General features: G+C 60.1%; 111 protein-coding genes, 4 tRNA genes and 1 riboswitch (1 of these 116 cut by a window edge). Of the genes, 50 read left to right on the top strand and 65 right to left on the bottom strand.

Annotated elements, in window-relative coordinates:
* Positions 1 to 5 precede the first annotated feature (5 nt).
* Positions 6 to 566 carry a glycine cleavage system protein R gene (locus HU762_RS09855; protein WP_003184325.1) on the top strand — a complete coding sequence of 187 codons (561 nt, stop codon included), beginning with the start codon at positions 6 to 8 and terminating at the stop codon, positions 564 to 566.
* Between the two features lie 10 nt (positions 567 to 576).
* Positions 577 to 1050 carry a peroxiredoxin gene (locus tag HU762_RS09850; RefSeq protein WP_186635982.1) on the top strand — a complete coding sequence of 158 codons (474 nt, stop codon included), beginning with the start codon at positions 577 to 579 and terminating at the stop codon, positions 1048 to 1050.
* 57 nt (positions 1051 to 1107) lie between these two features.
* Here HU762_RS09850 and HU762_RS09845 read toward each other — a convergent pair whose 3' ends face one another.
* Positions 1108 to 2178 (bottom strand): AI-2E family transporter, encoded by a 1071-nt coding sequence (locus tag HU762_RS09845; protein WP_186635979.1) that lies wholly within the window; start codon positions 2176 to 2178, stop codon positions 1108 to 1110.
* A gap of 29 nt (positions 2179 to 2207) precedes the next feature.
* Positions 2208 to 2447 (bottom strand): sulfurtransferase TusA family protein, encoded by a 240-nt coding sequence (locus HU762_RS09840; RefSeq protein ID WP_186612232.1) that lies wholly within the window; start codon positions 2445 to 2447, stop codon positions 2208 to 2210.
* A 98-nt stretch (positions 2448 to 2545) separates the two neighbouring features.
* Between HU762_RS09840 and HU762_RS09835 the strand changes: the two genes are divergently transcribed.
* Positions 2546 to 3979, top strand: a complete 1434-nt coding sequence (locus HU762_RS09835; protein WP_186635976.1) for a M48 family metalloprotease — start codon at positions 2546 to 2548, stop codon at positions 3977 to 3979.
* Between the two features lie 59 nt (positions 3980 to 4038).
* Here HU762_RS09835 and HU762_RS09830 read toward each other — a convergent pair whose 3' ends face one another.
* The 4 genes from HU762_RS09830 to rpoE all read right to left on the bottom strand — a co-directional run bounded on the left by HU762_RS09830 (position 4039) and on the right by rpoE (position 7844).
* Positions 4039 to 5466 (bottom strand): DegQ family serine endoprotease, encoded by a 1428-nt coding sequence (locus HU762_RS09830; protein WP_186635973.1) that lies wholly within the window; start codon positions 5464 to 5466, stop codon positions 4039 to 4041.
* 228 nt (positions 5467 to 5694) lie between these two features.
* A complete protein-coding gene (locus HU762_RS09825; RefSeq protein WP_186635970.1) occupies positions 5695 to 6642 on the bottom strand; it encodes a MucB/RseB C-terminal domain-containing protein in 948 nt (315 codons plus the stop codon).
* 8 nt (positions 6643 to 6650) lie between these two features.
* On the bottom strand, positions 6651 to 7232 hold the full coding sequence (locus HU762_RS09820) for an RseA family anti-sigma factor (protein WP_186612236.1): 582 nt from the start codon (positions 7230 to 7232) through the stop codon (positions 6651 to 6653).
* 30 nt (positions 7233 to 7262) lie between these two features.
* Positions 7263 to 7844: an RNA polymerase sigma factor RpoE gene (gene rpoE, locus HU762_RS09815; RefSeq protein ID WP_003172477.1), complete on the bottom strand. Its 582-nt coding sequence runs from the start codon at positions 7842 to 7844 to the stop codon at positions 7263 to 7265.
* A 559-nt stretch (positions 7845 to 8403) separates the two neighbouring features.
* Here rpoE and nadB point away from each other — a divergent pair.
* A complete protein-coding gene (nadB, locus tag HU762_RS09810; RefSeq protein WP_186635966.1) occupies positions 8404 to 10020 on the top strand; it encodes an L-aspartate oxidase in 1617 nt (538 codons plus the stop codon).
* Here nadB and HU762_RS09805 read toward each other — a convergent pair.
* Together HU762_RS09805 and HU762_RS09800 are read right to left on the bottom strand one after the other, a co-directional pair.
* Positions 9989 to 10441, bottom strand: a complete 453-nt coding sequence (locus HU762_RS09805; RefSeq protein ID WP_186635963.1) for a protein YgfX — start codon at positions 10439 to 10441, stop codon at positions 9989 to 9991. The genes nadB and HU762_RS09805 overlap by 32 nt on opposite strands.
* The gene (locus tag HU762_RS09800) at positions 10425 to 10679 is read right to left on the bottom strand and encodes a succinate dehydrogenase assembly factor 2 (protein WP_060541233.1); all 255 of its coding nucleotides are present in this window, start codon (positions 10677 to 10679) and stop codon (positions 10425 to 10427) included. The genes HU762_RS09805 and HU762_RS09800 overlap by 17 nt, the downstream gene beginning before the upstream one ends.
* 150 nt (positions 10680 to 10829) lie before the next feature.
* On the opposite strand from HU762_RS09800, the gene HU762_RS09795 reads away from it, so the two are divergent.
* Together HU762_RS09795 and HU762_RS09790 are read left to right on the top strand one after the other, a co-directional pair.
* The gene (locus tag HU762_RS09795; RefSeq protein ID WP_186635959.1) at positions 10830 to 11771 is read left to right on the top strand and encodes a folate-binding protein YgfZ; all 942 of its coding nucleotides are present in this window, start codon (positions 10830 to 10832) and stop codon (positions 11769 to 11771) included.
* A gap of 34 nt (positions 11772 to 11805) precedes the next feature.
* Positions 11806 to 12627 (top strand): HDOD domain-containing protein, encoded by an 822-nt coding sequence (locus tag HU762_RS09790; RefSeq protein WP_186635956.1) that lies wholly within the window; start codon positions 11806 to 11808, stop codon positions 12625 to 12627.
* A gap of 136 nt (positions 12628 to 12763) precedes the next feature.
* On the opposite strand, the gene HU762_RS09785 is transcribed toward HU762_RS09790, so the two are convergent.
* Positions 12764 to 14155, bottom strand: coding sequence for a sensor histidine kinase (locus HU762_RS09785; protein ID WP_186635953.1), 1392 nt, complete (start codon positions 14153 to 14155; stop codon positions 12764 to 12766).
* A complete protein-coding gene (locus tag HU762_RS09780) occupies positions 14148 to 14819 on the bottom strand; it encodes a response regulator (RefSeq protein WP_186612242.1) in 672 nt (223 codons plus the stop codon). The genes HU762_RS09785 and HU762_RS09780 overlap by 8 nt, the downstream gene beginning before the upstream one ends.
* A 456-nt stretch (positions 14820 to 15275) precedes the next feature.
* Here HU762_RS09780 and HU762_RS09775 point away from each other — a divergent pair, with 456 nt between their 5' ends.
* Genes HU762_RS09775 through HU762_RS09760 form a run of 4 tightly spaced genes read left to right on the top strand, consistent with a single transcriptional unit; the run spans position 15276 to position 19334 of the window.
* Positions 15276 to 16268 carry a tripartite tricarboxylate transporter substrate binding protein gene (locus HU762_RS09775; protein ID WP_186635950.1) on the top strand — a complete coding sequence of 331 codons (993 nt, stop codon included), beginning with the start codon at positions 15276 to 15278 and terminating at the stop codon, positions 16266 to 16268.
* A gap of 55 nt (positions 16269 to 16323) precedes the next feature.
* Positions 16324 to 16785, top strand: a complete 462-nt coding sequence (locus HU762_RS09770; RefSeq protein WP_186635947.1) for a tripartite tricarboxylate transporter TctB family protein — start codon at positions 16324 to 16326, stop codon at positions 16783 to 16785.
* 1 nt (position 16786) lies between these two features.
* Complete coding sequence (locus HU762_RS09765; protein ID WP_186635944.1) at positions 16787 to 18301, top strand: tripartite tricarboxylate transporter permease; 1515 nt, start codon at positions 16787 to 16789, stop codon at positions 18299 to 18301.
* The gene (locus tag HU762_RS09760) at positions 18294 to 19334 is read left to right on the top strand and encodes an AbrB family transcriptional regulator (protein ID WP_186635941.1); all 1041 of its coding nucleotides are present in this window, start codon (positions 18294 to 18296) and stop codon (positions 19332 to 19334) included. The genes HU762_RS09765 and HU762_RS09760 overlap by 8 nt, the downstream gene beginning before the upstream one ends.
* Positions 19335 to 19363: 29 nt before the next feature.
* Here the strand turns inward: HU762_RS09760 and ung are convergent, their stop codons facing one another.
* Positions 19364 to 20056 carry a uracil-DNA glycosylase gene (gene ung, locus HU762_RS09755; RefSeq protein WP_186635938.1) on the bottom strand — a complete coding sequence of 231 codons (693 nt, stop codon included), beginning with the start codon at positions 20054 to 20056 and terminating at the stop codon, positions 19364 to 19366.
* A 131-nt stretch (positions 20057 to 20187) separates the two neighbouring features.
* On the opposite strand from ung, the gene HU762_RS09750 reads away from it, so the two are divergent.
* Positions 20188 to 21300 carry an enoyl-CoA hydratase/isomerase family protein gene (locus HU762_RS09750; RefSeq protein WP_186635935.1) on the top strand — a complete coding sequence of 371 codons (1113 nt, stop codon included), beginning with the start codon at positions 20188 to 20190 and terminating at the stop codon, positions 21298 to 21300.
* A gap of 23 nt (positions 21301 to 21323) precedes the next feature.
* Here HU762_RS09750 and cheR read toward each other — a convergent pair whose 3' ends face one another.
* Positions 21324 to 22151 (bottom strand): protein-glutamate O-methyltransferase CheR, encoded by an 828-nt coding sequence (gene cheR / locus HU762_RS09745; RefSeq protein WP_186635932.1) that lies wholly within the window; start codon positions 22149 to 22151, stop codon positions 21324 to 21326.
* Positions 22152 to 22206: 55 nt separating this feature from the next.
* The gene (locus HU762_RS09740; RefSeq protein WP_186612250.1) at positions 22207 to 23133 is read right to left on the bottom strand and encodes a chemotaxis protein CheV; all 927 of its coding nucleotides are present in this window, start codon (positions 23131 to 23133) and stop codon (positions 22207 to 22209) included.
* A 78-nt stretch (positions 23134 to 23211) separates the two neighbouring features.
* On the opposite strand from HU762_RS09740, the gene flgA reads away from it, so the two are divergent.
* From flgA to HU762_RS09720, 4 genes are all read left to right on the top strand, one after another.
* Positions 23212 to 23976 (top strand): flagellar basal body P-ring formation chaperone FlgA, encoded by a 765-nt coding sequence (gene flgA, locus HU762_RS09735; protein WP_186635929.1) that lies wholly within the window; start codon positions 23212 to 23214, stop codon positions 23974 to 23976.
* A 160-nt stretch (positions 23977 to 24136) separates the two neighbouring features.
* The gene (flgM, locus tag HU762_RS09730) at positions 24137 to 24451 is read left to right on the top strand and encodes a flagellar biosynthesis anti-sigma factor FlgM (protein ID WP_186635927.1); all 315 of its coding nucleotides are present in this window, start codon (positions 24137 to 24139) and stop codon (positions 24449 to 24451) included.
* Between the two features lie 48 nt (positions 24452 to 24499).
* On the top strand, positions 24500 to 24967 hold the full coding sequence (locus HU762_RS09725; RefSeq protein WP_186635924.1) for a flagellar protein FlgN: 468 nt from the start codon (positions 24500 to 24502) through the stop codon (positions 24965 to 24967).
* Positions 24968 to 25059: 92 nt separating this feature from the next.
* Positions 25060 to 25806, top strand: a complete 747-nt coding sequence (locus HU762_RS09720) for a flagellar brake protein (RefSeq protein ID WP_186635921.1) — start codon at positions 25060 to 25062, stop codon at positions 25804 to 25806.
* A gap of 63 nt (positions 25807 to 25869) precedes the next feature.
* Here the strand turns inward: HU762_RS09720 and HU762_RS09715 are convergent, their stop codons facing one another.
* From HU762_RS09715 to HU762_RS09695, 5 genes are all read right to left on the bottom strand, one after another.
* Positions 25870 to 27237 (bottom strand): MFS transporter, encoded by a 1368-nt coding sequence (locus tag HU762_RS09715; RefSeq protein ID WP_186635918.1) that lies wholly within the window; start codon positions 27235 to 27237, stop codon positions 25870 to 25872.
* Between the two features lie 70 nt (positions 27238 to 27307).
* The gene (locus tag HU762_RS09710) at positions 27308 to 28549 is read right to left on the bottom strand and encodes a glutamine synthetase family protein (protein ID WP_186636279.1); all 1242 of its coding nucleotides are present in this window, start codon (positions 28547 to 28549) and stop codon (positions 27308 to 27310) included.
* 246 nt (positions 28550 to 28795) lie between these two features.
* Positions 28796 to 29488 carry a HAMP domain-containing sensor histidine kinase gene (locus HU762_RS09705; protein WP_186635915.1) on the bottom strand — a complete coding sequence of 231 codons (693 nt, stop codon included), beginning with the start codon at positions 29486 to 29488 and terminating at the stop codon, positions 28796 to 28798.
* The gene (locus tag HU762_RS09700; protein ID WP_186635912.1) at positions 29481 to 31088 is read right to left on the bottom strand and encodes a tetratricopeptide repeat-containing response regulator; all 1608 of its coding nucleotides are present in this window, start codon (positions 31086 to 31088) and stop codon (positions 29481 to 29483) included. Before HU762_RS09700 ends, HU762_RS09705 begins: the two co-directional genes overlap by 8 nt.
* A gap of 220 nt (positions 31089 to 31308) precedes the next feature.
* Positions 31309 to 31385, bottom strand: a tRNA-Arg gene (locus HU762_RS09695).
* 529 nt (positions 31386 to 31914) lie between these two features.
* Here HU762_RS09695 and HU762_RS09690 point away from each other — a divergent pair.
* Complete coding sequence (locus HU762_RS09690) at positions 31915 to 32241, top strand: Arc family DNA-binding protein (protein WP_186635909.1); 327 nt, start codon at positions 31915 to 31917, stop codon at positions 32239 to 32241.
* A 123-nt stretch (positions 32242 to 32364) separates the two neighbouring features.
* On the opposite strand, the gene mgtE is transcribed toward HU762_RS09690, so the two are convergent.
* The gene (gene mgtE, locus HU762_RS09685; protein ID WP_186635906.1) at positions 32365 to 33807 is read right to left on the bottom strand and encodes a magnesium transporter; all 1443 of its coding nucleotides are present in this window, start codon (positions 33805 to 33807) and stop codon (positions 32365 to 32367) included.
* A 323-nt stretch (positions 33808 to 34130) separates the two neighbouring features.
* Between mgtE and HU762_RS09680 the strand changes: the two genes are divergently transcribed.
* Positions 34131 to 34622 (top strand): cell envelope protein SmpA, encoded by a 492-nt coding sequence (locus tag HU762_RS09680; protein WP_186636276.1) that lies wholly within the window; start codon positions 34131 to 34133, stop codon positions 34620 to 34622.
* A gap of 40 nt (positions 34623 to 34662) precedes the next feature.
* Here HU762_RS09680 and HU762_RS09675 read toward each other — a convergent pair.
* The 7 genes from HU762_RS09675 to ltaE form a co-directional block, all read right to left on the bottom strand.
* Positions 34663 to 34739, bottom strand: a tRNA-Arg gene (locus HU762_RS09675).
* Between the two features lie 72 nt (positions 34740 to 34811).
* Positions 34812 to 34888, bottom strand: a tRNA-Arg gene (locus HU762_RS09670).
* A 107-nt stretch (positions 34889 to 34995) separates the two neighbouring features.
* Positions 34996 to 35086, bottom strand: a tRNA-Ser gene (locus HU762_RS09665).
* Positions 35087 to 35148: 62 nt separating this feature from the next.
* Positions 35149 to 35337 carry a carbon storage regulator CsrA gene (csrA, locus tag HU762_RS09660; protein WP_003178872.1) on the bottom strand — a complete coding sequence of 63 codons (189 nt, stop codon included), beginning with the start codon at positions 35335 to 35337 and terminating at the stop codon, positions 35149 to 35151.
* Positions 35338 to 35520: 183 nt separating this feature from the next.
* Positions 35521 to 36762, bottom strand: a complete 1242-nt coding sequence (locus tag HU762_RS09655; RefSeq protein ID WP_186635903.1) for an aspartate kinase — start codon at positions 36760 to 36762, stop codon at positions 35521 to 35523.
* A gap of 85 nt (positions 36763 to 36847) precedes the next feature.
* Positions 36848 to 39469 (bottom strand): alanine--tRNA ligase, encoded by a 2622-nt coding sequence (alaS, locus tag HU762_RS09650; protein ID WP_186635900.1) that lies wholly within the window; start codon positions 39467 to 39469, stop codon positions 36848 to 36850.
* 146 nt (positions 39470 to 39615) lie between these two features.
* A complete protein-coding gene (gene ltaE, locus HU762_RS09645; RefSeq protein ID WP_186612261.1) occupies positions 39616 to 40620 on the bottom strand; it encodes a low-specificity L-threonine aldolase in 1005 nt (334 codons plus the stop codon).
* 142 nt (positions 40621 to 40762) lie between these two features.
* Positions 40763 to 40931, top strand: a riboswitch (FMN riboswitch).
* 101 nt (positions 40932 to 41032) lie between these two features.
* Between ltaE and HU762_RS09640 the strand changes: the two genes are divergently transcribed.
* On the top strand, positions 41033 to 41542 hold the full coding sequence (locus HU762_RS09640; RefSeq protein ID WP_186612262.1) for a 6,7-dimethyl-8-ribityllumazine synthase: 510 nt from the start codon (positions 41033 to 41035) through the stop codon (positions 41540 to 41542).
* Positions 41543 to 41599: 57 nt separating this feature from the next.
* Here the strand turns inward: HU762_RS09640 and astE are convergent, their stop codons facing one another.
* From astE to acs, 13 genes are all read right to left on the bottom strand, one after another.
* Complete coding sequence (astE, locus tag HU762_RS09635) at positions 41600 to 42607, bottom strand: succinylglutamate desuccinylase (protein ID WP_186635897.1); 1008 nt, start codon at positions 42605 to 42607, stop codon at positions 41600 to 41602.
* 12 nt (positions 42608 to 42619) lie between these two features.
* The gene (locus HU762_RS09630; protein ID WP_003178862.1) at positions 42620 to 42907 is read right to left on the bottom strand and encodes a hypothetical protein; all 288 of its coding nucleotides are present in this window, start codon (positions 42905 to 42907) and stop codon (positions 42620 to 42622) included.
* A gap of 69 nt (positions 42908 to 42976) precedes the next feature.
* Complete coding sequence (gene astB / locus HU762_RS09625; RefSeq protein ID WP_186635894.1) at positions 42977 to 44323, bottom strand: N-succinylarginine dihydrolase; 1347 nt, start codon at positions 44321 to 44323, stop codon at positions 42977 to 42979.
* An 86-nt stretch (positions 44324 to 44409) separates the two neighbouring features.
* Positions 44410 to 45879, bottom strand: coding sequence for a succinylglutamate-semialdehyde dehydrogenase (astD, locus tag HU762_RS09620; RefSeq protein WP_186636273.1), 1470 nt, complete (start codon positions 45877 to 45879; stop codon positions 44410 to 44412).
* Positions 45876 to 46901 carry an arginine N-succinyltransferase gene (gene astA / locus HU762_RS09615; RefSeq protein WP_186635891.1) on the bottom strand — a complete coding sequence of 342 codons (1026 nt, stop codon included), beginning with the start codon at positions 46899 to 46901 and terminating at the stop codon, positions 45876 to 45878. The genes astD and astA overlap by 4 nt, the downstream gene beginning before the upstream one ends.
* Before the next feature lie 53 nt (positions 46902 to 46954).
* Positions 46955 to 47974, bottom strand: a complete 1020-nt coding sequence (gene aruF, locus HU762_RS09610) for an arginine/ornithine succinyltransferase subunit alpha (protein ID WP_186612266.1) — start codon at positions 47972 to 47974, stop codon at positions 46955 to 46957.
* Between the two features lie 121 nt (positions 47975 to 48095).
* Positions 48096 to 49316, bottom strand: coding sequence for an aspartate aminotransferase family protein (locus HU762_RS09605; RefSeq protein ID WP_186635888.1), 1221 nt, complete (start codon positions 49314 to 49316; stop codon positions 48096 to 48098).
* 405 nt (positions 49317 to 49721) lie between these two features.
* Positions 49722 to 50702 (bottom strand): transcriptional regulator ArgR, encoded by a 981-nt coding sequence (gene argR / locus HU762_RS09600; RefSeq protein ID WP_186635885.1) that lies wholly within the window; start codon positions 50700 to 50702, stop codon positions 49722 to 49724.
* 113 nt (positions 50703 to 50815) lie between these two features.
* The gene (locus HU762_RS09595; protein ID WP_053124413.1) at positions 50816 to 51580 is read right to left on the bottom strand and encodes an ATP-binding cassette domain-containing protein; all 765 of its coding nucleotides are present in this window, start codon (positions 51578 to 51580) and stop codon (positions 50816 to 50818) included.
* Between the two features lie 56 nt (positions 51581 to 51636).
* On the bottom strand, positions 51637 to 52335 hold the full coding sequence (locus tag HU762_RS09590) for an ABC transporter permease (RefSeq protein ID WP_186635882.1): 699 nt from the start codon (positions 52333 to 52335) through the stop codon (positions 51637 to 51639).
* Complete coding sequence (locus HU762_RS09585; RefSeq protein ID WP_186635879.1) at positions 52332 to 53021, bottom strand: ABC transporter permease; 690 nt, start codon at positions 53019 to 53021, stop codon at positions 52332 to 52334. Before HU762_RS09585 ends, HU762_RS09590 begins: the two co-directional genes overlap by 4 nt.
* A gap of 90 nt (positions 53022 to 53111) precedes the next feature.
* A complete protein-coding gene (locus HU762_RS09580; protein ID WP_186635876.1) occupies positions 53112 to 53885 on the bottom strand; it encodes an ABC transporter substrate-binding protein in 774 nt (257 codons plus the stop codon).
* A gap of 823 nt (positions 53886 to 54708) precedes the next feature.
* Positions 54709 to 56664: an acetate--CoA ligase gene (acs, locus tag HU762_RS09575; RefSeq protein WP_186635873.1), complete on the bottom strand. Its 1956-nt coding sequence runs from the start codon at positions 56662 to 56664 to the stop codon at positions 54709 to 54711.
* 407 nt (positions 56665 to 57071) lie between these two features.
* Here acs and HU762_RS09570 point away from each other — a divergent pair, with 407 nt between their 5' ends.
* From HU762_RS09570 to HU762_RS09555, 4 genes are all read left to right on the top strand, one after another.
* The gene (locus HU762_RS09570) at positions 57072 to 57335 is read left to right on the top strand and encodes a DUF2790 domain-containing protein (protein ID WP_186635870.1); all 264 of its coding nucleotides are present in this window, start codon (positions 57072 to 57074) and stop codon (positions 57333 to 57335) included.
* 488 nt (positions 57336 to 57823) lie between these two features.
* Positions 57824 to 59074: a ribonucleotide-diphosphate reductase subunit beta gene (locus HU762_RS09565; RefSeq protein ID WP_186635867.1), complete on the top strand. Its 1251-nt coding sequence runs from the start codon at positions 57824 to 57826 to the stop codon at positions 59072 to 59074.
* A 388-nt stretch (positions 59075 to 59462) separates the two neighbouring features.
* Complete coding sequence (locus HU762_RS09560; protein WP_186635864.1) at positions 59463 to 59972, top strand: Bro-N domain-containing protein; 510 nt, start codon at positions 59463 to 59465, stop codon at positions 59970 to 59972.
* A 507-nt stretch (positions 59973 to 60479) separates the two neighbouring features.
* Positions 60480 to 61469 (top strand): hypothetical protein, encoded by a 990-nt coding sequence (locus HU762_RS09555; RefSeq protein WP_186635861.1) that lies wholly within the window; start codon positions 60480 to 60482, stop codon positions 61467 to 61469.
* A gap of 35 nt (positions 61470 to 61504) precedes the next feature.
* Here the strand turns inward: HU762_RS09555 and HU762_RS09550 are convergent, their stop codons facing one another.
* From HU762_RS09550 to HU762_RS09540, 3 genes are all read right to left on the bottom strand, one after another.
* Positions 61505 to 62200, bottom strand: coding sequence for a hypothetical protein (locus tag HU762_RS09550; protein WP_186635858.1), 696 nt, complete (start codon positions 62198 to 62200; stop codon positions 61505 to 61507).
* A gap of 229 nt (positions 62201 to 62429) precedes the next feature.
* Positions 62430 to 62576, bottom strand: coding sequence for a hypothetical protein (locus HU762_RS26980; RefSeq protein ID WP_346656860.1), 147 nt, complete (start codon positions 62574 to 62576; stop codon positions 62430 to 62432).
* Between the two features lie 45 nt (positions 62577 to 62621).
* On the bottom strand, positions 62622 to 63437 hold the full coding sequence (locus tag HU762_RS09540) for a sulfite exporter TauE/SafE family protein (protein WP_186635855.1): 816 nt from the start codon (positions 63435 to 63437) through the stop codon (positions 62622 to 62624).
* 112 nt (positions 63438 to 63549) lie between these two features.
* On the opposite strand from HU762_RS09540, the gene HU762_RS09535 reads away from it, so the two are divergent.
* On the top strand, positions 63550 to 64326 hold the full coding sequence (locus HU762_RS09535; protein ID WP_186635852.1) for a helix-turn-helix transcriptional regulator: 777 nt from the start codon (positions 63550 to 63552) through the stop codon (positions 64324 to 64326).
* Between the two features lie 82 nt (positions 64327 to 64408).
* A complete protein-coding gene (locus tag HU762_RS09530) occupies positions 64409 to 64726 on the top strand; it encodes a helix-turn-helix transcriptional regulator (RefSeq protein ID WP_186635850.1) in 318 nt (105 codons plus the stop codon).
* Between the two features lie 13 nt (positions 64727 to 64739).
* On the opposite strand, the gene HU762_RS09525 is transcribed toward HU762_RS09530, so the two are convergent.
* Positions 64740 to 65786: an MBL fold metallo-hydrolase gene (locus tag HU762_RS09525; protein WP_186635848.1), complete on the bottom strand. Its 1047-nt coding sequence runs from the start codon at positions 65784 to 65786 to the stop codon at positions 64740 to 64742.
* 189 nt (positions 65787 to 65975) lie between these two features.
* Here HU762_RS09525 and HU762_RS09520 point away from each other — a divergent pair, with 189 nt between their 5' ends.
* Entirely contained in the window at positions 65976 to 66584 is a 609-nt protein-coding gene (locus tag HU762_RS09520) for a TetR/AcrR family transcriptional regulator (RefSeq protein ID WP_186635845.1), read from the top strand.
* A gap of 3 nt (positions 66585 to 66587) precedes the next feature.
* Here the strand turns inward: HU762_RS09520 and HU762_RS09515 are convergent, their stop codons facing one another.
* Positions 66588 to 67535, bottom strand: coding sequence for a LysR family transcriptional regulator (locus HU762_RS09515; protein ID WP_186635842.1), 948 nt, complete (start codon positions 67533 to 67535; stop codon positions 66588 to 66590).
* A gap of 14 nt (positions 67536 to 67549) precedes the next feature.
* Here HU762_RS09515 and HU762_RS09510 point away from each other — a divergent pair, with 14 nt between their 5' ends.
* Entirely contained in the window at positions 67550 to 68260 is a 711-nt protein-coding gene (locus HU762_RS09510; protein WP_186635839.1) for a CTP synthase, read from the top strand.
* Between the two features lie 52 nt (positions 68261 to 68312).
* Here HU762_RS09510 and HU762_RS09505 read toward each other — a convergent pair whose 3' ends face one another.
* Together HU762_RS09505 and HU762_RS09500 are read right to left on the bottom strand one after the other, a co-directional pair.
* Positions 68313 to 68639 (bottom strand): DUF2025 family protein, encoded by a 327-nt coding sequence (locus HU762_RS09505; protein ID WP_186635836.1) that lies wholly within the window; start codon positions 68637 to 68639, stop codon positions 68313 to 68315.
* 240 nt (positions 68640 to 68879) lie between these two features.
* Positions 68880 to 70475, bottom strand: a complete 1596-nt coding sequence (locus tag HU762_RS09500; protein ID WP_186635833.1) for an amidase family protein — start codon at positions 70473 to 70475, stop codon at positions 68880 to 68882.
* A gap of 377 nt (positions 70476 to 70852) precedes the next feature.
* Here HU762_RS09500 and HU762_RS09495 point away from each other — a divergent pair, with 377 nt between their 5' ends.
* The 3 genes from HU762_RS09495 (at position 70853) to HU762_RS09485 (ending at position 73615) form a co-directional block, all read left to right on the top strand.
* Positions 70853 to 71980 carry a glycerophosphodiester phosphodiesterase gene (locus HU762_RS09495; protein WP_186635830.1) on the top strand — a complete coding sequence of 376 codons (1128 nt, stop codon included), beginning with the start codon at positions 70853 to 70855 and terminating at the stop codon, positions 71978 to 71980.
* A 123-nt stretch (positions 71981 to 72103) separates the two neighbouring features.
* On the top strand, positions 72104 to 72409 hold the full coding sequence (locus tag HU762_RS09490) for a PepSY domain-containing protein (protein ID WP_016773566.1): 306 nt from the start codon (positions 72104 to 72106) through the stop codon (positions 72407 to 72409).
* A gap of 183 nt (positions 72410 to 72592) precedes the next feature.
* Positions 72593 to 73615, top strand: coding sequence for a transporter (locus tag HU762_RS09485; protein WP_186635827.1), 1023 nt, complete (start codon positions 72593 to 72595; stop codon positions 73613 to 73615).
* Positions 73616 to 73730: 115 nt separating this feature from the next.
* Here the strand turns inward: HU762_RS09485 and HU762_RS09480 are convergent, their stop codons facing one another.
* The gene (locus HU762_RS09480; protein WP_186635824.1) at positions 73731 to 75356 is read right to left on the bottom strand and encodes a methyl-accepting chemotaxis protein; all 1626 of its coding nucleotides are present in this window, start codon (positions 75354 to 75356) and stop codon (positions 73731 to 73733) included.
* Positions 75357 to 75643: 287 nt separating this feature from the next.
* On the opposite strand from HU762_RS09480, the gene HU762_RS09475 reads away from it, so the two are divergent.
* The 3 genes from HU762_RS09475 (at position 75644) to HU762_RS09465 (ending at position 77359) form a co-directional block, all read left to right on the top strand.
* Complete coding sequence (locus tag HU762_RS09475; RefSeq protein ID WP_186635822.1) at positions 75644 to 75787, top strand: hypothetical protein; 144 nt, start codon at positions 75644 to 75646, stop codon at positions 75785 to 75787.
* Between the two features lie 37 nt (positions 75788 to 75824).
* A complete protein-coding gene (locus HU762_RS09470; protein ID WP_186635819.1) occupies positions 75825 to 76076 on the top strand; it encodes a hypothetical protein in 252 nt (83 codons plus the stop codon).
* A gap of 83 nt (positions 76077 to 76159) precedes the next feature.
* Positions 76160 to 77359: an MFS transporter gene (locus HU762_RS09465; RefSeq protein WP_186635816.1), complete on the top strand. Its 1200-nt coding sequence runs from the start codon at positions 76160 to 76162 to the stop codon at positions 77357 to 77359.
* On the opposite strand, the gene arfB is transcribed toward HU762_RS09465, so the two are convergent.
* Positions 77356 to 77769 carry an alternative ribosome rescue aminoacyl-tRNA hydrolase ArfB gene (arfB, locus tag HU762_RS09460; protein WP_186612293.1) on the bottom strand — a complete coding sequence of 138 codons (414 nt, stop codon included), beginning with the start codon at positions 77767 to 77769 and terminating at the stop codon, positions 77356 to 77358. The genes HU762_RS09465 and arfB overlap by 4 nt on opposite strands.
* A gap of 106 nt (positions 77770 to 77875) precedes the next feature.
* Positions 77876 to 79297 carry an amino acid permease gene (locus tag HU762_RS09455; protein WP_186635813.1) on the bottom strand — a complete coding sequence of 474 codons (1422 nt, stop codon included), beginning with the start codon at positions 79295 to 79297 and terminating at the stop codon, positions 77876 to 77878.
* A 657-nt stretch (positions 79298 to 79954) separates the two neighbouring features.
* Between HU762_RS09455 and HU762_RS09450 the strand changes: the two genes are divergently transcribed.
* Together HU762_RS09450 and HU762_RS09445 are read left to right on the top strand one after the other, a co-directional pair.
* Entirely contained in the window at positions 79955 to 80092 is a 138-nt protein-coding gene (locus tag HU762_RS09450) for a hypothetical protein (protein WP_042729498.1), read from the top strand.
* A gap of 84 nt (positions 80093 to 80176) precedes the next feature.
* Positions 80177 to 81142, top strand: coding sequence for a leucyl aminopeptidase (locus HU762_RS09445; RefSeq protein ID WP_186635810.1), 966 nt, complete (start codon positions 80177 to 80179; stop codon positions 81140 to 81142).
* A 117-nt stretch (positions 81143 to 81259) separates the two neighbouring features.
* Here the strand turns inward: HU762_RS09445 and rluB are convergent, their stop codons facing one another.
* The 6 genes from rluB to HU762_RS09415 all read right to left on the bottom strand — a co-directional run bounded on the left by rluB (position 81260) and on the right by HU762_RS09415 (position 86182).
* Positions 81260 to 82495, bottom strand: coding sequence for a 23S rRNA pseudouridine(2605) synthase RluB (gene rluB / locus HU762_RS09440; protein WP_186635807.1), 1236 nt, complete (start codon positions 82493 to 82495; stop codon positions 81260 to 81262).
* Positions 82496 to 82639: 144 nt separating this feature from the next.
* On the bottom strand, positions 82640 to 82831 hold the full coding sequence (locus HU762_RS09435; protein WP_186612297.1) for a DUF1289 domain-containing protein: 192 nt from the start codon (positions 82829 to 82831) through the stop codon (positions 82640 to 82642).
* A gap of 42 nt (positions 82832 to 82873) precedes the next feature.
* Positions 82874 to 83833 carry an SMC-Scp complex subunit ScpB gene (scpB, locus tag HU762_RS09430; RefSeq protein ID WP_186635804.1) on the bottom strand — a complete coding sequence of 320 codons (960 nt, stop codon included), beginning with the start codon at positions 83831 to 83833 and terminating at the stop codon, positions 82874 to 82876.
* Between the two features lie 11 nt (positions 83834 to 83844).
* Positions 83845 to 84543 (bottom strand): ScpA family protein, encoded by a 699-nt coding sequence (locus HU762_RS09425; protein WP_186636270.1) that lies wholly within the window; start codon positions 84541 to 84543, stop codon positions 83845 to 83847.
* Between the two features lie 132 nt (positions 84544 to 84675).
* Entirely contained in the window at positions 84676 to 85305 is a 630-nt protein-coding gene (locus HU762_RS09420; protein WP_053124883.1) for an L-threonylcarbamoyladenylate synthase, read from the bottom strand.
* A gap of 13 nt (positions 85306 to 85318) precedes the next feature.
* Entirely contained in the window at positions 85319 to 86182 is an 864-nt protein-coding gene (locus tag HU762_RS09415; RefSeq protein WP_186635801.1) for a PHP domain-containing protein, read from the bottom strand.
* Positions 86183 to 86269: 87 nt separating this feature from the next.
* Here HU762_RS09415 and HU762_RS09410 point away from each other — a divergent pair, with 87 nt between their 5' ends.
* From HU762_RS09410 to HU762_RS09360, 11 genes are all read left to right on the top strand, one after another.
* Positions 86270 to 86866 carry a septation protein A gene (locus HU762_RS09410; protein ID WP_186612300.1) on the top strand — a complete coding sequence of 199 codons (597 nt, stop codon included), beginning with the start codon at positions 86270 to 86272 and terminating at the stop codon, positions 86864 to 86866.
* A 1-nt stretch (position 86867) separates the two neighbouring features.
* Positions 86868 to 87167: a YciI family protein gene (locus HU762_RS09405; protein WP_186635798.1), complete on the top strand. Its 300-nt coding sequence runs from the start codon at positions 86868 to 86870 to the stop codon at positions 87165 to 87167.
* Positions 87168 to 87273: 106 nt separating this feature from the next.
* Positions 87274 to 87684 carry a translation initiation factor 2 gene (locus HU762_RS09400; RefSeq protein ID WP_186635795.1) on the top strand — a complete coding sequence of 137 codons (411 nt, stop codon included), beginning with the start codon at positions 87274 to 87276 and terminating at the stop codon, positions 87682 to 87684.
* 7 nt (positions 87685 to 87691) lie between these two features.
* Positions 87692 to 88369: a response regulator transcription factor gene (locus tag HU762_RS09395; RefSeq protein WP_186635792.1), complete on the top strand. Its 678-nt coding sequence runs from the start codon at positions 87692 to 87694 to the stop codon at positions 88367 to 88369.
* A gap of 294 nt (positions 88370 to 88663) precedes the next feature.
* Positions 88664 to 89101, top strand: a complete 438-nt coding sequence (locus HU762_RS09390; RefSeq protein ID WP_186635789.1) for a Spy/CpxP family protein refolding chaperone — start codon at positions 88664 to 88666, stop codon at positions 89099 to 89101.
* A 68-nt stretch (positions 89102 to 89169) separates the two neighbouring features.
* Complete coding sequence (locus tag HU762_RS09385) at positions 89170 to 90510, top strand: ATP-binding protein (protein ID WP_186635786.1); 1341 nt, start codon at positions 89170 to 89172, stop codon at positions 90508 to 90510.
* A gap of 115 nt (positions 90511 to 90625) precedes the next feature.
* A complete protein-coding gene (locus tag HU762_RS09380; protein ID WP_186635783.1) occupies positions 90626 to 92053 on the top strand; it encodes a di-heme oxidoredictase family protein in 1428 nt (475 codons plus the stop codon).
* Between the two features lie 28 nt (positions 92054 to 92081).
* The gene (locus HU762_RS09375) at positions 92082 to 93146 is read left to right on the top strand and encodes an imelysin family protein (RefSeq protein ID WP_186635781.1); all 1065 of its coding nucleotides are present in this window, start codon (positions 92082 to 92084) and stop codon (positions 93144 to 93146) included.
* 2 nt (positions 93147 to 93148) lie between these two features.
* The gene (locus HU762_RS09370) at positions 93149 to 94246 is read left to right on the top strand and encodes a DUF1513 domain-containing protein (protein ID WP_186635778.1); all 1098 of its coding nucleotides are present in this window, start codon (positions 93149 to 93151) and stop codon (positions 94244 to 94246) included.
* 155 nt (positions 94247 to 94401) lie between these two features.
* Positions 94402 to 95550, top strand: a complete 1149-nt coding sequence (locus HU762_RS09365; RefSeq protein WP_186635775.1) for an efflux RND transporter periplasmic adaptor subunit — start codon at positions 94402 to 94404, stop codon at positions 95548 to 95550.
* Between the two features lie 13 nt (positions 95551 to 95563).
* Entirely contained in the window at positions 95564 to 98590 is a 3027-nt protein-coding gene (locus HU762_RS09360) for a multidrug efflux RND transporter permease subunit (protein WP_186635772.1), read from the top strand.
* Positions 98591 to 98684: 94 nt separating this feature from the next.
* Here HU762_RS09360 and HU762_RS09355 read toward each other — a convergent pair whose 3' ends face one another.
* The 5 genes from HU762_RS09355 to colR form a co-directional block, all read right to left on the bottom strand.
* Positions 98685 to 98912 carry a hypothetical protein gene (locus tag HU762_RS09355; RefSeq protein WP_186612310.1) on the bottom strand — a complete coding sequence of 76 codons (228 nt, stop codon included), beginning with the start codon at positions 98910 to 98912 and terminating at the stop codon, positions 98685 to 98687.
* A gap of 2 nt (positions 98913 to 98914) precedes the next feature.
* Positions 98915 to 99622, bottom strand: coding sequence for a lipopolysaccharide kinase InaA family protein (locus HU762_RS09350; protein WP_186635769.1), 708 nt, complete (start codon positions 99620 to 99622; stop codon positions 98915 to 98917).
* Between the two features lie 6 nt (positions 99623 to 99628).
* A complete protein-coding gene (locus HU762_RS09345) occupies positions 99629 to 100297 on the bottom strand; it encodes a class I SAM-dependent methyltransferase (RefSeq protein WP_186635766.1) in 669 nt (222 codons plus the stop codon).
* Positions 100298 to 100408: 111 nt separating this feature from the next.
* The gene (locus HU762_RS09340) at positions 100409 to 101686 is read right to left on the bottom strand and encodes a HAMP domain-containing sensor histidine kinase (protein ID WP_186635763.1); all 1278 of its coding nucleotides are present in this window, start codon (positions 101684 to 101686) and stop codon (positions 100409 to 100411) included.
* Positions 101676 to 102359, bottom strand: a complete 684-nt coding sequence (gene colR, locus HU762_RS09335; protein WP_186635760.1) for a two-component system response regulator ColR — start codon at positions 102357 to 102359, stop codon at positions 101676 to 101678. The genes HU762_RS09340 and colR overlap by 11 nt, the downstream gene beginning before the upstream one ends.
* A 243-nt stretch (positions 102360 to 102602) precedes the next feature.
* Here colR and HU762_RS09330 point away from each other — a divergent pair, with 243 nt between their 5' ends.
* On the top strand, positions 102603 to 103346 hold the full coding sequence (locus HU762_RS09330) for a phosphatase PAP2 family protein (RefSeq protein WP_186635757.1): 744 nt from the start codon (positions 102603 to 102605) through the stop codon (positions 103344 to 103346).
* 86 nt (positions 103347 to 103432) lie between these two features.
* Here the strand turns inward: HU762_RS09330 and groL are convergent, their stop codons facing one another.
* The 4 genes from groL to HU762_RS09310 form a co-directional block, all read right to left on the bottom strand.
* Positions 103433 to 105076: a chaperonin GroEL gene (gene groL / locus HU762_RS09325; RefSeq protein ID WP_186635754.1), complete on the bottom strand. Its 1644-nt coding sequence runs from the start codon at positions 105074 to 105076 to the stop codon at positions 103433 to 103435.
* Positions 105077 to 105125: 49 nt separating this feature from the next.
* Positions 105126 to 105419: a co-chaperone GroES gene (locus tag HU762_RS09320; RefSeq protein WP_024619193.1), complete on the bottom strand. Its 294-nt coding sequence runs from the start codon at positions 105417 to 105419 to the stop codon at positions 105126 to 105128.
* Positions 105420 to 105676: 257 nt separating this feature from the next.
* Positions 105677 to 106153, bottom strand: coding sequence for an FxsA family protein (locus HU762_RS09315; protein ID WP_186611610.1), 477 nt, complete (start codon positions 106151 to 106153; stop codon positions 105677 to 105679).
* 66 nt (positions 106154 to 106219) lie between these two features.
* Positions 106220 to 106951, bottom strand: coding sequence for a HugZ family protein (locus HU762_RS09310; RefSeq protein WP_186635751.1), 732 nt, complete (start codon positions 106949 to 106951; stop codon positions 106220 to 106222).
* A 164-nt stretch (positions 106952 to 107115) separates the two neighbouring features.
* Between HU762_RS09310 and HU762_RS09305 the strand changes: the two genes are divergently transcribed.
* Positions 107116 to 107874, top strand: coding sequence for an SDR family oxidoreductase (locus HU762_RS09305; RefSeq protein ID WP_186635748.1), 759 nt, complete (start codon positions 107116 to 107118; stop codon positions 107872 to 107874).
* Positions 107875 to 107928: 54 nt separating this feature from the next.
* Here HU762_RS09305 and apbC read toward each other — a convergent pair whose 3' ends face one another.
* Positions 107929 to 109023, bottom strand: a complete 1095-nt coding sequence (gene apbC, locus HU762_RS09300) for an iron-sulfur cluster carrier protein ApbC (protein WP_186635745.1) — start codon at positions 109021 to 109023, stop codon at positions 107929 to 107931.
* Positions 109024 to 109375: 352 nt separating this feature from the next.
* On the opposite strand from apbC, the gene metG reads away from it, so the two are divergent.
* The 3 genes from metG to rsxB all read left to right on the top strand — a co-directional run.
* Positions 109376 to 111421, top strand: a complete 2046-nt coding sequence (metG, locus tag HU762_RS09295) for a methionine--tRNA ligase (RefSeq protein ID WP_186635742.1) — start codon at positions 109376 to 109378, stop codon at positions 111419 to 111421.
* Positions 111422 to 111547: 126 nt separating this feature from the next.
* Entirely contained in the window at positions 111548 to 112120 is a 573-nt protein-coding gene (locus tag HU762_RS09290; protein WP_186635739.1) for an Rnf-Nqr domain containing protein, read from the top strand.
* Positions 112117 to 112744, top strand: the 5' portion of a protein-coding gene (rsxB, locus tag HU762_RS09285) for an electron transport complex subunit RsxB (RefSeq protein WP_186635736.1). The gene runs 389 nt beyond the window's last position; only the first 628 of its 1017 coding nucleotides appear in the window; it begins with the start codon at positions 112117 to 112119; its stop codon lies off the right edge, out of view. Before HU762_RS09290 ends, rsxB begins: the two co-directional genes overlap by 4 nt.

Raw genomic sequence — 112744 nt, 5'->3', positions numbered from 1 at the left:
GCTGCATGTCCACCCCCACAGTCCGCGAACAATTCCTTGTTATCAGTGCCCTTGGCGCCAACCCCATGGAGCTGACTAACGTCCTGTGCCGCGCCAGCCATGAAAATCGCTGCGCCGTCGTGACCTCACGCCTGACCCGTCATGGCGAATGCAGCGCGCTCGTGCTCGAGATCTCCGGCAGCTGGGACGCCCTCGCCCGCCTGGAAGGTAGCCTGCCCGTGTTGGCCAAGAAGCACGCCTTCACCGTTAACGTGGTGCGCAGCGCTGCCTTGGAGAACCGTCCCCAGGCCCTGCCCTACGTGGCCTATGTGAGTTCGGCCTACCGCCCGGACATCATCAACGAGCTGTGCCAGTTTTTCATGGACCACCACGTCGAGCTGGAAAACCTCACGTGCGACACCTATCAGGCCCCGCAAACGGGCGGCACCATGCTCAACGCCACGTTCACCGTGACCTTGCCGGCCGGCACCCAGATCAGTTGGCTGCGTGATCAGTTCCTGGATTTCGCCGATGCGATGAACCTGGACGCATTGATCGAACCGTGGCGTCCACAAAACCCAATGTAAGGAAGCGTTCATGGCCGTTGCCGTCGACCAGCCGGTTACCGATTTCCAAGCGCCCGCCACCAGCGGGCAGACTGTCAGCCTCGCGGCCCTCAAAGGCAAGCAGGTGGTGATTTACTTCTACCCCAAGGACAGCACTCCCGGCTGCACCACCGAAGGCCAGGGTTTTCGCGATCAATACGCACAATTCCAGGCGGCCAACACCCAGGTGTTTGGCGTCTCCCGGGACAGCATCAAGTCCCACGAGAACTTCAAGTGCAAGCAGGAATTCCCGTTCGAGCTGATCAGCGACAAGGACGAAGCCGTCTGCCAGCTGTTTGATGTGATCAAGCTGAAAAAGCTGTATGGCAAGGAGTACCTGGGCGTTGACCGCAGCACTTTCCTGATCGACAAGGACGGTGTATTGCGTCAGGAATGGCGTGGCGTGAAGGTGCCGGGCCATGTGGACGCGGTGCTGGCGGCGGCTCAGGCGCTGAATAACGCCTGAGGTGTCACTGCCTGTCTTGGCCACATGGCGAGCCGGCTCGCCATGTGGCCAAGACGGCTACAAGAGCGGCGCCACCACCGGTTCCTTGCTTGGCCACGCATCCAGCACCGCCTTGAACAGCGTCGCCAAGGGAATCGCGAAGAACACTCCCCAGAACCCCCACAGCCCGCCAAACAGCAAAACCGCGCAGATGATCGCCACCGGGTGCAGGTTCACCGCCTCGGAAAACAGCAGCGGGACCAGCACGTTGCCGTCCAGTGTCTGGATGATTCCGTACACCGCCATCAAATAGATGAACTGGTCGCTCCAGCCCCACTGGAACAGCGCAATCAGCGCCACCGGCACGGTCACCACCACGGTGCCGACGTAAGGCACCACCACCGAAATCCCCACCAGCAACGCCAGCAACGCGGCGTAGTTGAGGCCCAGGGCGACGAAACCGATATAGGTGACGCCGCCGCAGATGAAAATCTCGATGACTTTGCCGCGAATGTAGTTGGCGATCTGGCGATTCATTTCCTGGGCTACCCGAGTGATCAGCGCCCGTTCGCGAGGAAGGTAACCACGAACCCAGCGTCCGATCATTTCCCGGTCCTTGAGAAAGAAGAACACCAGGATCGGCACCAACACCAGATAGATCATGATGTTCACCAGCAGCGGCAAGCTGGACAGAGAGAACGTCAGGGCCCACTGGCCGAACTTGCCGATCTCGCCGCGCACCACTTCGATCGTTTGCAGCACCTGCTCATCCGAGACCAGGTGCGGGTAGCGCTCCGGGAGTAGCAGCAGCAGCGATTGCCATTTCACGAGCATCCCTGGCAGCTCGTTGAACAAGGTTACCAACTGGTGCCAGAGCAAGGGCACGATCACCACCAGGAACACCACCAGCAGCCCCATGAACAGTGCGAACACCAACCCCACCGCCACGGAGCCTGGCAGCCGCAAGCGCTCCAGCGTTGTGACCAGCCCCTGCATCAGGTACGCCAGCACCATCCCCGCCAAGACCGGCGCGAGCATGCCGCCCAATGTCAGGACAGCCGTGAAGGCCAGGAACAACAGCACGGCCAATACCACCGCCTCTTCATCGGAGAAGTAGCGCTGGATCCAGTCACGTAACACTTTGAACATTAAAAATCCTTATGAATTGCTGTCCGTTTTCAGGCTTTCTTCAGCCAATAACGGTAGACGCCGTTTTCGTCTTCTTCACGCAGCAGCGTATGACCGGCAAGCCTGGCGAAGGTCCGGAAGTCGCGCTGGGAGCCCGCATCCGTCGCGGTCACCTTGAGCACGGCGCCGCTGGCCAGGCGATTGAGTTCCAGCTTGGCCTTGAGCAACGGCAACGGACAGTTCAGGCCACTGGCGTCCAACTCGGCATCGTGGGCTACAGCATCGGTCATTGTTTCACTCCGCAACAGGTCGTCGAGCCGCCTAGAATATCTGGTCCCAGACCCGCTGTCCGGCTACAGTAAGGTCTTTGTCGACTAAGGCTCCGTGCATGACATTTCTGCGCCCCACCCTGCTGACGCTCGCTTGCCTGCTCGCCTCACCGGGCTTCGCCGACGACCTGCCGTCACTTGGCGATGCCAGTTCTGCCATCGTCTCGCCGGAACAGGAACATCAACTGGGTCGCGCCTGGCTGGCCCTGCTGCGCAGCCAGGTCTCGCAACTCAACGATCCGCAGCTCAAGGACTACGTCGAGTCCAGTGTCTACAAGTTGGTGGAAACCAGCCAGGTCAACGACCGGCGCCTGGAGTTCATCCTGATCAACAGTCCCCAGCTCAACGCGTTCGCCGCACCCGGCGGCATCGTCGGGGTCAACGGCGGGCTGTTCCTCAACGCGCAGACCGAAGGCGAGTACGCATCGGTCATGGCCCATGAACTGGCGCACTTGTCACAACGCCACTTCGCTCGCGGCGTCGAAGCCCAGCAGCGCATGCAGGTGCCGATGATGGCCGCACTGCTGGCCGGCATCGTGATAGCCGCCGCCGGCGGCGGTGACGCCGGCATCGCCGCCATCGCCGGGACCCAGGCCGCCGCCATCCAGGAGCAACGCCGCTTCTCCCGGCAGAACGAACAGGAAGCCGACCGCATCGGTATCCAGAACCTGGAAAAAGCAGGCTACGACCCGCGGTCAATGCCGACCATGTTCGAACGCTTGATGCGCCAATACCGGTTCGACGCCAAGCCTCCGGAGTTCCTGCTGACTCACCCGGTCACCGAATCGCGCATTGCCGACACCCGCAACCGTGCCGAACAGGCCAGGCCGGGGGGCATCGAGGACAGCATGCGTTATCAACTGATTCGCGCGCGGGTCCAGTTGACCTACGAAGAAACCCCGGGCCTGGGCGCCAAGCGCTTTCGCGCACTGCTGGATGAAAACCCGAAGAACGATGTCGCCCGTTATGGCCTGGCGATCGCGCAAATCAAGGGCGGCCAGCTGAATGAGGCTCGCGAAAACCTCAAGCCGTTGCTGGCGAAATCGCCTAACGAGATCATCTACAACCTGGCCGAAGTGGATCTGGACATTACCAGCAACAAGCTGGCGGATGCTCAATCTCGCGTCGACCGGTTACTGGTGCAATACCCGGGCAACTATCCGCTCAACCAAGTGCGTGTCGAACTGCTGCTCAAGCAGAACCGCCCCGCCGATGCCGAGAAGGCCCTGGAAACTCTGCTCAAGAACCGCCCGGACGACCCGGACGTCTGGTACATGGTGGCGGAAACCCGCGGGCTGTCAGGCAATATCATCGGCCTGCATCAAGCACGTGCCGAATACTTCGCGCTGGTGGGCGATTACCGTCAGGCCATTCAGCAGCTGGACTTCGCCAAACGGCGCGCCGGCACCAATTTCCCGCTGTCGTCGCGCATTGATGCCCGGCAGCGAGAGCTCATGGAACAGGAGCGCATGGTCAAGGACATGATGGGCTGAGCATTCGCCAGACAAAAAAAACCGCCTCTTTCGAGGCGGTTTTTTCAGCGATCAACCGATCATTCGGCCAGTTTGAAAGTGATGAAGCTCGCACGTCCCTGGCGCAGGACCCGCATCGACACCGAACGATTCTTCGGCAGTGCCTGGGCAATGTCGGTGAACGCCTTGGTGGAGCCGATGGCCTGATTGTTCAGGTGCGTAATGATGTCGCCCGGTTGCAGGCCGATCAGCGCCGCGGGACCGTCCTGTACTTCCTTGATCACAACGCCGCCTTGCAGCTCCAGCGTGCGCTTCTGCTCCTCGGTCAGCTCAGCCACGGCCACGCCCAGGCGATTGCTGCTGCGCTCTACGCCAGACTTCGGCTGTGAATCCAGTTCCTTGCCTTCTTCAGGGATCGCGCCAACCGTCAGCTCGACGTTCTTGCGCTTGCCTTCACGAATCACTTCCAGGTTGGCCTTGGCACCGGCCTTCAGTGCGCCCACCAAATGCGGCAGGTCAGCAGACATGATGATCGGCTGGCCATTGAGGCTGAGAATCACGTCACCGACTTGCAGGCCACCCTTGGCAGCCGGGCCACCTTCCTGAATCTGCGCCACCAGGGCGCCAGCAGGTTTTTCCAGCCCGAACGATTCAGCCAAGTCTTTGTTTACTTCCTGAATGACCACGCCCAACCAGCCACGGCTGACCTTGCCTTCGCTTTTCAACTGATTGGAAACGTCCATGGCGACGTCAATCGGAATGGCGAAGGACACGCCCATGAAACCGCCCGAGCGGGTATAGATCTGGGAGTTGATGCCTACCACTTCACCGTCGAGGTTGAACAACGGGCCACCGGAATTGCCCGGGTTGATCGGCACGTCGGTCTGGATGAACGGCACGTAGTTTTCATTCGGCAGGCTGCGACCAATTGCGCTGACGATACCCTGGGTCACGGTATGGTCAAAGCCGAACGGCGAACCAATCGCCACCACCCACTGACCGGCTTTCAGGTTCTGGGATTTGCCGAGCTTGAGCACGGGCAGATCCTTGCCTTCGATCTTCAGCAACGCCACGTCGGAACGTGGGTCAGTGCCGACCAGCTTGGCCTTGAGCTCACTGCGATCGGCCAGGCGCACGAGAATCTCATCGGCGTCGGCGATCACGTGGTTGTTGGTCAGGATGTAGCCGTCCGGCGAAATAATGAAGCCTGAGCCCAAAGACTGCGCTTCACGCTGGCGGCCACCACCGGGCGAGCGCGGCTGCGGCATGCCACGCTCGAAGAACTCACGCAACATGGGCGGCAAGCCTTCCAGGTCCGGCACTTGCGGATCCATTACCCGACGCTCCGGCAGCTTCTGCGTGGTACTGATGTTCACGACAGCCGGCGAAGCCTGTTCGACCAATTGAGTGAAGTCCGGCAACTCGACCGCCACCGCGGGAACAGCCTGACCGAGAACCAGTACGGTGGCAAATATGGAGAGATAGGTTTTCAAGCGTGGTATCGACATACGGCTCCCGTTACGACGAGCATGGTTAAGCGATATGGAGCAAAAACACCGGGTAACGATACGCCGGTATATTTGTTCCGCAAACAGACAAGGCCAGAGCCGAGCGGCTCTGACCTATAGAAAAAAAATCGTGTTTTTGCAAATGAAAATGCTGACAGGAAGTTTCGGCATTTCGATCAAGCCTCGGCGTTACCGGCCTCATGCGCAATCAAGCCACCTGAGCATGTACTACTTCGCTGCCGCGACGTCGGAGCGCATGGACAGCGCAATCCGCTCTGCCGTACCGATAGGAATTTCTCCAACCACCGTGACCATCATTTCGCCTTGTGGCGTGGTGAGACGACGAGATACAGCAGCCGTCGGCCCCAACTGGGTGCGAGTGTCGGTAGCTGTAGCACCGTTCAACGGTTCGAGAAACACCGAAAAGCGAGCCAGGCCATCGTCGTACATCAAGCTGCTGACCTGGACCTTGGTGTCCGGATCCTTTCGCGCAACGCTGCTGGTCAGTTCGAAGCCAGGCGGAAGCCAGTCCGAATGCCAGGCGGTCTTTACCACGGGGGCTTTATCAGGGTCTTGCGCAACGGCCTTGCACTCGGCGCTGGCCTGCAGATCGCCGTCCGAAGGTTCGGCGATATTCAGGCGGGTAAACTGAAAACGTTCGAGCAACTGGCCCTTGTCATTGAGCAGCAGCGACTTGAGCGGCAAACCGGTTTCCTTGTCCAGATGCAACTCAAAGCCATAGCGATGCTGATCTTTGGGCGTCAGGGCGACGATCACTGCCTGTCGCCCAGCCACGCGCGACTTGCCAATGACGGCAAGGTCATACCAATTCTTGAGTTTTTGCGGATCGAGCGCACGCGCAGTGCCATCAGGCGTATTTCCCAGCCCAGCAATCAAGCTGCCACTGACGCATTGAGTACGTCCGTCAATGCGCATGACTTCCTGTGCCGAACCGTCGAGCTGCAGTAGCCGCTCGCGGACTTTGCCATTCTGGACGCGATGCCAGATGCTATGGGTAGAAAAACTACCGTTACGCTCGTAAACGAAAGTACCTTGGAAGCTTTGCTGTTGCTCGGCTTGGCTTAGACGATTAAGCCAGTCTTGAGCCTCACCGGCATGGGCTGGAACAACGCACCAGCCACCGAGCAGAAGCGATAAGAGAGGTATGGCGCGCATGGTCCTCCTTAACGGTTTTCCAGACTGGCTGCACGAGCGTATGGCAGTGCACTTTCAGTCCCTTTCAACGCAGCCTGCTGGGCATGCTGGCGCAGATAGTTGGGCAAGCGCTGATCATGCCAGCCTGGTTGTCCTTGCAGGACACCGTTGGTGCCGGCAGCTTCCGAACCTTCGCTGTAGCCAGCCAGTACCGCAGGGCCTTTGACCTGTGGGGTGGCCAAGCTTGGCTGGTTGGACTGCTGGGCCATCTGTACACCGGCAATCTCATCCTGGTTGTACAAGCGCACACCTGCCAGTACGGCTACGGTCACCGAAGCGGCCACAGCCAGTCGACCCAGGCTACGCCATGGACCACGGGAGGCTTTCGCCGGTACGGCTTCATCAGCCAATGCAGCAGAAACGGCCGCAGCGATGTCCAGACGCGGAAGCAGCAAGTCCTTGTGCATGACAGCCCGGGCGATCTGGTAACGAGCCCAGGTCTCACGGGTTTCAACATCGTCAAAGGCATTCAATACCCGACGCAATTCCAATTCGTCCGCTTCGTTATCCATCACTGCGGACAGCGATTCCTGCAGGGCTTCACGACTCATGGCGTTCCTCTCTTGGCTGTCGCCGCTGTCTCAGTTTTCCTGCAACAACGGTTGCAGGGCTTTATCGATGGCCTCCCGAGCGCGGAAGATCCGGGAGCGCACGGTACCCACCGGACACTGCATGACGCTCGCAATGTCCTCGTAACTCAGACCGTCGAATTCACGTAAAGTTAAAGCCGTACGCAAATCTTCAGGTAATTGCTGGATGGTTCGATGGACAGTGCCTTCGATCTCATCCCGCAGCAACGCTCGCTCCGGTGACTCGAGGTCCTTGAGGCCATGATCGCCATCATAGAACTCGGCATCCTCGGAACTTACATCGCTATCCGGCGGCCGGCGGCCGCGTGAAACCAGATAGTTTTTCGCCGTGTTAATGGCGATGCGGTAAAGCCACGTGTAAAACGCGCTGTCCCCGCGAAAATTACCAAGTGCGCGGTAAGCCTTGATGAAGGCTTCCTGGGCGACATCCTGGGCTTCATGGGTGTCGTGCACAAAACGCACGATCAACCCGAGAATTTTGTGCTGGTATTTCAGCACTAGCAGATCGAAAGCTCGCTTGTCGCCGCGCTGAACGCGTTCGACCAGCTGCTGATCCTCTTCCTGGGTTAGCATGAACACTCCTCGATAAGCTCGAAGGAGGCTTGCATTACTAATTGACCGGGCTTGCAAACATAGACTCGGGCTTTTCGCAAAAGTTCTCCCCCTTCCAAGCAAGTTTCCGGCGTGCTCTGATCCGGCACGCACGAAAAGCGCAGCACGAGATTCCCCGGCTGCGCGAATAATCTGTCGCCGGGCCTGTCGGAGGAGGACTCAAATCGAAGTCCTGCACCAACCCGACGCTGTTCCCTTTTGCAGGCAACCGTCTATTGAACGTAGACGCTTGGCAAAAGTTCCCGCTATTTATAGAGCTTCGAAGCAAACATTGGCCTTGCGTGACGAGATAAACAGCGCTTAATCGACGAAACGGCCGCCTTGTCGTTCATCAGGAAAACCGTCCTGCGACGAAGCGCCTCGCTTTTCCCGCCCCACTGGTTCCATATTGCCATGAACGCCCGGCTATTGTGCCGGTCCCCCCCTCTATATACTAGTGGGCTGCGTGGCTTCCCGACCCGATGTAGCGGATGTCTGGTGCCAACCCCGAAACCGGGTCGCCTTGAGCGGAAAACTTCTAATGAGCCAACAGTTCCAACACGATGTTCTGGTAATCGGCAGCGGTGCCGCCGGATTGAGCCTCGCCCTGACCCTGCCGGAGCACTTGCGCATTGCAGTGCTGAGCAAAGGCGACCTGGCCAACGGCTCGACCTTCTGGGCCCAGGGCGGTGTCGCCGCCGTGCTGGATGACACCGATACCATTGAATCCCACGTCGACGACACCCTTAACGCTGGCGGCGGCCTGTGCCATCCCGACGCGGTGCGGTTCACCGTCGAGCACAGCAAACAGGCCATCCAATGGCTGATCGACCAAGGCGTGCCCTTCACCCGTGACGAGCAATCCGGTACTGAAGATGGCGGGTTTGAGTTCCACCTGACCCGCGAGGGCGGCCACAGCCACCGGAGGATCATCCATGCCGCCGATGCGACCGGCGCGGCCATCTTCAAGACCTTGCTGGCCCAGGCCCGGCAGCGGCCGAATATCGAATTGCTGGAACAGCGAGTCGCGATCGACCTGATCACCGAAAGACGCCTGGGCCTGGACGGCGACCGCTGCCTGGGCGCCTACGTCCTCAACCGAGGCACCGGCGAAGTCGACACCTACGGCGCACGCTTCGTGATCCTGGCCTCCGGCGGCGCGGCGAAAGTCTATCTGTATACCAGCAACCCCGACGGCGCCTGCGGCGACGGTATTGCCATGGCCTGGCGTTCGGGTTGCCGGGTGGCGAACCTGGAATTCAACCAATTTCACCCGACCTGCCTGTATCACCCGCTGGCCAAGAGTTTCCTGGTGACCGAGGCCCTGCGTGGTGAGGGTGCTCACCTGAAGCTCCCCAATGGGGAGCGTTTCATGCAGCGCTTCGATCCTCGTGCGGAACTGGCCCCTAGGGACATCGTTGCACGGGCCATCGACCATGAAATGAAGCGCCTGGGCATCGACTGCGTCTACCTGGACATCAGCCATAAACCTGAAGCGTTCATCAAGAGCCATTTCCCGACGGTGTACGAACGCTGCCTCGAGTTTTCCATCGACATTACCAAGCAGCCGATCCCGGTGGTGCCCGCAGCGCATTACACCTGTGGTGGCGTGATGGTCGACCAGCAGGGCCGCACCGACGTGCCAGGCCTGTACGCCATCGGCGAGACCAGTTTCACCGGCCTGCACGGCGCCAACCGCATGGCCAGCAACTCGCTGCTGGAGTGTTTTGTCTATGCACGCTCCGCAGCGGCAGACATCCTTGAGCAATTGACCCAGGTCGCTGTTCCCGCCGCCCTGCCCTCGTGGGACGCCAGCCAGGTCACCGACTCGGATGAAGACGTGATCATTGCCCACAATTGGGATGAATTACGGCGCTTCATGTGGGACTACGTTGGCATCGTACGCACCAACAAGCGCCTGCAACGGGCCCAGCATCGGGTGCGCTTGCTGCTCGATGAGATCGATGAGTTCTACAGCAACTACAAGGTGAGCCGCGACCTGATTGAACTGCGCAACCTGGCGCAAGTGGCCGAACTGATGATTCGCTCAGCCATGGAACGCAAGGAAAGTCGCGGCCTGCACTACACGCTCGACTACCCGAACCTGCTGCCGGAAGCGCTGGACACTATTCTGGTGCCGCCCACCTACGCCGGCTGAACTTGAGCCGCACGCGCAGGCGCCGATGAACATCCGCCGCCAGGGCGTCACGGGGCACGCACAACGAGCGAACCCGTCGCTCACCCTGCAGGCGAAAGCGCAGCACGACGATCAAGGGTAACGCGAGACTGTCGGGCCGCAACTGCACCGCTTGCCAGCCACCACTGGCGCTCCAGAGCTGCCAGCCATCGGCATCACGACGCAAGCCACGAAAGGCTTGGCGATGAGTCAGCAATATAAATCGCGGCAATACCCAGGCGCCGTGGCATATGCAAAGCACGACGCCAACGGCGGCGAACACGGGCGGGAGATTCGACAGCAACGACGAACCCAGGGCGAATGCCTGGGCCAGCAGGTAGGCCGCCAGCAACTGCCCGGAGACGTGCCAGCGGCATTCGAAGCAATTACTTGGGCTGGACACGGTCCAGGATCATCCGGACCATGCGTTGCAGCTCCGGGTCTTCGGATTCATTGCGTTCCATGAACCAGCCGAACATATCCTGGTCCTCGCACTCCAGCAGGCGAACGTAGCACGCACGATCCACCTCATTGAGGTGCGGGTAGACCTCCTTCACGAACGGCACCAGCAGCACGTCAAGCTCAAGCATGCCGCGGCGGCTGTGCCAGTAGAGGCGATTCAGTTCAACATCTTCAACCATGGAGCGCTCCTCAAATAGAGCGCAAGTATACAGGCCCGACCGTGGCGGAACAGACGGCTTTGGTCGGGCGCCGCCAATCCTTTGTAAACTACCCATTTCAAGGGCGCCCCCTTATGATGTCCACCAGACTTTTTTACCCTGCGATGACCCATGGCTGATTCCGCTTTTTTCTGCACCCTGTCCCACGAAGGCGTACTCGCGGTCCGCGGCGTGGACGCCGGCAAATTCCTGCAAGGCCAATTGACTTGCAATCTCAACTACCTGAGCGACAGCCGGGCCAGCCTGGGCGCCCGGTGCACCCAGAAAGGCCGGATGCAATCGAGCTTCCGGATCCTGCTCGAAGGTGACGGGGTCTTGATGGCGATGGCCACCGAACTGCTCGAGCCGCAACTGGCGGACTTGAAGAAATACGCTGTATTTTCCAAATCCAAGCTCACCGATGAAAGCGCAGCCTGGGTCCGCTTCGGACTGGAAAACGCCGACACAGCGCTCAGCGACCTGGGCCTGGAGCTGCCGGTCGACACTGACAGCGTGGCTCGCCATGAATCGTTGATCGCCATTCGCGTCTCTCCCGGCCGCGCCGAGCTCTGGGCTCGCGCCGAACAGGCCGATACGCTGCGCACCCGCCTGCGCGCGCTGCTGGCCGAAAACGACCTGAACCAATGGTTGCTGGGCCAGATTCGCGCGGGCATAGGCCAAGTCATGCCGGCCACCCGCGAACTGTTCATTCCGCAAATGCTCAACCTGCAAGCCGTTGGCGGCGTGAGCTTCAAGAAAGGCTGCTACACCGGCCAGGAAATAGTCGCGCGCATGCAGTACCTGGGCAAACTCAAACGCAGACTGTATCGCCTGCAGTTGGAAGCCGATGAACTGCCAGAACCTGGCACCGCCCTTTTCTCTCCCACCCACGGCAGTTCCATCGGCGAGGTCGTCATTGCCGCCCGCACCGAAAGAAATATTGAACTGCTGGCAGTCTTGCAGGCCGAAGCGGCAGAAGATGGGAATCTGCACCTCGGTGCTTTGGAAGGACCCGCGCTACACTTGCTGGACTTGCCTTACGAACTGGACCGCGACCGCGAAATCCAGCGTTGATCGCAACATTTTTCGCAGCACCTAGAGAAACGAAATGAGCGATTTGGCGGATAAGGTCCAGCGGGACTTGGTGGCGGCCATCGATAATGACGACTTGGTCCTGCCGACATTGCCGGAAGTGGCCATGCAGATTCGCCGGGCCGCTGAAGACCCGGAGATCAGCGTCAGCAACCTGAGCAAAGTGATCGGCCGCGACACGGCGCTGTCGGCGCGCCTGATAAAGGTCGTCAACAGCCCGCTGCTGCGAGCTACCCAGGAAGTAACCGACTTACACACGGCCATCACGCGGCTGGGGGTCAACTACAGCAGCAATTTGGCCATCGGCCTGGTCATGGAACAGATATTCCATGCCCGCTCCGAGGTCGTGGAACAAAAGATGCGGGAAGTCTGGCGCAGAAGCTTGGAGATCGCGGGCGTCAGTTACGCGCTGTGCCGCAGCTACACCCATCTCAAGCCTGACCAGGCTGCATTGGGTGGGCTGGTCCACCAGATTGGCGTCCTGCCGATCCTGACGTATGCCGAGGACAACAATGAGTTGCTCTCGGACCCGGTCAGCCTCAACCACGTCATCGAGACGATTCATCCCGTATTGGGGGACAAGCTGCTCAGTGTCTGGGAGTTTCCGGAGAAGCTGGTAAAACTGCCGGGCCAGTATCTGGATTTCAGCCGGGACTCCAGGCAGCTCGATTACGTCGACCTGGTGCAGGTCGCCTCGCTGTATTGCCACAGGGACAGCAATCATCCGCTGAGCAAGATCGACGTGTTTGGAGTGCCCGCGGTCAAGAAGCTGGGCCTGGACCTCGACGACAAGGACCGGTGCGCGGACATCGAAGAGGCGCGGTCGATGTTTTACTGACAAATTTCGCAACCACCACACTTTCATGTGGCGGGGGAGCTTAATCCCGCTCGACTGCGCAGCAGGCGCAAGCTTTTAAGGGCCGCTCGCGACCCAACGGGGATAAATCCCCTCGCCACAGGCCCTCGACTCAGAGTCAGTCTGAGCCAGGAATAAAACTCACCCGCACCTTCAATCCCCCCTCCTGCCCATCATGCAAGGTGATCTGCGCCAAATGCGCCCGGCAGATTTCCCCAACGATCGCCAACCCCAAGCCGGAGCCGGCCACTTGCTGGTTGCGCCGATAGAAGCGCTCGAACACCCGCTCTCGTTCATACAGGGGAATGCCTGGGCCATCATCCTCGACCTCGAGTATCGCCGGTGCGGCGACCCGCAGGATCACATTGCCGCCCGCTGGCGTATGGGCCAGGGCGTTGTCTACCAGATTGCTCAAAAGCTCGTTCAGCAGTGTCGGTTCGCCCCGCAACCAGACAGGCTCCTCGGCTTCCAGGGCCAATGCGACACCCCGCGCATGGGCCAACGGCGCCATGGCCATGCCCAGTTCACGGGCCAGTTGGCTGAGGTCGAGCAACTGCGCGCCGCCCTCGGCAATCGCCCTCGCACCATTTTCCACTCGTGCCAGCGACAGCAGCTGATTCGCCAGATGGGTCAGGCGGTCGGTGCCCTGGGCCGCGCTTTCCAGGGTTTCGCGCCACGTTGGCGGCTCGCTGGCGCGCAAGCCCAACTCCAGGCGCGCCTTGAGCGCGGCCAAGGGGGTTCGCAACTCATGGGCGGCATCGGCAATGAACTGCGCCTGACGTTCGAACTGGCCGCGCAGGCGCTCGGTGAAATGATTCAGGGCTCTGACCAGCGGCCACAGCTCATGCTGGACCTCTATCAGCGGCAAAGGCCGCAAGTCGTCCGGCTGACGCTCTTCCACTGCCGTGCGCAAGCGTTCCAGCGGACGCAGCGCGGCACTGACGGCGAACCACACCAACAGCAGCGCACCCACGGCGAGCATGCCTAACCGCAACAGCGTATCGGCCATCAGGCTCCGGGCCATGCTGACCCGCGCCTCTTCGGTTTCCGCCACGCGAATTTCCGCCATGCCATTCATCTCCGGCTCGCTCACGGCCTTGAGCAGGCTCACCACTCGCACATTCTGGCCTTCATATCGAGCGTTGTAGAAACGTGCCAGCGCGGGATAGTCATCGGTGCGCGGCGTACCGGGCGGCGGACCGGGAAGATTCTCGTAACCTGAAATCAGCTTCTGGTGGATGTCGTTGACCTGGTAGTAGATCCGTCCGGCGCTGTCATAGGCGAAAGTATCCAAGGCCACGTAAGGCACATCGGCGCTGAGTGTGCCGTCTCGCTGCGAAAGGCCGGCGGCAATGGTCCGGGCCGAAGCCAGCAATGTGCGGTCGTAGGCGGTATCGGCTGCTTCACGACCGTTCCAATACGCGCTCAGGCCGCTTGCGAGCATCAGCACCACCAACAGCGATGCCAGGTTGCGCAGCAGCCGCCAACGCAGGCTGTCGGGCTTATGCATCGCGGGTTTCCAACAAGTAACCCAACCCCCGGAACGTCACGATTGCCACCGCATGGCCGTCGAGTTTCTTGCGCAAACGGTGCACGTAGATTTCGATGGCATCGGGGCTCGCCTCTTCATCCAGGCCGAACACTTGGGCCGCCAACTGCTCCTTGCTCATCACCCGACCAGGCCGGGCGATCAACGCCTCCAGCACGGCCTGCTCGCGGGACGTCAGTGTCATGAGTTCGTCGTCGAGGGTGAAGCGACGGGTGTCGAGGTCGTAGACCAGTCCTCCGCAGCGCTGCTGGCGCTCGCCACCCAGCACGCTACGGCGCAGCAACGCCTTGACCCGGGCTTCGAGCTCGGTGAGTTCGAAAGGCTTGGCCAGGTAATCGTCGGCGCCGAGGTTCAGCCCGTGGACGCGGTCCTTGACATCGCTGCGAGCGGTCAGCATCAGCACCGGCAAGGTCTTGCCCCGCGCTCGCAAGCGCGCGAGCACCTCGAATCCGTCCATGCGCGGCAACCCCACATCGAGGACCGCCACCGCGTATTCCTCGCTGCTCAACGCCAGGTCGGCGGCCACCCCATCGTGTAGCACGTCCACCGTCAAGCCCGTGCTCTTGAGGGCCTGGGCGACACTTTCAGCGAGCTGCAGATGGTCTTCGACGAGCAGGACACGCATGGGTTTTTCCTCGATTCAGGGGATGGCCAGCGCCATTCTTTGGCGCGGAGTTTACAGCCGCATCCGCCACTGTGAAGGCAAAAAACATTCTGAAAGCTTTTGAAAGGTTAGCGAAAGGTTCGGCCGTTAGAGTCCTGACACGGACAGTTACGACTGCCGGTCGCGACACACCTCGCGAGCGAAAAACGCCTCGAAGCGTTTTCACCAATAAAAACAATAAAGCGGAGTATTCACCATGCTGTCCATGCAGCCCAAGGCGTCAACGCCCATCCGTCTTTCCAGACTCAACCAGACTACCCTTGCCTGTGCCGCTGCCCGCGCCGATTTCAATCGACGTCTCGGTGCACTCGCGCAGCGCGATCTGCCGCGCCTTTGATCGTCGCTGGTCAGCTACAGCGCCAACGCCTGGCAATGCCTCATTCGCAACACACAACAACAACTCCTGTGGAGACAAAAATGAACCTATCACTGCGTAAAGTAGCCCTGGCCGCCGGATGCCTGATGTTCGCCGGGCAGTTGCTCGCGGCTGATCCATCCAAAGAGCCCAAGCGCCCCGAGTGCATCGCCCCAGCCTCCCCCGGCGGTGGTTTCGACCTGACGTGCAAGCTGGTCCAAAGCGCGCTGCTCAACGAAAAACTACTGACCAAACCGATGCGCGTCACCTACATGCCCGGCGGTGTCGGCGCGGTGGCCTACAACGCGGTGGTTGCACAGCGCCCGGCCGATGCCGGCACACTGGTGGCCTGGTCCAGCGGCTCGTTGCTGAACCTGGCACAAGGCAAGTTCGGTCGCTTCGATGAAAGCGCAGTACGCTGGCTCGCTGCCGTGGGCACCAGCTATGGCGCCATCGCAGTGAAAAGCGACTCGCCCTACAAGACCCTCGATGACTTGGTCCAGGCGCTGAAGAAAGATCCCGGTTCCGTGGTGATCGGCTCCGGCGGCACCGTCGGCAGCCAGGACTGGATGCAGACTGCCTTGATTGCCAAGGCCGCCGGCATCAACCCTCGCGAACTGCGTTATGTGGCCCTCGAAGGCGGCGGCGAAATTGCCACTGCACTGCTCGGTGGTCACATCCAAGTGGGCAGTACCGACATCTCCGACTCCATGCCGCACATCCAGAGTGGCGACATGCGTCTGTTGGCGGTGTTCTCCGATAAACGCCTGGACGAGCCGGAAATGAAAGACATTCCGACCGCCAAGGAACAAGGCTACGACATCGTCTGGCCAGTGGTTCGTGGCTTCTACCTCGGGCCGAAGGTCAGCGATGAAGACTACGCCTGGTGGAAAAATGCCTTCGACAAACTGCTGGCTTCCGAAGAGTTCGCCAAGCTGCGTGACCAGCGCGAGTTGTTCCCGTTCGCCATGACCGGCCCGGAACTGGACACCTACGTGAAGAAGCAAGTGGCTGATTACAAGGTGCTGGCCAAAGAGTTCGGCCTGATCCAGTAACCGTCTCTGTTCTCGCGGCGGCGCTGGCTTTGTCGGCGCCGCCCAGGAGTTTGTCATGCTCACCATCCAACGTATTTTTGCCGCGGTGCTACTGCTGGTCTGTATCGGCCTGGCACTGATGGCTTGGCCCTATCAGGCCGCCTTTTCCTACGAACCGGTCGGTCCGCGCGCGTTCCCCTTGCTGTTGCTGGCGCTGATGGGGCTGGCGCTGCTGTACATGCTGTTTCGCCCTACGCCGGTCGTGCACAGCGAGGACGACCCGCAACTGGACCGTGAAACCCTGCAGAAGATTGGGATCTGCGTGGCACTGCTGCTGGTATTCGCCGGGACCTTCGAACCCCTGGGCTTCATCGTCGCGAGCATCCTGGTCGGTGTGCCGATGGCGCGCCTGTATGGCGGTCGCTGGGTTCCGAGCGCGGTGATCATCAGCCTGATGGCCATCGGTCTTTATCTGTTGTTCGACAAGCTGATGGACGTGCCGCTGCCCCTGGGCCTGCTCGACGTCCTGGAGAATTGATATGGATACCCTGAATTATCTAGGCCAGGGTTTTGGCGTTGCGCTGACGCCGTACAACCTCGTCACCGCGTTGAGCGGCACGCTGATCGGAACTGTGGTCGGCCTGCTGCCGGGCCTGGGCCCGATCAACGGCGTGGCGCTGCTGATCCCGATTGCCTTCGCACTGGGACTGCCGCCGGAGTCGGCGCTGATCCTGCTGGCGGCGGTGTACCTGGGTTGCGAATACGGCGGACGCATCAGCTCGATCCTGCTGAACATCCCCGGCGAAGCCTCCACGGTGATGACCACCCTCGACGGCTATCCGATGGCTCGTCAAGGCCTGGCCGGGGTGGCGTTGTCGCTGTCGGCGTGGAGTTCGTTCATCGGCGCGTTCATCGCCACCTGTGGCATGGTGCTGTTTGCCCCGCTGCTAGCCAAATGGGCAATTGCATTCGGGCCGGCGGAATACTTCGTCCTGATGGTGTTCGCCATTGTCTGCCTCGGCGGCATGGCCGGTGATCGACCGCTCAAGACGTTCATTGCAGCGCTGATCGGACTGTTCCTGTCTTGTGTCGGCATCGATGCCAACAGCGGCGTCTACCGCTTCACCGGTGACAACATCCATTTGACCGACGGTATCCAATTCGTCGTGCTGGTGCTGGGCCTGTTCTCCATCAGCGAAATCCTGTTGCTGCTGGAAAAAACCCATCGCGGCCAGGAAGCGGTGGAGGCCACCGGGCGAATGATGTTCAACTTCAAGGAAGCGGCCTCGGTCTTCTGGGTGAACATCCGTTGCGGCGTGCTCGGTTTCATCATGGGCGTATTGCCTGGCGCGGGCGCGACCCTGGCCAGTGCCGTGGCCTACATGACTGAAAAACGCATCGCCGGAACCAGTGGCACGTTCGGCCAAGGCGACAAGCGCGGCCTCGCGGCACCGGAAACCGCCATCGGCGGCGCAGCCTGCGGCGCACTCGTGCCGATGCTGACCCTCGGTGTTCCCGGCTCGGGTACCACGGCGGTGATGATCGGCGCGCTGTCGCTGTACAACATCACGCCCGGCCCGCTGCTGTTCCAGCAACAACCGGACATCGTCTGGGGCCTGATCGCGTCGTTGTTCGTCGCCAACATCATGCTGGTGATCCTCAACATCCCGATGATCCGTATCTTCACACGCATCCTGGCCGTGCCGAACTGGGCGCTGGTGCCGGTCATCGCGATCATCACCGGGATCGGTGTCTACGCGGTGCACGCCACCACGTTCGATCTGTTCCTGATGATCGGTATCGGCATCTTCGGCTACATCCTGCGCAAGTTTGATTTCCCGCTGTCGCCCGTCCTGCTGGGGTTCATCCTTGGTGGCCTGATGGAGCAGAACCTGCGCCGTGCGCTGTCGATCTCCAACGGTGCGCTGGAAATCCTCTGGTCGAGTCCGATCACCTTCGGTTGCTGGATCCTGACGGCGATCATGTTGTTCTTGCCACTGCTGCGCATCTGGCGTCGTCGCAGCGCCCAGCGTCGTGCCCTGGCCAATGTCTGAGGCGCCAACCTTCAGACAATGGTGGGGAACACCGCTGGTCGGTCTGGCCGGCGGTTATCTGGCCAGCCTGATCGGCTGGCCGTTGCCCTGGATGGTCGGCTCGCTGTTGGCGATCATCCTGGTGCGCTGCCTGACTCCCTGGCAACTGATGGAAATCCCCGGCGGCCGCAAATGCGGCCAATGGGTGGTGGGCATTGGTATCGGCCTGCACTTTACGCCGGTGGTGATGGAACAAGTCCTGAGCCACTTCGGCCTGATCTTCTTCGGCGCGCTGATCACCAGCGTGTCCAGCGTGGTGAGCGTGTGGCTGATGCGCCGCACCGGCGAAGACCGCGCCACCGCATTCTTCTCGAGCATGCCTGGCGGTTCCGGCGAAATGGTCAACCTCGGCGCTCGCAACGGCGCGGACCTCAGCCGTGTCGCAGCGGGTCAGAGCCTGCGGGTGCTGGTGGTGGTGCTGTGCGTGCCGGCCGCTTTCAAGTATCTGCTGGGCGAAGGCACTCCGCTACACCACGCCGCTACAGTGGATTGGTTGTGGCTGGCGATTCTGTTCCCGGCGGGCGCCCTGCTCGCCTGGATCTGGGAACGCTTGCGCCAACCCAACCCCTGGCTGTTCGGGCCGCTGCTGGTCAGCGCAGCGGTGAGCATCGGTTGGGACTTGCACATCGGCCTGCCCGAGGGTGGCAGCCAGATCGGCCAATGGCTGATCGGCAGCGGCCTGGGCTGTCATTTCAACCGACAGTTCTTCCGCCGGGCACCGTCGTTCATGGGTCGCACCTTGATCGGCACGGTGTTGACGATGCTCATCGCCACCCTCGCAGCCCTCGGACTGAGCACCCTGACCCATCTGGACTTGCGGTCGCTGACGCTCGGCATGATGCCCGGCGGCATCGCGGAGATGAGCCTGACGGCGGAAACGCTACAGTTGTCGGTGCCGTTGGTAACAGCATTGCAAGTCATGCGGCTGTTGTTCGTGCTGTTTCTGGCGGAGCCATTATTCAGGTATTGGACTCGCAAGCCCGATTCGGTCTGATCGTCCGACGGGCTTTTTCCGCCTGCCACTCAGACCGGCGGCAATCGCCAGTCGATCGGCTTCTCACCATTTTGTTCGAGAAACTTGTTGGTCCGGCTGAAATGCCCGCAGCCGATGAAGCCTCGATGGGCCGACAGCGGTGACGGGTGGACCGAGGTCAATACCAGGTGTTTGGTCGCATCGATCAGCTTCTGCTTGCTCTGCGCATGAGCGCCCCACAGCAGGAACACCGAGTGAGGCTGGTGCTCGCTGACCACCTCGATGACCTTATCGGTAAAGTGCTGCCAGCCTTTTTTGGCGTGGGCATTGGCGTTGGCGCGTTCCACGGTCAGGGTAGTGTTGAGCAGCAACACGCCTTGGTCAGCCCAATGCTGCAAATAGCCATGGTTGGGAATGTCGATGTTCAGGTCGCGCTTCAATTCCTTGTAGATGTTTACCAGCGACGGCGGTGTCGGCACGCCCGGCTGTACTGAAAAGCATAGGCCGTGGGCCTGGCCCGGACCGTGATACGGATCCTGGCCCAGTATCACCACCTTGACCTCGTCCAGCGGCGTGGAATTGAGCGCATTGAAGATCAGCGGGGCCGGTGGATAAATCTCCTTGCCCGCCGCATATTCCCCGCGCAGGAACTCGCGCAACTCGGTCATGTAGGGCTGGTCGAACTCGGCACGCAGTGCCTGCTTCCAGCTCGGTTCGAGTTTGATACGATCGTCGGCAGTCATGGTTGCACTCGAAAAAAACAATGGGCGCACCCTAGGAAAGCCTACAGGGCTTGTCAATTGATCTGACGCTGGTCCGGCACTTTCCCACACAGCGGTCATACTGATCATTCAATTTTCTGATCGAGGTCACGATGAATCTGCACTTCGAAGAACTCACCGGCATCAACGGAGCGCGCCTGGGCATCGCCACCCTGGACGCCGAGAAATCCTTGAACGCCCTGTCCCTGCCCATGATCAACGCCTTGCGCGATCGCCTCGACGCCTGGGCCAGAGAGCCGCAGGTGGTCTGTGTATTGCTGCGCGGCAACGGCGCCAAGGCCTTCTGCGCCGGCGGCGAGGTCCGTAGCCTGGTGGAAGCCTGCCGCGCCCAACCCGGCGAAGTGCCGCCACTGGCTGCGCAGTTTTTCGCAGCGGAATACCGGCTGGATTTCAACCTGCATACCTACCCCAAGCCTTTGTTGTGCTGGGGTCATGGCTATGTGCTTGGCGGCGGCATGGGTCTGCTGCAAGGCGCCAGTACGCGGATCGTCACGCCAAGCAGCCGCTTGGCCATGCCAGAAATCAGCATCGGCTTATATCCAGATGTAGGCGCCAGCTGGTTCCTGTCGCGCCTGCCCGGCAAGCTTGGCCTGTTCCTCGGCCTGACCGGCGCCCACATGAACGCCCGGGATGCGATTGACCTGGGCCTGGCCGACCGCTTTCTGCTTGATGAGCAACAGGACGATTTGATCGAGGGTCTCCTGCAGCTCAACTGGCAGGAGCAAACCGAGATGCAGCTCAACAGCCTGCTCAAGGCGCTGGAGCAGGAAGCCGTCGGTCAGTTACCGGATGCGCAATGGTTGCCGCGCCGGCAGAAAATCGACGAATGGCTGGACGTCAGTGATGTGCGCTGCGCCTGGAAAGCCCTCAGCTTGCTGCTGGACCATACGGATCCGCTGATCGCCCGGGCGGCCAAGACCATGACCGAAGGCTCGCCGCTGACGGCGCACCTGGTCTGGGAGCAGATCAGCCGCGCGCGCCATCTGTCGTTGGCTGGAGTGTTCCGCATGGAATACACCCTGAGCCTGAACTGCTGCCGTCATCCGGAATTCAGCGAAGGCGTACGGGCGCGGTTGATCGACAAGGATCACAAACCCCGCTGGCACTGGCCTGACATCAACCATGTGCCCGAAGCGGCAGTCGAGGCGCATTTCCACAAGGCATGGGAGGGGCGCCATCCATTGGCGGATTTATCCAACGAGTAAACGGCCGACCCGCAGCACACCCATCACTTCGCCTGATAGATGATCCCAGGGCTGCACTGAACCATCTGGTAATGATCCGGCAAGCCGTTCAATGCCTCGGACGCGCCAAGGAACAGATAGCCGCCCGGCTTCAGGGTGCTGTGGATACGCAGCAGGATGTCCTTTTTCACTTCAGCGGAGAAATAGATCAACACGTTGCGGCAGAACACGATGTCGAACTTGCCCAGGCTGGCGTAGCTGTCCAGCAGGTTGAACGAGCGGAACTCCACTCGGCTCTTGATGGGCGCCTTGACCACCCATTTGCCCGGCCCTTTCGGGTCGAAGTAACGTTGCAAGCGATCAGGCGACAGGCCACGGCCAATGGCCAGGCTGTCGTACTCGCCGGTCTTGCAATTGTTGAGCATGGTCCCCGACAGATCGGTGGCGACGATTTGTACGCCCATTTTCAACTGGCCGAGGTTCGTCCTCTCGAACTCGTCGATGGACATCGACAGCGAATAAGGCTCCTGCCCCGACGAACAGGCCGCCGACCAGATACGCAAGCGTTGGCCCGGGCTGGCCTTGATGGCCGCCGGCAAAACTCTGTTCTTCAATACTTCGAAGGGATAGGTGTCACGAAACCACAGGGTTTCGTTAGTGGTCATGGCGTCCACTACCATCTCGCGCAGACCGCTGCGCGGCTGGGTCTGGATACGCTGGACCAGTTCGCCCAATGATTTGATGCCCTGCTGTTCCATCAATTTATTGAGACGGCTAGACACCAGGTATTGCTTGTTTTCACCAAGCAATATGCCACAGGCTTTTTCCAGGAAGACCCGGAACTGTTCGAAATCCAAATTACCCGTAGACAAAATACCGCCTCTTTTCACTGTATTGACTTGCCGGGCGCACAACGCGCCCGACCTTTTAACCTGCTGACTTGATGCGTTCGACTACCCGGGAAGCTAGGTCATCGGGTCGGAACTTGGCCAGGAAATCATCGGCACCGACCTTCTTGACCATCGCCTGGTTGAACACCCCGGACAATGAAGTATGCAAGATGATGTGCAGCTTTTGCATACGCGGGTCGCTGCGGATCTCCGATGTCAGCGTGTACCCGTCCATCTCCGGCATCTCGATATCGGAGATCATCATCAGGAATTCTTCTTCCGGTTTCTTGCCTTCCTCGACCAGCTTGCGCAGGTAATCCAGCGCTTGCCGTCCGTCGTTCAGGGCGACCACTTCGACGCCGATCGTTTGTAGACAACGGGTGACCTGCTTGCGTGCCACCGATGAATCGTCGACGGTCAGCACACGCAGCGAAATCGCCTTGTGCTGGGTCTCTGCATCCACTACACCGACCGAAATCGCCTCTGGGGTCGGCGCCACTTCGGCGAGGATCTTCTCCACGTCGATGATTTCCACCAGCTGGTTGTCGACTCGCGTCACCGCCGTCAGGTAGTGGTCGCGGCCAGTGCCCTTGGGTGGCGGGTGGATCTCCTCCCAGTTCATGTTGACGATGCGCTCCACCGATCGCACCAGAAACCCTTGGGTCTTGGTGTTGTACTCGGTGATGATCACGAATGGGTTGCTCTGGTCCAGCAGCCGGCCGGAACCGGTTGCCATTGCCAGGTCGAGAATCGGGATGGTCGCTCCCCGGATATTCGCCACACCGCACACGACGGGACTGGACTTCGGCATCAACGTCAGCTTAGGGCATTGCAGCACTTCGCGGACCTTGAATACGTTGATCCCATACAGTTGTTGGCCATCGAGACGGAACAACAACAGCTCCAGGCGATTCTGACCGACCAGCTGTGTGCGCTGGTTTACCGAATCCATCACTCCCGCCATGCCCTGACTCCTACCTAACGCTAATGTGTCCGACGCGCATTCATCACTAAACGGCACGGGGCTTGCTATTGAACCGGCATGAACGCACAAACGACATTTTCTCGACGCCTGACCACTCACTGCCGCCACTGGCTCGGTGCGTTGCTGGCTGCCTGCCTGCTCGCTTCGGGCGGTCCTGCCCTCGGTGCTGCTGCGGTAACCTTGCCTGATCTCCTTATCGGCGTCACTCAGGGCTTTCTTGAGTTCACCGTAGAAGACTATCTGGCAACCAGTCAAACCGAAGGTCGTTACGAGATCGAAGTCAACCAGCTCGACCCGCGCATGCGGATGCCGATGTGCGACAAGGAATTGACTGCCTCGCTGGAGAGCCCAGCCAGGCCCCTGGGCCGCGTCACAGTGAAGGTTCGTTGTGACAGTGCCGCGCCCTGGACGGTGTTCGTGCCCGCTCAAGTGCGCCTGTTTCGGGAGATTGTCACCACCACTCGCCCGCTCAAGCGCGCCGGGATTGTCGAGCCTCAGGATGTGGTGCTGCGTGAACGTGATGTCAGCCAGATTACCCAGGGTTTCCTGACCTCCGTCGATCAGGCCATCGGGCAGAAACTTGTCCGACCAATGGTCACTGATCAGGTCGTTACCCTCGTGCACCTGGAACAAGCCGAAGTGGTCCGCAAGGGCGATCAGGTCGTGATCACCGCGCGCAGCGGCACCCTGGCCGTGCGGATGCCCGGCGAAGCCCTGTCCAACGGCGGCATGCGTGAACAGATTCGAGTGAAAAACCTCAACTCCCAGCGGGTCATCAAGGCGCAAGTGACCGCGCCGGGCCAAGTGGAAGTGGCTATGTAAGGAGGGTGACAGGCTGGCGCTTGACCTCGGTGTTCCCTAGACTGTGCCTACGCAAAGGCAAGCGCAGATGTGCGCACGTTCATTTGATAAATGAGCCTAAAGTTTATTTGGGAATGGCCGAAAACATGGCAAGCGTCCAAATACCCAGAGGTTTTTTACCATGGTCATCGATTTCAACCGTCTAAACAGCTCTTCGCCCACGACAGGCACCACCCGTACCAGCGCCAGCAAGGAAACCGTCGAAACCGACAAATCCAAGCCAGCCGAAAAAGCTTCTACTGTCAGCAACGGGGAGTCGGTACACCTCAGCAATGAGGCTCAGCAGTTGCAAAAGGTCACGGATAAGCTGCGCGATCAACCTGTCGTCGACAACGCCCGCGTGGCGCAGTTGAAAGCAGCAATCGCCGATGGCAGCTACCAAGTCGACAGCAACCGTGTAGCCAGCAAACTGCTCAATTTCGAAGCCCAGCGCTAGGCCGCCGCCTGCGCCAGGCTTTTGGACGCTTAAGACCCAAGGCCAGCCATGCACGACACTCATTTATTGCAACTGATCAACGACGACTTCGCTCCAGCGCAACAATTGCTGGAGCTGCTGCAGACCGAATCCCTGGCACTGCACGGTCGCGACATGCCCCTGCTGGAAAATATTCTGGCGCAGAAACAGGCATTGATCATTTTGCTCGATCAGCATGGCCGCAAGCGCAGCGAGATTCTCGCCAGCCTCAACCTGCCCGCCGACAATAGCGGCCTTGAGCAGTTGGCGAGTCAATCATCGATTGGCGATCAGCTGTTATCCCAGAGCGCAGCGCTCACTGACTTGCTCAGCCAGTGCCAGGCCGCCAACGCTCGAATCGGTCAATCCATCCAGATGCAGCAGGCCGCTACGGCCAACCAGTTGCGCATCCTCAATGGTGGCGAAATCCCTACGCTTTATGACGCTCGCGGTTCGACCGCAAAACTGGTCAAGCACCGCCCGCTCAGCCAGGCATGAAGGGAACGATGCCTGCGCACTATCAACGCGCGCTACATGCTGGCAAAATGCCGGCTCTTTGTAGTCGTATTTTGCCTGGAGATTGACCCACCGTGTTCAATGCCTCAAACGCGGATGATGCTCCGCAGCCACCGAAGGTCCTCAGCACCCCTCTGGAAATCTCCGGCAACCTGCGGATGCTGCAAGACAGCCATGACCCGTTGATCATCACCTTCCATGAGCGCAGCCAGCGTTTCCAGAGCTATCTGGTGGATGTCGACCGCGAAAGCAATACCCTGGCCCTGGATGAAATGATCCCCCGTGACGGCGAGCGTTTCCTGCTGGCGGGCGAGCCGTTTCGAGTCGAGGGTTTCCATGATGGCGTGCGCATCGCGTGGGAAGGCAACGGTGCGCTGACCATCCAGGAGTCCAAAGACGGACGCTGCTATCGCGGCGCCCTGCCTGATGAAGTGGTTTATCACCAACGTCGCAATGCCTTCCGCGCCGCCCTGAAACTGGCGCAGCTGGTGAACGTGGAGTTGGGGGGCGACAAGCTGAAGTCTCCGGTGAACGGCAAGTTGCTGGATATCTCCGCGACCGGCTGCAAGCTACGCTTCGATGGCGACATCACCGAACGGCTGCAACTGGGTCAAGTCTACGAGCGTTTTATCGCCGCCTTGCCTTTCGGCAACATGACCGCGCCGGTGGAACTGCGCTATCTGCATTTTGAAGAGCGGATCAATACTACTTTTGCCGGTGTTCGCTTTCACAATATCAGCGGCTTGGTACAGCGTCAGGTCGAGCGTTTCGTGTATCAATTGCAGCGTGAAGCCCGTCGGTTCGATAAAGACGATTTCTAATTTTCGCGGGCATGAAAAAACGGGCAATCCTTACGAGGGATTGCCCGTTTTTTTATGCCAGGCTCAAGGCCTTGCCCGAGTGAAATCGGAGGGTGGAGGTTCATCGTCGGCCCCTTCGATGACCGGCTCCAATTCCGGCTCGGGCTCGGGCTCGACGTCCGGATTGGGTGACGTCTGCATCTGCTCCTGCACAACCTGCTCGTCGACCCGCGGATCGAGGCACGCCACCAAAGGTGAACTGGTCATGTTGTCCGGCATGGCCACATGGTGCAGCGGCGCATCGTCGACCTGATGCAGATTGGTTACCGCTTTCGGCCGGATCCGCCACACCAGGATCAACGCAAACAAGGCGAAAAAGCCGTAGAGCATCTGGCTGCCATACAACTTCATCAGCACCCCGGCCACCAGCGGGCCAATACTGGCGCCAACGCCGTAGGTCACCAGCAACATGGCCGTCAGCGACACCCGACGATCACCTTCGACATGGTCGTTGGAGAACGCCACCGCTAATGGATACAGGCAAAACTGCACCAGGGAACAGAAGAACCCCGCCACGAACAACACTTCCAGCGGCACCTTCGGCAGGATCGCCAACGGCAGCGCGCACACCACCAGGATCAACGCGAAGCAGCGGATCAACAGCGCCCTGTCGTAACGATCCGATAGCCAGCCCAGCGGCCATTGCACCAGCAGCCCGGCAAAAATGCAGCTACCCATGAACAGACCGACCTGTTCTGTGCTCAAGCCCTGCTGAGAAGCGTACAGCGGCGCCAGGCCGTAGAAGGAGCCGACGATCAGCCCGGAGCCCAGGACCGTGGTCAACGATTGCGGCACGCGCTTGATAAAGAAACGCGGCTCCATCGGCGCCGGATGCAAGGGTGCCGGGTGAATCCGCTGGGTCAGCGCCACCGGCACCAGGCACAGGGCGAAGCACAACGCCACCAGCATCAGCAGTTCCAACCCAAGGGCCGGGTGCATGACCAGAATCAATTGCCCCAGCACCAGCCCCAGGTACGAGGCGATCATGTAGCCGCTGAACACCACCCCGCGCTGCTTGGCCTCGGCCTGCTCGTTGAGCCAACTCTCGATGACCATGTACTGGCACATCATGCCCAGGCCAACAATCATCCGCAGCACGATCCAGGCCGGCAGCCAATTTATCAGGCCGTGGCCCAATACCGCCGCGCCGACGATTCCGGCGCAGGCCGAATAGGCGCGAATATGCCCGACGCGGGCAATCAGTCGGTGACCGATCTTGCCGCCCAGCACCAGGCCGAAATAGTTGGCGGCCATCAGCGCACCGACCCATAGGCTGTCGACGTGGTCGGCGGCCAGGCGCAAGGCCAGGTAAGTACTCAGGAGGCCCGAGCCGATGAGCATCATCAGCGAGGAAAAATAAAGCGCTCGAAAAGGTTTCCAGATTTGGCGCATCGGCGTTCCGAGCGGCTCCTTGAGGTGAGTGAGGGCTATCTATTGAAGGTAGCCCGAATGCAACGGTTCGTTATGCCTGGGCCGCTAGGACACGGCGCTCCCAGGGAGTGATTTCGTCAAAGAAGCTGGTCAGTTCCATGGTCTTCGAAGCGATGTAACCTTCGATGAACTCGGCACCGAACAGTTCCTTCGCCAACTGGCTACGCTTGAGACGTTCGAGGGCCGCGTGCAAGGTACACGGCAGGGACAAATTATCCGGCACCTCGAATTCGCCTTGGGTCACAGCGCTCGGCTCAAGTTGGTTTTCGATGCCATGGAGGCCCGCCGCCAAGCTCGCGGCAATCGCCAGGTAAGGGTTGGCGTCGGCACCCGGCAAGCGGTTCTCGACCCGTCGGGCCTGCGGCGCACTGGCGGGGATGCGCAACCCGGCGGAACGATTATCATGGGACCAGCACGCGTTGTTTGGCGAGGCGAATGGATGGCACAACCGATGGTAGGAGTTCACGTTCGGTGCGAACAGCGCGGTGAAATCCGCCATGCCGGCCTGCTGCCCGCCAATGAAGTGCCGGAAAGCTGCCGTCGGCTCGCCCGCCTCGTCACTGAACACATTACGACCGCTGCCCAGTTCGACCACGCTCTGATGGATATGCATCGAGCTGCCCGGCGTATGGGCCAGGGGCTTGGCCATGCAGACCACGGTCAGGCCGTGCTTGAGGGCGACTTCCTTGAGCAGGTGCTTGAACAGGAACGTCTGGTCGGCGAGCAACAACGGATCGCCATGGAGCAGATTGATCTCGAACTGGCTCACGCCCATTTCATGCATGAAGGTATCGCGGGGCAATCCCAGCGCCGCCATGCATGCGTAGACTTCGTTGAAAAACGGGCGCAAGCCGTTGTTGGAACTCACGCTGAACGCGGACTGGCCGTCTTCGCGGCGGCCATCGAGCCCCACCGGCGGCAGGAATGGCTGGGTGGGGTCCGGATTGGGTGCGAACACGAAAAATTCCAACTCGGTAGCCACCACCGGCGCCAAGCCGCGGGCGGCATACCGGGCGATCACCGCTTTGAGCTGGCCACGTGTGGAGAGTCGCGAGCTTTCGCCGGTCAGCTCATCGGCGTCGCAAATAGCCAAGGCACGCGGCGACTGGCTCCACGGCAAGCGATGGACCTGCTTTGGATCAGCGACCAGCGCCAGGTCGCCATCGTCGCTACCGTAAAAACGCGACGGCGGATAACCGCCCATGATGCATTGCAGCAGCACGCCTCGCGCCATCTGCAACCGCCGGCCTTCCAAAAAGCCCTCGGCGGTCATTACCTTGCCCCTGGGCACGCCATTCAAATCCGGCGTGACACATTCAATCTCATCAATGCCGGTCAGTCGCTGCGCGAGTGAACGCTGGCCATCGGTCGTCATGACGCAATCCTTGTTATGTGCGAGCCGCGAACGGCAACCCGTACAAAATAGGCTCCAGCTGTTCGGAATATCAAGCGCCTGAAAACAATAAACACCGGCGCTTAGAAGACGATGCGCATCGCCGGCGCTATTGGCGCAACGGGCTCAAGGCAAGTAAAGCCTGAACACTCCGCCACCCAGCACACCGCCATTGGCAATCTCGGTACGCCCGCTCAAACCGCCACGCTGATGCAGCCCGGCAATTCTCGCCGCGAAATACAGGCCCAGCCCGGTGCTGCCACTGCTGTGGTTGATGCCCTGGACGTATTCGGCCTGACGCTCGATCATTTCGGGCGGATAACCTTCACCGTCGTCATTGATGGTCAGCACCAGTTGCCCGGCCTCATCGCTCACGCTGATCAACACGGTCTGCCGAGCGTGGCGAATGGCGTTGTTGATCATGTTATCGAGCACCGAAGCAATCAACTCGCGATCGAAGAAACCCAGCGGGCTCAGCGGATCGACTTCATAAGTGGCCATGATCCCGCGACTGCGGAACACGTCCTGATGGCCGGCCAGTTGCGCTTCGATGAAATCATCCAGCTCGTGATAGGCCGGATGCAGCGGCAACTGATTGACGCCGAGTTTGTACAACCCCAGCAGTTGCACCAGCAAGCCATTGAGATGGGCGAATTCGAACTCCATCACGCCCTGCTCCGACGTCTGCCGATCAGGTTCCGGCAAACGCTCGAGCCATTGCGTATGAGCCTGCATGAGCAAGGTCAGGGAGTTTTTCATGTCGTGCACGGTAGACGCGATCACCGTGGAAAAATCGAGCGCCTGTTCGCTGTCATTCATCGCCAAATGCCTTGCTTCGCAGTTTCTGATAACGCGCATGACGCGCATCGGTGTCGGGCATCATGCCCACCAGTTTCAGGCAGGCGCGGCATTCCTGCAGCAGCTCCGATTCCACGCTGGTATCGGTGCCGTGCAACAACGACTGCGCCATGTTCAGGGCAATACTGATGTTTTTGGGCTGCATCTTCAGGGCACGACGGAACAGCTCTCGCGCTTCAGGCAACGCGCCGGTCTTGTAGACGCGCACACCTTCGCGGTTCAGCTCGGCGGCGGCGTTGCCCTGGTTGAGGATGTTGGGGTCATCGGTGAGCTTGGCGATACCCTGCATCACGGCTGGGTCATCGCCATAAATTTCCGCGCAGTTCTTGAGCATCGACTCGCCGGCGCTGGTCTGCCCAAGCATCTGCAACTGCTTGGCAACCAGCAAAGCGGCTTCGGCGCTCATGAACTGTTCCATGCCGTCGAGACGCTGCAAGGCCTGCTCGGTCAGCTTCTCGGCGGTTTCGGCATCGTTGAGCAGCAGACTCGTGGCCTTCATCAAGCGGGCCCGAACCTGTAACCCCGGATCGCTGGGATTATCCTTCGCCACGGCGCTGAGCGTCGTGTTGATTTCCAGCCGGGTACGCGTGTCCAGGCCTTTCTCGCTACCCTTGCTGATCAACGCGTGGGCCAGGCCGAGATTGCTTTCCGGATCCTTGAAGCGCGACTGCGCACCCTGCCCGACCGCCTGGCGATAAGCTTTCGAGGCGGTCTCGTAGTCTTCATTGGTCATTGCCAGCTTGCCCAGCAACGATTGCCGGCGCACCGCCAGCGGTGACAAGCGAACCGCTTCTTCCAATACGTGTTGCGCCTGTTTCGTATCGCCTTCGGCCACCAGCACTTCAGCCATGCCGTCATATAAGGCCGGCATCATCGGGAATACTTTCAGAGCCTTCTGATAAACGTCCTTGGCCTGAAGGACCTGACCGCGCTTGAACAACAATTTTCCCAGGCCCGCGTACGCCCATGGCAATGGGCGGTCCGCAAGAATGGTGTTGTATAGGCGCTCCAGCGCTTCGTTCTGATTCAAGTCACGCAACGCATCGGCTCGATAGCGCAGGCACAACGGTCCGTAGCGCGGATCCTGCTTGCACAGCGCGATGCAGGCGTTGAGCACTTCCATCGGCTTGCCACGATCAAGGGCTTGCAGGATCGGTTTGAGCAGCGTCTTGCGCTGCTCCAGGCGCTCCAGGCGCTGGGCCAGGCCGGAACGATTGAACGGTTTGGTCAGGTACGCATCGGGCTCATGCTCCAGGGCACTGAGCACCATCGCCTGGCTGCTTTCGGCAGTCACCATGAGGAACACGCTTTCATGGCTGATGAGCTTTTCGACCATCAGGTCTTCCAGCACTTGCTGGCCATTCTTGCGGCCGTCGCCCAGGTGATAGTCCTGCAGAATAAAGTCATAGCGCTTTTGCGAGCACATGCGCAGCGCCACCTCACCGGTGTCGGCGGTATCCACGTCCTTGACGCCCAGCTCACGCAACATAGACCGGACGGAACTGCGGAAATCCGAGAAATCATCGACGATCAGAAAACTTTTTTGGTGGTACGCGAGCATCGAGGATGTCCAGGCAAATAAGAAGATGAACTCAACGGCAAAACGATGAAACACCGCCCCGCAACCCGGCGATGCGCGCAGAGGATAGACACTCGCAGCGCACATCGCGAGCCAATCCAGAACCTCGGGGCGTCACGAAAACCGGCTCATCGGGTTATCGGCAGCGATTGGCGTTCCGTTAAGGGGATCGAGAGAGACTTGCAGGGCGGGGCAGAAAATATGGTGTCCCAGGGCAGGTTCGAACTGCCAACCTTCCCCTTAGGAGGGGGATGCTCTATCCAATTGAGCTACTGAGACACAAGTCGACCGCGAGAAACGCGGTGCGTTGGACGGCGAGCATGTTAACGGCCAGCCCTGCGTTTGTCATGTCGTCCATGTTTTTTAAGTGTAGGCAAATGGTGCGGCTCGGTACGCGCAGCGACCGCGTCCCTGGAGAATTCGGCCGCCATTCATCCGCGCCAAAGCATCCCGGCCTAGTAAATCGGCCATTTGCCACTATCCTATAAAGAACAAGGACGGCAGAGGTTTCGCTCCGTACCGGTTATCCGCCCAACGGTATGGCACAACGACACGATGCAGTGGTCACAAATGCGGAACCTGTGTGTTTTTTCAAACCAGTCCGCATTTTTTGACGAAGGGTACTGGCATAACGCCTTTACGCGGATCAGAATTTGTCACAGAATTGGCGCCAATGATCTGGCAATTTTGAGGCATGATGCGGGCCTCTTAACAATTCAGGTTGAACATTTGGCTGCAGACCTTGTCCTATCGACATCCTGCGGCCAATCCCGAGAACCGCTCCCCTGAACTAACCGGTTAAATAAATATGCGCCCAATGAAACAGGCAATTTATTCCAGCCGTACGGCTGACAAGTTCGTCGTACGTCTGCCAGACGGAATGCGGGAACGCATTGCCGAGGTGGCTCGTAATCATCACCGCAGCATGAACTCCGAAATCATCGCGCGCCTAGAGCAAAGCCTGATTCAGGAAGGTGCCTTGGGTGAAGAGCTGAGCATGCGCCTGGACAGCCCGGAGCTGTCGTTGCATGAGCGCGAGTTGCTTCAACGCTTCCGACAACTCTCCCATCGCCAGCAAAACGCCCTCGTTTCGCTGATTGCCCACGACGTCGAAATGGCCGCAGACGCGTCCTGATCGCAGCCCAGACATTAAAGCCAGCCTTGTGCTGGCTTTTTTTTGCCTTGGATCCGGCATCTGATTGCAAAGTCATCGCCCAGAAAAAACCCGCCAATCAGGCGGGCTTCTTTTATGAGGTGCTCAGAGCAGGAAGATCGTCGCCAAACCCAAGAAGATAAAGAAACCGCCACTGTCCGTCACGGCGGTAATCATCACACTGGCCCCCATTGCCGGGTCGCGCCCCAGACGGGCCAAGGTCATCGGGATCAATACTCCCATCAGCGCGGCCAACAGCAGGTTGAGCGTCATCGCGGCAGTCATGACCACGCCAAGCGACCAGCTGCCATATAGCAGATACGCCACCACGCCGATCACCCCACCCCAGACCACGCCGTTGATCAAGGACACTGCCAATTCCTTGCGCATCAATCGCGAGGTATTGCCGGTGCTGACCTGGTCCAGCGCCATGGCGCGAACGATCATGGTAATGGTCTGGTTGCCGGAATTACCGCCGATACCGGCAACGATCGGCATCAACGCCGCGAGCGCCACCAGCTTCTCGATGGAGCCTTCGAACAGGCCGATGACGCGGGAAGCGACAAAAGCCGTAATCAGATTGACCGCCAGCCAGGCCCAACGGTTACGCAGGGATTTCCAGACCGAGGCGAAAATATCTTCTTCTTCGCGCAGACCGGCCATGCTGAGGACTTCGCTTTCGCTTTCCTCACGGATCAGGTCAACCATTTCATCGATGGTGAGACGGCCGATCAGCTTGCCGTTCTTGTCCACCACCGGCGCGGAAATCAAGTCATAACGCTCGAACGCCTGGGCGGCATCGTAGCCATTTTCGTCCGGGTGGAAACTCACCGGATCGCTGGCCATGACCTCGGCCACTTGCTTCTCTGGATCATTGACGAGCAAGCGCTTGATGGGCAGCACGCCCTTGAGCACGCCGTCGTAATCGACCACGAAGAGTTTATCGGTATGCCCCGGCAGCTCCTTGAGGCGACGCAGGTAGCGCAAGACCACTTCAAGGCTGACGTCTTCGCGGATGGTCACCATCTCGAAGTCCATCAGCGCACCGACCTGCTCCTCGTCGTAGGACAACGCCGAGCGCACACGCTCACGCTGCTGGCCATCGAGGGCTTCCATCAGCTCATGGACAACGTCGCGCGGCAGTTCGGGGGCAAGGTCGGCGAGTTCGTCGGCGTCCATCTCCTTCGCGGCAGCCAGCAACTCGTGATCATCCATGTCGGCGATCAGGGTCTCACGGACCGAGTCGGACACTTCGAGCAGAATGTCACCGTCGCGATCAGCCTGGACCAGTTGCCAGACCGTCAGACGCTCTTCCAGTGGCAAGGCTTCAAGGATGTAGGCGACGTCGGCCGAGTGCAGGTCATCGAGCTTGCGCTGCAACTCGACGAGATTCTGCCGGTGGACCAGGTTCCCGACCCGGTCGGAGTGAGGGCCTTCCTGGCGATGCGTCAGGTCTTCGACGACCCGCTGGCGATGCAGCAGCTCAACGACTTGAGCGAGGCGATCCTGAAGGCTTTCCTGCGTTTTTTTTACTTCTACTTCGGTCATAGGCGAACTCCACTCCCAGCAGTGGAACACGCCGGAAGGATCAATCAGTCAGTTCATGATTGGCAAAACGGGATATTGAGTAACTACTGGGTAAGTCCATGAAGATATTCCAAAGCCCCGGCGGGGCTGACGGGCGCAATCATACACCGCTTGAAGCTGTAAAACGTTAAAAAATCATGGCAAGAACAAGCGCTTGCGAGACAAACCTGGACACAGGCTGAACCTCTGCATTTACGACGACTTATCTTGAAAAGAAAACACATGCCTAGGCAGAAACCCAGCGGCTACCCTTTGATTTCAACGTCAAGGAGGACGCCAGGATGATGTCGCCAAGTCACTGTCTGTTTTTGCTCGCCGCCCTGCCCTGTATGCCTTTATGGGCTACCGGGCAAACCGTGCACCGCTGCGAAAACGTCGCTGGGCAGGTTACGTTTACGAGTTTGAGTTGCGAAGCAGGCGAGACCCTGTCGCTGCAGCAGATTCATTCGTTCACGCCGAGCCACGCCGAGCCGATGCTGCCCGAAGCGGAACCCCGTCAAACATCCAGCAACAAAACCAGGCGCAAGGAACCGACTATTGTTGGCCAGTTCGAAGACAACTGCGGGAATCTGATCAACGCCGGCCAGCGCCGCGAAGCCATCATCAACCAACGCATCATCGCCGGCATGAGCCAGCAGGACGTCATCAGCGCGCTGGGCAAGCCCGACACGATCAAGATTCGGAATTCGAGTACGCGGTATACCTACAAAGCGAAGAAAGGCCGCAGTGCAGAAGTTGTATTCGATGAGAAAGGCTGTGTAAAAGGCGAATCGTAGACAGCAAAAAGCCCGCATTGAATGCGGGCTCTTTGGTGTTTGGTGCACTCGACAGGATTCGAACCTGTGACCGCTCGGTTCGTAGCCGAGTACTCTATCCAGCTGAGCTACGAGTGCAGATTGTGGTTTTATACCAGATCACAACTGGTTGAAGCCAAGTTATTTGCATTGCTGCAAGCAACTCTTAAATGGTGCACTCGACAGGATTCGAACCTGTGACCGCTCGGTTCGTAGCCGAGTACTCTATCCAGCTGAGCTACGAGTGCATTTGTTGCCGCGCATTATAGGTCGCCGAATCTTTTTGTAAAGCGCTTTTTTCAGTAATTTCAATCACTTACCGATCAAGCCAGACTACAGCGCACTAAACGAATAATGGCGGAGAACGGGGGATTCGAACCCCCGACACCCTTTTGAGGTGTACTCCCTTAGCAGGGGAGCGCCTTCGGCCACTCGGCCAGCTCTCCGCAACACGGGGCGTATATTAACCACCTTCATCCCCGTTTGCAAACATAAAAATCGATAAAAATTAATGGCTTGGTTCGTCGTCCTTCTCTTTCTTGATACGCAGGTAAATTTCCTCCCGATGCACAGCGACCTCTTTCGGTGCGTTGACGCCGATACGTACTTGGTTTCCTTTGACGCCGAGCACGGTCACGGTGATTTCGCCATCGCCAATAATCAGGCTTTCTGCGCACCGACGAGTCAGAATCAGCATACCTTTCTCCTCACCCAATTCAGTTCAGGGACAACAATCTGCAAAAAAGGCATGGGACCTACAACCGAAACGGTCGCAGCCTACAGGCCTAGTATTGACCAGCGCGCGCAAAAGAACAGTTTTGGGGCACGCCATTCAGAAAAACAAAGGGCGCGGTCAATGCCGCGCCCTCAGGACAACGCCTTACTCGCCCTGTCGGGCAGCAGCGTCGAGTTCAAAAGCCGTGTGCAGGGCGCGCACGGCCAGCTCCAGGTACTTCTCTTCGATCACCACGGACACCTTGATTTCCGAGGTGGAGATCATCTGGATATTGATGCTTTCCTTGGCCAGGGACTCGAACATGCGGCTGGCCACGCCTGCGTGGGAACGCATGCCGACACCGACGATCGAGACCTTGGCGATCTTGGTATCGCCCACCACTTCCCGGGCACCAATCTCGACAGCCGTCTTTTTCAGCACGGTTTCAGCAGATTGGTAGTCGTTGCGGTGCACGGTGAAGGTGAAGTCGGTGGTGTTATCGTGCGCGACGTTCTGCACGATCATGTCCACTTCGATGTTGGCGGCACTGATCGGGCCGAGGATCTTGAAGGCCACGCCGGGAGTGTCTGGCACACCACGGATGGTCAGCTTGGCTTCATCGCGGTTGAAAGCGATGCCGGAAATGATCGGCTGTTCCATGGTTTCCTCTTCATCAATAGTAATGAGGGTGCCCGGACCCTCTTTGAAGCTGTGCAGAACGCGCAGCGGAACGTTGTACTTGCCGGCGAATTCAACCGCGCGGATCTGCAACACCTTGGAACCGAGGCTGGCCATTTCCAGCATCTCTTCGAAGGTAATCTTGTCCAGGCGCTGAGCCACGGGGACAACCCGCGGATCGGTGGTGTAGACGCCATCCACATCGGTGTAGATCTGGCACTCGTCAGCCCTGAGGGCTGCCGCCAGCGCCACGCCGGTGGTATCGGAACCGCCACGACCGAGGGTGGTGATATTGCCGTGCTCGTCCACGCCCTGGAAGCCGGCGACGACCACAACGCGACCGGCCTTCAGGTCACCGCGAATTTTCTGATCGTCGATCTGAAGGATACGCGCTTTGTTGTGCGCGCTGTCCGTCAGGATACGAACCTGGTTGCCGGTGTAGGACACCGCCGGCACGCCACGCTTGATCAGGGCCATGGCCAGCAAGGCAATGGTCACCTGCTCGCCAGTGGACACGATCACGTCCAGCTCGCGGGGGACCGGTTGCTGGTCGCCGCTAATTTGCTTGGCCAGATCGATCAGACGGTTGGTCTCGCCGCTCATTGCCGACAGCACGACCACCAGGTCGTCGCCCGCGTCACGGAATTTCTTAACCTTGTCGGCGACTTGTTCGATTCTCTCGACGGTGCCGACCGAGGTGCCTCCAAATTTCTGTACGATCAAAGCCATTTCAAAGCCGCCTCTGCCCATGAAGGGCGCCCAATAATCAATCAACAGCGGTCGGGCCCACGCTTGGCGAGCCCGGAGCGCTGCCTTAAATACCCTGCTCTACAAATGCAACGGTCTGGGCCAGTGCCGCGTCCAGGGCGCTGGCGTCGGTACCGCCGCCTTGCGCCATGTCCGGACGACCACCGCCCTTCCCGCCCACTGCCGCAGCGGCCTGCTTCATCAAATCACCGGCTTTGAGTTGGCCAGTCAGGTCTTTGGTCACGCCTGCGACGAGAACGACCTTTTCCTCATGGACACCGCCGAGCAGGATCACTGCGCGGCCGAGTTTGTTTTTCAGTTGATCGACCAGCGCCAGCAGCGCCTTGCCGTCCTGGCCATCGAGACGCACGGCCAGCACCTTCACGCCCTTGACGTCCACGGCCTGGGCCGACAGATCGTCGCCCGCAGCGCTGGCAGCCTTGGCTTGCAACTGCTCGAGTTGTTTTTCCAGCAGGCGGTTGCGCTCCAGCACGGCCGAGAGCTTGTCGATCAGGTTGTCGCGGCTGCCCTTGATCAGGGTCGCCGCTTCCTTGAGTTGTTCTTCCGCCGCATTGAGGTACGCCAGCGCCGCAGCGCCAGTGACCGCCTCGATACGCCGCACGCCGGATGCCACGCCACCTTCACTGATGATTTTCATCAGGCCGATGTCGCCGGTGCGATTGGCGTGGATGCCACCGCACAGTTCAACGGAGAAGTTGCCCATGCTCAGCACGCGCACGCTGTCGCCGTATTTCTCGCCGAACAACGCCATCGCGCCCTTGCGCTTGGCGGTCTCGATGTCGGTTTCCTCGGTTTCTACCGGGGAGTTCTTGCGGATTTCGGCATTGACGATGTCTTCCAGCGCCTTGAGTTGCTCCGGCTTGATCGCTTCGAAATGGCTGAAGTCAAAGCGCAGGCGCTGGCTATCTACCAACGAGCCCTTCTGCTGGACATGCTCGCCCAACACTTGGCGCAACGCGGCGTGCAGCAAATGCGTGGCGGAGTGGTTCAGCGACGTGGCATGCCGAACCTCGGCGTCGACATGGGCCGCCACCGGAGCGGCGATCATCAGGCTGCCCGACGCCAGCACGCCGTGGTGCAGGAAGGCGCCGCCGGTCTTGGTGGTGTCACGCACGTCGAAACGCGAGCTGCCCGCTTGCAGATAACCGCTGTCGCCGATCTGGCCGCCGGATTCGGCGTAGAACGGCGTCTTGTCCAGCACGATCACGCCTTCCTGGCCTTCGCTCAGGATGTCGACCGATTGCCCGTCCTTATAGATCGCGACGATCTTGGCCGAGCCGGTGGTCGCGGCGTAACCGGTGAACTCGGTCGCCACGTCAACCTTGACCAGGCTGTTGTAGTCCATGCCGAAAGAACTGGCGGAACGCGCACGCACGCGCTGGGCTTGCATCTCGCGCTCGAAACCTTCCTCGTCGAGGGTCAGGTTGCGTTCGCGGGCGATGTCGCCGGTCAGGTCCATCGGGAAGCCATAGGTGTCGTACAGCTTGAACACCACATCGCCCGGAACCACGTTGCCCTTGAGCTCGGCCAGGTCCTGCTCGAGGATCTTCAGGCCCTGCTCCAGGGTCTTGGCAAACTGCTCTTCTTCGCCCTTGAGCACGCGCTCGATGTGCGCCTGCTGGGACTTGAGTTCCGGGAAAGCCTCGCCCATCTCGGCCACCAGCGCGGCGACGATCTGATAGAAGAAGCTGCCCTTGGCGCCCAGCTTGTTGCCGTGACGGCAGGCGCGGCGAATGATTCGGCGCAGCACGTAGCCACGGCCTTCGTTGGATGGCAGCACACCATCGGCAATGAGGAAGCCGCACGAACGGATGTGGTCCGCCACCACTTTGAGCGAAGCCTGGTTGTCGTTGGAGCACCCGATGGCCTTGGCCGAAGCGCTCAACAGGCTTTGGAACAGGTCGATTTCATAGTTGGAATGAACGTGCTGCAGCACCGCACTGATCCGCTCCAGGCCCATGCCAGTGTCCACCGACGGCGCTGGCAGCGGATGCAACACGCCATCGGCGGTGCGGTTGAATTGCATGAAGACGTTGTTCCAGATCTCGATGTAGCGGTCGCCATCTTCTTCCGGCGAGCCGGGTGGGCCGCCCCAGATGTCGGCGCCGTGATCGTAGAAAATCTCGGTGCAAGGGCCGCACGGGCCAGTATCGCCCATGGTCCAGAAGTTGTCGGAAGCGTAAGGCGCGCCTTTGTTGTCGCCGATGCGCACCATGCGCTCGGCTGGGACACCGACCTCTTTGGTCCAGATGTCATAGGCTTCGTCATCCGTCGCGTAGACCGTGACCCAGAGCTTTTCCTTGGGCAGGTTCAGCCATTTCTCGGAGGTCAGGAAGTTCCAGGCGAAGGTGATGGCGTCGCGCTTGAAATAGTCGCCGAAGCTGAAGTTACCCAGCATTTCGAAGAAGGTGTGGTGACGAGCGGTATAGCCGACGTTTTCCAGGTCGTTGTGCTTGCCGCCAGCGCGTACGCATTTCTGGCTGCTCACCGCACGGGTGTAGGCACGTTTTTCCTGGCCCAGGAAGCAGTCCTTGAACTGGTTCATCCCCGCGTTGGTGAACAGCAGGGTCGGGTCGTTGCCCGGAATCAAAGAGCTGGAGGCTACTCGGGTGTGGCCTTGCTCTTCGAAGAAGCGAAGGAAGGCTTCACGGATTTCTGCGCTTTTCATTAGGTTCTTCCACGGAGGCTGCGGCCAAAGGCCTGTGCAAAACGTCAACAGACGAAGCAACGGCAAAGGGCCGCATTATATCGGCCCTTTGCGTGGGGTACAGCGTGTTTATGCGATAGAAACCGTCAATTGGCTCGCCGGGGCGATCAGTTGCGGGAAAAGTCGACGAAAGTGTCGATGACCTGGTCGATCTGCCCCGCGCTGACGTCCATGTGGGTCACCATGCGCAAACGGGGCGCGGCACTGAGCTTGATGCCACGTTCCGCGGCGAATGCCTTGATCGCCTCGGCCCGCTCGCCAAGCTGTGCGTAGACCATGTTGGTCTGCACGGGCTCGACGTCATAGCCTGCCGCACGCAAGCCGTCGGCGAGCCGCTGGGCATTGGCGTGATCATCGGCCAGGCGCTGGACCTGATGCTCCAGGGCATACAGCCCCGCCGCCGCGAGGATCCCGGCCTGGCGCATGCCGCCGCCGACCATCTTGCGCAGCCGCCGGGCCTTGCCGATCAGCTCGACGCTGCCACACAGCACCGAGCCAATGGGCGCACCCAGGCCCTTGGACAGGCACACCGACACCGAATCGAAATGCTGGGTTATCTCGCGCGCGTCGACGTTCAGCTTGACCGCGGCGTTGTACAGCCGCGCGCCGTCCAGGTGCAGGGCCAGGCCATGTTCCTGGGTAAAACGCCGGGCCCGGGCCAGGTATTCCAGGGGCAGCACCTTGCCCTGCATGGTATTTTCCAGGGCCAGCAGGCGGGTGCGGGCAAAGTGGAAGTCATCGGGTTTGATCGCCGCAGCCACGTGCGTCAGGTCCAGCGAGCCATCGGCCTGTACCTCGAGAGGCTGGGGCTGGATCGAACCGAGCACCGCCGCACCGCCCCCTTCGTATTTGTAGGTGTGGGCCTGCTGGCCGACGATGTATTCGTCGCCGCGCTCACAATGAGCCATCAACCCCAGCAGGTTGCTCATGGTGCCGGTCGGCACGAACAGCGCCGCCGCGAAGCCAAGGCGCTCGGCGAGTTCGGCTTCGAGGCGATTGACGGTCGGGTCTTCACCGTAGACGTCGTCGCCCGTTGGCGCATTGGCCATGGCATCGAGCATGCCGGCGGAAGGTTGAGTCACCGTGTCGCTGCGAAGGTCGATAACGCTCATGAATCTGGCCTCGGGTTCAGATGGGGGAATGCCCTTTCGGATGACAATTACTGCGGGCATGGCGATGAATAATCAAGCCAGTTGCCCATGCGTTGCACCGAAATATGTGTTAAAAATCCTCCGCCGCCAACCACGGCGACAAAAACGTTCTCAGGGCGGGGTGCAACTCCCCACCGGCGGTAATTGCGCGCAATGCGCATAGCCCGCGAGCGCTTGGCACTCACCACTTTCTTGCGGTGCAGCGACAAGGTCAGCAGACCCGGTGCGATCCCGGGGCCGACGGTCATAGTCCGGATGAAGAGAGAACGGGATTGACACCCAAGGGCCGCCTGCGACTGTCTTGTGCGCGGCGTACCCTCGAATCCCCTTCGATTCATGACGCCCTGTTTTTCACACAAACAGGAACCAGAACATGCAACCCACTGCAATCGACAGCAAAACCAAAACCCATCCGGGCGAGCGCGTCGCGTTCATCCAGGCCTGCTGGCACAAGGAAATCGTCGACCAGAGCCGTAAAGGCTTCGTCGCCGAGATGATCAGCCAGGGTTATCAGGAAAGCGACATCGACTTCTTCGAGGTTGGCGGCGCCTTTGAAATTCCGCTGCACGCCAAGCTGCTGGCAAAATCCGGCCGGTACGCCGGCATCGTTGCTGCAGGCTTGGTAGTGGATGGCGGCATCTACCGTCACGAATTCGTCGCCCAATCGGTGATCAGCGGCCTGATGCAGGTCCAATTGGAAACCGAAGTGCCGGTGTTCTCGGTCGTGCTCACGCCACATCACTTTCATGCCGGCGAAGAACATCAGAAGTTCTTCTTCGAGCATTTCGTGCACAAGGGCCAGGAAGCGGCGAAGACCTGCGCTGATACGCTGCACAAGACCCGGGCATTGCGCCGCAGTGAGCAGCGCGCCCTGGCAGTCTGACGCCGATTCGATCGTGGGGCGGACTTGCTTGCTCCCACGACCGAGTCAACGCTGGATTCAGGCCAGGTTTTCGTCCGTCGCCGGCACGATCAGAATCCCGGCACGCAAGCCATTCTTGACCTTGGGGTTCGGGAAGATGATCCGGGCCCCCTCCTCTTCGATCACCCAACGAGTCTGGGCGATGTCCTCGGCCAGCACATAACCTTTTTCAAGCTCGGAAAAATTCTCGATGTCCGCCGGCAAGTTCAGGCGGAAGCTATCGCTGTGCTTGATGACTTCCCGGGCGACGCTGAACAGTTGCAAGCCATCGAGCCCTTCATCCAGCTCCGGCTCGTTGCCCTCAATGATCTGTTGCAGGCGGGTTTCCAGCAAGCTGACGTTAACCCCGTTGTTCTGTCCGAACGGCCGGGCCTTGCCCAATTCCAGGGTGAAAGACTCGGCGCCGAGCTGATCGTAGGTGTAGGCGCTGAAGACGATGGACGGCTTGTTCTGCAGCAACACCGCCTCCATGCCCGCCGCGCGCAGGCGCGCCAGTTCGCGACGTGAATGCGGACGGCCTTCCTTCCAGGGATACAGGGCGAACTGCTCGATCTTCGAGCCACGAATCGCAGTGTGCAGGTCGTAATGCAGACGGCTGCGGTCCGGCACGCTGAAGAAACTCGCGGCCAGTCGTTCAAGTTCACACGCTCGCAACGCTTCGGGGCCGCCGCTCAATTCGTGGCGACCGTTGAACAGCCGGTTGACGTCCTGCTCGACGAAGCGCTCTCCACGACGGATGGCCTCGGGGTTGCCGAACAGGAACAAAATGCGCGCCCGAGGCTTCAGGTCGCCGCGGGCAATGCCATGAAGCAGGCGGTCGAGCAATTCGATCGGCGCGGTTTCGTTGCCGTGGATTCCGGCCGATAGCAGCAGGTCCAGGCCGTTATCCCAGGCTTCGGGCGGCTTGACCTCAAGCGCGCCCTCGCTCAACCAGCGCATCCGTACGCCTTCGACAGTCAGTTGAGTCTTCTCCGCCGGTTCACGGCCGGCGAGCGTCAGTTCAAGCAGTTTGCCGAGGGCGAGCATAGCGCGGGTTCCTTAATGGTCGTGGCCGCAATCCGGGCCATGGACATGGTCATCATCGCCGACGTCGGCCGGTTCCATTTCCAGTTGCAGGCTGACCAGGTTGGTCGCCAATGGACGCAGCAGCAGGTTGGCGTATTCCTCATCCCCTTCTTCGACGTCGACGCCGATCAGCAACTGGCCGCGGCCATCCTGCTGGATCCACAGTTCCTTGCCTTGCCACATCACTGCGACGCGCGTGCAGGAAGTTTCCAGTTGCGTGCCGTCGGTGTCTTCAAGGATCAGCTGCAGGGTATCGCTCATGTCTTTACATTCTCGTCTGGGGATAAGGCAACGCGCCCTGCTTTGACTGTAGTCAGGTCGCGCGCGCTTTCAATTGATCTGGAAGGGATAAACCGAGCCAAGTTTAAGGATTTGTGTCAGTTCATCCAGTGCCGACCGACATTCAAGCAGCAATTGCGGGTCCGCCAGGTCGTTTTCGGTCATCCGGTCGCGGTAGTGGCGATCGACCCAGTGGGTCAGCGAATCGTACAGCGGCGCGGTCATGATAACCCCTGGATTCACCGCCGCCAGCTCGGTTTCGTTCAGCGCCACGCGCAACCGCAGGCACGCCGGGCCACCACCGTTCTGCATGCTTTGCTTGAGGTCGAAGACCTTCACTTCGCGGATCACGCCGCCAGCGCCGGTCAGGCCTTGCAGGTATTGCCAGACGCGTTCGTTGCCGCGGCATTCCTCCGGCACGATCAGCAGCATCGAACCGTCGGGACGCGACAGCAATTGGCTATTGAACAGGTAGGAACGCACCGCATCATCGACGGTAACGGCCGAACGCGGCACGCACACCGACTGGAATTTCCCACCAACCTTGGCAAGTTTGCTGCTCAGTTCGGCCAGCATCTTCTCGGTCTCGAGGAATGCGTCCTCGTGATAGAACAGCACCTCGCCGTTGCCCACCGCGATTACATCGTTGTGGAAAACGCCCTGGTCGATCACCGCCGGATTCTGTTGGGCGTACACCACGCCCTCTTCGCTCAAGCCATGCAGGCGGGCGACCGCGCGGGACGCCTCGAGGGTCTGGCGCGCCGGGTATTTGTGCGGCGATGGATAACGGCTGTCGAAAGCACTGCGACCGAACACAAAGAATTCGACACCAGCCTCACCATAGGCGCGGCAGAAACGCGTGTGGTTGGCCGCGCCTTCATCGCCGAACTGCGCCACCGCCGGCAAGGCAGCGTGATGAGCGAAGTGCTGCTGGTCGGCAAACATCGCTCCGAGCACACGGCTGGTGGTCGGGTGTTCGATGCTGCGGTGGTATTTGCAATTGAGGTTGGCGGCGGTGAAATGCACGCGGCCGTCGGCGGTGTCGGCACTTGGGCTGACGGTGGCGGCATTCGCGACCCACATGCTCGAGGCCGAGCAACTGGCGACGAGCAGCGGCATCGCTTCCTTCGCCGCCTGCTGGATGACCTGGGCATCGCTGCCGGCAAAACCCAACCGACGCAGGGCCGCCACGTCCGGACGCTCCTGTGGCGCCAGCACACCTTGCTGGAAACCCATTTCCATCAGCGCCTTCATCTTCGCCAGGCCCTGCAGCGCCGCTTCCTTGGGGTTGGACGACTGCTGGCTGTTGCTCTGGGACGCAACGTTGCCGTAGGAGAGCCCGCCGTAGTTATGGGTCGGCCCCACTAGACCGTCAAAGTTGACTTCATAGGATTTCATCAGCGAGGCTCCACGAGAATCTGTTTTTTATAGGCATCAATAACAACTACGGCGCGGCTATCGCGAGCGAACCCGCGATAGCGGTTTTACGCCATCCGCACACCAGGCGTCAGGCTCGCCGGCATGACCAGGCTTGGGGTTTCCAGCGAGGCCACCGGATACGCGCAATAATCCGCCGCGTAGTAGGCACTCGCGCGATGGTTGCCCGAGGCGCCGACACCGCCGAACGGCGCGCTGCTGGCGGCGCCGGTCAGCTGTTTGTTCCAGTTGACGATACCAGCACGACTGTGCAGCCAGAACTGTTCGTAGCGCGCTTGCGAATCCGACAGCAAGCCGGCGGCCAAGCCATATTGGGTGTTGTTGGCCTCGCTGATCGCTGCTGCGAAATCCTTGTAGCGGATGACTTGCAGCAGCGGCCCGAACAGTTCCTCATCGGGGCGCTCGGCCACGGCAGTCACATCGAGAATCCCCGGGGTCAGCAACGCAGCCTGTGGCTGGGGCTGGGTCATGGCCAGCAACGGCACCGCGCCCTTGCCCAGCAAATGATTCTGCGCATCCATCAGCGCTTTCGCCGCGCCCAAGGACACCACCGAGCCCATGAACGGCGCCGGCTGCTGGTCGAAGGCGCCCACCTCGATGGTCGAACTGACTTGCACCAGGCGCTCAAGCAAGGCATCGCCCCACGCCCCTTCCGGCACCAGCAGACGGCGTGCGCACGTGCAGCGCTGGCCGGCGGAAATGAAGGCAGACTGGATGATGGTGTAGACCGCCGCATCGACGTCGGCCACCTCATCCACCACCAGCGGATTGTTACCGCCCATCTCCAGCGCCAGGATCTTGTCCGGCCGACCGGAAAACTGTTGATGCAGCAAATTGCCGGTGCGACTGGATCCGGTGAAGAACAGCCCGTCGATCCCCGGTTCCGCCGCCAGGGCGATACCGGTTTCCCGCGCGCCTTGCAGCAGGTTCAGCACGCCCGCTGGCAGGCCGGCCTCGACCCAGCACTTGACCGTCAGCTCGGCGACTTTAGGCGTCAGCTCGCTGGGCTTGAACAACACGCAGTTGCCTGCCAGCAGCGCGGGCACGATGTGACCGTTGGGCAAATGGCCGGGAAAGTTGTAGGGGCCGAACACCGCCACCACGCCGTGAGGCTTGTGGCGCAGCACGGCGGTGGCGTCGCCCAGGGGGCCGCTCTTCTCGCCGGTCCGCTCACGGTAGCTCTGCACCGAAATTGCCACCTTGTTGATCATGCTGGTGACTTCGGTGGCCGATTCCCACAGCGGCTTGCCGGTTTCCTCACCGATGCAACGGGCCAATTCGTCAGCATGAGTCTTCAGGTTGCCGGCAAACGCTTCCAGTACCTGGATGCGTTCATCCAGCGAGCGCCGCGCCCAGTCCGGGAACGCCTGGCGCGCCGCCTGCACAGCGGACTCCACCTGCGCGGCCGTGGCGCCTTTGCCAGACCACAAGACCTGTTGGGTCACCGGGTTCAACGACTCAAAGACGTCGCCCTGGCCTTCCAGCCAACTTCCAGCGATGTACAGCGATTTCATTATTTCGACTCCCGAGCGGCAGACAACGCCACGGCACGCACTTGATCGCCGGCGTTGAGTTGAAGACGTTTGGCGGTCAGCGGATCGACCACCAGTGTGCCCGCGGCGAAGCGCGCCGGTGCTGCGGTGATGCGGCAGTCTTCACGCTTGCGGTTATGGATGAGGAACGGCGTGGCGTCATCGCCCGGCGTGCCGATGGCCAGCACCAGCGCCTGGCTGTCTTTAATCGCGCGGATCTTGCCGGTCTCGCATTCGACGGCCGGGCCGGCATCGAAGATGTCAACGTAACCCTGGTAGCTGAAGCCCTCGCTCTTGAGCATCGACAGCGCCGGCTCCGTGTCAGGATGAACCTGGCCAATCACGGCCCGGGCATCTTCGGACAGGAAGCAGGTGTACAGCGGGAACTTGGGCATCAGCTCGGCGATGAAGGCTTTGTTGCCCACACCGGTCAGGTAGTCGGCCTGGCTGAATTCCATCTTGAAGAAATGCCGACCCAGGCTTTCCCAGAATGGCGAACGGCCGTTATCGTCGGACATGCCGCGCATCTCGGCGATGATCTTGTTGCCGAACAGCTGTGGAAATTCGGCGATGAACAACAGACGCGCCTTGGCCAGCATCCGGCCATTGAGGCCACTGCGGAAGTCGGCGTGCAGGAACAGCGAGCACAGCTCGGAATTGCCGGTCAGGTCGTTGGCCAGGAACAACGTCGGGATTTCCCGGTAGATGTTCAGTTCCTGGGAAGCGCTGACCGTCAGGCCGACCCGGAAGTTGTACCAGGGCTCACGCAGGCCCACGGCGCCAGCGATGGCGGAAATGCCGACCACGCGGCCGTCATCGTCTTCGAGCACGAACAGGTAGTCCGCATCGCCGCGCCCGGCTTCGCCGCGAAAGGTCTTCTCGGCCCAGCCGACCCGATGCGCCAGGCGCTCTTCGTTGGCCGGCAAGGTGGTCAGGCCGGTACCGGTGCTGCGGGCCAGGGCGATCAGAGCGGGTAAATCGCTGCTGCGTACAGGACGAACGATCATGCTATCTCCTCAAACGGGCCGCTCACGCCACCCGCGAAACTCAGCTTAAGGCGTTAAACCGCTACCAGGCGCACACTGGCGCCCTCGCCGACGCCCAAGGCTTCGGCCGCTTCCATGTCCAGGGTCACTGGCTTGCCCGGCGCGTAATCGAGCTCAAGCAGCACGGCGCGGTAGTCCTGCAACTGGGCGTTGGCCACCAGGTATTGGCGGCCGGCACCCTTGACCGGCTCGCCGATCTTGACCGGCACCACGCGGCTCTGGGCAATCGAACGGATGCCCGAAACGCGCGCATGCAGGGTCGGGCCGCCGTCGAAGATATCGATGTAGTGATCGGTCTCGAAACCTTCGCGCATCAGGATGTCGAAGGTGATCTGCGCCCGAGGATGAACCTGGCCCATGGCTTCTTGGGCGGCGTCCGGCAACAGCGGCACATAGATCGGGTAATGCGGCATCAGCTCAGCAAGGAAGGTGCGGCTTTTCAGCCCGCACAAACGCTCGGCAGCGGCGTAGTTGAGGTCGAAGAAGTTGCGGCCGATGGCGTCCCAGAACGGCGAGTCGCCATTCTCGTCGCTGTAGCCGACGATCTCGGTCACCACCGAATCGGCGAACCGCTCCGGATGGCTGGCAACGAACAGCAGGCGGCCGCGGGAATTAAGCTCCGCCCACGGCGACCCGACCAGTTCCGGCACCACGTAGAAACTCGTCAACAGGCTGTTGCCGGTCAGGTCGTGGCACTGGGAAAGGACGTGGATCTTGTTGTGGATCTTCAGCTCGCGGGACGCATGGACGAAGGTCTCGTTGCGAAAACTGTAGAACGGCTCGGAATAGCCGGCCGACGCGACGATGGCCGAACAGCCCACCAACTTGCCGGTGGCGGTGTCTTCGAGGACGAAGAAATAACTCTCCTCGCCGTTGAAACTGACTTCGGCGGAGAACGAGGCTTCGCTTGCGGCGATCTTGTCGCTCAGGCGTTCCACGTCATCCGGCAAGGAAGTGACACCGATCGGACTGTCCGCAGCCAGACGCTGTACCTCGCCCAGATCAGCCATTTGCGCGGGGCGCATCACCAGCATGGTGTCACTCCTTAACTTGAAATAAACGGGTCGACCGCGAGGCCGATACACAGAGAAAAAATACTCAATGAATGAGCGGCAGCGCGCCGCTCATTCATTGGAGTCGGTTCGGACTGGCGAATCAGGCTTGCGTCAGCTTCGCCGCGGCCCGCTCGAAACGGTCCAGGCCGGCGTCGATGTCGGCGTCTTCCACCACCAGGCTCGGCGCGAAACGAATCACGTCCGGGCCGGCTTGCAGGATCATCAGGCCTTCCTGCTCGGCGGCGTTGAAGATGTCCTTGGCCTTGCCCTTCCAGGCGTCGTTCAGCACGCAACCAATCAGCAGGCCCAGGCCACGCACTTGGGTGAACAGGCCGTACTTCTCGCCGATCTGCTCCAGGCGCGCCTTGAACTTATCGTGCTTGGCGTTGACACCCTTGAGCACCTCGGGGGTATTGATCACATCGATCACCGCTTCGGCCACCGCACATGCCAGCGGGTTGCCGCCGTAGGTGGTGCCGTGGGTGCCGACGACCAAGTGCTTGGCCAGCGCTTCGGTGGTGAGCATCGCGGCAATCGGGAAACCACCGCCCAGGCTCTTGGCGCTGGTGAGGATGTCCGGGACCACGCCGTAGTGCATGTAGGCGAACAGGTGACCGCTGCGACCCATGCCGGTCTGCACTTCGTCGAAGACCAGCAGCGCGTTGTGTGCATCGCACAGATCGCGGGCGCCTTGCAGGTAGGCCAGTTCGGCCGGCAATACACCGCCCTCGCCCTGGATCGGTTCCAGCACCACGGCACAGGTCTTGTCCGAAACAGCCGCTTTCAGCGCCGCCAGGTCGTTGTAAGGAACGTGGGTGATGCCGGTAATTTTAGGCCCGAAACCGTCGGAGTACTTCGACTGCCCGCCAACGTTGACGGTGAACAGCGTGCGCCCGTGGAAACTGTTGAGCGCGGCAATGATTTCGTATTTCTCGCTGCCGAAACGGTCGAACGCAACGCGACGGGCCAGCTTGAAGGCGGCCTCGTTGGCTTCGGCGCCGGAGTTGCAGAAGAACGCGCGCTCGGCAAAGGTTGCGTCAATCAGCTTATGAGCCAGTCGCAGCGCCGGTTCATTGGTGAATACGTTGGACACATGCCACAGCTTGTTGGCCTGTTCAGTCAGGGCGCCAACCAGCGCCGGATGGGCATGGCCGAGTACGTTGACTGCGATACCGCCAGCAAAATCGATCAACTCGCGACCGGACTGGTCCCACACGCGGGAACCGGCACCACGCACAGGAATAAAGGCAGCAGGTGCATAGTTGGGAACCATCACCTGGTCGAAATCGGCGCGTTGTACCGCGGCTTGCTCAACGGACATCGGAGTCTCCTGAAGAGGAACACCCGCCTGGAACTGGCGAGCTTGGTAAGGATTGTAAGGACAGTTTTCGGCCCGGCCTTGCCGCCAAGCGACAACTTCTTATAGCGCCAACCCACGTTTTGCGCGGGTTTACGGCAATGCGACAAATAGCGTCGCAAAGGCGCAGTTTAAACGTTGCCGGTGTATTTGAGGCGCCTGCATCCACATTTCCCTCGGCCATGCAAAGCACACCCTGTGGCGAGGGGATTTATCCCCGTTCGGCTGCGCAGCAGTCGTAAAAGCTGCCAACCGTTTTATTCCTGACCCAACGCGTTGAATGGCTTTGGGGCTGCTTCGCACCCCAGCGGGGATAAATCCCCTCGCCACAGGGTTACATGCCCTACTTATAAAGGGGTTGCGCCAGACCTAGCCCCGTTCGGACGGCACCGAGGACAATTCGAACGGGCTGCTGCTGCGGCGCTGGTTGCGGTCTTCCCGTGGCGTGGCGCCGAAGAAGTTGCGATAGGCGCTGGAGAAATGCGGCCCCGAGGAGAACCCGCAGGACAGGCCGATCTGGATGATGGATTTGCTGGTCTGCATCAACATCTGCCGCGCCTTGTTCAGGCGCAGCTCCAAGTAATACTGGCTCGGCACGCGGTTGAGGTATTGCTTGAAGATCCGCTCCAGTTGCCGGCGCGATACGCACACATGCTGGGCGATTTCGTCGGTGGTCAGCGGCTCTTCGATGTTGGCCTCCATCAGCAGCACCGCCTGGGTGAGCTTTGGATGGCTGGAGCCGAGGCGGTTCTGCAACGGGATGCGCTGGCGCTCGCCGCCCTCGCGAATGCGCTCGACCACCAGCTCTTCCGACACCGCACCCGCCAGTTCCGCACCGTGATCCCGGGCCAGCACCGCCAGCAACAGGTCGAGCACCGACATGCCGCCGCAAGCGCTCAGGCGATCACGATCCCAGTCAAACAGGTGGCTGGTGGCGATGACCTTGGGAAAGCGCTCGGAGAAATCGTCCTGCCAGCGCCAATGCACGGCGGCGCGATAACCGTCGAGCAAGCCCAACTGAGCCAGCGGATAGACACCGGCAGACAGGCCACCGATGACACAACCGGCACGCACCAGCTGCTTGAGTGCACTGCTCAGCGGCGAGGCCAGCGCGGTCGGTGGCTCATCCGCCAGCAGGAACAGCTTCTGCAAGCCCTCGAGCTTGCCGGCCCAAGGCTCGCCCGGTAACTGCCACGCGCCTTCGGCTGGCGGCTCGGCTTGCAGGAACGACAGTTCGTAGACCACGTCCGGATGCACTCGCTGAGCAACGCGCAAGGCCTCCTCGGCCAGCGCCAGCGTCAAGGCTTTTGTGCTGGGCCAAATCAGGAAACCTATTCGATGGGCAGTCATGGCGGGCAATCCGAAGCAAAAACAGTGTTAAAGCCAAAAGCGGCTGCAACCAAATTAGACCATCTGGCGCATGGCGCGCAGCATGATCCAAATCAGGTGCGTAACGGGAGCAATTACTTGAGGCTGCCCGACAAGAATTGTTGCAGGCGCTCCGATTGCGGATTGACCAGCACTTCGCGCGGATTGCCGCTTTCTTCGACGATGCCTTTGTGCAGGAACACCAGTTGGTTCGACACCTCACGGGCAAAACCCATTTCATGCGTCACTACCACCATGGTCCGGCCTTCCAGGGCCAAGGCCTGCATCACCTTGAGCACGTCGCCCACCAGCTCCGGGTCGAGGGCCGAGGTCGGCTCGTCGAACAACATCACCTCAGGCTCCATCGCCAGCGCACGGGCAATCGCCACGCGCTGCTGCTCGCCGCCGGACATGTGACCCGGGTAGGCGTCCTTGCGGTGCGCCACGCCGACCTTGTTCAAATAGTGCTCAGCCTTTTCGCGAGCCTCGGCCTTGGCCACGCCCAATACATGCACCGGCGCTTCCATGATGTTTTCCAGCGCGGTCATATGGGACCACAGGTTGAAATGCTGGAACACCATCGACAGCCGCGAACGCATGCGCTGCAACTGCTTGGGGTCCGCGGCCTTCATGGCGCCATCCTTACCGGCGACCAGCTTCAGCTCTTCGTTATTGAGCAGGATCTTGCCGGCATGGGGTTGCTCAAGCAAGTTGATGCAACGCAGGAAGGTGCTCTTGCCGGAGCCACTGGAGCCGATGATGCTGATCACGTCGCCAGCGGCGGCTTTCAGGGACACGCCCTTGAGCACTTCGTGACTGCCATAGCGTTTATGCAGGTCTTGGACTTCAAGCTTGTACATGCGGTCGGTTCTCACAAAACGTCAATCGTTGAGCAGTCGATCGGATCGATGCGTTATCAGTGCTTGCGCGGGGCCAGGTAACCCAGCCAGCGGCGCTCGGCCAACTTGAACAGGCGCACCAGGATGAAGGTCAGGCACAGGTAGAAAACGCCGGCCGTGATGTAAGCCTCGAACGGCAAGTAGTACTGCGCATTCACCGTGCGCGCGGCACCCGTGATGTCGATCAGGGTCACGATGGACGCGAGACTGGTGGTCTGCAGCATCATGATCACTTCGTTGCTGTATTGCGGCAGCGCCCGGCGCAGGGCCGACGGCAGCAGGATCCGGCGATACAGCTTGTAGCGCGACATGCCCATGGCCTTGGCCGCCTCGATCTCGCCGTTGGGCGTGGCCCGCAGGCTGCCGGCGATGATTTCCGCGGTGTAGGCGCTGGTGTTGATGGCGAACGCCAGGCACGCGCAGAACGTCGCGCTGGACAGCCACGGCCAGAGGAAGCTCTCGCGCACGGCTTCGAATTGGGCCAACCCGTAGTAGATCAGGAACAACTGCACCAGCATCGGCGTGCCGCGGATCACGTAGGTGTAGAGCCACGCCGTCATGTTGACGATCGGCTGCTTGGACACCCGCATCAACCCCAGGGGCAGCGCGGCCAACAGACCAAAGAACAGCGACAGGGCCAACAGCTTCAGGGTGGTGAGCAGGCCGCTGAAGTACAGCGGCAAGGCTTCATAGATGACGTTGTAGTCGAAGATCATAGATCAGCCGCCCTTACGCCTACCGAGTAGCGCTTCTCAAGGTGACGCAATGCCAGCAACGAGACACTGGTAATCACCAGGTACATCGCCGCCACTGCCAGGAAGAAGGTGAAAGGTTCGCGGGTGGCATCCGCCGCCTGCTTGGCCTTGAACATCATGTCTTGCAGGCCCACCACCGAAATCAGTGCAGTGGCCTTGGTCAACACCAACCAGTTGTTGGTGAACCCGGGGATCGCCAGGCGAATCATCTGCGGAACCATGACCCGGAAAAACACTTGGAACCCATTCATGCCATACGCCAAGCCCGCCTCGGCCTGCCCCTTGGGGATTGCCATGAATGCACCGCGAAAGGTTTCCGACAGGTAGGCACCGAAAATGAAACCCAGGGTGCCGATGCCGGCCGCTAGCGGATTCAGGTCGATGTAGTCGTCATAGCCGAGCATTGGCGCGACGCGGTTGATCAGGTCCTGGCCGCCGTAGAAGATCAGCAGGATCAGCACCAGGTCGGGAATGCCCCGGATGACCGTCGAGTACAGGTCGCCCAGCCACGCCAGCCAACGCACCGGCGAGAGGCGCAACGCGACACCAATCAACCCCAGGACGATGGCCAGGGCCATGGACGACAAGGCGAGCTGAAGCGTCAACCATGCGCCATCGAGGATGACAGCCCCGTAGCCTTTCAACATGATTCAGGTCCTCGAAAGTGGGATGAAAAAATGGCGCAAACCGCAGAGATCCTGTTGCTTGCGCCATTTCGCACGAGTGGCGGGACGTAATTACTTGCCGTAGATATCGAAGGCGAAGTACTTGTCCTGGATTTGCTTGTACTTGCCGTTCTCGCGAATGGCAGCGATTGCGTCGTTGATTTTGCCTTTCAGCGCATCGCCCTTGCGAACCGCGATACCGATGCCATCGCCGAAGTATTTCTCATCGGTGAAGGCCGGGCCGACGAACGCAAAGCCCTTGCCCGCGTCAGTCTTCAGGAAACCGTCATCAAGCAGCGTAGCGTCGGCCACGGTGCCGTCGAGGCGGCCAGCGGCCACGTCCAGGTAGATCTCGTTCTGCGAACCGTACGGCTTGATCTCGGCACCCAGCGGGGCCAGGACTTCACGGGCGAAACGCTCGTGGATCGAACCGCGCTGCACGCCGATGTTCTTGCCCTTGAGCTCAGCCAGGCCGTCGCTGACCTGGGTACCGGCCTTCATCACCAGACGAGCCGGGGTGTTGTAGTACTTGTTGGTGAAATCAACGGACTTCTTGCGATCTTCAGTGATCGACATGGACGACAGGATCGCGTCGATCTTGCGCACCTTAAGCGCCGGAATCAGGCCGTCGAACTCTTGCTCAACCCACACGCACTTGACCTTCATCTCTTCGCACAGCGCATTGCCGATGTCGTAGTCGAAGCCGACGATGCTGCCGTCCGGGGCTTTCGAGGCGAACGGAGGGTAAGCCGCTTCAATACCGATCTTCAGCGGTTTTTCATCGGCGAAAGTCGGCAGGGACAGCACGGACAGTGCCAGGGCGCCAAGCAGCACAAGTTTCTTCATCTTGGGACTCCATCGGTAAAGGGCGAAAACGGCAGAGTGAGCAACAGCCCAATATGCGAATGGGTGGAACGAACTTTGGTGCTGCGTCCTAGGAAGCTCACGTTTATTCAACGCAAGCCACGACGAGCGAGTGATCGGCATTCTAACGACAGGCCCGAAGCCGATATTTCTTCAATGCGACAACAAATTACAGAAGCACCGAGAAAGCTGTTCGAGCACATTGACAGCCCCGCAAAATCATGCAAGAGCAAAAGAAAGGGAACCGATCCATGCTGCAAATAGCGGGCCCATTATTCGCAAACCCTTCTAATCCGGCAAGCACAGCGTGTCGGCTTGTTTTCCGAGACGCCTGGAGCCGCCCTATATCGCGGCTTGGCGTTTCACATCGCCCCGTTGTGGCGCCTTTGGTTACACATTTCGAAACACCGGTAACGCTCGGATATATCTCACTTTAAACGCCGATATTTATTCATCCACCAAACCCGTGACGAGGGAGCTTACTCCCGCTGGGCTGCGCAGCGGCCCCAAAAGCCAGGCACCGCGGTCGTTCAGTCATACCGCACCGACCGATCATCCTATCTATTCACACACCGAACCCGTGGCGAGGGAGCTTGCTCCCGCTGGGCTGCGCAGCAGCCCCAAAAGCCAGGCACCGCGATCCTTCAGTCATACCGCATTGGCCGGTTTACGACTGCTGCGCAGCCGAGCGGGAGCAAGCTCCCTCGCCACAAAGGCACCACACTTCAAGCCCTCCCAGCGCGCCCATAAAAAAAGCCCCACCCGGCAAATACCGGGCAGGGCTTTTCGGTGCTACACGCGACCGTCAGGCCACGTTCATGGTCTTGTGCGTCTCGATCAGGTGCGCAACGACGCTTGGGTCGGCCAGGGTGGAGATATCACCCAACCCGTCATACTCCGCCGTGGCGATCTTGCGCAAGATACGGCGCATGATCTTCCCGGAACGGGTTTTCGGCAGCCCTGGCGCCCACTGGATCACGTCCGGCGAAGCAATCGGCCCGATCTCCTTGCGCACCCAGTTCTTCAGCTCCAGGCGCAGGGCCTCGCTGGTTTCTTCGCCGGCATTGAGGGTGACGTAGACATAAATGCCCTGCCCCTTGATGTCGTGCGGCACACCCACCACCGCCGCTTCGGCGACTTTCGGGTGGGCGACCATGGCGCTTTCGATCTCGGCGGTGCCCATGCGATGGCCGGACACGTTCAGCACGTCATCCACCCGACCGGTGATCCAGTAGTAGCCGTCTTCGTCGCGACGCGCACCGTCACCGGTGAAGTACATGCCGCTGAAGGTCTTGAAGTAGGTATCGACAAAACGATCATGGTCGCCGTACAGGGTACGGGCCTGGCCTGGCCAGGAATCGAGAATCACCAGGTTGCCTTCGGCGGCGCCTTCGATCAGGTTGCCGAGATTGTCCACCAGCGCCGGCACCACGCCAAAGAACGGACGCGTGGCCGAACCCGGCTTCAACGCCGTGGCGCCTGGCAGTGGGCTGATCAGCACGCCACCGGTTTCGGTCTGCCACCAGGTGTCGACGATCGGGCAACGCTCCTTGCCGACATTCTTGTAGTACCAGCCCCATGCTTCCGGGTTGATCGGCTCGCCCACCGATCCCAACAGGCGCAGGCTGCTGCCATCGGCGCCTTCGACGGCGGCGGTGCCTGAGGCCATCATCGCGCGGATGGCGGTCGGCGCGGTGTAGAGAATGTTGACCTTGTGCTTATCGATGACCTTGGCCACCCGGGTGATGTCCGGGTAGTTCGGCACGCCTTCGAACATCAGTGTGGTCGCGCCATTGGCCAGCGGGCCGTAGACGATATAGCTGTGGCCGGTGACCCAACCCACGTCGGCGGTGCACCAGTAGACCTCGCCCGGCTTGTAGTCGAACACGCGCTCGTGAGTCAGCGCCGCGTAGAGCAAGTAACCGGCGGTGGTGTGCTGCACGCCCTTGGGCTTGCCGGTGGAACCGGAGGTGTAGAGGATGAACAGGGCTTCTTCGGCGCCCATTTCCTTTGGTGCGCAAACGGTGCCGGCCACCTTCATCAGGTCTTCGTACCAGATGTCCCGGTGCTGGTTCCACTTGATGCCACCGCCGGTGCGCTTGCACACGATGACTTTCTGGATGCTGCTGGTTTCCGGGTTGGTCAGCGCGTCATCGACGTTGGCCTTGAGCGGGATCTTCTTGCCGGCGCGAATGCCTTCGTCGGCGGTGATCACCACTTTGGATTTGCAGTCGATGATCCGGCCAGCCAGCGCTTCAGGGGAGAAACCGCCGAACACCACCGAGTGAACCGCACCAATCCGGGCACAGGCCAGCATCGCGACCACGGCTTCAGGGATCATCGGCATGTAGATGGTCACCACGTCGCCGCGATGCACGTCCTGGCCGCGCAGGGCGTTGGCGAACTTGCAGACTTCTTCGTGCAGCTCGCGATAGGTGATGTTGCGGCTCTCGGCAGGGTCATCGCCCTCCCAGATAATCGCAATTTGATCGCCGCGCTCGGCCAGGTGACGGTCGAGGCAGTTGTAGGAAACGTTCAAGGTGCCGTCGGCGAACCACTTGATGTCGACATGGTGATCGTCGAAAGAAGTCTGTTTCACCGTGGTGAAAGGCTTGATCCAGTCGAGGCGCTTGGCCTGCTCGCGCCAGAAGCCATCCGGGTTGACGACCGACTGCTGGTACATGGCTTTATAGGTCGCCTCGTCAGTCAGCGTATTGGCCGCTACCTCGGGACGAACGGGATACACAGAAGCCGCACTCATCTTTCTTACCTCGGTGACAATAGTTGTTTTTGTATGGTTCCGTTGTAGCTTGGGGCGGGCCTATAGAACCATTCGACGATGGTAGTAACAAGTCCCTACAAAATGTCGGTACTAACGTGCAACTGCGCCCTGGAAACGCTCCTTTGCGAGAACCAGCTTGCTCGGGATCCGCCAGGGTCTTAGCGCTTCTTGAGCCGATTATTGCCAGAACGATCAATAGTGTTTATCAAAACCGAGCCTGTTTAGCCCTGCCCTCGTCTCCTAAAATCAGCCTCGCCAACCGGCAACAAAGATTGACGCAACACAGCCCCCACGAAGGCCGTTGATCGAACTTTCCCAACATCTGTTCCACACGCAGCCCCAAAAAGGCTGCGTGAGCCAACTCGACCTCAAAAGGTGAAATTCAAATGAAAGCTTTATGGGTTCTGGTCCTCGGCAGCCTTTGCGCCACCGCAATGGCTGGCGAAACCCCACTCAATGCCGCGCAGCAAAAACCGGCGATTGAGGACTACAGCTACTCCACCCACCTGGACGTTGCCAAAGTCATCTCCATGAGTACGATCCCGGACGTCTGCGAAGTGGTCCCGGCCCAAATGGAATACGCCGATTCCAACGGGCAGCGCCATATCCTGCGCTACCGCGTCATGGGCAACGGCTGCTCCGCCGATTGATCACAACTGGCGTTTTCCAAGGCCCGATTCCGGTCGGGCCTGGTTGTGTCTGGAGCAACAAAAAACCCTCATAAACCACAACATGTAGTGCAGAACCGCAAAAACCGATCATTTTCTGATCAAAAATATGCGTCCTCCAACCCATGCAAAAAAAATCTTCAACGGCCAAAGCCTTGTAAACCCTCGCTCCCACGGGGATATCTCCCCCGCCACCTCTTCTGTGAGCTATTTCGCCGCACCACGTAGGCAAAAAAGTCCTTATAATGCCGCCTTATACGGGCCTGCAATATTCCCTTACAGGGGTCAAAGCCAGCCTGAAGCCCACGCAACGGTCGACACGCCGGTGCGTTCACAGCCGCTTCAGTGAATCCGTACATTTTTCTGTTTATTGCCTGCGTCAGCTGCTGCAACAAACGATTTTCCAAGATCCACCGCGGCCAGTAGGCCTTTCAATGGGCATCTGGCCCTCACGCAGGAGACGACACGTCATGCTGAGCTGGGACGAATTCGACAAAGAAGACGGCGGCGAAGTCGCGGTAAAAGGCGCCAACGCCGGCCACGCTTCTGAAGCCAACATGGACCGCCTCGACAGCGCCGGCGGTGCCGCCGCGCTCGAAGCCCGCGCCGTGACGGCCAGCGACTCGGCCGCGATCATTCGCGCCAAGGCCGCCCTCGACAAACTCGACGTTGCCGAAGGCCTCGCCGAACTCGAAGGCGCCTCCGCCCGTGTCGCCGTCGATGAAAAGCGCATGATCAACTGCCGCGCCGACCTCAACCAGCTCGTGCCTTTCAAGTACGACTGGGCTTGGCAGAAGTACCTGGACGGCTGCGCAAACCACTGGATGCCGCAAGAAGTCAACATGACCGCCGACATCGCCCTCTGGAAAGACCCGGAAGGCCTGACCGACGACGAACGCCGCATCGTGATGCGCAACCTGGGCTTCTTCTCCACCGCCGATTCCCTGGTTGCCAACAACCTGGTCCTGGCCGTGTACCGCCTGATCACCAACCCGGAGTGCCGCCAGTACATCCTGCGCCAGGCTTTCGAAGAGGCGATCCACACCCACGCCTACCAGTACTGCATCGAATCGCTGGCCATGGATGAAGGCGAGATCTTCAACATGTACCACGAGATCCCATCGGTCGCGAAAAAAGCCGCCTGGGGCCTGAAATACACCCGTTCGATCTCCGATCCGAAGTTCGAAACCGGCACCCCGGAAACCGACAAAGAGTTGCTGCGCAACCTGATCGCCTACTACTGCGTCCTGGAAGGCATCTTCTTCTACTGCGGCTTCACCCAGATCCTCTCCATGGGCCGCCGCAACAAGATGACCGGCGTCGCCGAGCAGTTCCAGTACATCCTGCGCGACGAATCCATGCACCTGAACTTCGGCATCGACGTGATCAACCAGATCAAAATCGAAAACCCACACCTGTGGGATGCCGAGATGAAGGAAGAAGCAACCCAGATGATCCTGCAAGGGACCCAGCTGGAAATCGAATACGCCCGCGACACCATGCCTCGCGGCGTACTGGGCATGAACGCGGCGATGATGGAGGACTACCTCAAGTTCATCGCCAACCGTCGTTTGTCGCAGATTGGGTTGAAGGAAGAGTATCCGGGGACGACGAATCCGTTCCCTTGGATGAGCGAGATCATGGACTTGAAGAAAGAGAAGAATTTCTTTGAGACGAGAGTTATTGAGTATCAGACGGGTGGGGCTTTGAGCTGGGATTGATTTGAAAGAAAAATCCTAGGCTCCACGCGTAACTAAAAACCCCGTGAAAACGGGGTTTTTGTATTTCTACGGGGCCAAAACTGCGTTTAACTCTGGGACCGGTACGCTACCTTTACCCTACGCAAAACTCAGAATCGTTCCGTATTGACGCCGTATCGCCTCGTTACCTATCTTGGTCGCAGGTGCCTAAGAAACGCCCAACGTAGTAGCTAATCGCCGAACATAGAACCGCGTACTGTCTAAGGACATTTGCAGTTCTGTGTGAAGAAGAAGCTAGTTGGGATTTCTTACATCCTCTACGTCGGGCTCGCGCCATACCCTTCTAACGTAGAGGTCGTTATGCCCACGAAAACGCAGCTCTGTTCTCCGTGTACCTCGGAGACCCATCATGTCTGATGCTTACATTCCGGCGGTTTTTACCCGTCACAACGTCCATCTTCATGCCCTCTTGGTTGAAAACCAGGCTTGGTTCAGCGCCTCCGATTTGGGTCGCTTGATGAGCAAGCACCTCGATGAACGCATGACCCGCAAGCTTGACGCTGACCAGCGCCGGATGATGCTCGTGCATGTCCACGGCTTGACCGAAGAGCGCCTGATGCTGAGCGAGTCGGGCGTCTATGCGTTGCTGGTTTATCACTACTGCCCTGAGTATCGATTGCTGCGTGAGTGGATCACGCATCAGGTAGTGCCAACCCTGCGGGATGAGCGCTACTCGCATAAGGTGGAACGGCCGATGTTGAGCGTGTTGGATTGGCCGAAGATGTCGCTCTGCATGCTGCACTGGCAAGATGAGCCTTGGATTCGCTTGCGGGATATGCCGGCGGTGCTGGTGGATGATCCGTTTAGTCAGCATGAGTCCTGGTGGCGGAAAGCCTCTCGGGTTTTGCGAGGGTTTTGAGCATTCAATCATTAGCTGCCGTCCGTGTTCGGGCGGCGGTTTTTTGTTTGGGATTTGGAGTTGGGGCTGCTGCGCAGCCCAGCGGGAGCAAGCTCTCATGGAACAAATTGCAACTATCTGATTTTTAAGGCTGAAAATACATATCGATCGTTCCCATGCTCCTGCGTGGGAATGTTGCCAGGGACGCTCCGCGTTCCGCTTCTGGAAGGTGACGCAGAGCGTCACGGGATGCGTTCCCACGCAGAGCGTGGGAACGATCAAAAACAGATATGTCGTAGACGGCGCTCCAGTTCCCTGCGCGACAGCGCAGCGTCGAAGACGCGGCGGCCGGTCCCTCGCCACAGTTCATATCAGGGCGCAGCGTGGGCGGCAGGCTTGATGGCCGGATTGATTTTGGGAGTCGCGAGCAAATCCACACACAGGGATTTTGTGGTGTGTTGAAACTTCGGATGCATCCCGCCCTGCCCTTCGGTATTAATACACTTCCTCTCACGGACCCGAGCCCCGATGAAATTCGACACTGCCTACTGCCTCAGCCTCGATGCCAAGCTTTCGATCTATGACGTTCGGGATTTGAATTTCGATGAGACCATGGCCTTCGATTCGGCGAAGGAGCGCTTTCAGTGCCCCAACGATAGCTGTCGGGCGGCGTTTGATGAGGAGAATCGGCTGACGACGTTCAACGCCAAGAACGTCAATTACATCCGCACGCCGCATTTCAAGAACCAGCCTACTACCCGGCATATCGAGGGCTGTCGTTATGTCAGTCCGAAAACGCCGGGATTGGGTGTAGAAAACGGCGAGGCGGAAACGGATGACGGCCGCGAGGAGCATTTTCCGTCGGAGCTGTTGCTGACTCGGCGTCAGTACGTGCGCAAGCCTTCGGATCTGCCGAAGGATGTTGACGCGACTCGACCTACGCCCCCCACCCTATCGTCCCACGGCGATGACGCCCAATCCGCCCAGGACTCGACACCCGACAAGACCAGCGTCTTCGCCCACCCGGTGGAGTGTTTCGTCTCGAACTTCGCCGACAAGGACCTGCTCAAGAGCAAGCCGCTGAAGATTGGCGAGCACACGGCGCCCTATGGGTCGTTCTTCAAGAAGATTGATTACTTGCAGGACAACAAGGGTTTGATTTACTGGGGCAAGATCAAGGAGATCAAGGATTACACGCTAAGCTTTCGCATCGATTTCGAAGCAAAGGTCTGGTTCAAGCAACCGGACGAGGCGAAGAAGAAGCCTTACTCGGTCAACGTTTACCTGAGCAAGAAGCTGATCGATAACTACCGCAAGCGCAAAGCGTTCCTGGCAGAGATCAAGTATGCCATCGACAGTGACGCGCCGTTGTATTGCTTCTTTTATGGCGTCACGCCGGAGTTGAAGCAGGTGCCGAGCAAGAAGAACCCCGAGCAGACGTTCGGGGTGTTCAGTGCCAATATCGAGAACCTGGATCACTTCATTATTCGGGAGGCACCGGGGTTGGCCGATAAGTGATTTCGCCTTAGGCTAGCTGTAGCGCTACGCCTTCTTCATTGCGCTTCTTGAGCAAGTTGCCGTTCGTACGCCCGCATCTCCCGCTTCACTTCCATGCGCCGCTCACGTGCGGCCTGGGCGGCGGACTCATCCAAACCGCCATAACGCCGCAACCAGTGAACGATCATTTCCTCGTCCGGGTAGTAATAATCCTTATGCCCCTTACTGCTTCTGGGGGTGTCGTTCATATTGCCGTCGAAGCGGCCTGCAGAGAACTCATCAGAGGGTAACGTGCCCCATTCGGCGGCACAGTCCTCAAAAATCCAGGAAATCTCGTTGAGGTGCTTTTGCGCACCACGGTGGCCACGTTTATAAAAGATGTACTCACGACAACTTTCCTGGAAGCGCTCCATCATCGCTTCATCATCGACCCAGCGAAGAAGGTCGTGCTGCCCCGCGTGACGCATCAGGCCATTGATCCATCGTTCGGAAAAACGCTGAACAAAACCTTCAACGTCCGCTTTTTTAGCCCCGGCGAAAATCATGCAGTAACGGGTTCGCACGTGGATGACGAACAACACCTGTTTGCGTTGCACAGTGATCACATGAACCAGACATTGTTCGTCGAGCTCACCCAGCTCATCGTCCTCGATAACAGGTGATGGTGGTTTCTCTACCGGGGTGACTTTCTTACCTTTGCTCACACGGCTGAAAAAGTTGCTGGCCGCTTCGGTGCAGTTGAAGATCAGCATTCAAATTCTCGGAAATATTAGAAACGCTAGGCGTCGTCGGCCCATTCAATCTCGAAGGGTCGGCGAACAGCGTCAGAGACCCTTTCAGTAACTCTTCACTCAGAACCGTCAATTCTTGATCGCTCAGCAGGTCGTACGCAATCAGCAATCTCAAAGATAAAGAGATGTCTCGATGTCGACCTACGTTGAACGCCACCGCCAAGCTCTTGTCCCGATCTCGCATGAGGCCTTAGAGCGTGCGGTATCGAGCGTGAGCTGATAAGGCTTCGTTCTGAGCCACCGTCTGGGCATCCGAAAGAACGCCTTGGCAGAAGCGTTCCAACGCCAGCTCGCTGAGCTCGTTGTAATGCTTCCAGTCACTGTCGGATATCGACATGCCACCCTCCTTCAACCAGACATCGAGCAACGCTGCATGGAGATTTTATTGTATTGATATGCCCAGCATCACAACGACCAACAATCCAATATAGACCCAGGCATGAACCCCATCCGGTATCCGCCCGATCCATGGCGTTGCCAGACGGATACCCAATAGCGCGCCCAGTGTGAGCACAGCGAACGCCATCAAGTCGACGTAACCGACAAACCACGGCCCCGAATCAAACTCGGCAACCCCGGCCATGGCCATGTAAGTCAGTGTCCCGGCCACCGCAACCGGCAAGCTCAACGGGTTGGCCATGGACGTCGCGCGGGACATGTTCAGCCCGCAACGGCGCAATAACGGCACCGTCATGACGCTGCCGCCCACGCCCAGAAAAGTGGCGATGGTGCCGATGCTGATCCCGCCCGCCGAGACCTCTGCCCAGCCCAATCGGCGTGGGACTACGGCGTCAGACTGTGTCAGAAAACCGCGTCGGAACAAGCAGTCCAGAATGGTCACGCCCAAATAAATGATGAAGGCATAGCGAATGACTTCGCTACTTGCCCACATCGCGGCAACAGCTCCGACGATAGCGCCCAGGCCGATGAAGCCGCCCAACGGCCACACGTAGTGACGAACGATGTTCCCAGCGCGGTGATGCTTCACGGTGGCGATCAGTGAGTTGACGATCATGACGCAGGTCGAGGTAGCCACGGCAATGTGCATTGCAGATTGGCCGATGGGGTCGTCGGCACCGTGGCTGACGGTGAGCATGCGGTACAGCAAGGGCACCACGACGAATCCGCCGCCGAAGCCAAACAACACGGCCGTCACGCCACTCAGGCAGCCGAAGCATAAAAGCGATACATAAAACATCGAGGCGAATCCGGGAATGGAAAGGCCTTCACGATAGGGACGCGACGCTTGGCCCGCTGTAGCAAACAGGCCAATAATATTCGCGTTTACGCCAATCATGAGTGGCCAACCGATGCGCAACAGTTCGATCGATCTCTTGGATGCGATACCCCGGAGCGTGGTTGCCATCGGCACCGATTACGCTCATGGGCAAGTGCTGCCGTTGCATCGCCATCGCCGCGCACAATTGCTCTACGGCGCCACCGGGGTCATGCGGGTCAGCACGGCGGACGGCAACTGGGTGGTGCCGCCGCAACGGGCGGTGTGGATCCCGCCCGGGGTTGCCCATGAGGTGCTGATGCTGGGCGTGAGTACACGCAGCTTGTACATCGAACCGGACGCGGTAACTGCCATGGACACGCGGTGCCAGGTCATCAGCGTATCGCCCCTGATGCGTCAGTTGTTGATGGAAGCCGTCGAGCTTGCGCCGGACTACGACGAGGCTGGACGGGACGGTGCGTTGATCGATCTGCTGTTGCATGAATTGCTGCGCAGCGCCCACCTTCCGCTGCACCTTCCGCTACCCAAGGATCCGCGCCTGCTCAGCCTGTGCCAGGCGTTCCTGGAACGCCCCGACGCCCATGCCTCGCCCGTGGAATGGGCGGCGCAAGTGCATATCAGCCTGCGCTCGTTCAATCGCCTGTTCAGCCGGCAGACCACGTTGAGCTTCAGTCAGTGGCGGCAACAGGCGTGTGTGATGTCGGCGTTGGCCCGGTTGGCTGAAGGGGATTCGGTAACACGCATAGCCTTGGATCTCGGCTACGACAGCCCTGCGGCATTCTCCACGATGTTTCGTCGTGTGCTGGGTCACGCCCCAAGCGCCTGGCTGGAGAAGACCGCCGGTCATTGATCAAAAAAATGAGATTGATCGGGATTCAAAACAACTGTACAAAAACACAGTTCTTTTTCATCCCACAGCTTTGGAGCCCCCCATGGCCTCTCTCGCAATCAAAACCACCCTGGAACGCATCGCTGTCTATCAATTCACCCCTGCTCACAGCCAGCAGGCCCGAGCCATGCTGGGCTGGAGTGTCGAAGAGCTGTCGCGACAGTCCGGCGTCTCGGTCCGGGCCATTCGACGCTTCGAGGCCGGTGGCGAGCTGCTTGACGTGACGCGCCTGGCGCTGGCCTTCCGGCTGGAGGCCGAAGGGTTGGTGTTCTTCCCGGGTTTCGCTCCGGGACGCGGCATGAATATCAAGGGCGCCACGCCAGATCCGATGGAGCGGCCGGACTACGCAATGATCGAATAAACGAGTCGGGGCGTCAGGCCATGCCGGTCTGGTTCTGATAAGCCGACGGCTCCACGTCCAGCCACCAGGCTCGGCCACGTTGCGGTTGCGTCAGGGTGAATGCTTCGCCCATTTGCGGCGTGGTGATGCAAACGTTGCGCTCCCAGGCGAGGGCCAAAATGCGGTCGAAGGGTTCATACCAGGCATGCATCGCCAAATCGAACGTGCCGTTGTGGATTGGTAGCAGCCAGCGGCCTTTGAGGTCGATGTGGGCCTGCAAGGTCTGCTCCGGCTGCATGTGGACATGCGGCCAATCGACGTTATAGGCGCCGGTCTCCATCAGCGTCAGGTCGAAGGGCCCGTATTGCTCGCCGATGCGTTTGAAACCGTCGAAGTAACCGCTGTCGCCACTGAAGAAAATTCGCCTGTCGCCATCGATCATTACCCATGAGGCCCATAGCGTGCCGTTGCTGTCGAACAGGCCGCGCCCCGAAAAGTGTTGGGACGGTGTGGCAACGAATTCGATGCCCGCCACCTCGGTGCCTTGCCACCAATCCAACTGGCGCACCTTCCCGGCGTCGATACCCCATTTGACCAAGGTATCGCCCACGCCAAGCGGTGCGAGGAAATAGCGAGTCTTGGCAGCGAGTTTCAGGATGGCGTGCTGGTCGAGGTGGTCGTAATGGTCATGGGAAAGGATCACCGCTTCGATCGGTGGCAGCTCCTCGAGGCTGATGGGCGGCTGATGAAAACGCTTCGGGCCGGCCCACTGCACGGGCGAGGCGCGCTCGGAGAAGACCGGGTCGGTCAGCCAGAATTTGTCCCGTAGCTTGAGCAACACGGTGGAATGGCCGAGACGGAAGACGCTGTGGTTCGGCGCCGCCAGCAGAGCGGCGCGAGTCAACGGTCGAACGTCGATGGTGCCCGCGGGCCGCGTGTTGCGCGGTTTATGGAAGATCATGTTCCAGATGACGCGCAAGGTCGTGCCAAAACCCTCACGTGGCGTAACGGCATGATTGCGGTACTTGCCCTGTTCATGCCGCGATGAGGGATTTTCGGTCGAAGAAAAAGGTGTGGTCATGGTGCGATGACTCCAAGGGCGTCGGCACGTTGCGCTTCGCCGTTGTGGGACGCTGGATGGCTGTTGCGATGCGCGCACAGCCGCCCGACTGAAAAACTACACTACATGGTGTAGTTTCTAGATTGCATGAATCGCCTGGACAAGTAAACTGCCGGGTGTAAGTTCTTTTTTTCCTACCGACGAATGCCCATGACCGTACCGCAGCGCCTTACTGAGCGAAAACGCGAAGCCATCCTTCAATCCGCAATTGCGGAGTTTCGCAACAGCGGTTTCGAGATCACCAGCATGGACAGGATCGCGGCGACTGCCGGCGTCTCGAAACGCACGGTGTATAACCACTTCCCCAGCAAGGAAGCGCTGTTCGCCGAAATTCTGAATCGACTATGGAACAGCATCACGGCAGAGCAGCTCACCCCGTACAGCCCGGATCAGCCGTTACGCGATCAGCTTCGAACGCTGCTTCAAGCCAAACTGCACATGCTGGCGGACGAGAATTTTCTCGACCTGGCGCGCATCGCCATCGCCGCAACGATCCACTCCCCTGAGCGGGCCCAAGACATGGTTGCGCGCATGGGCGAGCGCGAAGAAGGCTTGGCCGTCTGGATTCGCATGGCCCAGGCCGCCGGCCGATTGAAACCAGTTGACCCGGCATTTGCTGCCCAACAGATGCACGGGCTGATCAAGACATTCGCGTTCTGGCCGCAGATTTCCATGGGGCAACCGAGCCTTGCATCGCCTGAACAGGCCCAGGTGATCGAATCGGCCTTGGACATGTTCCTGGCCTGTTACCAGCGCTGAACCTCAGCTGCGCCGCAGAGTGCGTCCCAGTTCATCGAACAGCGTCACCACCGAGCGCAACGCGCGGCAGTCCGGTCGGGTCAGGAGCCAGAGCGCCGTGTCGTGCCCGGCCAATGGCTCGCCAATGGGCGTCAGGCCGTGGTTGCCATCAATCAAAAAGTCCGGCAGTGCCGCCACCCCCAAACCAGCCCGCACCAGTTCGGTGACCGAAAGCATGCTATTGCAACGATAGGCCGGCACCACGCCGGGCAAGTGCTGGCGGCGCCAGGCCACGGTGGGGTGATCGGGCAGGAAATCGTCCGGTGCGATCCAAGTCATCGACGCCAGGTCCCGCAGACTCGTCGAGCGCAGATACGCGTCGCCAGCACATACCCGATAAACCACATGGCCCAAATTGCGCCCCACCAGATGTTCCGGTGGCGCAAGGGTCAGGCGCAAGGCAATGTCGGCATCGCGGCGGCTGAGGTTGGCGAAGTCGTTCGAGGTGCTCAGCTCCAGCGTCAACGCTGGATAAGCGGGCATGAATCGCGCCAGCGCGGGCAACAGCAATGCCTGCAGGACCGCATCGGTACACGTCAGGCGCACCGTGCCGCTGACCACCTGGCCACCCTGCTCCACGCCGACGCGCGCGGCCTCCAACGCCTGTTCGGCACGCTCGGCCTGCTCCGCCAACGCCTGGGCAAGGCTTGTGGGCAAATATCCAGCACGGCTCTTTTCAAACAATGGCTGGCCCAGGGCCGCCTCCAGCCGACGGACCGAACGAAACACCGTCGATACGTCCACGTGCAATAGCCGAGCGGCCCGGGCCAGCGAACCGCCACGGACCAGCGCGAGGATCAGCGACAGGTCGGGATAGTCGAGACGATAGTGCGTCGCTGCATTCATCACTTGGGTAAACGCCAATATTGATTGCACAAACGCCAATTTATAGTGGCGCCCAGGAATCAACAAGCGGCGAGCCTCCCATGGAAAATCAGCATCCGTTAAACATCGCCCTGGTCGGCGACCACGACCCACACATCACCGCGCACCGGGCGATCCCCCTCGCACTTGAGCTGGCTGCCAAGCAAACCGGTCATTCCATCCGTTTACAATGGCTGGCAACGCCGCTCATTACCGAGAACGCTGTGCTGGAGCACTTCGACGGTGTCTGGTGCGTGCCCGGCAGCCCTTACCAAAACGAAGACGGCGCCTTGCGTGCCATTCGTTTTGCCCGCGAACAGCGTCGCCCTTTCTTGGGCACCTGCGGCGGCTTTCAACATGCTGTGCTGGAATATGCCCGCAACGTAATGGGCTGGGTCGATGCCGTTCATGGTGAAACCTCACCAGAAGCGGAACGAGCACTGCTGACGCCGCTGAGCTGTGCCCTGGTCGAAACCATCGACAGCTTGCAGCTGGAAGCGGACTCGTTGATTGCCAAGGCCTATGGTCGCCGGACGGTTTTCGAGGGCTACCACTGCCGTTTCGGCGTCAATCCACACTTCGAGCGAGACTTGCTGAGCGAACGCTTGCATGCCGTCGCCCGGGATTCGGCCGCCGACTTGCGCGCTGTAGAGTTGCGCGATCATCCGTTCTTTGTCGCGACGCTGTTCCAGCCCGAGCGTGCTGCGCTGGAAGGACGCGTACCACCGCTGGTCCGCGCGTTTGTCGAAGCCTGCGCCATGGCGCAGGCATAGCCTCCAACAGACAACACCGAACCGGTTCCCTGGCCAACTCGAGACTCTTGGCTCAGCCCTCTACCAACTGCCGCATCGCCAGGATTTCCGGCAGATCGCTGCGCGCCATGTACACCCGCAACGGTTCGGTAATGTTGATACGGTCGTCGATATTCTGGTCCAGCAGCAACTGGATCCGCCCACGCTTGAGGGTCAGGGTGTCATCGGCCGCTGGGGTCCAGACAAATTCACTGGTGGGGATGATGCCGTCGTCGGCCACATCCATACCGAAAGAGTCTTCGCTGAAACGCACAATGTACTGGCCAGTCTTACGGTTCAGGCCGACAAAACCCTTGAGTTGATCGGCGGCCTGGCAGATGAGTGTCGAAGTGGTGCGCATGGTAAACCTCATGGATGCGTCCCGCAGGACGTCTGATCGATGGTTTACACGCAAGACAAGCGAATGCTGGTTTAAAAGCTTCCCTCTGTTGGGGAATTGCTGTTGCCAAGATTACTGTAAAGCGACCTGAAAAAGCATCGCAATATGCCATTCGACGCATCCTCGACTAAACGAGCCTGACGAACCGGAAAGCGTCGAAAGAACAATCGACCAGTCCCGGTCATCAGGCCAATACCTCGACTAGGGTCTGAACGTTGGATGGACCAGTTTCAACGAGGCTTGTTCATAGGCATAAGCAAGCGCTAATAACCCGGCGTCTCCCCACATGGAACCGATAAACGATATGGACGTTGGCACACCGCCCGGTTCTACACCCGAGGGTACCGTGATAACAGGGTAACCCGCTATTGCCGCGCTCGGCTGGGAAATACCGCCGTCAAAGTCGGCCACCATGGCATCCAGCGTGTCATCGTTAAATCGTGCATCGATCATGCTTTTAAAGCTGGCCTGGATCGGCAGCCATACGGCATCTATTTGTTCTTCACTCCACGTTTGCGCATTGGCTTGCTCGAGCATCCGCTGGCCATAGTTGCCTTCCCCCGGATTTTGCTCGTTGAAAGTAATCAGATTATTCAGGGTCGCGATTGGCAAACCGCTGCGAGTGTTCAAGTAAGCCTGCAATTCGAGCTTCATCCCAGCCATCATTACTTGAAAATAATCACTCATGTCTGGAAGGCTCAAGGTCACTGGAACGAGGGTCGCTCCTTTACCCTGAATGGCTTTTAGCGCTGTGCAAAACTGAACACCGAGGTCGTGCACCATCCCGTTACCTAAGTCGCATTGCGAACGATCCTGGGTAGTCATAACGGTTGGCCATAGTGGAAAGGTAGCGCTGCGCGTTTCCTCATTATTCAGGACCACGCCAATCCGTTTCCCTTGCAACGCCTCGGTAGATAAAGCGCTGGTGTAATCCGTGTCTTGGGGAGCATCGGCGGTAGGCGGGTCGGTTGGATCGGCGCCCGCCAGGTGGTTCAACAGCAAAGCGACATCGTAGACCGTACGGGCCATCGGCCCGGGGGTATCCTGCCGCCGGGTAATTGGAATGACACCGGAGCGACTCACCAAGCCAAGACTGGGCTTGAGACCAACGATCCCATTGTCAGCAGACGGGCAGATGATCGAGCCATTGGTCTCAGTGCCGACTGAAAGTGGCGCAAACCCCGCAGCCAGAGCGGAAGCCGGGCCAGAGCTGGAACCGCAGGGGCCTGCGCTTAACACGTGGGGGTTGAGCCCTTGTCCACCCCGACCGCTCCAACCCCGTGGCGCTTCTGGATCCCTCATGCCAGCCCACTCGCTCATGTTGGCTTTGCCCAGGATGATGGCGCCGGCGTCGCGCAGCTGCTGGATGACGAACGCATCTTGCGCGGCCGGCAACCCTGCCATCGCCAGAGAACCGGCGGTGGTCTGCATCAAGTCTGCGGTGTCGATATTGTCTTTGATCAATACCGGAATACCGTGCAGTGGGCCTCGAATGCTACCGCTCGCGCGCTCACTGTCACGTAACGCTGCGTCTGCCAGAGCCTGAGGATTCAGTTCGAGAACCGCTTTGAGGTGAGGGCCTTCCTTGTCCAGAGCCTGGATCCGATTGTTCAGATAGTTCACCAGCTCTACCGAAGTAAGTTGGTTGTCAGTCAGTCTTTGATTGAGTTCCGTGACATTCAAATACTCATAGGCCTGGCTGTTATCTTCACTTATTGAAGACTGCGCCTGAACAGCAAAAGCAATGAAAGATAGAACCCCTAACTTAGTCATCCACCCGGTGTATCGATTAGTCATGTCAGTCCCTTGATATGGAATACGAGCGAGCCGTTTCGCTCTGCTGCTCATAGTAAGAGCCCAGAAAAACAAAGGCACCGTTGGAACTGTTAAGCCATATTGCTCGATTTTTAGCCGAGCCAGACAAGCCAGGGGAAAACAAACGCCTGCGGTCGTTTCCACGGAGCGAATCGCTGCACGCGGAAGTTTTTTTGTAATAAATGTCGCTGGACTTCGATTCCGGTGATGCAGGAAATAACCCTGAGCCAAACGGTCCGCATGGGCGCTCGAAACGAGGGGAAGATCTGTATCACGCAGGTTTATGTCGGTCTGGCGATAGCGCCGAACGCGTTCAGTTGATAAAAGAGTGATTTTTACCCCACGAAAGGATCTCGAACATGCCTGTCACCTTGACCCGTAGCGCGTTGATGCTGAGTGTGGTGCTCGGACTCGGTCCGGCACACGCCGCCGAAACCCCAAGTCCCAAGGCCCTGGCAACCCTGCAAGGTATCCCCCACCCGGCGGTCATCGCCCATCGCGGCGCATCGTTCGATGCCCCGGAGTCCACCGCCGCGGCCTACAAATTGGCGCGTGACCTGGGCGCCGATTATCTGGAACTGGACCTGCAACGTAGCAAGGACGGCGTGCTGTTCGTCTTGCACGACGACAGCCTGTTGCGCACCACCGATGTCGCGACCAGGTTTCCCGAGCGCAAGGACAAGACCGCCAATGAGTTCACCATGGCCGAGCTCAAGACGCTGGACGCCGGCAGTTGGTTCAACGCGGCCTACCCGGACCGCGCTCGTCCTTCATTCGCGGGCCTGAAAATCCTGACGCTGGATGAAGTCATCAACATTGCCGAGGGCAACCCGCAGCACAAACCGGGGCTGTACATCGAGACCAAGGAGCCCAAGCTGTTTCCAGGCATCGAGCGTGACCTGAAGGACAAGCTGCAAGATCGCGGCTGGTTGAGCCCGGCAGGCTCCAAGCTGGCCAAGGGCGCCATCGGCGTGGGCCAGGGCAAGGGCAAAGTAGTCTTGCAGACTTTCGAGAAGAGCAGCCTGGAACTGCTGCATCAGGAAATGCCCAAGGTGCCAAAAATCCTGCTGCTGTGGGTCGGCGAAGGCAATATCGAACCCAAGTCCAAGGTAACGTTTGCCGAGTCCGGCGAATCCGACAAAGCAGCGTATTACGCCAAGCAAGAGCCCAAGGACAAGGCCGAGTTCGAGCAATGGGTCCAATACGCCAAGGCCCACGGCGCCATTGGCACCGGGCCTTCAGCGGCGTTGTCCGGTGGCGGCAGCCAGAGCTATGCGGACCTGGTGCAGCCATGGATGAATCAATACACCCACGATCAGGGCCTGCTGGTGCACGTCTACACTGTGGATGAGCCGGTGGATTTCAAGAAAGTGCTGGAGGCCGGCGTAGATGGCATTTTCACCAATCGGGCCAGCGAACTGCTCAAGTACTTCAAGCGTCCCGAGACAGGCAGTGTGACGCAGCTGTTGGGGAAGAACGGTTACTGAGGAATCTGGGTCGGATCGGTGCAGTCGCTGCAAGTTTTTCGAATTAAGGGTGAATTAAGTTGCCAGAGATAATCTGAAACCACTTAAACGACTCACCCTTTAACGACACCAAGGAAAGACCTCATGAAAACGTTGACTGCCCTGTTTACTGCCGCTGCACTGACCCTTACCGCTGGCTTGGCCCAGGCTGATGTCCGCATCGACCAGATTCCCCAGTTGGTCAAGGACGGCAAGATCAAATCCCTTGAATCGATGAATGCCGAAGCCCTGAAGTTGCACCCGGGCGCTACCATCACCGACACCGACCTGGATAATCACTTCAACGGCTATGAGTATGAAGTGGAACTGAAAACGGCCGATGGCAAAGAGTTTGACGTGGACTTCGACGCAACTACCGGCAAAGTCCTGTCCGACAAGCAAGACACTTGATCCTTTGGTAAAAGAAAGAGCCGCGCAACTTTCAAGTTGCGCGGCTCTTTTGCGCACACTGTAAATAGCTGCCGATCCAGGCAACACAGCGCAACTGTCACAAAACCATCAAAAAACCCTGCAATGATGCCGCTCTAGTGAACCTGTCATCGCCACGACAGGCACTCCCGCCAGCGAGCCCGCATGAATCACAGCATCGATCAAAGCCACCGCGATCCGGACCTGTTCGGCCTGCTCTACGGGTTTCGCTTCCGCCCCGGCGAACGCGGGCGAGAGATCGATTCGGCCCAGGCCCTGCGAAGCCTGCAGCAACCGGAGGATGCCGATGAATTCCTCTGGCTGCACCTGAACCTGGCTCATGCCGCTTGTGAGCGCTGGATGAAAAACCATCTGGCCTTGCCCGATGAGTTTTTCGAAGCCCTGCACGAAGGCTCGCGCTCGACGCGCATCGAGCACGTGGACTCGGCGCTGCTGGCGGTGGTGAACGACGTGGTGTTCAACCTCAGCAACTTGGTGTCCTCGGATGTCTCCACACTGTGGGTGTGCGTCCACAGTCGCTTGATCATCAGCGCACGATTGCAGCCTTTGCATTCGGTCGACAAGCTGCGCTCATCGGTGAAGGCTGGCGAGTGCTTTCGCTCACCGTTGGAACTGCTCGTGCATTTGCTGCGCGACCAGGGCGAGGTGCTGACCCAGATCGTGCGCAAGACCAGCCTCAGCGTCGATCAGATCGAGGATCAATTGCTGTCGTCGCGCGTATCCAACAACCGCGCCGAACTGGGCAGCCACCGCCGGGTACTGGTGCGCCTGCAACGCTTGCTGGCGCTGGAGCCCGGTTCGTTGCTGCGCCTGCTCAACCGCCCGCCGCAATGGCTGCAGAAAGAAGACGTCAAGGAGCTGCGCAAATCCACCGAGGAGTTCGCGTTGATCATCAACGACCTCACCGCTCTCGGCGAGCGGATCAAGTTGTTGCAGGAAGAAATCGCCGCCAATCTCAACGAGCAAAGCAACCGCACCTTGTTCACCCTGACCGTGGTTACGGTGCTCGCGCTGCCCATCAACATCATCGCCGGTTTCTTTGGCATGAACGTCGGCGGCGTGCCGTTGGCCGGTGATGACCACGGCTTCTGGATCCTGGTCGCACTGGTGGCGACTTTCACCGTGATCGCCGGCCGCTGGGCGTTTCGCAAGCGGCGCGATTATTGAGATTGATGCACCTCAGGTATGCATAAGCCTTTGTGGCGAGGGAGCTTGCTCCCTCGCCACAGGTGTCAACCATGTCCCCAGACCAAACACGCCTACTCCCGTCAGGTCAATGCGCTCAGGCACTCAACCGCGCCGTCACTTCGTTCAACTGCCCAGACAGCCCGTGCAGATCCCGGCTCGCCGCTTCGGTACGTTGGACGTTGTCCAGGTTGGTGCTCGCGATGCAGGTGATTTCAGTCAGGTTGCGCGAGATGTCTTCGGCAACGGAAGTCTGTTCCTCCGCAGCGGTGGCAATCTGGCGGTTCATGTCGCGAATCGCTTCGACCGCATGAGTGATGCGTTCGAGCATTTCGCCGGCCTGAGTCACTTGCTCGACACTTTCTTCGCTGCGCGACTGCCCGCTTTCGATGGCTTGGGCCGCGTCCACCGCACCGGTTTGCACCGTCTGGATGATCTGGTTGATCTCGATGATCGACGACGCCGTGCGCTGGGCGAGGCTGCGTACTTCATCGGCGACCACCGCAAAACCACGCCCTGCCTCACCGGCTCGAGCGGCTTCGATGGCGGCATTGAGGGCCAGCAGGTTGGTCTGTTCGGCAATTCCGCGAATGACTTCCAGCACCTTGCCGATGCGACCGCTGTCGGTTTCCAGGCGACGAATGACCGTGGCGGTGTTGGCGATTTCGCCGCGCATCTGGGTGATGGTGTGGATGGTGCCTTGCATCACCTTCTCGCCCTGTTGCGCCGAGTGATCGGCCTCATCGGCGGCCCGAGCGGCGTCGGCGGCATGGCGGGCGACTTCCTGGGCGGTGGCGGACATTTCGTTCATCGCCGTCGCCACCTGATCGGTGCGTTCGAATTGTTCGCTCGTCCCCTGGCTCATCAGGCTGGCGATGGCATTGAGCTCACCGCTGGCGCTGTCCAGCTCCGTCGCACTGCGTTGCAGGCGCGTGAAGGTTTCGGCGAGGAAATCGCGCAGCGTATTCGCCGCCAGGGCCAGGTCGCCCAACTCATCCTGGCGGGTGCTGGTGACGCGTTCGCCAAAACGCCCGCGGCTCAGTTGAGTCACGTATTCGATCAGGTTACGGATGGGCTGTACCAGGTTGCGGTTGATCAGCCACAGGCTCAGCAGCCAGACCAGCAGCCCCGAGACAAGCATGATCACCGTGCCCAGCATGATCGTGCGATCGGCACCGGCACTGATCAGCGCCGATTGTTCATCGCCCAGTTTATGCAGCTCTACCACCAGCTCGCTCATCTGCTCACTGGTCGCACGGTCCACGCCCTTGACCGCTGCGTCACCCGCCGAAGCGTCGCCGCCTGCCGCCACAAACGCATCACGGCCCTTTTGATAGCCCGCACCTAGCTGGGCATGTTCGCCCCGCAGACGTTCGATGCGTGATCTGATGGGAGCGGGAACCCCTTCGTGCTTGATCAATTCGCCCAAGAGGCTCTGGACGTCGCCCTGACGCGCCTCGAACTGCTTCCAGTATTTATCCAGCTCCGCCGGTTGCTTGCCACGCAGCAAGACGTTCTTCCACTCCTGGACCTGAACTTTGAATTGCAGGTTGGCCTCATCGATCAATTGCGACGCACGCAACGGGCCATCGATCAGGTTGCGATAATTGTGAATGCCATCGGAAAGGAAATGAAAGGACGCCAGGGCGATCAACAACGTTGCCAGCAGGCTGCCCGTCAGCAAGGCAAGAATCTGAGCTCTCAGGGATTTTTGTAGAAACATGCAATCGATCTCTTCAAATAAAGGACCTCCATGTCCAGGGGACACTGTCGCGACTGAGCGTGGAGGATATGAACATGGGATCGGCCCACATGCCCTGTTCTTGAGCCTCGGCGACCATCGGTAGCGGCGTCGTTTCCCCCAGTGGTCATGACTTGTCCAGACAATCCCTTTTGTCGTGCGTCGGGATTTAAAAGTCTTTTTGTCATTTCTCCTGGGGTATCCTGCCCACGCTTTGTACAAGCGCGGATCTAACCCGATCGATCAACAGACCTTGCGAGGAGCGCGATATGCACGAGATTCCTAATCTCCCCTTCCCAAGCCTGCACGAACCTGAGCAGACGACCACGCTACAAGCCGGGGGGCAACCCGACGCCCAGCAACCCGAGCCGCCGCAAGCCACTGAAAGCCGCCAGGCTGACAGCGAAGACTGATTCACTCGCACCACCAGACTGTGTGGAAAGCGCTAAGATGCGCTTTCCACACCGCCTGAATCCTGAGCCCCGTACCATGACCGATGACACCCCTGCTTTCAGCGAAGCCCAGGCCAGCGTGCTGATCGGCACAGCGGAAAAAATGGTCGATATCTGGACCCGTCTTTCTCCCGAGAAACAAGCCGCCCTGCTGGCTCGGTTCGGCACGGAGGAAAATGCCCTTGCTGCGTTGGTGACCACACATCTGGTCGCTGGCAACAACACAGCTGAGGCGCCGTCCGGCAAATAGTTTTACTTTTCCAGGCGCCACCCCCACGGTCGCCGCTATCATAAGCAGCCTATCTATCCAGCTGCCCCGTGGACCTTTTACCCATGCCAGATCCCCAGCGCCCCTTGGCGGTCACGCTGCAAGTCGTCTCCATCGTCCTGTTCACCTTCATCGGCTACCTGAATATCGGCATTCCCCTGGCCGTGCTGCCCGGGTTCGTCCATGGCGAACTGGGTTTCGGCGCGGTGATCGCCGGGCTGGTGATCAGCGTCCAGTACTTGGCCACCTTGCTCAGCCGTCCTTATGCGGGACGCATCATCGACAACCTGGGAAGCAAGCGCGCGGTGATGTTCGGCCTCGCCGGCTGCGGTCTGAGCGGTGTGTTCATGCTGGTGTCCGCCTGGACGCCACACCTGCCGACATTCAGCCTGATCAGCCTGCTGATCGGTCGCCTGGTGTTGGGCAGTGCCGAAAGTCTGGTGGGCTCGGGTTCGATTGGCTGGGGCATCGGCCGAGTCGGGGCGGCGAACACCGCCAAAGTGATTTCCTGGAACGGAATTGCCAGTTACGGCGCGCTGGCGATCGGTGCCCCGCTGGGGGTTTGGCTAGTCAATGCGTTGGGACTTTGGAGCATGGGTGTCAGCATCATTGCGCTCGGCCTGCTGGGGCTGGCATTGGCTTGGCGCAAGACCGCGGCGCCCATCGTCTCTGGCGAACGCCTGCCCTTCATGCACGTGCTGGGACGTGTGCTGCCCCACGGCTGCGGGCTGGCCCTGGGGTCCATCGGGTTCGGCACCATCGCGACCTTCATCACCCTGTACTACGCGACACAGCACTGGGATAACGCCGTGCTGTGCCTGAGCCTGTTCGGCGCCAGCTTCATCGGCGCACGCTTGCTGTTCGGCAACCTGATCAACCGTCTCGGTGGGTTCCGGGTGGCCATCGCCTGCTTGTCGGTGGAAACCCTCGGTCTGTTGCTGTTGTGGTTGGCGCCAGATGCACAGTGGGCGCTGGCGGGCGCGGCGTTGAGTGGATTCGGCTTCTCGCTGGTATTCCCGGCGCTGGGCGTGGAAGCGGTCAACCTGGTGCCAGCCTCCAGTCGTGGGGCGGCGGTGGGTGCTTATTCGCTGTTCATCGACTTGTCGCTGGGCATCACCGGTCCGCTGGCCGGAGCGATTGCCGCAGGGTTCGGCTTTGCCTCGATCTTCCTGTTCGCCGCGCTGGCGGCGTTGGGCGGGCTGGCATTAAGCGTCTACCTGTATCGCCAGGCACCTCGCTACCGTGAAGAACGGGAAAAGAATTAGAAATCCACCTTGCCGCGACCGGCCTTGATCGAACCGCGCTTGGTCTTGGATTCCAGGCGGCGCTTTTTTGAGCCCAAGGTCGGCTTGGTCGGGCGGCGCTTCTTTTCTACTTTGGTGGCGCTGAGGATCAGCTCGACCAGACGCTCCAGGGCATCGGCGCGGTTCTGTTCCTGCGTGCGGTATTGCTGGGCCTTGATGATCAACACGCCTTCGCTGGTAATCCGACTGTCACGCAGCGCCAGCAGCCGCTCCTTGTAGAACTCGGGCAAGGACGAGGCCGGAATGTCGAAGCGCAGGTGCACGGCGCTCGAAACCTTGTTGACGTTCTGCCCGCCGGCGCCTTGGGCGCGGATAGCCGTCAGCTCGATCTCCGCGTCGGGGAGGTGCACGTTGTTGGAAATCACCAGCATGGAAAGTGTCCGGTATCAGGCTCCACAGGATACCGCGAATTTTCAGGTGTCTTGCCTTAATGCAACAAACCCGGCACTTGGCCGGGTTTGTCGTATTTCAGGATTGTTACTTGGCAGCGGCCGCCATCGCCAGTTCTTGCCGGGCACTGCGCTTGTTCTTGATCACGTAGCACCCCCACATGAACACCACCCAGACCGGAATCGCATAGACCGAGATCTGAATGCCGGGGATCAACAGCATCACGCCCAGGATGAACACCACGAACGCCAGGCAGACGTAGTTGCCATACGGATACCACAACGCCTTGAACAGCGGCGTCTGTCCAGACTGGTTCATGTGCTGGCGGAACTTGAAATGCGAGTAGCTGATCATCGCCCAGTTGATCACCAGCGTCGCGACCACCAACGACATCAGCAACTCCAGCGCATGCTGCGGGACCAGGTAGTTCAGCAGCACCGCCACCAGCGTGACCGCCGCCGATGCGAGGATCGAACGCACCGGCACGCCGCGCTTGTCGATTTTCGCCAAGGCCTTGGGCGCATCGCCCTGCTCGGCCATGCCGAGCAACATGCGGCTGTTGCAGTAAGTGCCGCTGTTGTACACCGACAACGCCGCGGTCAACACGACGAAGTTGAGAATGTGCGCCGCGGTGTTGCTGCCCAGCATCGAGAACACCTGGACGAACGGACTGCCGCTGTAGGCATCGCCGGATGCATTGAGCGTGGTCAACAGGCTGTCCCACGGCGTCAACGACAGCAGCACCACCAGCGCGCCGATGTAGAAAATCAGGATCCGGTAGATCACCTGGTTGATGGCCTTGGGAATCACGGTTTTCGGTTTATCGGCTTCGGCAGCGGTGAAGCCGAGCATTTCCAGGCCGCCAAAGGAGAACATGATAATGGCCATCGCCATGACCAGGCCGCTCACGCCGTTGGGGAAAAATCCGCCGTGGGCCCACAGGTTGGTCACCGAGGCTTGCGGGCCGCCGTTGCCGCTGACCAGCAAATAGCTGCCCAGGGCAATCATGCCGACAATCGCCACCACCTTGATGATCGCAAACCAGAACTCGGCCTCGCCGAAGACTTTCACGTTGGCCAGGTTGATGGCGTTGATCAGGACGAAAAACGCCGCCGCCGACGCCCAGGTCGGGATGTCCGGCGCCCAGTAATGAATGTACTTGCCGACCGCGGTCAGCTCGGACATGCCCACCAGGATATAGAGGATCCAGCAGTTCCAGCCCGACAGGAAACCGGCGAAACCGCCCCAGTATTTATGGGCAAAGTGACTGAAGGAGCCGGCGACGGGCTCTTCGACGATCATTTCGCCAAGCTGGCGCATGATCATGAAGGCGATGAAACCGCAGATGGCGTAGCCGAGGATCATCGACGGGCCGGCTGATTTCAGCACCCCCGCCGAGCCGAGGAACAGGCCGGTGCCGATCGCGCCGCCGAGGGCGATCAACTGGATGTGGCGATTTTTCAGGCCGCGCTTCAGCTCGCCTGAATGCGTATTTTCTACAACGGTCATGCGTCACCTATTTGTTTTTATCTGTGACGAAATCGGACCCGACACGCTTGTGGCGTGGCGGAGTGAACAAGGCGGATAACCTTGAAAGTGCGTGGGTACGCGAAGGGTCACAGTAAAACGCGGCGCATTGTACACTGCAGTCCCCTTGCTGCCAGACACCACCCGATCAGTGTCTCACCCCGCACTTGAGGTCTGGCGCGCATCTGACCCTTCCCCCGGGCATGAAACAAGCGCTGCGAAGTATCAAAAAATGCGTCACGCCGGGCCACTCGGCAGCTTTTTCTTACAGCCTTCCCAGATGCCAACACCTGTTCGCTCGAACGGTCAAAACCGTCAGCATTCCTTTACAAGCCGTAACGTAAAATTTCCATGCAGGAAATTTCCGAAGGATGACCGCAAATTGACGGTAGGTAGCTGCCTAACAAAAAAACAACCCCAGACGGCTGTTTTCAAAAGGGTAAATCCCCCTCCGTAAATTGGAATAAAAAGTTCAAACAAAAAAAATCAATTATTTTTTTGCATTCCAAAAAACCCTCGACTAGGTTTTCCCCCACTTGCCACGGCATCGTGCCGGCGAGTTTTTGCGGCGCCGGTTCGCTCGGGTTCTGCTCACGAATCGGCCCGCGTTTTCCGCAAAAGTCATCTAGGAGATTCACTATGCAAACACTGGACAAAGACTTGGAAACCGAACTGCAACTGGATGAATGGTTCGAGGCGCCGACCCATGAAGCCGCCGTTGAAATGATGCAAGCCGACGCCGTCGTTCCGTTCGGCACGGCGATGTGGCCTCTGTAAGCGATACCCGGCGGAGCTGATCCGGCCGGTCGGCTCCGCCACTTTGCTGTCAGGACGCCAATCATTCGTCAGGGAAGAATAAGCATGGACACACAACGAGCCATCTCACATTTCCTTTACTACCTCGAACACCATCCCGCCCTGGCCGGCATCCAGCCCGCCAAGGTCTTGCTCGGCCACACCGCCGACTACGAAGCATTGACCGGTGCCATCGCCGAACAGGCTGGCAGCGGCTCGCCGTTCCAGTTCAGCGCCATGCGCCTGGATCTGGAAACTACCGAACGCCTGTCACAGGCCATTGCCGAGAGCGATCTGTACATTTTCTTCTACGACTCTTCCACCCTGCCCAATCCACGTCCCGACGGCCCGGACTTTGTCCGTTCGCTGCAAAGCGTGATGGCGGAGAACTGGAAGAAATCGCTGCTGTTCAAGGACTACGGCGACTATTTCTACGACACCTTCAGCGTCATCCCCCAACGCATCGCCGGGCTCAACAGCCACCTCATCCGCCGCATGTCCCAAGCCGCGACCTTGAGTTTCGAAGATGGCTACGGCTCGTATTTCGACACGGCGTTGAACGGCGTGAAGAAGTGGACCGACATCAATGGCGTCGGCAACTACGACCTCGCCCCCGGCGAAATTGCTACCCACAGCGACGCCATCAATGGCCAGGTGAAATTCGTCGGGACGTTTCTCAGCACGATTCCGTTCGCCCGCAAATACGGTGTGCTGCAATCGCCGCTGGAGCTGTGGATCGAAGATTCGACTATTCAGAAAATTGCCACCGACGTGCCGGGCCTGGAACACGATTTCAACCGATACCTGGACGCCAACCCATCGAACCGGCGCATCGAGGAGTTGGGAATCGGCACCAACGAAGGCGTCAAGAGCCTGTACGCCCGCAATGCCGGTTTCGAAGAACGCCACTGCGGCCTGCACCTGGGGCTGGGCGGCGGGGCCAAGGGCAGCCATCATCTGGACCTGATCTTCGAAGGCGGTGTGCTGGCGCTGGACAATAAGCCGATGTTTGATGGGCGGTTTGTGCTTTAGGGGCTGCTGGCGATGGCGGCCTGTCTGCGCCGCGTCACCTCGAGCCAAGCAAAAAAAAACGCCAACCCAACGGTTGGCGTTTTTTCTTGCAGTTGCAGCTAGAAACTCACAGCTGCCTTACTCCGGCTTGCGGCGTCCAAACCCTGGACGCTGGCCGGAACCGGCCGGCGCGCCACGGCGTTTGCCCGATGGTGCGTCACGGTCGGCCAGGATGATGCCCGGGCGCTTTTTCGGTGCAGGCTTGGCCGGGCGCTTGGTGTCGGCCGGACGGTCGGCGACCGGTGTGCCGCGACCTGCCGGAGCGCCGCGACCTTCGCCACGCTCGGTACGGCCGTTGGCCGGACGTGGCGTACGCGGGCCGCGCTCGCCGTCCTGGCGCGGCGCCGGCTTGCGGGCCGGGCGTTCGCCTTCGAGCTGAGGCTCACGGGAAGGCCGTGGGCCAGTCGCTACGCCGTCGGCAGCAGGGCGCAGCGTACGCACGCGCTCGGTCTTGCCCATCGGACGCGAAGATTTGCGCTGCATGCGATCCAGCTTGTCCTTGCTCTTGGCGGTCATCTGCGGCATCGCCACAGGCTTGAGGCCCACTTCAGCCGCCAGGATGTCGACTTCCTGCTGGGTCATTTCGCGCCAGCGGCCCATCGGCAGGTCGGAGTTGAGGAACACCGGACCGAAACGCACGCGCTTCAGGCGGCTGACCACCAGCCCTTGGGATTCCCACAGCCGGCGCACTTCACGGTTCCGGCCTTCCATCACCACGCAGTGGTACCAGTGGTTGAAACCTTCACCGCCTGGGGCCTGCTTGATGTCGGTAAACCGCGCCGGGCCGTCTTCCAGCACAACGCCGGCCTTGAGGCGCTCGATCATTTCGTCATCGACTTCACCCCGCACGCGCACGGCGTATTCGCGGTCCATCTCGTAGGACGGGTGCATCAAACGGTTGGCCAGTTCACCGTCGGTGGTGAACATCAGCAGACCGGTGGTGTTGATGTCCAGGCGACCGATGTTGATCCAGCGGCCTTCTTTCGGACGCGGCATCTTGTCGAACACCGTCGGGCGGCCTTCCGGGTCGTCACGGGTGCAGATTTCGCCGTCGGGCTTGTTGTACATGATCACGCGGCGCACCGTTTCGGCGGCCTCTTCGCGCTTGATCACCTTGCCATCGATGGTGATGGCGTCGTGCATGTCGACACGCAGGCCCAAGGTGGCATCTTTGCCGTTGACCTTGATGCGGCCCTGGGTGATCCAGGCTTCCACGTCACGGCGCGAACCGACGCCGATACGGGCAAGGACTTTTTGCAGCTTCTCGCCTGCTGGGCCGATTTCCTGGCTGTCATTCTGGTCTAGGTCTTTCATTTCTGGGCACCTCCCGGTGTGGTCGGGTCAGGCGTGGCCTGACGCTTTGAAAACAGGTCATTCGGCGAAGGGATCGCCAAAGGGTCGCGAATCATACGCTCGTTGAGACATTCGCGCATCAGAGACTAGCTGATCGTACAGCGCTCAGCGCTTTTTCCGCCGACCGGTGGCGCCAAGCTTGATCAGGCGCAGAGCCGCTTCGGCCAGTACGACGCGCTTGTCCTCTTTGTCGAGTTTTTTCCAGGCCTTGATTTCGCGCTTGCTGCGCCCGCAGCCGATGCAAATATCATCGTCGAACTTGCAGAGGCTGATGCAGGGGTCTTTGGTGGCGCTCATGATAATTCCTGTCACGCCGCAAGGCCGGCATGGGCAAGCGGGTCAATCGTCGAACTGGCGCCGCTCGTTTTCAATCGCTTCGGCCAGGGCGCGAGCCTCGGCCTCTTCGTCGCTCAGCTCGGGTTCGGGCTCGCGCGGTTCGAGGGCGGCAACCGCAGCGAGCAGCTTTTCCCGTGCCTGCGCAACGCCGAGAATATCGTCTTCTGGTTCGGTTTCAGGCTCGACCGCAAGTTCAACTGCATCGCCTTGCTGCGGCTGTTGTTCCGTCCCGTCTTCGCTATCCGGAGCGTCACGCAGCAAATCGTCGAAGTCGGTCTTCAGGCCCTCCTCCATGGTGTCCAGCTCCAGCAACAACGAATGGAAACTGGTCTCCTCCTTCGGCTCCTCAGGCTCGGCACTGGCATCGGCCAACTCTTGCAGGCTTTGGGGCACCGGGGCGTCGTCGAACTCAAGCATCGGTTCTGGCTCCAGCTCCCGCAGCTCGGCAAGCGGCGGCAGGTCGTCGAGGTTCTTCAAGTTGAAGTGATCGAGAAAGGCCTTAGTGGTGGCGAACATCGCCGGTTTGCCCGGCACATCGCGATAGCCGACGACACGGATCCACTCGCGCTCCAGCAGCGTCTTGACGATATGGCTGTTGACCGCCACGCCCCGCACATCTTCGATCTCGCCCCGGGTGATCGGTTGGCGATAGGCGATCAGCGCCATGGTTTCGAGCATCGCCCGGGAATAGCGTTGCGGCCGCTCCTCCCAAAGGCGCCCGACCCAGGGCGAGAATTTCTCGCGGATCTGCAGGCGATAACCGGACGCCACTTCCTTGAGCTCGAAAGCCCGTCCCTCGCAGGATTTGCCCAACAGCGTCAGGGCTTTCTTGAACACGGCTGGCTCAGGCCGCTCGCCTTCTTCGAAGAGTTCAAACAGGCGCTCCATCGATTGCGGCTTTCCAGAAGCCAACAGGAAAGCTTCAAGCAAGGGCGCCAGCTCGCGGGGTTCAGTCAGATTCATTGATTTGCTCGTTATTCGGCTCGGGCCCGCACATGGATCGCTGCGAACGGCTCATTCTGCACCAGCTCGACCAAGGATTCCTTGACCAATTCCAGGACCGCCATAAACGTCACCACCACCCCCAACCGCCCTTCCTCGGCGGTGAACAGCTCGACGAACGGCACGAAGCCGCCGCCCTTGAGCCGCTCCAGCACATCACTCATGCGCTCGCGGGTGGACAGCGCTTCGCGACTGACCTGGTGACTTTCAAACATATCGCCTCGGCGCAACACCTCGGCCATGGACATCAACAGCTCTTCCAGGCTCACGTCCGGCAGCAACTTGCGCGCCCGCGCTTCAGGCGCATCAAGCTTGGGCACCACCACATCGCGCCCCACCCGGCTCAAGCCGTCGATGCCTTCGGCGGCAACCTTGAAGCGTTCGTACTCCTGCAAGCGGCGGATCAGCTCGGCCCGGGGATCGTCTTCTTCCTCTTCGACCGCGGCCGAACGCGGCAGCAACATGCGCGACTTGATTTCGGCCAGCATCGCGGCCATCACCAGGTATTCAGCTGCCAGCTCCAGGCGCACCGACTGCATCAGCTCGACGTAGCCCATGTACTGCCGGGTGATTTCCGCCACAGGGATGTCGAGGATGTTGATGTTCTGCTTGCGAATCAGGTACAGCAACAGGTCGAGCGGGCCCTCGAAGGCTTCGAGAAAAACTTCCAGCGCATCCGGCGGGATATACAGGTCCAGGGGCATTTCCATGACCGCCTGGCCGTAAACCATGGCGAAGGGCAATTCCTGTTGCGCACCGGCCTGGCTGTCGAGGCTTTCGACGGCGGTTTCCACAACGGACATTCAGGCCTCGACCATGAATGGCGTCGGATCACCGCAGCCGACACGCACCACTTGCGGCTCGCCATCGGCGAGGTTGATCACGGTAGAGGCCGACATACCGCCGAAACCGCCGTCGATGATCAGGTCCACCTGGTGCTCGAGTATCTGGCGCATTTCATAGGGATCGGTCAACGGCTCGGTCTCGCCGGGCATGATCAACGTCACGCTCATCAGCGGTTCACCCAACTCAGCCAACAGCGCCAAGGCAATCGGGTGGCTCGGCACACGCAGGCCGATGGTGCGTTTTTTCGGGTGCAGCAACAGCCGCGGGACTTCCCGCGTGGCGTTGAGAATAAATGTGTAAGGCCCTGGCAGATGAGCCTTGAGCAGGCGGAAGGTGCCGGTGTCGATCTTGGCGAACAGCCCCAACTGCGACAGGTCGCTACAGATGAGCGCGAAGTTGTGCTTGTCATCCAACTGGCGCAAGCGTCTTACGCGCTCCACCGCATTTTTATCGCCGATCTGGCAACCAATCGCGTAGGACGAGTCGGTGGGATAAACCACTACACCACCGCCACGGATGATCTCTACCGCCTGTTTGATCAGGCGCGCTTGCGGGTTTTCCGGATGAATCTGGAAAAATTGACTCACGTGTTCTACCTGTTCAGACGGCGGCGATAACGGGATCATGTTTGAATCTACACCATAGTGGTGGCAGATCTTCCGGCAACGGGCGGTATTCGCCAATCTCGGACCAGCCCCCCGGGCCATGGAAATCACTGCCGGCGGTCACCAGCAATCCAAACTCCCGGGCGAGGATCGCCAGGCTGCCGACCTGCTCGGCCGGCTGATGGCCATTGACCACTTCGATGGCATGGCCCCCTGCTTGAATATAGTCGGCTATCAGGCGGCGGCGCTTGCTGCGAGTGAAATCGTAGTGCCAGGGATGTGCAAGGCTGATCCACGCCCCGGCGGCTCGCAGCGTCGCGACCGTTTCCTCGAGGGTAGGCCAATGCTGCTTGACGTCCCCCAGCTTGCCGGCCCCCAGCCATTTGCGGAAGGCTTCGGCACGATCCTTGACGTAACCTTCGCTCACCATCCAGTCGGCAAAATGCGGTCGGGCCGGCGCATTGCCGCTGTCGCCCAGGGCCTGCTGGATTTGCCGGGCGCCGTCCAGCGCACCGGGCATGCCCTTGAGGGCCAGCTTGCGGCTGATCTCCTCGGAGCGCAGCCAGCGACCGTCGCGCAACTGCGCAATGGCCTGGACCAGCGCCGGCGCATTCACATCGAAACCGTAGCCCAGCACATGGATGGTCGCCCCGCCCCAGGTGCAGGACAGCTCAACGCCGTTGACAAGCTGCATGCCCAGCGCGGTGGCGGCGCTGCGCGCCTCGTCCAGGCCTTCGAGGGTATCGTGATCGGTGAGGGCCAGGACTCGCACGCCGTGCTCGTACGCCCGCGCCACCAGAACCGCGGGCGCCAGGGCGCCATCGGAGGCCGTGCTGTGGCAGTGCAAATCAACATTCACGAGACTTTGTTACCTCAAATCAGCTGGCCCTATCGCGGCCAAGGATGTTTGTTATTATGCCGCCACATCCTGCTTCTGGCTGCCACTGTGAAACAATTCATCGATTTCATCCCGCTCCTGCTGTTTTTCATCGTCTACAAACTTGATCCACGGACCGTCGACATCGCCGGTCACTCGTTGACCGTTGGCGGTATCTACAGCGCCACCGCCGTGCTGATCATCAGTTCCCTGGTGGTCTATGGCGCGCTGTTCGTGTCCCAGCGCAAGCTGGAAAAAAGCCAGTGGCTGACCTTGATCGCCTGCCTTGTCTTCGGCAGCCTGACCCTGGCCTTCCACAGCGAGACCTTCCTGAAATGGAAAGCACCGGTGGTCAACTGGCTGTTTGCCCTGGCCTTTATCGGCAGCCACTTCATTGGTGACCGCCTGTTGGTCAAGCGCATCATGGGCCATGCCCTGAGCTTGCCAGAGGTGATCTGGACCCGGTTGAACATCGCCTGGATCGTTTTCTTCCTGTTCTGCGGCGCCGCCAACCTCTTCGTTGCATTCACGTTCCAGCAATACTGGGTCGACTTCAAGGTCTTCGGCAGCCTGGGCATGACCTTGCTGTTCCTGATTGGCCAGGGCATCTACCTGTCCCGTCACCTGCACGATGCCGACCCCACCACGCCAAAAACCGAGGACTGACATGCTCTACGCAATCATTGCCACCGACGTCGCCGACTCCCTGGAAAAACGCCTGGCCGCCCGCCCTGAACACCTGGAGCGGCTGCAACAGCTCAAGGCCGAAGGTCGCATCGTACTGGCCGGCCCGCACCCGGCGGTGGACAGCAATGACCCGGGCGCCGCAGGTTTTACCGGCAGCCTGATCGTGGCCGAGTTCGACTCCCTGGCCGACGCGCAAGCCTGGGCCGAGGCCGATCCGTTCGTGGCGGCCGGCGTCTATGCCAATGTCGTGGTCAAGCCGTTCAAGCAAGTCCTGCCGTAAATCCCCTGACGCGATGAGCCTTCGCGGCTCATTGCGCTCGATTGCTCATTTTTCCCGTGCGCCTGCCGACAACCTGTCTAATCTCGATTGGAATTCAGGAGTTGCAATGCGCAAAGGTCCGTTGTGCCTGTTGTTGGTCACGTTGGCGATCGGGGCGCCCGCCCATGGCGAGGAAAGCACCGAGGGCAGTCATTCGGCGCCCTTGTCCCTGAGCGCTGGAGGCCAGATCGCCGAATTGCAGCAGCGCTTGAAAGACAGCGAGCGCATGCGTGAAGCACTCACCCAGCAACTCCAAAACACCAACGGCGAACGCGAGACCGCGCTGGTGGGCCGGCTGCGCCAGGAGAACCAGCGCCTGAAGCTGCAACTCAAGGAAGCCCAGGCCAGCCCGCTGCCGCGCCTGCTGACCGATCAACAGCAATGGTTCGTCATTGGTGCCGGGGTAGCGCTATTGGCCTTGCTCTGCGGTATCTTTGCCAGCGGTGGACGTAGACAACGTCGGCAATGGCTAAATTGAGTGAGTCATGAGCGAGCTGTTACTGATTGATGATGACCAGGAGCTGTGTGAGCTCCTCGTAAGTTGGTTGAGCCAGGAAGGGTTTCAGGTCCGCGCCTGTCACAACGGCCAGAGTGCCCGCAAAGCCTTGGTCGAGACCGCCCCGGCGGCCGTGATCCTGGACGTGATGCTGCCCGACGGCAGTGGCCTGGAACTGCTCAAACAGTTGCGCAACGATCACCCGGAGCTGCCGGTATTGATGCTGTCGGCCCGGGGTGAACCGCTGGATCGTATCCTTGGCCTGGAGCTGGGCGCCGATGACTACCTGGCCAAACCCTGTGACCCACGCGAGCTGACCGCCCGGCTGCGCGCCGTGCTGCGCCGCAGTCATCCGACGGCCGTGTCCAGCCAGATCGAACTTGGCGACCTGACCTTCAGCCCGGTCCGTGGCGTGGTCAGCATCGATGAGCAGGAACAGACCCTTACCGTTTCCGAAAGTCGCCTGCTCGAAGCGCTGCTCAAGCAGCCTGGCGAACCCCTGGACAAACAGGAACTGGCGCAGATCGCACTGGGCCGCAAGCTGACTTTGTATGATCGCAGCCTGGACATGCACGTGAGCAACCTGCGCAAGAAAATCGGCCCCCATCCCGACGGCCGCCCGCGGATCGTGGCGCTGCGTAGCCGTGGTTACTACTACAGCCTCTGAACACAATGCAGATCATTTTTGGCGAGGGGATTTATCCCCGCTGGGTGCGAAGCGCCCCCAAGTGTGTCCGCCATCGCGGTGTTTCAGATAAACCAGGGGGCCGCTGCGCGGCCCAACGGGGATAAATCCCCTCGCCACAGCAAGCTCCCTCACCAGGTATTGTGCGGGCTGTTTGTCAGGTCCTCGCCAAACCGTCTTTACCCAAGCTTTACCCACCCCTGACCGCCGCTGACCTTGATCTCCGTAATCTGCACACATCCGGAACTGACCGGGAATGAGACAAGGAGAAACACCATGCGCAAGACCCTTATCGCTCTGATGTTCGCCGCCGCCCTGCCGACCGTAGCCATGGCCATGCCGGAAGGCCCCGGCCCGATGGGCCCGATGGACGGACCGCGCCACGGCGGCCAGATGCACGACAAAGGTCCGTACAGCCAACTGGACCTGACCCACGAGCAACGCCAGCAGATCCGCAAGATCATGGGGGAGCAGCGTCACGAACGACGCGAGCTGGTCGAAAAATACCTGGCCAAACTCTCGCCGGCCGATCAGAAAGCCATGAAGGACGAAATGCAGGCTCGTCACGAAAAGGTCGATGCCCAGATCCGTGGCCTGTTGAAGCCTGAACAGCAGAAAGAGTTTGATGCGATCCAGAAAAAGCAGACCGAGCGTCGGGCCGAGTGGGCTGAATTCAAGGCGTGGAAAGCGCAACAGCCGCAAAAAGCGCAATAATGCCTTGAAGCGCTCCCAGCCCAACGGCACACCGCCGTTGGGCTTTCCTGGTTTGTGAGGATAAATCCGTGCGTTCATTGTTCTGGCGCGTCCTGGCCAGTTTCTGGCTGGCCATCGCTCTGGTTGCAGGGCTTTCGATTCTCATGGGCCACATGCTGAATCAGGACGCGTGGATTCTCAGTCGCCATCCGGGTCTCAACACCCTGGCCGAGGAATGGACGCAGACCTACGAAAGCCAGGGCGAAGAAGCGGCCCAAGACATTCTGAAACAGCGCAAGCGCCAGTATCATGTCGATGTCCAAGTGCTCAATGAGAGCGGCGACCCGGTTGTCCGAGGCACGTTTCCCCACCGTGCCGCGGCCTTCGAGGCGCGCCAGAACAACGATGACCGGCGCTTGCCCTGGCGGCGCCTGACCGACGAGTTCACCAGCGCCAAGACCGGCGACACGTATCTGTTCATCTACCGCATCCCCCACCCCGAACTGGATGCCTGGCACCGCGAGAGCCTGCTCTGGCCGCTGAGTGCCTTGGCGATCGCGCTGGTGGTGTTGACCTTGTTCAGCCTGTTGGTGACCCTCTCCATCACCCGGCCGCTGAGTCGCCTGCGCGGTGCGGTGCATGATCTGGGGCAGGCCACGTACCAGCAGAACAGCCTGGCCAAGCTGGCCAACCGCCGGGACGAGTTCGGTGTACTGGCTACCGACTTCAATCGCATGGGCGCGCGCCTGCAAAGCCTGATTGCCAGCCAGCGCCAATTGCTGCGCGACGTTTCCCATGAACTGCGCTCGCCCCTCGCCCGGTTGCGCATCGCCCTGGCGCTCGCCGAACGGGCCAATCCTGCGGAGCGGGAGAAACTGTGGCCACGCTTGACCCGCGAATGTGATCGCCTGGAAGCGCTGATCAGTGAAATCCTGGTCCTGGCCCGGGTCGATGCCGACAACGCCAGCGCCGAAGAGGTGGATCTCAACGGCCTGTTGGTCACGCTGCAAAAAGACGCCCAACTGGCTTCGCCTGAACAGATTGTCCAGCTGGCAGCGGAGCCGAACCTGACGCTTAAAGGCTGGCCTACGATGATCGAGCGGGCTGTGGACAATTTGCTGCGCAACGCCCAGCGGTTTAGTCCGAACGGGCAGCCCGTGGAGATGCGTGCAGTGCAACAGGGCGAACGGATCCTGATCAGCGTGCGCGACCATGGGCCAGGCGTGGAGACCGAGCACCTGGGCCAGTTGGGCGAACCCTTCTACCGGGCCCCCGGCCAGACCGCCGCCGGCCATGGCCTGGGCCTGGCGATCGCGCGTCGTGCCGCCGAACGTCATGGCGGCGCGCTGGTATTGGCCAACCATCCGGAGGGCGGGTTCATCGCGACGCTAGAGCTGCCGCTGGTGCCGGGGGCCGTGGTGCAACCTTAAAAATGGACCTGTGGCGAGCGCGCCCCTCTCAAACCAAACGATAATTCCTCTTATTCAAACTGCCCTGCCCTGTTAGACTTTGCGCCCGCGTTTCACTCGTCCCGCAGGATTTCCAATGCCGTCGTTGCCTCTTCGCTTATGCGCACTGTTCCTGGCCCTGGGCCTGAGTGCCTGCGACGACGCCCCGCGTTTTACCCAGGCCGAACCCGGCGAAGCCAAATCCGGCGGCAGCGCGACGGTGCGCAAGGCCGATCAGAACGCCTTCTCCTTGCCCTCGGCCAACCTGCCGCCTTCACGGCGCGTGGATTTCAGCGTCGGCAACAGTTTCTTCCGCAGTCCCTGGGTGATCGCTCCTTCAACGACTACCGCACGGGACGGACTCGGCCCCTTGTTCAATACCAACGCCTGCCAGAATTGCCACATCAAGGACGGGCGCGGCCACCCACCGGCTCCGGATGCCGCCAACGCGGTGTCGATGCTGGTGCGCCTGTCGATTCCCGATGCGCCGCCCTATGCGAAGGTCATCGAACAACTCGGTGTCGTGCCAGAACCAACGTATGGCGGCCAGTTGCAGGACATGTCCGTACCTGGCGTCGCCCCGGAAGGCAAGGTGCGGGTCGACTACACAGCCGTCCCCGTGCGTTTCAAGGACGGCACCGTCGTGGAACTGCGCAAGCCAACCCTGCAGATTACCCAGCTGGGTTATGGCCCGATGCACCCGGACGCGCGTTTTTCGGCCCGCGTCGCCCCGCCAATGATCGGCCTGGGCTTGTTGGAAGCCATCCCCGACGAAGCCATCCTGGCAAATGCCGAGGCTCAGGCGCGGGAGAACAACGGCATCGCCGGGCGCCCCAACCGGGTCTGGGACGATGTGCAGCAGAAAACCGTGCTGGGGCGTTTCGGCTGGAAAGCCGGACAGCCGGACCTCAATCAACAGAACGTCCACGCCTTCTCCGGCGACATGGGCCTGACCACCAGCCTGCGGCCCTTCGACGACTGCACCGAGGCCCAGGTCGATTGCAAACGCGCGCCCAATGGCAATGGCCCCGAAGGCGAGCCGGAAGTCAGCGACAACATCTTGCGGCTGGTGCTTTTCTACAGCCGCAACCTCGCGGTGCCGGCCCGTCGCGAGGTGAATGCCCCCCAGGTGCTGGCCGGCAAGAACCTGTTTTTCCAGGCCGGCTGCCAGTCCTGCCATACGCCCAAGTACACGACGTCCGCCGAGGCTGCCGAACCGGAGCTGGCGAACCAGGTAATCCGCCCTTACACCGATCTGCTGTTGCACGACATGGGCGAAGGCCTGGCCGACAACCGCAGCGAATTCAAGGCCAGCGGCCGTGACTGGCGGACGCCGCCGCTGTGGGGAATCGGCCTGACTGAAACCGTCAATGGGCACACCCAGTTCCTGCATGACGGCCGCGCCCGCAACCTGCTCGAAGCCGTGCTCTGGCATGGCGGCGAAGCCCAGGCGGCGCAACGACAAGTCTTAGCCTTCGATGCCGAGCAACGCGCCGCGTTGCTGGCCTTCCTTAATTCTCTTTAAACGTACGTTCCAGAAACGGGAGCCCGACATGTTCCGTCCCAAGCTGTTGTTCACCAGCCTCGCCGCCATCGCCCTGGGGGCCTGCTCGCCCCAGGACCCGCAAGCCGTCACGTCGGCCGCCATTGCCAAGCAGGTGATCCTGCCGACCTACAGCCGTTGGGTCGATGCCGATCGGCAGTTGGCGACCAGCGCCCTCGCGTTCTGCCAGGGCAAGGAAAACCTGGAAACCGCGCGCGCCGATTTTCTCAAGGCACAAAAAGCCTGGGCCGAGTTGCAACCGTTGCTGATCGGTCCGCTGGCCGAGGGCAACCGCGCCTGGCAGGTGCAGTTCTGGCCAGACAAGAAAAACCTGGTGGGCCGTCAGGTCGAGCAACTGGTCAACAGCCAGCCGCAGATCGACGCCGCCGGCCTGGCCAAGTCCAGCGTCGTCGTGCAAGGGCTTTCGGCCTACGAATACCTGCTGTTCGACGCCAAGATCGACATGGCCGACAGCACGCAAAAAGCCAAGTACTGCCCGTTGCTCATCGCCATCGGCGAACGCCAGAAGCAGCTCGCCGAAGATATCCTGTCGCGCTGGAACACCAACGACGGCATGCTCGCCCAGATGAGCAAATTCCCCAACCAGCGCTATGCCGATTCCCACGAAGCGATCGCCGATCTGCTACGCGTCCAGGTCACCGCCCTGGACACCCTGAAGAAGAAGCTCGGCACGCCGATGGGGCGCCAGAGCAAGGGCGTGCCGCAGCCGTTCCAGGCCGATGCCTGGCGCAGCCAATCGTCGCTGCAAGGGCTGGAAGCCAGCCTCAGCGCCGCCAGGACCGTGTGGGTCGGCGTAGACAACAAAGGCCTGCGAGGCTTATTGCCAAGTGACCAGAAACTGCTGGCCGACAAGATCGACGCCGCCTACGACGCCTCGTTGAAACTGTTCGCCAGCAGCCAGCGCTCGCTGGCCGAAATGCTCAGTGACGATGCCGGGCGCCAACAACTCAACGACCTGTATGACAGCCTCAACGTCGTCCATCGCCTGCACGAAGGCGAACTGGCCAAGGCGCTGGGCATTCAACTGGGCTTCAACGCCAACGACGGTGACTGATCATGTTTCGACGTCAGGCTCTGGCGCTCGGCAGCTTGCTGCTGGGCGCCGTTACCCTGGGCGGCTGGACGCTGTTCAAGCAAAAGGACAAGAGTCCGCTGCTGCTTTCGGCACGGGACGATGGCGACGGCAAGCACTACGCCGTCGGCTATCGGCTGGACGGCACCCGGGTGTTTTCCTCCCAGGTCGGCCAGCGTTGCCATGACATCATCAATCATCCGACGCAGCCGATTGCGCTGTTCGTTGCCCGCCGTCCAGGCACCGAAAGCTACCTGATCGACTTGCGCGACGGTGCGCTGTTGCAAACCATCACCTCCTTGCCGAACCGGCACTTCTACGGCCATGCGGTGATTCATCGCAGCGGCGAATGGTTGTATGCCACCGAGAACGACACCCGGGATCCGGGACGCGGCCTGCTGGGTGTGTACCGCTTCGAGGGCGAGCGGCTGGTGCACAGTGGTGAGATTTCCACCCACGGCATCGGCCCTCATCAGGTGTCGTGGATGCCCGACGGCGAGACCTTGGTGGTGGCCAACGGCGGTATTCGCACCGAGGCCGAAAGTCGCGTCGAGATGAACCTCGATGCCATGGAGCCGAGCCTGGTGCTGATGCGCAGAGACGGCACGTTGTTGAGCAAGGAAACCCTCCCCCAGCAGATGAACAGCGTGCGCCACATGGGCATCGCCAGCGACGGCACCATCGTCACTGGCCAGCAGTTCATGGGCGCCGCCCACGAGTCGTCGCAACTGCTGGCGATCAAGCGACCGGGCCAACCGTTCCAGGCGTTCCCGGTGCCTGAACACCAGTTGCAAGCCATGGGGCACTACACCGCCAGCGTGGCCGTAAACAGCGACCTGCGGCTGGTGGCCCTGACGGCGCCACGGGGTAACCGGTTTTTCATCTGGGACCTGGACAGCGGCGAGATTCGCCTGGACGCGCCCCTGCCGGACTGCGCCGGAGTGGGTGCGCTGGCCGACGGGTTTGTCGTGACATCCGGCCAGGGCCGTTGCCGTTATTACGATTGCACGCAGACACAACTGGTTGCAAAGCCCTTGGATCTGCCGGCGGGGCTCTGGGACAACCATTTGCATTTGGTCTGAGCGAGGGGGAGCAACGCCCATCGACGCCGAGCTCCCTGTTTCTCGGATAATCCCACGCATTACAGGCCCAACAGCATATGGAATACACCGCCCACTCGGAGTAATGTGCCCGCCTATCTGTTTCTTCTCTCAGCTCTTTTCCAAGGAAGTGGAACATGCTGCGACGCCGCATGCTGATCATGTTGGGTGTTGTCCTGCTGGTGGTGCTGTTGCTGGCGGGCTACAAGGCCTTCTCCATCTACCAGCAAATCCAGATGTTTTCTGCACCCAAACCGCCGGTCAGCGTCGCCGTGGCCAAGGCCACCGAGCAACCCTGGCAGTCTCGCTTGCCCACCGTAGGCAGCCTCAAGGCCCTGCAAGGCGTTGACCTGAGCCTGGAAATTGCCGGGACCGTGCAGAAGGTGCAGTTCGAATCAGGGCAGAAGGTCAAGGCTGGCCAACCGATCCTGCAACTGGACAGCGAAGTCGAAAGTGCCCTGTTGGAAACCGCACAGGCCGACCTCGGCTTGTCACAGTTGGATTTCGGCCGCGGCCGTCAACTGGTGGGCAGCCAGGCAATTTCCAAGGGCGAATTCGACCGGCTCTCGGCGCAGCTGAAAAAGAACCAGGCCACGGTCAACCAGCTCAAGGCTTCGTTGGCGAAGAAACACATCGTCGCGCCATTCAGCGGCACCATCGGCATTCGCCAGGTGGACGTCGGCGACTACCTGGCCAGCGGCACGGTGATCGCGACCCTGCAAGACCTCAGCAGCCTTTATGTGGACTTCTACGTGCCTGAGCAGGCGGTGCCTCGATTGGCTATCGCACTGCCGGTCAACGTCAGCGTCTCGGCCTACCCCGGCCAGACCTTCACCGCCACCATCAGCGCCATCAACCCCAAGGTCGAAGACAGCACTCGCAACGTGCTGGTACGCGCCACCCTCGCCAACCCGGACGGCAAATTGTTGCCCGGCATGTTCGCCAATCTGCAGGTTATCCTGCCCAATGTGGCCGCCGGTATCGTCGTGCCGGAAAGCGCCGTGACCTACACGCTCTATGGCAACTCCATGTACGTGGTCACGCAAAAGAAAACCGCCGACGGCAGTGTCGAAAAGGATGACAAGGACCAGCCGCTGCTGATCGCCGAACGGCGCTTCGTCGAGACCGGCGAACGGCGTGACGGCAAGGTGCTGGTGACCAAGGGCCTGCAGAGCGGCGAACAGGTCGTGATCGCCGGCCAGATCAAGCTGGACAACGGTACGCCCATCGCCATCGGCGATGACAAGACCCTGACCGAACAGAACAGTCCGCCACGCGCGGACTGATCAAGGAACCCCCATGGCTTTTACCGATCCGTTCATCCGCCGTCCGGTGCTTGCCACCGTGGTCAGCCTGCTGATCGTGCTGCTGGGCTTCCAGGCCTGGAGCAAGTTGCCCTTGCGTCAGTATCCGCAGATGGAAAACGCCTTGATCACGGTGACCACTGCTTACCCGGGGGCCAACGCCGAAACCATCCAGGGCTACATTACCCAACCGATGCAACAGAGCCTGGCCAGTGCCGAGGGCATCGACTACATGACATCGGTCAGCCGCCAGAACTTCTCGGTCATCTCGGTCTATGCCCGTATCGGTTCCAACAGCGACCGGCTCTATACCGAACTGCTGGCCAAGGCCAGCGAGGTCAAGAACGAGCTGCCCCAGGAATCGGAAGACCCGGTGCTCAGCCGCGAGGCCGCCGACGCCTCGGCACTGATGTACATCAGTTTCTTCAGCAAGGAATTGAATAACCCACAGATCACCGACTATCTGTCGCGGGTAATCCAACCCAAACTGGCGACACTGCCAGGCATGGCCGAGGCCGAGATCCTCGGCAACCAGGTCTTTGCCATGCGCTTGTGGCTGGACCCGATCAAGCTCGCCGGTTTCGGCCTGACCGCCGCCGACGTGACCAATGCCGTGCGCCAGCACAACTTCCTCTCCGCAGCCGGTGAAGTGAAAGGCGAGTACGTAGTCACCAGCATCAACGCCAACACCGAGCTCAAGTCCGCAGAAGCATTCGCCGCGATTCCGCTCAAGACCGAAGGCGACAGCCGCGTGTTGCTGCGGGACGTGGCACGGGTGGAAATGGGTGCCGAAAACTACGACACCGTCAGCTCCTTCGGTGGCACGCCTTCGGTTTACATCGGCATCAAGGCAACACCGGGCGCCAACCCCCTCGATGTCATCAAGGAAGTGCGCAAGATCATGCCGGAAGTGGAGGCGCAGTTGCCCTCCAACCTCAAGGCCGAGATCGCCTACGATGCGACGCTGTTCATCCAGGCGTCCATCGACGAGGTGGTCAAGACCCTGTTCGAGGCAGTGCTGATCGTGATCGTCGTGGTGTTCCTGTTCCTCGGCGCGCTGCGTTCGGTACTCATCCCGGTGGTGACCATTCCATTGTCGATGATCGGCGTGATGTTCTTCATGCAGCTCATGGGTTATTCCATGAACCTGCTGACGTTGCTCGCCATGGTGTTGGCGATCGGTCTGGTGGTGGACGACGCCATCGTGGTGGTGGAGAACATTCACCGGCACATCGAAAAAGGCAAGACCCCGTTCGACGCCGCGATAGATGGCGCGCGCGAAATAGCCATGCCGGTGGTCTCGATGACCATCACGCTGGCGGCGGTATATGCGCCGATTGGCCTGCTCGAAGGCCTGACGGGGGCGCTGTTCAAGGAGTTCGCACTGACCCTGGCCGGAGCGGTGGTGATATCCGGAATCGTCGCCCTGACCCTGTCGCCGATGATGTGCGCGATGCTGCTGCGCCATGACGAAAACCCGTCGGGACTGGCCCATCGACTGGACGTGATCTTCGAACGCTGGAAGAGCCGTTACCAGCGCATGCTTCACGGCACGCTCAATACCCGTCCGGTGGTCCTGGTGTTTGCCGTGATCGTCCTGCTGCTGATCCCGGTGTTGATCATGTTCACCAGGTCGGAACTGGCGCCCGACGAAGACCAGGGCATCATCTTCATGATGGCGAACGCCCCGCAGCCCACTAACCTCGACTACCTGAACAGCTACACCGATCACTTCATTACCATCTTCAAGGAGTTTCCGGAGTACTACTCCTCGTTCCAGATCAACGGCTACAACGGCGTGCAATCGGGCATCGGCGGTTTCCTGCTCAAGCCTTGGAACGAACGCAGCCGCACACAAATGGAAATCCTGCCCGAAGTCCAGGCCAAGCTGGAAAGCGTGCCTGGCCTGCAGATCTTCGGTTTCAACCTGCCTTCACTGCCCGGAACCGGCGAAGGCCTGCCGTTCGCGTTCGTCATCAATTCGCCGAAAGACTATGCGACGCTGCTGGAGGTGGCCGACCGGGTGAAGAAACGCGCGGTGGAATCCGGCAAATTTGCTTTCATGGACATCGACCTGGCTTTCGACAAGCCTGAAGTAGTGGTGGACATCGATCGTGAAAAGGCCGCCCAGATGGGCGTTTCGATGCAGGACCTGGGCGCAACCCTGGCGACATTGCTGGGTGAATCCGAGATCAACCGCTTTACGCTCGAAGGGCGCAGCTACAAGGTCATCGCCCAGGTCGAACGACCGTTCCGGGACAATCCGGACTGGTTGAACAACTACTACGTGAAGAATGCCCAGGGTGAATCGCTACCGTTGTCGACGCTGATCAAGGTGAGCGACCGGGCCCGACCGCGGCAACTGAACCAGTTCCAGCAGCTGAACGCCGTCACGATCTCTGGCTTCCCCACGGTGAGCATGGGCGAGGCCATCGAGACCGTGCGCCAGATTGCACGCGAGGAAGCACCGGTGGGATTCTCCTTCGATTACGCCAGTGCTTCGCGCCAATTCGTACAGGAGGGCAGCGCGCTGTGGGCAACCTTTGCCCTGGCGCTGGCCATTATCTTCCTGGTGCTGGCTGCGCAGTTCGAAAGTTTCCGGGACCCGCTGGTGATCCTGGTAACGGTGCCACTGTCCATTTGCGGAGCGCTGATCCCGCTGTTCCTCGGGTGGTCAAGCATGAATATCTACACTCAGGTGGGGCTGGTGACGCTGATCGGATTGATCAGCAAGCACGGTATTCTCATCGTCGAGTTCGCCAACCAGCTGCGCAAGGAACAGGGCCTGAGCCCGCGGGATGCAGTGGAACAAGCGGCGTCGATTCGCCTGCGGCCCGTATTGATGACCACCGCCGCGATGGTGTTCGGCATGGTGCCGTTGATCCTGGCCACAGGAGCCGGGGCGGTAAGCCGCTTCGACATCGGCATGGTCATCGCCACGGGCATGACGGTCGGCACCTTGTTCACCTTGTTCGTATTGCCCTGTGTATACACCTTGTTGGCAAAACCGGACAAAGCCTGAGACACGAGCATCACGGGACGCTTGTGGTGCATGGAATCCGCAGGAAAATAAAAGGCCTCGCAACTGCGAGGCCTTTTATTGTTAACCATGACACTTAACTCTGCGGCCGCATGCCTTGAGACAGGCTGAACATGAACAGCAACAGGTCGTCATCCGGTCGGATCGCCTCGCTGGTCTTGGCCACGCGAGGCACAGGGCAATGCGCGCCAACCGTGGAGGCACTGAGGATTTGCGAACGCGGCTGTTCCCACACCGCCACCGCCATTGATGCAACTGCCAGGGCTCCGACTAAAAATAAACCTCTAGCAATTTCTAGTTTCATCGCTATAAACCTTTGATAGCGCTGCCAAACGCCGTCTCATAAAAGTAGACCAGTTTTTTCCAGTCGGCGCCTTGGAACGACGAATGGCGCCGTAGCTGCTTCATGTCGTGGTACGCCGCACTTCGAGCCGTCAGGCGTTGCCTGCATTTTTCCAGATCCAGCAATGCCACTTCGGCCTTGGCCGATTCGCCTTCTCCAGTCACACGCACAAATACGTGCTTGATGTAGAGACAGCCATGCTGCCAACGACCCTTGTGCATGCGAGCGAGGTTTTCAGCCAATGCCTCGAGGATACGGTCATGAACTGCCTCGCCATGACGTTCACGACCGCCCGCCGCGTACCAATGCTCGATTTCCTCGAAGCCATCCAGCGCTTGGGTAACCAGCAGCGCGCGCCATTTATGTACCGGGTCCCGCTGCGCACCGCAAAAGACAATCTGGGGCACCGTGACATTGAGTTCGGTCAAGGCCAGAAGCGCTCGTTCTTCGCGCAGCACAGTCGGGCGACCGAACGGGTGCAACAGGCTGCGGTAGATGTGGCCGGTCTGGCGCTTTGCATAAAGCAGTGTTCCATCGCTGCTAAGCCGCTGCACACCACTTTCACCGCCACGCCGCGTATTGGGTTCTTCGACCCACTCCCCGCGCTGATTCCAAAAATGATCAAAGCAACTACGAGAAGCCGCTGGGGCTTCTACTGCCGATACAGCCATGCCCTGTTACCCCTTGCGTAATACGTAAACTCGCCACATGGCATAGAGCGGTAGGAAATCAAGTTGTTCCAGAATGCGAAACCCAGCCTGTCGGAATTCGTCCTCTACTGTAGCAACCGGTAACACAAATCGGTTTTGGTAGTCTTTCTGCCCACGCGTGCGCTCCAGGCGCTTGCGTTTCCAAGCCTTGAAATTGCCATCGACCCACAACGAAACGATCACGCTGTCACGGCTGACACGCTCGAATTCCCGCAGGATCGCCAGGCGGTGCGCGGGTTCCCCAATGTGGTGCAGCAAGCGCATGCAAAAAATGCTGTCGACGGCGTTATCAGGCAAGGCGATGTCGAACGCAGAAGTGTGCAAAGGTTGTACCCGTTTTACGGCGTCGGCGGGTTGAACGCTCATTGCGGTCTTCAGCATGGCTTCGGAATTGTCCGCACCGATGATTACCCGGTTCGGTTTTTCCGCCAGCAAGGACCAGAAACGCCCTGCGCCGCACGGCAGATCCAAGACCAAGCCAGGATCACCGGCCAGGGCCAGGGCGCGGCGGGCCAGTTGCTGGTCCCGCTGGTTGGAGAGACGGCGGCTCAGGCCGCTGCGATGCTTATGGAAATACTCTTTGGCGTGCTGTTCATCGTACTTTTCGGAAAAATCCAGCTTGATGGCTTTGGACATTGGGGGGCTCTCCGTTATTGATCAGCCCACCCTATGAACCGGCGCGTCATCGCCGTGTGAAAAAACCGTCATGTAAGCGAAGGAATCATTTCAAATTTTTTCGGCGAGCCGTCATCCCTTCGGATTCAAATCCACTTCGAAACGGCAGCCGTTAGGCTCCATCGTGCTGAGGCTGACTGTCCAACCCTGGTCCTCGCAAATTCGCTGCACCAACGACAGGCCCAGCCCCAGACCCTCGCCGCGCTTTTCATTACCGCGCACGAATGGCTCGAACATCGCCTCGCGCTTCTCCTCGGGAATCCCCACGCCGCTGTCTTCGACCACGAACCCCGTGGCGGTCAGCGAGACGCGGATAAAGCCCTGGTCGGTGTAGTGCAAGGCGTTACGCAGCAAATTCCCCATGACGGCAGTCAGGAATGTGGCGTTATACGGCGTATCGGTGGTGTGGCCTGGATCGAAAACCAACGTGAGGCCCTTGGACTCGATGGGCGTGCGCCAGACCCCGAGAAGGTTTTCTGCCACCTGTCCCAATGTCGCCCGGGGCGACATCCCGTTGTCTTCACGCTGGGCCCGGGCGAGCATCAGGAAGGTCTGCACCAGCTCGCGCATTTCTTCACTGGCACGGTTGATGCGCTCGACCTGAGTGCGCCCCCGCTGATCCAGTGCCGGATTTTCCAACAGCAGTTCGCAGGACGTGGCCAAGACCATCAACGGGGTGCGCAGCTCATGGCTGACATCGCTGGTGAACAGCCGCTCACGGGTCAGGGCTTGGCGCAGCCGCCCCAATGTCGCGTCGAAGGCCACGGCCAGCTCGCCCACTTCGTCGGCAGCGTAGTCCGGGGCCAGCGGCGGAGCAAGTCCCAGCAGTTGGTCGCGATGCCGCACTTGCCGGGCCAGGCGAACCACCGGCGCCATCACTCGGCGTGCCAGCACCCAGCCCAGGAATACCGCCAACGCCAGGCTGAGCACGAAACCCACCAGCACCACGGCGAAGAGCACGCGTTCGCGCTCTTCGAAATCGCTCTGGTCTTGCAATAACACGTAGTGCCGGCCGTCAACGATCTCCACCATCGCGTGATAGGACAGTTGCTCGCGAAACACTTCATGGAAGCCACGGCCGAGGTGGCGCAAATCCTTGGGCAGCTCGAAATCACCCGGGCCGCCACTGAAGTAGAACAATTGGTCGGGTTCAGGGCGATGACTCCAGTCGGAAACACTGTCCATCAGCAGCAGGCGTTGCAGGTCTCCACCGAGACCGGCGGAAATCAGTTTCTCTTCCACCAGGTGAACCGTTGCCACGATGCCGAGGGCAAAAGCCCCCGCCACCAACGCGCTCATCAGTGCGAAAGCGATAATGATCCGTTGGGCAAGGCTTTGCTTAAACTCCATCTCGGCCCTCGGCCAAGCGGTAACCAACGCCGTGCACCGTGTGCAGCAACGGCTTATCGAATGGCTTGTCGATCACCTGGCGCAATTGGTGGACATGGCTGCGCAGGCTGTCACTGTCCGGACAATCGTCTCCCCACAAGGCTTCTTCGAGGATTTCGCGGCGCAGCACATGAGGGCTTTTCTGCATCAATACCGCCAGCAGCTTCAGGCCAACGGGGTTGAGCTTGAGCAGCCGCCCTTCACGGGTCACTTCCAATGTATCGAGGTCGTAGCTCAAGTCTCCGACCTGCAGGGCACGCCGGCCGCCGCCCTGGGCGCGTCGCATGACCGCTTCAATCCGCGCTGCCAGCTCGGACAAGGCAAAGGGCTTGACCAGATAATCGTCAGCCCCGGATTTGAACCCTTGCAGACGGTCGTCCAATTGGTCTCGCGCAGTGAGCATGATCACCGGCGTATCGCGCCGGGCGTCTTCGCGCAAGCGCTTGCACAAGGTGTAGCCGTCGATGCCCGGCAGCATGATATCGAGCACGATCAAGTCATAGTGCTCGGTCGCGGCCAGGTGCAACCCCGACAAACCGTCCTGGGCGCAATCGACGATATAACCCTTGAGCCCCAGGTAATCGGCCAGGTTGGCCAGGATGTCACGGTTGTCTTCGACCAATAGAATTCGCATGGGCATCTCCTCTGCGCACGTAGGCAATCGTCGTGGCCCGCGCAGCTTAAGGCCAAGCGTGCCACACCGCTAGGTGTTGTATCCGCTTGTGTCAGGCCAGCGGGAAACAATCCCGGAAGAGTCAGCTGGATTGACGAGTTTTTCACCACGGATTCACGCCTCGCCAACGCCGCGCGGAACAGACTCCGCATCACCCTGCTGCCCACGAAGACTTCCCACATAGCTTCCCACATAGGTATCGCCATGGTTTCCACCGCCCTGCGCCCCGCTTCCAGACCGCTGAACGTACGGATCGCCCTGGGTGTTCCTGCCGCGGTTGCGCTCACTCTGGTGCTGCTGGAATTGACCACGCTGGATATGACATTGGCCAAGCTTTTCTACAGCTCCGCTGATGGCGGATTCATCGGGCGGCACAGTTTTTTTCTCGAAGACATCCTGCACGACCGGGCCAAACAACTGGTCATCGTCTTTTCGGTATTTTCGGTCCTCGGCTTCGTCGCTTCGTTTTTTATCGCTCGACTCGCGCCTTTCAAACGGGAGCTAGGTTGCCTGGTCCTGTCGCTCGCGCTGGCAACTGCCTTTGTCACGCCGCTCAAAGCGGTGACGGCCGTGCAATGCCCCTGGAGCCTGAAGGAATTTGGCGGCAAGGAAATCTACAGTGAATTGCTGAGTCCGCGTCCGGCGACGGACAAACCTGGCCGCTGCTGGCCGGGCGGGCACGCCGCCACTGGTTTTACCCTCTTCGCGCTGTTTTTCGTACTGCGTGATCGCCGCCCACGCCTGGCTCGCCAGGCGCTTATCTTCGCATTTGGGCTGGGTACAGTGTTTTCCGTGGGCCGGATGATGCAAGGGGCGCACTTTTTCTCCCACAACGTGTGGACGGCGGTGTTCTGTTGGCTGATTTGCCTGGGCTGCTATTACTGGGTTCTCTACCGGCCGGCCTCCAAGGATGAGCGTGCGGTTGGCGTTCAGCCCGTCAGCGCCTGAGCTGCCGTCGCTGGGTGAATCCAAGGTATTAAAAAACCCCGCCGGCTTTCGCAGGCGGGGTTTTTCGCTACAGGGGTAAGGCTGGCTTACATCATGCCGCCCATGCCACCCATGCCGCCCATGTCTGGCATGCCGCCGCCAGCTGGAGCGTCATCCTTGATTTCAGCGATCATCGCCTCGGTGGTGATCATCAGGCTGGCAATCGACGAAGCCGCTTGCAGAGCCGAACGAGTCACTTTGGCTGGGTCCAGGATACCCATTTCGATCATGTCGCCGTATTCGCCGGTGGCAGCGTTGTAACCGTAGTTACCCGAACCCTGCTTGACCTTGTCGACCACTACGCTTGGCTCGTCGCCGGAGTTGGCAACGATCTGGCGCAGAGGCGCTTCAACAGCGCGACGCAGCAACTGGATGCCCACGTTCTGGTCATCGTTGTCGCCCTTGAGCTCGCTGATGGCTTGCAGGGCACGAACCAGTGCCACGCCGCCGCCAGGCACCACGCCTTCTTCAACGGCTGCGCGGGTCGCGTGCAGGGCGTCTTCAACGCGGGCTTTCTTCTCTTTCATTTCAACTTCGGAACCGGCGCCAACCTTGATGACAGCAACACCGCCGGACAGCTTGGCCAGGCGCTCTTGCAGTTTTTCACGGTCGTAGTCGGACGAAGTCTCGGCAACTTGTGCGCGGATCTGGGTCACGCGAGCCTGGATGTCAGTCTCAACGCCAGCGCCGTCGATGACGGTGGTGTTTTCCTTGGTCACGGTCACGCGCTTGGCATTACCCAGGTGTTCCAGGGTAGCGCTTTCCAGACTCAGGCCGATCTCTTCGGAGATAACGGTACCGCCGGTCAGAACAGCGATGTCCTGCAGCATGGCCTTGCGACGATCGCCGAAGCCCGGTGCCTTGACGGCAACGACCTTGACGATACCGCGCATGTTGTTCACAACCAGGGTCGCCAGGGCTTCGCCTTCAACGTCTTCGCTCACGATCAACAGCGGGCGGCCGGCCTTGGCAACAGCTTCCAGCACTGGCAGCAGCTCACGGATGTTGGAGATCTTTTTGTCGACCAGCAGGATCAGCGGACCGTCGAGCTCGGCGGTCATGGTGTCCGGCTTGTTGACGAAGTACGGGGACAGGTAGCCACGGTCGAACTGCATGCCTTCTACAACCGACAGTTCGTTTTCCAGGCCCGAGCCTTCTTCAACGGTGATCACGCCTTCTTTACCGACTTTTTCCATGGCTTCGGCAATGATGTCGCCGATGGAGCTGTCGGAGTTGGCGGAGATGGTGCCGACCTGAGCGATTGCCTTGGTGTCAGCGCATGGCTTGGACAGGGCCTTGAGCTCTTTGACAATGGCGATGGTTGCCTTGTCGATACCGCGCTTGAGGTCCATCGGGTTCATGCCGGCAGCGACGGCTTTCAGGCCTTCGTTGACGATCGACTGAGCCAGTACGGTAGCGGTGGTGGTACCGTCGCCGGCGTCATCGTTGGCACGGGAGGCAACGTCTTTGACCAGCTGCGCGCCCATGTTTTCGAAGCGATCTTTCAGCTCGATTTCTTTGGCAACGGATACGCCGTCCTTGGTGATGGTCGGAGCGCCGAAGCTCTTCTCGATGATCACGTTACGGCCTTTCGGGCCCAGGGTCGCTTTTACTGCGTCAGCCAGGACGTTGACACCGGCGAGCATTTTCTTGCGGGCGGAATCGCCGAATTTAACTTCTTTAGCAGCCATGATCGATATTCCTTAAATACTTTGTAGTAGCGGGAAAATGAGCGGGGAATCAGCCTTCGACAACAGCGAGGATTTCGCTTTCGCCGATAACCAGCAGGTCTTCACCGTCGACTTTCACTGTGTTGCTGCCGGAGTAAGGGCCGAACACAACCTTGTCACCCACTTTCACGGACAGCGCACGTACTTCACCGTTTTCCAGGGCTTTGCCTGGGCCTACAGCGAGGACTTCACCCTGGTTTGGCTTTTCGGCAGCCGAACCTGGCAGGACGATACCGCCAGCGGTTTTCTTTTCTTCTTCGCTGCGACGGACGACGACGCGGTCATGCAGAGGACGAAGCTTCATTGTCGATCTCTCCTAATTGTGGTTTTCATCGGCCGGTGTAGTCCCGGCGGGTTTAACGGATCCGGCGGTGCCGGGTGCGGTTCGTCAAGCGAACCGCGGAAGTCTGTCCGGTGTTGCCACCGGAAACCTTGCGGTGACCCATACATAAGGGCGTACAAGCCGATTACAAGGGTCGGGGGTGAAATTTTTTACTTAACGAGCAAAACGAACACGGCACCCGAAGGTGCCGTGTTATTGACTGCCGTGTCACTGAAAAGCTACTTGGGATCGCGGTGTTCGAATTCGCCTTCGATCACGTTGGGCTCGCGGCCCAGGGGTTCTCGCGGAGCCGGCCCGCCACGTGGCTGCAGGTCGTCGGCGAACGCCCGCTGGTGCATCGCCTGTTCTTCGGCGCGCCGGCGCATTTTATTGGCCAGCAACCGACGGGTGATTGGCAACAACATGACTAGGCCCAGCACATCGCTGATGAAGCCAGGCAGGATCAACAGACCGCCACCCAGGGCGAGCATCAGGCCCTCGAGCATGGTCTGCGCAGGCAGCTCGCCCCGACTCAGGCTTTCACGGGCACGCAGCGCCGTGGCAAGGCCGGCGATACGCAGCACGAACACGCCGAGCATCGAGCCGAGAATGACCAGCAGCAGCGCCGGGAAAAACCCGATCGCACCGCTGACCTTGACGAATACGAACAGCTCCAACACTGGGAATAGCAGAAAGAGCAACAAAAAAGGGCGCATCAAATGGTTCCTCAACGCAAGAATGCCTTGCTATGAAAACCTAAATGACGTCGCCCTTTCGTGAATTCAAGCGTCAACCTCGGCATTTTTTGGCCATTGTTCAGCGTGGGCCAGATAAACCAAGGCTTCGCGCACTTGTGTCGGCGTGTTGCAGGGCGTGGGAAACGCCAGCCAATGCAGGCCCTGCCCGATGCGCAGGTGCATGCCTTCGCTGTCGATGCCCACCAGTTGCGCCGGTTCGCTTTTCGGCAGGCCGGCCAGCTCCACGTAATGGGCGATGGCCTTGGCGTGATCGGCGTTCATGTGCTCGATCATGCTGGCTTCGGCCTTGCCGGCGAAGGGGTTGGCCAGGGTGAGCTGATCGACCCAGTGAATGGCGCCAAAGCCGCCGATGTAGCGATGACGCACCGGCTCGAGCGCCCAGAAATCGAAGTCATGGGCCTTGTGATAGTTCTGCGAGTCAGGGAAGAAGCGGTAATAACGCTCGGCGGCAGCCTCGATGGCGGCACTGTCCTCGAGTTTTCGAGCCTCGGCCAGGTAAGTCAGGCGCCCCACGGCCTGCACATCCTCGGCGCCTCGCTCGCCCACCAGCATCGAGCACTTGGGGTCTTTTTGCAGATTGTGGGTGTGCTGGGCTATCCGGCTGATCAGAATCAACGGCCGGCCTTGCTCATCCAGGCAATACGGGACCACGGAGCCGAACGGAAAGCCGGGCATGGATTTGGAATGGGTGGAGAGCATTCCGCGGTATTCCTTGAGCAGCAGTTCACGGGCATGCTTGGCAGCTTCAACGCTCAATTTATGACTCCTTTTATGAAATCCGTCTAGAAAACGGTCAGGCGACTGGAGTAATGTTCCGATACACCTAGGGGACAGTTCTCGCGCGCAAACGGGCTAACCCGTCGCAAATCGAGAGGCCGCCCGAAGGGTCCCCTCCACCGCTGTGCCATCTGGACATGAGAATGCAACTCACTGACAAAGTAATCATTATCACTGGCGGTTGCCAGGGTCTGGGCCGCTCCATGGCCGAGTATTTCGCGGGCAAAGGCGCGAAGCTGGCGTTGGTGGACCTCAACCAGGAAAAACTCGACCAGGCCGTTGCCGCCTGCACAGCCAAGGGTGTCGAGGCGCGTGCCTACCTGTGCAACGTAGCCAATGAAGACCAGGTGATCGACATGGTCGCCCGGGTCGCCGACGACTTCGGCGCGATCCATGGGCTGATCAACAACGCCGGGATCCTGCGTGATGGCCTGCTGCTCAAGGTCAAGGACGGCGAAATGACCAAGATGAGCCTGGCCCAGTGGCAGGCCGTGATCGATGTCAACCTCACCGGCGTGTTCCTGTGCACGCGCGAGGTGGCGGCGAAAATGGTCGAGCTGGAGAACAGCGGCGCCATCATCAATATCTCGTCGATTTCCCGTGCCGGCAATGTCGGCCAGACCAACTACTCGGCCGCCAAGGCCGGTGTGGCAGCCGCAACCGTGACCTGGGCCAAGGAACTGGCGCGCTACGGTATTCGCGTGGCGGGTATCGCACCGGGCTTCATCGAAACCGAGATGACGCTGGGCATGAAGCCCGAGGCCCTGGAAAAAATGACGTCCGGGATCCCGCTCAAGCGCATGGGCAAGCCCGAAGAAATCGCCCATTCGGCCGCCTACATTTTCGAGAACGACTACTACACCGGGCGCATCCTGGAAATGGACGGCGGACTGCGGATCTGACATCACAGCTGAGGGAAGCGCGCTTGCCCGCTTCCCTCTCTGATCAGCCGGTCATCAATCGTCGCTGACGGTAATGTTCGGCATCGCCGGCGTCGCCGCTTCCTGCAACACGATCCGCGCGCCCACGTGGCGGGCCAACTCTTGATAGACCATGGCGATCTGGCTATCCGGCTCGGCGATGACGGTTGGCTTGCCGCCATCGGCCTGTTCGCGGATCAGCATCGACAGCGGTAGCGAGGCCAGTAGCTCAACGCCGTACTGGGTTGCCAATTTTTCACCACCGCCTTCACCGAACAGATGCTCGGCGTGTCCGCAATTGGAGCAGATGTGCACGGCCATGTTTTCCACCACGCCCAGCACCGGGATGTTCACTTTGCGGAACATCTCCACGCCCTTGCGGGCGTCCAGCAAGGCCAGGTCTTGAGGGGTGGTGACGATTACCGCGCCGGCCACCGGGACTTTCTGTGCTAGGGTCAGCTGGATGTCACCGGTGCCCGGCGGCATGTCGATCACCAGGTAATCCAGGTCGCCCCACGCGGTTTGCGTGACCAACTGCAGCAAGGCGCCCGAAACCATTGGCCCGCGCCAGACCATCGGCGTGTTGTCGTCGGTCAGGAACGCCATGGACATGACTTCCACGCCATGGGACTGGATCGGCACGAACCATTTCTGGTCCTTGACCTGGGGCCGCGTGCCCTCGGCGACGCCGAACATGATGCCCTGGCTCGGGCCGTAGATGTCGGCGTCGAGAATACCGACCTTCGCCCCTTCGCGGGCCAAGGCCAGGGCCAGGTTGGCGGCGGTGGTGGACTTGCCGACGCCGCCCTTGCCCGACGCCACGGCGATCACATTCTTGACGTTGGCCAGCCCCGGCACTTGCGCCTGGGCCTTGTGGGCGGCAATCACGCTGTTGACCTGGACCTTTGCGGCTGTCACGCCCTCCAGGCCCTCGATCGCCATCTGCAGCATTTGCGCCCAACCGCTCTTGAACAGATCGGCGGCATAGCCAATTTCCAGCTGGACGCTGACACGATCCCCCTGGATATCGATGGCGCGCACACATCCGGCGCTGACCGGGTCCTGGTTCAGGTAGGGGTCGGTGTATTGGCGAAGAACGGCTTCCACCGCTGCGCGATTGACGGCGCTCATGGGCAACTCCGATAGCAAGACTTGAAAACAGGCCGTTATCCTACGCCGCGCGCTCCCGCATGGCGACCCGATTACAGCAGGGCGAACACCTTTTGTGGCGAGGGGATTTATCCCCGCTGGGTTGCGAAGCGACCCCAAAACCTGGCGCCTCGGTGAGTCAGGCTGATCGGGTTCTAATGTTTTGGGACTGCTGCGCAGTCCAACGGGGCGGTGCGACGTTTCGCTAAATCCCCTCGCCACAGGTGTGCCTGTGCTGCCCCAGCAATGCATCTGGAAACAGGCCAGTGGGGTGAAATATATTTCCCAGCGCTTTATAGTGGCCGACCTCCGTTTCATCAAATAGCCGAGCCCCATGTCCGAGCCACGCAAGATTCTCGTCACCAGCGCCCTGCCCTATGCCAATGGTTCGATTCACCTCGGCCATATGCTGGAATACATCCAGACCGATATGTGGACGCGCTTCCAGAAACATCGCGGCAACCAATGCATCTACGTTTGCGCCGACGACGCCCACGGTTCGGCCATCATGTTGCGCGCGGAAAAAGAAGGCATCACGCCGGAGCAACTGATCGCCAACGTCCAGGCTGAACACAGCGCCGACTTTGCCGAGTTCCTGGTGGACTTCGACAACTTCCATTCCACTCACGCCGAAGAAAACCGTGAGCTGTCGAGCCAGATCTATTTGAAGCTGCGTGATGCCGGGCACATTTCGACCCGTTCGGTCACGCAGTACTTCGACCCGGAAAAGAAAATGTTCCTGGCCGACCGCTTCATCAAGGGCACCTGCCCGAAATGCGGCACCGAAGACCAGTACGGCGACAATTGCGAAAAATGCGGCGCCACTTACGCACCGACCGACCTGAAAGACCCGAAATCGGCGATTTCTGGAGCTACCCCGGTGCTGAGGGACTCCCAGCATTTCTTCTTCAAGCTGCCGGATTTCCAGCAGATGCTGCAAACCTGGACCCGCAGCGGCACGTTGCAGGACGCCGTGGCCAACAAGCTCGCCGAGTGGCTCGACTCTGGCCTGCAAGAGTGGGACATTTCCCGCGATGCGCCGTATTTCGGCTTCGAGATCCCCGGCGAGCCCGGCAAGTATTTCTACGTGTGGCTGGATGCGCCCATCGGCTACATGGCGAGCTTCAAGAACCTTTGCGACCGCACCCCGGAGCTGGACTTCGATGCGTTCTGGGCAAAGGACTCCACGGCCGAGGTGTATCACTTCATCGGCAAGGACATCGTCAACTTCCACGCGCTGTTCTGGCCCGCCATGCTTGAAGGCTCCGGTTTCCGCAAGCCGACCGGCATCAACGTCCATGGCTACCTGACCGTCAATGGCCAGAAAATGTCCAAGTCCCGCGGCACCTTCATCAAGGCGCGGACTTACCTGGACCACCTGTCGCCGGAATACCTGCGCTACTACTACGCGGCCAAGCTGGGCCGTGGCGTCGACGACCTGGACCTGAATCTCGAAGACTTCGTGCAGAAGGTCAACTCCGACCTCGTAGGCAAGGTCGTCAACATCGCCAGCCGTTGCGCCGGTTTCATCCACAAAGGTAACGCCGGCGTGCTGGTGGCGGGCAATGCCGCCCCGGAGCTGACCGATGCCTTCCTGGCCGCCGCGCCAAGCATCGCCGAAGCCTACGAGGGCCGCGACTTCGCCCGTGCCATGCGCGAAATCATGGGGCTGGCCGACCGTGCCAACGCCTGGATCGCCGACAAGGCACCGTGGTCATTGGCCAAGCAGGAAGGCAAGCAGGACGAAGTCCAGGCGATCTGCGCCCTGGGCATCAACCTGTTCCGCCAGTTGGTGATTTTCCTCAAGCCGGTGCTGCCGCTGCTGGCCGCCGATGCCGAAGCATTCCTGAACGTCGCGCCACTGACCTGGAACGATCATCAGACCCTGCTGAGCAACCATCAGTTGAACGAGTTCAAGCCGTTGATGACCCGCATCGACCCAACCAAGGTACAAGCGATGATCGACGCCTCCAAGGAAGACCTGGCGGCCAGCCAGACCGACACCGGCGGCCCTGCCGGCAACGGCGAGCTGGCCAAGGATCCGTTGTCGCCGGAAATCGATTTCGATGCGTTCGCCGCCATCGACTTGCGCGTGGCGCTGATCGTCAAGGCTGAGGCCGTCGAAGGCGCCGACAAGCTGCTGCGCTTGACCCTGGACATCGGCGATGAGCAGCGCAACGTGTTTTCCGGCATCAAGAGTGCGTACCCGGATCCTGCCAAGCTCGAAGGCCGGCTGACGATGATGATCGCCAACCTCAAGCCGCGCAAAATGCGCTTCGGTATTTCGGAAGGCATGGTGATGGCGGCTGGCCCCGGCGGCGAGGAAATCTACCTGCTGAGCCCCGACAGCGGTGCCAAGCCAGGCCAACGAATCAAATAACACCACGGCGCGCTGCACCGATCCCACAGTGGCTGTCGAGCGACTGTGGGATTTTCATATCTGGCCCACTCTCACGGCGTGCCGGATAATGCCTACTCTTGTAACAGGCACTGTCACCCAATACCCATGACCGAAATCCTCTTGCCTCTGTTGAGCGCGACCCTGATCAACAACCTTGTGTTGCATTGGCCGCTGGGCGTCGATCCGCTCTTGGCGGCCGAGGGCAGAAACCAGGTCCATGCCCTGGGCCTGGCGACGGCATGCCTGATGCTGATAGTCGGGACCTTGGGGTATCTGATCGAGCAATGGCTGCTGGTGCCGGCCGAGCTGACGTCGCTGCGGTTATTCGTGTGGCTGCCCCTGAGCGTCTTGCTGGTCAGGCCGTTGTTGCGGCTGCTGGCGCGCACGTTTCCCTCGTTGCCATTCGACGGCCTATGGCCCATGTTGGTCGGCAACGCCGGCATATTGGGTGTCACCCTGCTCAACAGCCGGGACGGATCAGGCTTGGGCCAGGCCATTGCCGGGAGCTTGGGCGCCGGGCTGGGTTTCTGGCTGGTATTGAGTCTGTTCGATGACCTGCGCCAGCGAGTCCTGGGTAACAATATTCCCCAGCCTTTTCGAGGCTTGCCGATTCAGTTGATCAGCGCCGGACTGATGGCGGTGGCCTTTCTCGGATTACGCGGGCTGGTCAAGACATGAGCCTGATTCAACGTATCGACGCCTTGCTCCCGCAGACTCAATGCGGCAAATGCGGCCATCCCGGTTGCAAGCCTTACGCTGAAGGCATCGCCCAGGGTGAGCCAATCAACAAATGCCCGCCAGGCGCAAGCGAGACCATCGCGGCCCTGGCCGAGCTGATGAAGATCCCGGTGCTGGAGCTGGACGTCAGTCGCGGTTCGGCGCCGGCGCAGCTCGCCTTTATCCGGGAGGCCGAATGCATCGGTTGTACCAAATGCATCCAGGCCTGCCCGGTGGACGCGATTGTCGGCGCGGCAAAGTTGATGCACACCGTGCTTGTCGACGAATGCACTGGCTGCGATCTGTGCGTGGCGCCTTGCCCAGTGGACTGTATCGAGATGCGGCCATTGCCGATGGAAACCGTATTGCCGATCGTCGGGGGCTTGGCCTTCAGCGTCGAGGAACAGCAGGCGCGAACCGCCAAGCGCAATCACGCCCGCCGACGCTTTGAACAACGCAACGCGCGCCTGCGTCGCGAAGAAGAGCAGCGCCAGGCCGAGCGTCTCGCCCGTACCCAGCGCAACGTCCAGCAAGCCGAGGCACAGCCCCTTGACCCGGTGCAGGCCGCGCTGGAGCGAGTGCGCG

This window comes from Pseudomonas sp. SWRI92 (assembly GCF_014268685.1).
Lineage (GTDB): Bacteria > Pseudomonadota > Gammaproteobacteria > Pseudomonadales > Pseudomonadaceae > Aquipseudomonas > Aquipseudomonas marvdashtae.
Note: the sequence above shows the minus strand (reverse complement) of the source record. Positions and strands in the feature narration are given on the sequence as shown.

Coding starts and splice junctions, on each gene's coding strand:
- HU762_RS09315 (WP_186611610.1), bottom strand. CDS start 106,153: ATGCGCCCTTTTTTGTTGCTCTTTCTGCTATTCCCAGTGTTGGAGCTG.
- scpB (WP_186635804.1), bottom strand. CDS start 83,833: ATGAATCTGACTGAACCCCGCGAGCTGGCGCCCTTGCTTGAAGCTTTC.
- HU762_RS09840 (WP_186612232.1), bottom strand. CDS start 2,447: ATGACCGATGCTGTAGCCCACGATGCCGAGTTGGACGCCAGTGGCCTG.
- HU762_RS09490 (WP_016773566.1), top strand. CDS start 72,104: ATGAAAACGTTGACTGCCCTGTTTACTGCCGCTGCACTGACCCTTACC.
- HU762_RS09640 (WP_186612262.1), top strand. CDS start 41,033: ATGCAACCCACTGCAATCGACAGCAAAACCAAAACCCATCCGGGCGAG.
- HU762_RS09780 (WP_186612242.1), bottom strand. CDS start 14,819: ATGCGTGTCCTGCTCGTCGAAGACCATCTGCAGCTCGCTGAAAGTGTC.
- HU762_RS09375 (WP_186635781.1), top strand. CDS start 92,082: ATGTTCCGTCCCAAGCTGTTGTTCACCAGCCTCGCCGCCATCGCCCTG.
- HU762_RS09470 (WP_186635819.1), top strand. CDS start 75,825: ATGCGCTTTCCACACCGCCTGAATCCTGAGCCCCGTACCATGACCGAT.
- HU762_RS09855 (WP_003184325.1), top strand. CDS start 6: ATGTCCACCCCCACAGTCCGCGAACAATTCCTTGTTATCAGTGCCCTT.
- colR (WP_186635760.1), bottom strand. CDS start 102,359: ATGCGAATTCTATTGGTCGAAGACAACCGTGACATCCTGGCCAACCTG.
- HU762_RS09380 (WP_186635783.1), top strand. CDS start 90,626: ATGCCGTCGTTGCCTCTTCGCTTATGCGCACTGTTCCTGGCCCTGGGC.
- astA (WP_186635891.1), bottom strand. CDS start 46,901: ATGATCGTTCGTCCTGTACGCAGCAGCGATTTACCCGCTCTGATCGCC.
- HU762_RS09355 (WP_186612310.1), bottom strand. CDS start 98,912: ATGAAACTAGAAATTGCTAGAGGTTTATTTTTAGTCGGAGCCCTGGCA.
- HU762_RS09605 (WP_186635888.1), bottom strand. CDS start 49,316: ATGTCCGTTGAGCAAGCCGCGGTACAACGCGCCGATTTCGACCAGGTG.
- HU762_RS09525 (WP_186635848.1), bottom strand. CDS start 65,786: ATGACCACACCTTTTTCTTCGACCGAAAATCCCTCATCGCGGCATGAA.
- HU762_RS09445 (WP_186635810.1), top strand. CDS start 80,177: ATGGACACACAACGAGCCATCTCACATTTCCTTTACTACCTCGAACAC.
- flgA (WP_186635929.1), top strand. CDS start 23,212: ATGAACGCACAAACGACATTTTCTCGACGCCTGACCACTCACTGCCGC.
- HU762_RS09795 (WP_186635959.1), top strand. CDS start 10,830: ATGGCTGATTCCGCTTTTTTCTGCACCCTGTCCCACGAAGGCGTACTC.
- HU762_RS09775 (WP_186635950.1), top strand. CDS start 15,276: ATGAACCTATCACTGCGTAAAGTAGCCCTGGCCGCCGGATGCCTGATG.
- mgtE (WP_186635906.1), bottom strand. CDS start 33,807: ATGACCGAAGTAGAAGTAAAAAAAACGCAGGAAAGCCTTCAGGATCGC.
- HU762_RS09655 (WP_186635903.1), bottom strand. CDS start 36,762: ATGGCTTTGATCGTACAGAAATTTGGAGGCACCTCGGTCGGCACCGTC.
- HU762_RS09845 (WP_186635979.1), bottom strand. CDS start 2,178: ATGTTCAAAGTGTTACGTGACTGGATCCAGCGCTACTTCTCCGATGAA.
- HU762_RS09365 (WP_186635775.1), top strand. CDS start 94,402: ATGCTGCGACGCCGCATGCTGATCATGTTGGGTGTTGTCCTGCTGGTG.
- HU762_RS09560 (WP_186635864.1), top strand. CDS start 59,463: ATGTCTGATGCTTACATTCCGGCGGTTTTTACCCGTCACAACGTCCAT.
- HU762_RS09630 (WP_003178862.1), bottom strand. CDS start 42,907: ATGAGCGATACCCTGCAGCTGATCCTTGAAGACACCGACGGCACGCAA.
- HU762_RS09700 (WP_186635912.1), bottom strand. CDS start 31,088: ATGCTCGCGTACCACCAAAAAAGTTTTCTGATCGTCGATGATTTCTCG.
- HU762_RS09330 (WP_186635757.1), top strand. CDS start 102,603: ATGGTTTCCACCGCCCTGCGCCCCGCTTCCAGACCGCTGAACGTACGG.
- rluB (WP_186635807.1), bottom strand. CDS start 82,495: ATGAAAGACCTAGACCAGAATGACAGCCAGGAAATCGGCCCAGCAGGC.
- rpoE (WP_003172477.1), bottom strand. CDS start 7,844: ATGCTAACCCAGGAAGAGGATCAGCAGCTGGTCGAACGCGTTCAGCGC.
- ung (WP_186635938.1), bottom strand. CDS start 20,056: ATGACTGCCGACGATCGTATCAAACTCGAACCGAGCTGGAAGCAGGCA.
- ltaE (WP_186612261.1), bottom strand. CDS start 40,620: ATGAGCGTTATCGACCTTCGCAGCGACACGGTGACTCAACCTTCCGCC.
- HU762_RS09690 (WP_186635909.1), top strand. CDS start 31,915: ATGCGCCCAATGAAACAGGCAATTTATTCCAGCCGTACGGCTGACAAG.
- HU762_RS09800 (WP_060541233.1), bottom strand. CDS start 10,679: ATGGTTGAAGATGTTGAACTGAATCGCCTCTACTGGCACAGCCGCCGC.
- HU762_RS09830 (WP_186635973.1), bottom strand. CDS start 5,466: ATGTCGATACCACGCTTGAAAACCTATCTCTCCATATTTGCCACCGTA.
- HU762_RS09465 (WP_186635816.1), top strand. CDS start 76,160: ATGCCAGATCCCCAGCGCCCCTTGGCGGTCACGCTGCAAGTCGTCTCC.
- HU762_RS09370 (WP_186635778.1), top strand. CDS start 93,149: ATGTTTCGACGTCAGGCTCTGGCGCTCGGCAGCTTGCTGCTGGGCGCC.
- HU762_RS09785 (WP_186635953.1), bottom strand. CDS start 14,155: ATGCATAAGCCCGACAGCCTGCGTTGGCGGCTGCTGCGCAACCTGGCA.
- astE (WP_186635897.1), bottom strand. CDS start 42,607: ATGCTCGCCCTCGGCAAACTGCTTGAACTGACGCTCGCCGGCCGTGAA.
- metG (WP_186635742.1), top strand. CDS start 109,376: ATGTCCGAGCCACGCAAGATTCTCGTCACCAGCGCCCTGCCCTATGCC.
- HU762_RS09520 (WP_186635845.1), top strand. CDS start 65,976: ATGACCGTACCGCAGCGCCTTACTGAGCGAAAACGCGAAGCCATCCTT.
- HU762_RS09680 (WP_186636276.1), top strand. CDS start 34,131: ATGTCGCCAAGTCACTGTCTGTTTTTGCTCGCCGCCCTGCCCTGTATG.
- HU762_RS09705 (WP_186635915.1), bottom strand. CDS start 29,488: ATGAATGACAGCGAACAGGCGCTCGATTTTTCCACGGTGATCGCGTCT.
- HU762_RS09530 (WP_186635850.1), top strand. CDS start 64,409: ATGGCCTCTCTCGCAATCAAAACCACCCTGGAACGCATCGCTGTCTAT.
- argR (WP_186635885.1), bottom strand. CDS start 50,702: ATGACTGCCCATCGAATAGGTTTCCTGATTTGGCCCAGCACAAAAGCC.
- HU762_RS09455 (WP_186635813.1), bottom strand. CDS start 79,297: ATGACCGTTGTAGAAAATACGCATTCAGGCGAGCTGAAGCGCGGCCTG.
- HU762_RS09715 (WP_186635918.1), bottom strand. CDS start 27,237: ATGCGCCAAATCTGGAAACCTTTTCGAGCGCTTTATTTTTCCTCGCTG.
- HU762_RS09535 (WP_186635852.1), top strand. CDS start 63,550: ATGCGCAACAGTTCGATCGATCTCTTGGATGCGATACCCCGGAGCGTG.
- HU762_RS09360 (WP_186635772.1), top strand. CDS start 95,564: ATGGCTTTTACCGATCCGTTCATCCGCCGTCCGGTGCTTGCCACCGTG.
- HU762_RS09475 (WP_186635822.1), top strand. CDS start 75,644: ATGCACGAGATTCCTAATCTCCCCTTCCCAAGCCTGCACGAACCTGAG.
- aruF (WP_186612266.1), bottom strand. CDS start 47,974: ATGCTGGTGATGCGCCCCGCGCAAATGGCTGATCTGGGCGAGGTACAG.
- HU762_RS09505 (WP_186635836.1), bottom strand. CDS start 68,639: ATGCGCACCACTTCGACACTCATCTGCCAGGCCGCCGATCAACTCAAG.
- HU762_RS09770 (WP_186635947.1), top strand. CDS start 16,324: ATGCTCACCATCCAACGTATTTTTGCCGCGGTGCTACTGCTGGTCTGT.
- HU762_RS09435 (WP_186612297.1), bottom strand. CDS start 82,831: ATGAGCGCCACCAAAGACCCCTGCATCAGCCTCTGCAAGTTCGACGAT.
- HU762_RS09710 (WP_186636279.1), bottom strand. CDS start 28,549: ATGACCGCCGAGGGCTTTTTGGAAGGCCGGCGGTTGCAGATGGCGCGA.
- apbC (WP_186635745.1), bottom strand. CDS start 109,023: ATGAGCGCCGTCAATCGCGCAGCGGTGGAAGCCGTTCTTCGCCAATAC.
- HU762_RS09495 (WP_186635830.1), top strand. CDS start 70,853: ATGCCTGTCACCTTGACCCGTAGCGCGTTGATGCTGAGTGTGGTGCTC.
- HU762_RS09550 (WP_186635858.1), bottom strand. CDS start 62,200: ATGCTGATCTTCAACTGCACCGAAGCGGCCAGCAACTTTTTCAGCCGT.
- HU762_RS09340 (WP_186635763.1), bottom strand. CDS start 101,686: ATGGAGTTTAAGCAAAGCCTTGCCCAACGGATCATTATCGCTTTCGCA.
- HU762_RS09740 (WP_186612250.1), bottom strand. CDS start 23,133: ATGGCGGGAGTGATGGATTCGGTAAACCAGCGCACACAGCTGGTCGGT.
- HU762_RS09565 (WP_186635867.1), top strand. CDS start 57,824: ATGCTGAGCTGGGACGAATTCGACAAAGAAGACGGCGGCGAAGTCGCG.
- HU762_RS09350 (WP_186635769.1), bottom strand. CDS start 99,622: ATGGCTGTATCGGCAGTAGAAGCCCCAGCGGCTTCTCGTAGTTGCTTT.
- groL (WP_186635754.1), bottom strand. CDS start 105,076: ATGGCTGCTAAAGAAGTTAAATTCGGCGATTCCGCCCGCAAGAAAATG.
- HU762_RS09485 (WP_186635827.1), top strand. CDS start 72,593: ATGAATCACAGCATCGATCAAAGCCACCGCGATCCGGACCTGTTCGGC.
- HU762_RS09725 (WP_186635924.1), top strand. CDS start 24,500: ATGCACGACACTCATTTATTGCAACTGATCAACGACGACTTCGCTCCA.
- HU762_RS09760 (WP_186635941.1), top strand. CDS start 18,294: ATGTCTGAGGCGCCAACCTTCAGACAATGGTGGGGAACACCGCTGGTC.
- HU762_RS09450 (WP_042729498.1), top strand. CDS start 79,955: ATGCAAACACTGGACAAAGACTTGGAAACCGAACTGCAACTGGATGAA.
- HU762_RS09400 (WP_186635795.1), top strand. CDS start 87,274: ATGCGCAAAGGTCCGTTGTGCCTGTTGTTGGTCACGTTGGCGATCGGG.
- alaS (WP_186635900.1), bottom strand. CDS start 39,469: ATGAAAAGCGCAGAAATCCGTGAAGCCTTCCTTCGCTTCTTCGAAGAG.
- flgM (WP_186635927.1), top strand. CDS start 24,137: ATGGTCATCGATTTCAACCGTCTAAACAGCTCTTCGCCCACGACAGGC.
- HU762_RS09290 (WP_186635739.1), top strand. CDS start 111,548: ATGACCGAAATCCTCTTGCCTCTGTTGAGCGCGACCCTGATCAACAAC.
- HU762_RS09395 (WP_186635792.1), top strand. CDS start 87,692: ATGAGCGAGCTGTTACTGATTGATGATGACCAGGAGCTGTGTGAGCTC.
- HU762_RS09595 (WP_053124413.1), bottom strand. CDS start 51,580: ATGTACAAGCTTGAAGTCCAAGACCTGCATAAACGCTATGGCAGTCAC.
- HU762_RS09765 (WP_186635944.1), top strand. CDS start 16,787: ATGGATACCCTGAATTATCTAGGCCAGGGTTTTGGCGTTGCGCTGACG.
- acs (WP_186635873.1), bottom strand. CDS start 56,664: ATGAGTGCGGCTTCTGTGTATCCCGTTCGTCCCGAGGTAGCGGCCAAT.
- HU762_RS09390 (WP_186635789.1), top strand. CDS start 88,664: ATGCGCAAGACCCTTATCGCTCTGATGTTCGCCGCCGCCCTGCCGACC.
- HU762_RS26980 (WP_346656860.1), bottom strand. CDS start 62,576: ATGTCGATATCCGACAGTGACTGGAAGCATTACAACGAGCTCAGCGAG.
- astB (WP_186635894.1), bottom strand. CDS start 44,323: ATGAAATCCTATGAAGTCAACTTTGACGGTCTAGTGGGGCCGACCCAT.
- HU762_RS09580 (WP_186635876.1), bottom strand. CDS start 53,885: ATGAAGAAACTTGTGCTGCTTGGCGCCCTGGCACTGTCCGTGCTGTCC.
- HU762_RS09345 (WP_186635766.1), bottom strand. CDS start 100,297: ATGTCCAAAGCCATCAAGCTGGATTTTTCCGAAAAGTACGATGAACAG.
- HU762_RS09500 (WP_186635833.1), bottom strand. CDS start 70,475: ATGACTAATCGATACACCGGGTGGATGACTAAGTTAGGGGTTCTATCT.
- nadB (WP_186635966.1), top strand. CDS start 8,404: ATGAGCCAACAGTTCCAACACGATGTTCTGGTAATCGGCAGCGGTGCC.
- HU762_RS09480 (WP_186635824.1), bottom strand. CDS start 75,356: ATGTTTCTACAAAAATCCCTGAGAGCTCAGATTCTTGCCTTGCTGACG.
- HU762_RS09405 (WP_186635798.1), top strand. CDS start 86,868: ATGCTCTACGCAATCATTGCCACCGACGTCGCCGACTCCCTGGAAAAA.
- HU762_RS09850 (WP_186635982.1), top strand. CDS start 577: ATGGCCGTTGCCGTCGACCAGCCGGTTACCGATTTCCAAGCGCCCGCC.
- arfB (WP_186612293.1), bottom strand. CDS start 77,769: ATGCTGGTGATTTCCAACAACGTGCACCTCCCCGACGCGGAGATCGAG.
- HU762_RS09320 (WP_024619193.1), bottom strand. CDS start 105,419: ATGAAGCTTCGTCCTCTGCATGACCGCGTCGTCGTCCGTCGCAGCGAA.
- HU762_RS09825 (WP_186635970.1), bottom strand. CDS start 6,642: ATGCGCGCCATACCTCTCTTATCGCTTCTGCTCGGTGGCTGGTGCGTT.
- HU762_RS09305 (WP_186635748.1), top strand. CDS start 107,116: ATGCAACTCACTGACAAAGTAATCATTATCACTGGCGGTTGCCAGGGT.
- HU762_RS09750 (WP_186635935.1), top strand. CDS start 20,188: ATGAATCTGCACTTCGAAGAACTCACCGGCATCAACGGAGCGCGCCTG.
- HU762_RS09790 (WP_186635956.1), top strand. CDS start 11,806: ATGAGCGATTTGGCGGATAAGGTCCAGCGGGACTTGGTGGCGGCCATC.
- HU762_RS09510 (WP_186635839.1), top strand. CDS start 67,550: ATGGAAAATCAGCATCCGTTAAACATCGCCCTGGTCGGCGACCACGAC.
- HU762_RS09570 (WP_186635870.1), top strand. CDS start 57,072: ATGAAAGCTTTATGGGTTCTGGTCCTCGGCAGCCTTTGCGCCACCGCA.
- HU762_RS09540 (WP_186635855.1), bottom strand. CDS start 63,437: ATGTTTTATGTATCGCTTTTATGCTTCGGCTGCCTGAGTGGCGTGACG.
- HU762_RS09590 (WP_186635882.1), bottom strand. CDS start 52,335: ATGATCTTCGACTACAACGTCATCTATGAAGCCTTGCCGCTGTACTTC.
- csrA (WP_003178872.1), bottom strand. CDS start 35,337: ATGCTGATTCTGACTCGTCGGTGCGCAGAAAGCCTGATTATTGGCGAT.
- HU762_RS09820 (WP_186612236.1), bottom strand. CDS start 7,232: ATGAGTCGTGAAGCCCTGCAGGAATCGCTGTCCGCAGTGATGGATAAC.
- HU762_RS09835 (WP_186635976.1), top strand. CDS start 2,546: ATGACATTTCTGCGCCCCACCCTGCTGACGCTCGCTTGCCTGCTCGCC.
- HU762_RS09555 (WP_186635861.1), top strand. CDS start 60,480: ATGAAATTCGACACTGCCTACTGCCTCAGCCTCGATGCCAAGCTTTCG.
- HU762_RS09585 (WP_186635879.1), bottom strand. CDS start 53,021: ATGTTGAAAGGCTACGGGGCTGTCATCCTCGATGGCGCATGGTTGACG.